This is a genomic window from Paenibacillus sp. FSL R5-0810, assembly GCF_038002285.1.
Classification (GTDB): domain Bacteria; phylum Bacillota; class Bacilli; order Paenibacillales; family Paenibacillaceae; genus Paenibacillus_AQ; species Paenibacillus_AQ lactis.
In genome coordinates this window covers 1,905,515-2,020,857 of record NZ_JBBOCF010000001.1, presented here as the reverse complement: position 1 = coordinate 2,020,857, position 115,343 = coordinate 1,905,515, and the positions used below count along the sequence as shown (strand labels likewise).

Sequence of the window (115,343 nt, the reverse complement as noted above, 5' to 3'; positions counted from 1 at the left end):
GCCTATAATGAAACCACATGAAGCAGAAGTAACACTTTGCGCTTAACAAATCAACTTGGAGGTGCTTGGATGCATCAGCGTGGTTATTCGAGGACCAGATTCAAGTACGTGAAAGGTGATGGATGCTTATGAGTATTTTGGCACCTAATAAAAACAGTCTAATATGGCTGTTCACGGCCGGAATTTTAATCCTGGTTTTCCTGAGTGTCGCGATCATCGCGAAGCCGAAACCTTCAAATGCTGATCAGGAAGACGATTTTATTGCAACGGTAAACGGTATTCCGATTCATACAAGTGAATATCAAAGAGCCATTCATGCCAATAAATCCGGGATCATCAATTATTTCCACGAGAAATATGATGCTGAGCAGTCGGCCACATTTTGGACCACTTCCTACGGAGGAGAAATTCCGCTGGAGTTGTTAAAAAAGAAGGCACTGGATAATAGCGTGAGTCTAAAAATTCAGCAAATCATCGCAAAGGAGCAGGGAGTGCTTCCTGAGATCAGATATGACAGTTTCATACAAAATCTCAATCATGAAAACGAGAGAAGACGAAAAGCCATCAAAAATAACCAAGTGGTTTTCGGACCTGCCCAATACACCGAGGAGGCTTTTTTAGAATATGTGATGGGAAATTCCATTTTATCCGTCAAAAACCGCCTGATGGAACAGGAATGGAAGCCGACTGAACAGCAAATGAGAACGTTCTACGAGACCAAAAAAGATAAGTTGTACAGAGCGCCGGCAACTGTGAAGGTGCAGCAAATATCCTTGTCTTTTCTTGATGCTAACCTGGGTATCGATGAGGAGCTCAAACGTCAGAAAAAGAAGAGAATGAATGCGGTTCTTGGGAAAATTGCATCGGGATCGTCATTTGAGCAAGCAGCCAAAGAACTCGGTCAAGAGGGGAAAGTTACGGAGCAATTATACAATCTGGATAGTTACCGACATAACGCTAGGAGTCCGGTTGCGCAAGCAGCCGACAAGCTTCAAATAGGTGAAGTTAGCGGAATTATTGAAGAAAACGGCCATTTTCATTTAATTCAATGTATTGAAAATGAGAAGGCTGACTCGAATTACCTGTCATTTGATGAGATTAAGGAACAGGTGTTAAGAGATTACATTGATCACAGATATGAGGAGTATGTGCGCACACGAATTGCAGATGCGCAGGTTGTTGTGAACGAAGAGTCCTACCAAAACTTCAAGATGTAACGTCCTATATAAGTTGATTATAAGAATACGACTCAGGCAAGGGAGTAAAATGATTCCGAAAAAGTGGAACGGTCGCCTTTGGTTTCAGATTTCTACTGTACTCGCTTATATACAATCAAGAAATCTGGAACCAACAGCGATTGCAGGAACATTTTACGTACATGCCCTGACATCGATCCATTCATTTTGTTCAACTTATATAGTTGATTTTACATAAATAAAAAATGAAGGGATGATATGCTTTGAGGCCAAGGTATATGAAAAAAGTGATTTGCATGGTTTCGATTTTCTCCTTGTTCTGTACGTTCTTCACCGCTTTGCCTGAACCAGCGAATGCTGCCGGAACAACGTATTATGTGGACAGCACCGGAGGAAACGACAAGAATAGCGGCACAACCCAAGACGCTGCATGGAAATCGCTGGATAAGGTCAATGCGACTACTTTTTCTCCAGGCGACAAGATTTTGTTTAAAGCCGGGGAGAGCTGGAACGGCAGGCTGTGGCCAAAAGGTTCCGGCGAGAACGGAAGGCCAATCATTATTGATATGTACGGAACCGGCAGTAAGCCGTTAATCGCCGGTGTAACGACCGAACTTGAAGCCGTCTTTTTGAAAAACCAGCAATATTGGGAAATCAACAATTTGGAGGTGACCAACAGCTCGCCATTGCCTTTTGATCGGGATTGGGAAAATCCGCGGGGACAAAGACGAGGTGTCTATATCTTAAATGAGGAAGCGGGCATACTGAATCATATTCATATCAAAAATATGAACATCCATGATGTCGATGGTTCCTATACAACACGCTCCGGCGGAATTATTTTCGATTCAGTCGGGTCGAATACGCCAAGTGCGTTTAACGATATTCTTATTGACGGAAATACATTAACGGATGTGGATGCCTATGGGATTTTCATAGGTTCTAACTGCATTTTGCGCTATGGGATGGGCGATTTATGGCCTTGGGTATCGAAGCCTTACGGGCCGTGGACACCGTCTACCCAAGTGAAAATCTCCAACAATACTGTCATTAGAGCCGCCACGGGCGGGATTGCTTGGAATGTTACCGATGGAGCGATTGTCGAGCATAACACGGTGCAGCAAGCCACTTACCTGGCCACGAATGCTTCGATTTGGTGGGCTTATGCGGACAATAATCTCGTTCAATTCAACGAATCTTTTGCAAGCGTTAACGGTGCAGAAGACGGCCATGGCTTCGACGTGGATGCAGGGAACATCAATTCGCTCGTCCAATATAATTACAGCCATGATAACGCCGGCGGCTTTATGCTTTTTGTTAACGATACCTATTACACGATCAATACGATCGTCAGGTATAACATCAGTCAAAACGATAGAAAAAGTATCTTCAGGTACAGCGGTTCAATTGATCATGTCTACAACTACAACAATACCGTTTACGTAGGAGAATCATCAGGCAATCCGGTCATGAGCGATTATTTCACCAAGGCTTCAGGTGCTCCACGCAACATTCATAATTATAACAATGTGTATTATAGTGTCGGTGATAAAGGATGGGATTTAACGGGCCAAACGTTTGACTATAACGCTTATTACGGAGGAAACACGCTGGTTCAGGCCGATGCGCATGCGGTAACTGGCGATCCACGGTTCGTGGATCCCGGAAGCGGCGGCAACGGTATGGAAACCGTAGATGGGTACCAATTGCAACCGAATTCGCCTCTAATCGGCGCAGGCATTCGCATTCACGATAATGGGGGGCGGGATTATTTCGGCAATCCATTATACAATGGAGCTCCCGATATTGGTGCCCACGAATATGGCGGTACCGTTCCTCCAGCGGGAGATATGCCGGATCCAATCGTCATTGTTCCGAAACGGCCCGATAGCACGCCAGTTGACAATCTAGCTACACAGGCAGCTGCAAGTACGACCTTTGCAACTTCAACTTCGCAGCCTATAGAAAACATCAACGATAACTACTATGACATGGCTTGGTCTACGGATCCTTCACCTTCATTCCCAAACTATATTACGCTCGATTTTGGCAATCAAACGATTTCTGCCAACCAATTGAAGTTAAATACAAGATTCGGTGCAGAAATGGGAATCACGAATTTTGATCTTGAATATAGTAACGGTTCTGCATGGATTCCAGCTCGGACGAATATTCACCTGACTTGGGATATGAATGATGGCTCGGACGAGATCAAAACCGTGGATTTCCCGCTCACTCGATTTTCTAAAATAAGATTGAAAGTAAATGAGGAGAACCGCCAATCGGGACGTATTGCCCTGAACGAGCTAGAACTGTACAACAATCCGGATTTATCCATGGACATGGTGAGCACGACCTTTGCTACAGGAGCAGGCACAATTGCCAATATTATCGACAATAATTTAAACTCGGCGTGGGGGAGTACGGGCGATGTGAGCTTTCCAGGTTATATCACGCTAGACTATGGCGAAAATGCTGTGCCCGTCAACGAAGTCACTTTGGTTACCTTCTTCGGCATTGGCCAAGGGATTACTCGTTTCGATGTTGAGTATTACGATGGCAGCAACTGGAACACGGCTTTATCCAATGCAAGGATTGAATGGAAGCTGAACGACAGCACCAAAGAACGGCATAAGGTTACTTTTCCAACGGTTAACGCCTATAAACTTCGATTGAAGGTTAACGATGCGAATCGGATATGGGGAAACATTGCGCTTAATGAGCTTATTGTGAACTATTCCTCTGAATCCGTACCCGTCACAGGAATTTCGCTCGATAGACCAGTGTTGACCTTTAATTCTTTGTCTGATCGCACTACAAAACTACTCGCCACCATTGAGCCCGACAACGCGAGCAATAAAAAGGTTTCATGGAGCACAGATCAAGCCCAGGTCGCTACGGTTGACGATAACGGATTGGTGACAGCAGTAGGGGAAGGGAAAGCAGTCATTACGGCAGCGACGGAGGATGGGAACTATAAGGCTACCAGCAGCGTTACTGTCGATTGGACAGCTCCTGAAATTACGATCCATCCTGTAGTCACAACGGAATATAACTCAGGTGTTTTTCAACCGAAATTTGATCTCTCCGACAGCCTGACCGGAATCGACAATATGAAAACAGAAGTGATGCTGGACGGAAATGTACTAACCACGTTAAGTGATATTCCTATGTACAAGCTTGATCTTGGAACACATACCTTTACGGTAACGGCCTTTGATTTGGCAGGGAATACCGCAACAAAGTCTATTGAGTTTCAAGTCAACACAAGTTACGAGACGCTTGAGGAGTTAGTTCACCGTTTCGCAGACGTGGGGTGGATTGACAACCAAGGCATCGCCAACAGTTTGCTGAAGAAATTACAAAAGCAAAACCCTAGCAGTTTCATTCAAGAAGTACATGCACAGAAAGGAAAACATATAGCTGCCGAGGTTGCGGATTATTTACTTCGTGATGCAAATGCGCTTCACAATCAATAGGAGACAATCAATCAAAGACCAGGTTCCATGGAAAATGAAATAGGTAATCCTCTTTGGCGAAGGCAGGTTTTCGCTTCGAGCCCAATTAAAAAACACATCGAGTACACGAATTCGATGTGTTTTTCTTCTTTCCGATGACGTGGTTGGTTACGTATGAATATTTTCCGCTGCTCGAGCTTGGAAACTGAACAACGACTGTTTTCCGGAATAAACCCAATAATTAATCTATACACTGGAACAAATTTCATTATAATAAAAATAACCTTCAAATTTTTACTTCTTAGAATCTACACGTGTAAAAATTTACACGTGTAAATTATTGAAAGGGGGGAGAAAGGGCTGTATCAACAAGGAACCGAACTTCATTTCCACACTAAGGGAATAAAGGAGGAAACTAATGAAGGCTTTAAACGGAACAAGCGGGATTAAGCTGATCGTTACGATGTTTATGGCAGTGTTCATGATGGTCCTCGCCGCCTCGGCTAATGCAGAGGAGACAGGTGAGAAGGAGAAAGGTCGACCGCCCCATCCTCATTCGATACTGATTAAGAATGGCGTCGCTCAGGCGGATATCCTAATATCGCCTGCAGCCGACGATATGGAAATGTACGCAGCTCAGGAGCTTCAGCAAACATTGAAGATGGTCAGCGGGGCAACGCTTCCTATCTACCGTGCGGATACGGAGCAGAATTCGGTAAGCGCTTATCTTCAGCAGGATCAACTCAACATCCAAAAGAGCGGGGCTTATCCCGTCTCCTTCGACTTTTTGAACAATCATGGCAGGTCAACCGTGGTTGAAGTCGTCTATAGCGAAGGAAATGCATTTCCGATTCGTCTCAACGCCCCCATCGAGCTGCAGAAGGATCAGGCGGGCAGTATCACAGGGACTCTATATGTTCCGCCCTCAACCGCCGACGGCACTTACCAGCTGAGCTTTGAAGCCCGAAGTGACGGCCAATCCATCGGCAGCATGGAGCTGGAGGTAACGCTAAATCGCAATACCCTGCTGAATGGTGGATTTGAGGAGTCGGTTAAGGAAGGCTGGTATTCCACAACCGCAGCTCAAGATAGCGAGGTCAGCCACTCCGGCAGCAGCTCCTTGCGCCTAGCCTCCAACAATGTCCGGTCCAATCAGCCGCTTCGTCTCGAGCGGGGAAAGCAATACAAGCTGAAGGCATGGGTGAAGGGAGCCAAAAACGGGACGGCCAGAATGCAGGTCAATGAAATGGCCAACCCATACAATGTGAAGCATTCTGTCTTCAGCAGCTTTTCCGTTACAACCGATTGGACGGAAGTGGAGCTGATCTACCATGCGGATGAACACAGGCCCTACGATTATCACTGGCTTGTGTTCTCCTTCCTGCAGGGCAATGGCCCAGGCACCTTGTGGATCGACGATGTGACGCTTGCGGAGGTGGAGGAGGAAGGGTCTTCCGAGCCGCCGGGTCCCCCTCCGGTCCTGGATTACGGACCAGCTCATAACCGGATACAGCTTGTGCTGTCCACAACGGATCGCATCCCTTCCAATCAGGATACTGCTTATTTGGCGAATTCCGACGGTTTTGCCGTACGGCAAAAGGGCAGCAGAATTTATATTCTCGGCTCGGAGGCAAGAGGGATTTTGAACGGGGTGTATGACTTTTTGGAAGAAAATGCAGGCGTGCTATGGACCCGCTCGAAGGAGCTCGGCACTCTGTATGACCCCTTGCCTACGGTTACGGCAACCCGAACGAATTATGCCGAAAAACCCCCAATCCCTCTTCGCGGCTGGCTAACCCTGGGGATGGGGGAGAATGGGGACGGCGGATCGGACCAAGCCACCGATGTGATGCTGGCCCGGAACAAAAACAATATCAAAATGAGCGACAGCAGCAACCGGCTCTTATGGGACCGCTTCGCACGCGCGGGCCTCACGCCCGTCATGCTGGGTCATAATCTGGCCTTTTGGCTGCCGAATGACGAGTATTTTGCGGAGCACCCGGATTATTACAACATGAAGGACGGCAAGTACATTCCGCTATCGGATTCAACCCAAATCAATTTTTATCATCCGGAGATTCCCGGCGTCATTGCAGCCAAAGCCAAAAAGCTGATTGCTTCAAGGAATATAGACTACATCGGGATCGGGATTAACGATAACTCAAGCTTTGATCAAGGCGAACTCAGCCGACAGCCGTTTACGACGGAAGACGGCGTAGTAGTCCAGCCCGAGGACCCCGCTTACCGATCCACCGTCTTCTTCAGCTTCTTGAATAAAGTTGCCAGGGAGATCCATGCGGATTATCCGGACGTAAAGATCGTCTCTTATGCATACACGTTCACGGATACCCCGCCGAAGGTCGATCTTGAGGACAACATTGTCCTCGTATACGCCCCGTTGTACGAGGATGCCAGGGAACCGCTCAACACCTCCAATACGAGCAATCCAAACTATGCTTATAATGAGAAGCTTAGAGGATGGGCTGAAAAAACCAAAAATATTCTGGTCTACAATTATTACGGCAGCTTCCCTTCAGACGCTTACGAGCGGCCGATCGCTGCGAAGGTTCAGGCCGATCTGCAATATTACCGTGAACTCGGCATCCTGGGCGTGCTTCCGGAAGGAACGGTCGATGCGGGCAATGATGCTTGGGGGATCAACGCGCTTCAGTATTGGCTGTTCAATAAGCTGTTCTGGAATCCGGATGAGGACATCGAAGCATTGAAAACACAGTTTATAAACAAAGCCTACGGAGCAGCGGCTGAACCGATGCGTCGTTACTACGATTTGATCGAGCAGGGATGGAATTATGACCAGTCCCAGCAAAGCTGGGCGACCAGCGGCGAAAGCCTGGTTCGACAGTATGTCATCGTAGCAGGCATTCGGGATCAGGCGCAGCAGGCGCTTGATGAGGCCTATGCGTTGGCTGACGGGAAGGCCAAAGCGAGAATTGAGCCGATCAAAACCACGTTCGAGAGAATGGTTGAAATCGCTGAGGATTCCGTGAATATTTCTGCTAACGCGGTAAGAACGACAGCTTCAAAGGATCAAATTTTGAACACGTTGGACTTTGGAGCGGGACCATGGAGGGCCGTCGAATCTCCGGTCACTTATTTCAAGGATATGAGCTCCGGGAAGCTGCCTCCCGTCCTGACCAAGGTGTATCTGCTATGGGATGAGGAATACATCTACATCGGTTACGAAAACTTTGATCCCGACCCGAGCAAGATGGTTATCAGCGATACCGCACCGAATGAGTGGTGGCTCAGCGGCAAAGACGACTCCGTTGAAACGTATTTGATGGATGGAACGCCGGACAGCTCATCGTACTATGCGTTCATGACGAATGCACTTCCGCTCAATCTGGATTATAAAGGTCCTGAAAAAAGCCCTGACTGGACGCGACCGTGGGAATCGAGAGCCGAAGTGAAATTCGATCGTTGGAATGTCATTCAGGCCATACCATTCAGCAGCATTCAATTCGATCCGGATGAATCCCGAACGCTGACGGGGCTGTTCTTCCGAAATTATCACCGTACCGGTTCAGGCCTTGGTCTTTACGGCTGGGCCGGCGGTGCAGTATGGAATCCTGCTGATTTCAGGCCAATCCATCTGATCGATTAAAGCGATGCACGCAGGTGTCGTTTCCAGCAGAGCCTCGCCGGAAACGACTGCCTTCCTGCGTATGATTCAAGAATCCAGGATCCAGAATCACGATTCGGCTAATAAGGGAGATGGTGATGAACGATGATGCATTCCCAGCTTAATAATAAGGTGATTGTCATAACGGGTGCCCTCGGCGTTTTGGGCTCGGCAGCGACGCGACTCTTTCTTGAGCGGGGCGCCAGTATTGCGGCATGCGATATCCGAACATCCGATGAAGATGGCGGTATTTCGGAGCTGCTTACGGAGTATGGGGGCCGGCGTCTGTTATATATACCGGGAGACATGACAAGCGAGGCTGATGTCGATCGGCTCTTTAGACGAATCGAGGACCATTTCGGCAGATTAGACGGCTTGTATCATAACGTCTTTGTTAACAAATCCGCAACGATTGCGAATCAAGCTGTGCAGGATTGGGAGGAGAGTATTCGCGGGACCCTGACCAGCACCTTTCTTGTCAATAAGCACTCGGCCCGCAGCATGCGTCAAAACGGGGGAGGCTCCATCGTAAATACCTCCTCCATCCTGGGCTCCGTACCTGCAGTAGAGAATGCGGCATATGGCGCCGGAAAGGCGGCGGTCGAGCAATTGACGAGGGTCGCCGCGGTCGAGTTTGCCCCATGGGGAATCCGCGTGAATGCGATTGCCCCCGGCGATTTCAAATCGGAACAAGTATTGGCACAGGCTTCGGATGCCCAGGCGGAAACGATGCGGCGTCTGACATTGATAGGCCGAAGCGGCCGCCCGAATGAAATCAATGAGCTGGCTGCCTTTTTGCTGTCGGACGCTGGGTCGTACGCAACCGGCTCGATCTTTCCAGTAACCGGAGGTTTCGGATTATGCAGGTAGCTGCAATCTCAACGGTATACCGCCATAATTCGCATGCAGAAATGATGATCGGCCGCCTGTTGGGTGAATTCCCTCATTACACGCCATCCATAAAGGTTGCCTCTTTATATCTGGATCAAATCCCGGACAACGATGCGGGAGTCGATGCTGCCGGACGCCATGGAGTTGCCGTGTGCGAAACCATTCGGGAAACGATTCAGCATGCGGTTACCCACGGAGGACTGGATGGCGTCATTATCATTGGCGAGCATGGCAATTACAGTGTGGACGCCATGGGACGAAAACGCTATCCTCGAAAACGGTTGCTGGAAGAGACGCTGCTGGCTTTGGATGAACTAGGGGTACGCGTCCCTATTTTTTCCGACAAGTTCTTGTCATGGTGCGTTGATGAATCCGTTTGGATGTATGAACAGCTGAAGGGGAGGGACATTCCTTTTTTCGGCGGCTCATCCATCCCGCACACGGCGGTGCGGCCGGAGTTTGACAGGCAGCTTCTCAAGGGTGCGCGTGAATGGCTTATCGTCAGCTTCTCGAATGAGCTCGAGGCCTATGGCTACCATGCCTTGGAGGTACTGCAATCGCTAGTGGAGCGCCGCGATGGCGGGGAGACCGGTATCTCGAGCGTATCCTCGCTATCTGGAGAAGCCGCTTGGGAAGCGCTGGCCAGGCGCGAATGGCCGGAGGATATGCTGCTTCAAACGCTGGAAAGGTCGGGTATAGCGGTTGAGCCGCATCCCAAGAACTCCGAGAAACAGGAACGAACAACGGTTATCGTTGTAGAATACCGGGATGGATGCAAAGGTTATGTGGTGCAGCGGAAGGAATGGACCGACCGATGGAGCTTTTCATTTCGCGACGCAACCGGCGAGATCGTATCTGCCGTTTGTTTAAGCGACAACGAGCGCCCCTTCGGGCATTTCGATACGCTTACGGGACTGATCGAGCGCTTTATCATAACCCGTGCCGAGCCAGTCTCCCCGGAACGTATTTTGATAACCAGCTGCTTGATCAACCGTGTGATGGAGTCGCTTTATAAAGGAGTTAGGGTTATGACTCCGGAATTACTCGTTCAATATAAATCGAAGGGGAGCTTACCGTGTTGAAGGAACCAATCGAGATGAATAGGAATACGGATCTGCCGTTTTCCTCAGCTATTGAAGCAGGCCAAATGATATTTGTATCCGGACAGGGCGGGCTGATACCTGAAACAGGCGCCATCGTCGGTCCGGATCTCGAAGCGCAAACGGTTCAGACGATCGAAAATATTCGGGAGATTCTGCATGCAGCAGGGCTGACGCTGGATGACGTCGTAAAAACCAACGTGTATTTAAGCGACTGCAGGCTGTACGAGGAATTCAACCGCATTTACCGCCGGTTTTTTCAGCCACCGTTTCCGAGCCGTACCGCGGTTTATTGCGAATTGAATTACGGTCTGCTTGTCGAGATCGATGCCATTGCCGTAAGGCGGCCACAGGAGACAGGAGGAGGGATCAGTCAATGTTTACCCGATTCGACAAGCTGACCCGTGAACAATTAAACGGGATGGCAAGCCAAGGGTATGCCGTCGTTGTTCCGTTGGGTGCTTGCGAGCAGCACGGCCCCCATTTGCCGACGGGAACGGATAATTTCATCTGTGATGAAATCAGCCGCAGAGCCGTTGCGGAAGCTGTGGATATAGGGGCAAAATTGATTCTGGCTCCTTTGCTTCCGGTTGGAAGCTCAGCCCATCATATTGCTTTTGGAGGAACCATCTCTTTCAGTTCTGCTACGTATTTAAGCATCCTGAAGGATATCGGGGCAAGTTTGGCCGACAGCGGCTTTAACCGGCTTATTTTCCTCAACGGGCATGGCGGCAATGAGCATCTGATGCATCAAGCAGCCTCGGATCTTGCGGTCACACATCTAGCCTGGACCGCTTCGGCCTCCTATTGGAATGTAGCGAGGGAGGCCCTTGCTGCCGCCTGTCCCGAGGGAAGCTTCCCCGTCCCCGGACACGCCGGAGGCTTCGAAACATCCTTGATCCTGTCCTTGGCGCCAGAGACGGTATGTGATGATCGAATCGGCTGCAAGCATCCCCGCCGTCCTTGGATGGCGGCCGGCCCCTCAGGGGCATTCATCGGCAAACAGGGAGAACTGACGGGGGTAGATGGATATACCGACCCTTCAGGCCTTGCAACCGGAGAGCAAGGGGAGCGGTATCTTAACACCATCGCAGCAGCCGTGGCGAAATGGTTATTGGCGACGTGGAAAACGATGGATGGCGACACCCAAGCCGAAACAGATGGATCAGGAAATTTCGCACCAAACCGATAAGGGGAGGCTCACGATGGATGAATGCGTTGATTCCTTCGTCTCGCGGTTCCCAGATCCCCCCAAGGATGAGCCGTTGTATGAATAGGATGTCTCGGCGGTTTTTTTCGATGAAGAAGGAAGTGGTAAGCGGTACATCGAATTGGAATTCAATCCGAATGTGCTCCTTCGGAACGATCGGAATCCGGGGAGCGCTGGAAGGAGGACAGGATGACAAGTTTTATAAGTCGATCATTCACGCCGCAAGGAGGCTTCACCACAGGGATCGAAGGCCCGGCATGTGACCGTGACGGGAATGTATATGCGGTCAATTACGGAAGACAAGGCACGATTGGCATCGTGACGCAGGATGGAGATGCGAGGATCTGGACCCAGCTTCCCGACGGGAGTGTCGGAAGCGGGATCCGCTTCGATGCAAACGGTGATATGCTGGTTGCCGATTACGCGCAGCATCATATCTTCAAGATCGATATAAGCACGAAGGAGCTGTCGGTGTGGGTGCACGAACCCGATATGCATCAGCCCAATGATATTGCGATCGCTCGGGACGGCACGCTCTTTGCCAGTGATCCCGACTGGAACTCGGGACGAGGGAGAGTGTGGAGAATCGACCAAAAGGGCCGTGCCGCTATTGTGGATGAGCACTGCGGGACGACCAACGGAATTGAGCTGTCGCCGGATGAGAGCCGGCTCTATGTCAGCGAAAGCGTACAGCGCACCATCTGGGTGTATGAGCTTGACGAGGACAAGAACATGGTGACCAAGCGGATGCTCATTCAATTTTCCGACTGCCTGCTGGACGGCATGCGTTGTGACATGGAAGGAAACCTATACGCCACTCGATACGGAAAGGGCACGGTAGCCGTCATTTCCCCAGAAGGCGAATTGCAGCATGAAGTTCGGCTTCTCGGTAAGAATCCGACGAATCTTACATTCGGAGGTCCGGACGGGACTTCCTGCTATGTTACTTTATCGGATCAAGGTAATTTGGAGCGCTTCAAGGTTGATGTCCCTGGGCGGTGCTGGGGAATGTGGCGATAGAAAAGATCGGGAGGGATCAATATGGCCGAGGAGAGCCTAAGGGTGTTGGTTGTAGACGATGAGCTGCCTTTGCGGGAAGAGCTTCGTTCCTTTGACTGGCATACGCATGGCTTCGAGCTTGCCGGAGAAACGTCCAATGGTGCGGAAGCGTTAGCCTTCTGCCGGCGGCATCGCCCGGATGTCATTATCACCGATATTACGATGCCTGTCATGGACGGTCTTCAACTGATCCGCATCCTACGGACGGAGCTGCCGCACACACAGATCATTTTGCTTACCTGCCACTCGGAATTTGAATTTGCCAAAGAAGCGATTGCCATCGGTGCCATCGATTATTTATTAAAGGTGACCATGGAAGCAGCTGAACTCATAAGCGCGTTAAACCGGGCGAAAGCAGCCGCCTTGCGTGAGCGGTCCCACCGCCGGAACGAGAGGGAGGAGCTGCGGCTGCGCCTTTCCTGCGAGTTGCTGCACTTTACTCAAGGCGAGCCGGGGTATGGGGATAAAAAATTCGGCACATTTCTTAAAGATGCCCTTCAATGCAGCTTACCGTTCCGTCTGATTTCACTGCATGCCGAGACCACCCCGCAGATCAGATTCATACTCAAGCGGGAGGTCGAGCAGCGCCTGGAGAGGCTGGAAGGGGAGCATTCTTTCACTTGGCTTCCAGTAAAAGAAGGTGTGTATCTTCTGTTCATCCCGCATGCAGAGCGGATGAATCTTAAGGAATTGGGCATCTGGCTGGAAAAGGTCTTACGGGAGCTTAAACATGAAATCAAGGATCAGCTCAGTTTTCTGTGCGGTGAAGCAGACCTTTATGCCGTTGTCGGACCTTTGATTCATCGTACCGACGACTTCACGGTCAGCTGCCGCTTTGCGTCCAACCGTCATCCTCTGCGTTTTTACCTTCCGGAGAGCGATGTTCTGCTTGGGGAATCGGAGACCGTTCCGACATCGGCAGAGACAGCGGCAGCGGAAATGGCAGCCCGGCTGCACATCATCAAGGATGATCCCGGCAAGCTGACGGAATGGATTCGCAAGGATTTTCGAACGTGGGCGGAGGATGGAAGGTTCCACCCCGACTTGCTCAAGGGATGGGTTAACGAATGGCGCAGGGAGTGGCTCCGGGAGGAACGGAATTGGATCGACTATTCAAGAAGGACCCGGACCGTTGCAGAGCGCAGGACGCTGGATGAGCTTATCGCCGTGCTCATTCATGAGGTGGAGACGTCCCGAAACAATCAGCGCAGAATTCGTACGGAAGTCGAGGAGGCCATGCGTTACATGAATGATCATCTCGCCAGTCCCATCACGCTGGCCGTTGTGGCCGAACAGGTCGGGTTAAGTCCGCATCATTTATGCCGGATTTTTCCGGAGGAAACGGGAGTATCCTTTCATGATTATTTGAAACATCAGCGAATGGAGCAGGCTGCACATTTGCTACGGCATACATCCCTCCGAGTCTATGAGGTGGCTCATCGGGTCGGCATATCAAGCTACCGTTATTTCACTGCCATGTTTCGGGACTATGCCGGCGTATCACCAAGAGAGTTTAAGAAAAATGCCTAAGATCGATACGAGGCACGACGTGCTTTTAGGGGGCCGGCTATGATCGTGAATCGGATGCGCCGATGGAGCGTAGCGACAAAGCAATTTTTGCTGATGTTTGCCGTAACGCTCGCCATATTTGCCTTTTTAGCAGCAAGCAATTACGTTCAAGCGTCAAAGCTGTTCAAATCCCAAATGATGGACCACGCCCAGACGATGACAGTCCGCACGAATCAATTCCTTGATTCCTATCTGGACAACGGGCAAAATATTCTGCTTCTGCTGTCCACCCGTTCCAATTACCTTGAAGCTTCGCGTGAACAGGAGTTGACCGAATTTCTTCGCTCGGTGGCCGAAACGAACAGCACGATCGTCAAGTCGCTCTACATCGTCAGCTCTGACGGCAAAGTCTTCAGCAGTTCGCAAGTGAGGTATGAAGTATTGGGCAACCCGGCACTCCCAGCCATTTACCAACAAGCCAGCCAAAGCTATGCGGCGATGGTGAGTCAGCCATACGATTCTCCGCTGTCGGGGCACACCGTTGCCATTGCGAGACCCGTACAGAATAACCACGGGCGCCAAATCGGCGTGGCCGTCGTAGAGCTGGATCTGGACAAGCTTTACCGCCGGATGTCGGAGATTTCCATGGTCAACCAGACCTTTGCCATTCTGTCCGATCAGGGCAAGCTGGTCCTGTATGATCGAAGCTCGGACCTGCTTCCGAACGAGCCCCATTCGTATATGACCGTACTGCCGGAGGAATTCATAGGCAAGCTCACCGAGCTTTCATACGGCAGCGGCGAGCTAGCTGGCCCGAAGGGACAGCTGATCACCTTCAAGTCCGGACAGAATCGTCTAGGCTGGAATCTGGTCCTGCTTTCCGAGGAGAGCTATTTTTTTCGGAATTTATCCGCTTTACTCGACACCTACGTAACGGCGGGAATATTCATGCTGCTGGTGCTCCTCGCTATCACCTTCATGCTGTCCCGGCTGCTGACAAGACCGATCCGTTTATTGGCGCTTCGCATGGATCAAGTACGCAACCTGGAGTCTGTTCCGCTTGCACCGGTTCGCCGCTATGATGAAATAGGAAGCCTGACCCGAAGCTTCAACTCCATGATGAAGCGGATTCAGAGCCTGCTGGCCAGGAACAAGGAGATGGAGGAACGCAAAAAATCCTTGGAATTAAAGGTGCTCCAGAGCCAAATCGCCCCTCATTTTCTGTACAATACGCTCGCAACAATCGGCAGCCTTGCCAGGCAGCAGCGAATCACCGAGGTCAATAAGACGATCCGTGCTTTGGTCGGCGTACTGGAGTTTACGTTTGACCGGGTCTCAGAATATGTGTCCGTTCGGGAGGAGCTGAAGGGGCTGGAGCTGTATTTGGAAATCCAAAAAATAAGGTATGGTGCCGGCTTCCGATTTATCTGCGAGGTGGAGGAAGAAGCGCTGGAGCTGCCCATCCTGAAGCTGACCCTTCAGCCGATCGTCGAAAACGCCGTTTTTCATGGGATATTGCCAAAAGGAGGAGCGGAAGGCGAGATTCGGGTACGGGGGGAAATCCGTAATGGCAAGCTTCGCTTTGTGGTTCGCGACAACGGAGCCGGTATGGAGCAGAGCCGTCTGCAAGGCCTCCTGTCCAGTCAAGGTCATTCGCCGTTGAAGGAACGGCTTACGGGTATCGGCGTTTCGAATGTCCACGAGCGGATTCGGCTGTATTTCGGACATGGCTTTGGTCTGCGCATTCGCAGTCGCAAGGAAATCGGAACGGTGATTGTAATCACGCTCCCGGCATCGCTTCCCGAGAGCTTCTGCCCTACCGGTACTAGACTTGACATGCCGGATGGCGAACGATAACGTGAGGTTTAAGAAGAAGAACAAGGAGTGTGTACATGGTTACAAGAGACGATGTCGCGAAGCATGCGGGGGTTTCCGTAGCCGTCGTATCCTATGTCATCAACAATAAATCGGTTGTAAAAGAGGAGACCCGCCAGAAGGTGCTGCGCTCCATCGAGGAGCTCGGCTACAATCCCAACCTGGCCGCACGAAGCCTGAAAACCAAGGAGACGCACCAATACGGCGTTTTGTTCAATAACCTCGGCAACCCTTTCGAAACCGGGATTTCACTGGGTCTGGAGGCGAAGGCCAGAGAATATGGGCGATCCCTGATCTTTCAGACGTATCTCGGGGAAGAGGAGGAGCAGCTGAAAACGATCTATATGGGGAGGACGGACGGGCTCATTCTCCTGGGACAGAGTCTGCAGGATTCGACGATCCGCCACTTTGAAAAGCTCGGAGTCCCTCTGCTGTCCATTACCGCTCCCGCCGCAGCCCACCCGTCCGTACGCTGCATCGATATCGACTGGTATGGCGCTATGCACGACTTGCTGAAGCATCTGAAGGAAAACGGACACACGCGAATCGGGTTCATGGGCACCGAAAGCAAGGAGCATCACCATCAGGTGCGGCATTCCGAATTTTGTAAAGCCATAAGCGCTTTGGGGCTTCAGTATGATCCGGACGGGCTGCTGCAGGCCGACGGCCGGCTTGAATCCGCACAGGCCCGCATGCTTGAAAGGCTGAAATCACCAGAACCATTGGAATTCAGCGCGATTGTGTGTGCCAACGACCTGATGGCCATCGGTGTGCTGTCAGCCTGTAAGGATGCCGGCATTCGGGTGCCTGAGGATCTCTCCGTAGCCGGATGCGAGAACATCTTAATGTCCTCTCATACAAGCCCTGCATTGACTACGGTTCATTATCCGCGGCGCTTGAGCGGATTTATGGCCATTGACCAGATGATGAAGCTCAAGGAAGGTCAGGACCAGCCCGGCACATCCAGCACGATCCTGGAGCACAACCTAATCATCAGGGAATCAACAGGAGCAAGAAGCCCGGAATGAGGATCGACGGCTCCAACGTGGCGTAAATCGCTTGTTGGCGCTGTCGCTCTTATACCATAAGCGTTGTCTGCATTTAATAGGAGTCGGCCGACTGCTATGATTCAGACAGCGTTCCCCTTTTGATTTGTAATTCCCCCTGAAAGCACCCGGAACTGAATCCCCACGCCACCCGGGTCCCCCTCCAGGTCCTATTTTCACAATTTTACTGCATATTTGCGCCCGCAGATCGCTGCTATACTACAAGTGTGTTAAGGATTAGCAAGTCGAATAAAGGCCGGTTTAGCAGCCCGGCAAAGTAAAGGAGGGGAATTCGTGAAGCAGGGAATTGCCGTTGAACAGCCCGTTCGCATGCCGGCGAAAGCAAGAACCTTCCAGCGACTGGGTCGAATATGGCAGTTCAAAACGCTGTATGTGATGCTCGTTCCGGGTGTTCTTTACTACATCTTATTTAAATACTTACCGATGTACGGCGTCATTATTGCATTTAAAGATTTCAATATCATGGACGGAATTCTGGGGAGTCCGTTTGCGGATCCGTGGAACAAACATTTTCTCGCCTTTTTTGAATCCCCCTATTTTTCGCAGCTCCTGACCAATACCATCTTGATCAGCGTGTACAAGCTCATATTCGGTATTGGTCCGCCGATTCTGATGGCGATATTGCTTAACGAGTGCCGGGTGCGATGGTTCAGGTCGCTCATTCAAACTCTGACGTATATGCCTCATTTTCTGTCATGGGTCATCATTTACGGCATTCTGATTGCGCTTTTGTCCCAGTCGTCGGGGCTTGTCAATCACTGGATCAAAGATTTAGGCGGAGAGTCAATTCCGTTCCTGACCTCCACGACCTACTTCCGTTCCATCCTTGTCGGTTCGGAAATTTGGCAAAATCTCGGGTGGGGAGCGATTATTTACTTGGCTGCCATGTCCAGCATCGATCCGACGCGATACGAAGCTGCGCGCATCGATGGCGCAAGCCGGGTTCGGATGGTATGGCATATCACTTTGCCAGGGATTCGGAACGTGATCATCATGCTGTTCATCCTGAATTTGGGACATATATTGGATGCCGGCTTCGGTCAAATCTACATCCTTTACAACCTGCAGGTCTATCCGGTGGCCGATATTATCGATACTTGGGTATTCCGGACAGGACTCCACCAATTGAATTTCAGTCTGGCGGCAGCAGTCGGATTGTTTAAATCAGCCATCGGGTTTGTTCTTGTATTGACGACCAATCAGATCGCCAAACGATGGGGGGAAGGAATATGGTAAAAGGAATCGAGGACCGTATCGTCAACACGATTGTGGCCGTCATCTTGGCCCTTTGCGGAGCCATCGCCGTATTCCCTCTCTTGTATGTCGTATCCGTATCGCTCACGCCGATCGGCGAGGTCCTCCGTCAAGGCTCATTCCCGATCATTCCGAGGGAGATCACGTTCGCGGCATATCAGACGCTGCTCGCGGAATCCGGCATGGTTCGCGCGCTGGGGGTTACGGTAGTCGTTACGATCGTCGGAACGGTGTTTAATATGGCCATAACCCTGCTCATGGCGTATCCGCTAAGTCGTAAGCGCTTGCCGGGACGCAGCGTGTTTCTAATGATGATATTGTTTACGATGTTATTTTCAGGCGGGATCGTGCCGACCTATTTGATCGTCAAATCATTCGGTTTGCTGGATTCGATCTGGGCCTTGATTCTGCCGACGCTGGTGGGAAGCTTTAATGTGTTTATCGTGAAAAGCTTTTTCGAGCAGCTGCCTGAGGAAGTGTTCGAGTCCGCGAAGGTTGACGGCGCTGGGGAGTTCAGGATCCTTCTGCAAATCGCAGTTCCGTTATCGACCTCCGTCATTGCGACGATCGCGTTATTTTACGGCGTGGGTCACTGGAACGAATACTTTCAAGCCATCATGTATATCACCGATCGAACCCTGTTTCCGCTCCAGGTCATCGTCAGGGAGATTCTGATGCAGTCCCAGCAGCCTATGGAGAACGTGGAAAATATGACACCGACCCAAACGCTGCAAATGGCGGCAGTCGTGCTGGCCGCGCTTCCGATCCTGATCGTCTATCCGTTCTTGCAAAAATACTTCACCAAGGGCATGCTCCTTGGTTCTATAAAAGGCTGAAGCCAAAGAACCAATATATTTGCATATATGAGGGGGAGTCATATGAATAAGCTGCGTAGAGCTTCATTAATGGCTGCAGTCCTGCTGCTTGCAGGTGCTGTTGCGGCAGGTTGTGCCAAATCCGATACAGAAGGGGGGACATCGGCGAGCGGGGGAGAGGCCGCCGGGAAACGAATCCAGCTGGAGATCATGGAAAGCGCAAGCGGACTGCCGTCGCCTGACAAGGATTTTGTTAAGCAGGAGCTGGATAAGGCGCTGAACGCCGATATTGTGCTTAGCGCTTACGGCAGCCCGGATGATTATCAGAACCAGCTGAATGTGCGTATGGCCTCTGGGAATCTGCCGGATTTATTCGGCGTGAACAAAGCTCAAATGCAGCAGTATCAGAGCCAGCAGCTCCTGCTTGATCTGACGCCATATTTGGACGACGAGCTGAAGCAGGTCAAGGATTTCATCGGGGGGGAGGAAGCCGTAAAAAAAGCAATGGTCGACGGCAAAGTATATGCCATCCCTAAAGCTCCGGGAATACCCAGCATGACGATGTGGATCCGCAAAGATTGGCTGGATGCGCTGAAGCTGGAAGTGCCGCAGACGCTGGAGGAATTTAAGGCGGTGGCCAAAGCGTTTGCGGAACAAGACCCGGATGGAAACGGCGCTAAGGATACCGTCGGACTCACCGGCGGCTCGCTGAGCACCTTCGCTCCGTTGTACGGCGCATTCGGGACGGTTAACCCCGGCGAATTTTTCGTGAAGGACGGGAAGGTGGTGAATTCGCTGTACGATCCGGCGATGCGCGACGCTCTTGCCTATTTCAAATCGTTGATTGATGAAGGCGCAGTCGATCCGGAGATCATGGCCAACACAGGGATGCAGCACCAGGAAAAGGCCATCAAGGGGCAGGCTGGCATCATTTTCATAGACTGGGCAAATATCGCCAAGAACGAATACGTGGAGCAGATCAAAACCGTCAATCCGAAGGCCGAGTGGATTCAACTGGCATCCCCGAAAGGACCGGGCGGTCAGTATGAGAATGCATGGGCCGTCGGCAACGCCAATTCCATGTTTGCGATCCCCAAATCGCTGGAGAACGACAAGGAGAAGCTGCAAAAGGTTTTTGAATTGCTTAATTACGTTTCCGGTGACGAGGGTTCGCGACTCGTTCAATTCGGGATTGAAGGCAAGCACTACAACGTGGAGAACGGCAAAGTCGTTGCGACCGAGCTGATGGCCAAGGAAGCCGGTTATACATGGCTGTACCAATTTACAGGAAGGCCCGAGAAAGAATATTTAAAGGTTAAATTTGCCGAGCAGACGGAATACATTGATTTTGCTAGCTCACAGCCCCGCCTGGAGACACTCAACGGATTTGTCAATTATCCTGAAGGCTTTAATGTGGCCGATGCGAACCGGTACCTGGAAGAGGAATTCACAAAATTCGTCTATGGGAAACGTCCGTTGACCGAGTATGACGACTTTCTGAAAACGATCGGCACCACGATGAATTATGATCGGTATGTTGAATCCGCAATTCAGCAGCTGAACGCGCTGGGTTATGGCAACTAAAACAGCTTTATTATGATGAGGAGGGGAAGCCGATGTTTCCCCTTTGATTAGGCGAATAAATCTACACGAGTAAAATTTAAGGAGGAGAAGGATTATGAATCAATTGAAAATGGATATTCCCACGATGGTGAAGCAGTTTGAGAAGGACGGGTACCTGATCATTCCAAATGCGCTGTCCCAAGGACAGGTGGAAGCGTTAAATGCTGCAGTTGACCGGATCCTTGCCGAAGAACCCGAATCTCTGGCGTACAATATCTACAATAGCGTTGAGCGGGACCCTGCAATCTTATCCCTGATTGATCATCCCGAGCTGCTGCCGCTTATGGTGAATCTTCTCGGGTATAACATCCAGCTTCATATTTCCCACCTAACCGTCCGCAAACCTAATCCAAACGATGTCAAAACGGCGACCAACAGCTTTATCCACTGGCACCAAGACGGCCCGCATCCCGAGTTTCCTCAAATCGGGGGGTTAACATCCGCCTATTATATTAAAATTTGTTACATTCTCAGCGATATGTCGGAGCCTGATCGAGGCAACACCAAGATTATTCCGGGCAGCCACCTGATTCCCCATTTTCAGCCGGGCCAAACCGATGTGAACATTCCGGTGGAGAATGAATTGCAGGTGTGCGGGAAGCCGGGAGATGCATTTATTTTCGCACAAAATCTGTGGCATGCCGGATCGCCAAACCGCTCCACATTTGAACGCCGTCAGCTGTTTATCGGGTACAGTCCAATATGGATGCGCCCGATCGACTATCATAAGGCATCGCCGCAGCTTCTCCAGCATGCCGATTCGATTCGCCGCCAGCTGCTTGGAGATATCAGCGACAATTGCTTTAAATATTATGTCCCCGATGAAGCGCTTGTTCCGCTCAAGCGGTATTGGTTAGGGGCAGGAGCGGGAGCAAGCAACCAGTAAGCCTGATCATCCAAACTCAGACTGTCCTGCCCGATAGCACTGTAACGTTAAAACGGTGCGGGACAGTCTTTTTTTTCATACCAAGGCGATTTCTGCGGAGAGGTTCTTGTTTCAGTACGACTCCCGTAAAACGGCTGAGGTACGTCAGATAATCATTGAGGAGGGAACACCACTTGAACAGATACCGACAGTCGGAGGAGCTATTAAACCGTAGCAGGCGTGTTTTGGCAGGGGGCGTATCGAGCACGCTTCGGGCCGCTATGAAGCCGACCCCCTTGTATGCGGTCGCGGGCCGCGGTGCCCGGATTCAGGATGCAGACGGACATACCTACATCGACTACTTGCTTGCGTACGGTCCGCTTATTCTTGGTCATGGCCATGAACCTACGGTTGAACGGCTATTGTCCAGCATGAGAAACGGTCTGGCGTACGGTCTCCAGCACCAAGGCGAGATCGAGCTCGCCGAGCTTCTGACCGAGGTGCTTCCATGCGCCGATCAAGTGGCCTTCAGCGGTTCCGGAACGGAGGCTGTCATGCTCGCGCTGCGATTGGCACGTGCCTATACGAACCGCAGGCGGATCATCCGCTTCCATGGGCATTATCACGGCTGGTCCGACGCCATCTTCACTTCGTTTTCCAGCACGGATATGAAGGCCTCACGGAAACGGAATGTGATGTCCCAAGTTAACAGGTACGATAACGATACTCATCCAACAGAAGCCCGTGTCATTCCCGGGACAGGCGGACAGAGCGAGGCGGCGCTTCAGGATATCATTCTGCTGCCTTGGAACGATGCGGAAGCGTTAAAGGACGCCGTTGCTTTATATAGCAGCACCATTGCGGCGATTATTAGCGAGCCGGTGATGTGCAATTCCGGCTGCATTATGCCGAAGCCGGGTTATCTGGAGCTTATGCGCGAGCTCACAGCTGCGAATGGAATTGTTATGATCCTGGACGAAGTCATCACGGGCTTTCGTTTCGGACTTGGCGGGGCGCACGGCGTATTCCGCATCATGCCCGATCTCGTTACGATCGGCAAAGCGATGGGAGGGGGCATCGCCATCAGCGGCGTAGCCGGTCGCGCGGATATTATGGAGCTCATCGCGGACGGTACGGTCAGCCATCTCGGAACGCTGAACGGCAACTGCGTGGCCACCACCGCTGCGGTCGCCACGATCAACGAGCTGTCCCGTGACGGCGGCGCCGTATTTGCACGGATGGAGAAGTTTGCAGCGGATCTGTCGGAAGGGCTGCGCCAAGCCATGAAGGATCACGACATTCAAGGTATCGTCAATCAAGCCGGGCCTGTCTTCCACCTGATGTTCACAACCGAAAGGCAGGTGGACAGCTTCGAAGCATTTCAGAAACGGGATGCCGATCTATACATTGCTTTTGCCCAAGAAATGCTGGAGGAAGGCGTGCTTTTGCGCCCTAATGGACTATGGTATGTTTCGGCCGCTCATGGTGAAGCCGAGATCCGGGAAACGCTTGCGGCGGCTAACCGCGTGTTTGCACGCTGGGGGGAAGACAAGTCATGAATGGCAGTCCAAATGCACAGCGAATGCGCCTTGCCGTAGCAGGCATGTACCATGAGACCAACACCTTTGCCCCGTTCAAGACCGGACTTGACGCGTTTCGGGGCGAGTGGACGGAAGGGGCCGAAGATTTCCAAGCCAGATACAAGGGCACCCTTACCACCATGGGCGGCCTCATTGATGCGGCTGAGCAGGACGGCAGCGAACTGGTTCCCGGCATCTATACTGCGGCTACACCCGGTGGGCTTGTAACCGAAGGCGCTATAACCACCCTGTTAAAGGAGGTCTCCGATTCCGTGAGTCGGCATGCCGACGGTTTAATTCTGATCCTGCACGGCGCTATGGTTGCGGAAGGGCAGACAGACCCCGAGGGTGAGCTGCTGCGGCTTCTTCGGCTCCGCCTTGGCCGTAAGCTTTCCGATCGCCGTGACCATCGACATGCACGGAAATATCAGCCCGGGTATGCTCGAAGCCGCGGACATTATGATCGGTTACGACACCTATCCGCATGTGGACATGTACGAGCGTGCGATCGAAGCGTTCAGCTTGCTGAAGCAATACATCATGGGGACGATTCGTCCTGCACGAGCCTGCGCTTTTACCCGCATGCTGGTCGTTCCCCAGGCTATGACGACGGATCAGGGACCGATGAGAGACCTGCTGGACCGCGCGCATGCGATTGAACAGGATTCCCGGGTACTTAACGTATCCGTTGTCGGAGGATTCCCTTATGCAGACACGCCCTATACGGGGATGTGCTGTGTTGTAACGACTGACGGAGACGAAGAGCTTGCAAAACGGTATGCAGTCGAGTTGGGACAACGGGCCGTCGAGTGGAAGGAGCGCTTTTGGATCAAGGCCATGCCGCCTTCGGAAGCAATCGCGGAAGCCTTGATCCAGCCGCCCGGATTAATCGTATTGGCTGAAGGATCCGACAACGTAGGGGGAGGCGCACCGGGCGACGCAACCCATCTTTTCCGCTGCCTGATTGAACTGAGAGAGAAGGGACTTATGGTGATCGCGGATAAGGCTGCAGTGGAAGCAGCTTTCCGATCCGGTATCGGCGGGATCTTCGAATCCTTCGTCGGCGGCAGGCATGACCGGCTGCATGGGGATCCCGTTAGGGTTACAGGAAAAGTTCGGCTGTTGTTTGACGGCGACTTTCAGCATGCAGGTCCTTATATGAGGGGGCACTTAGCATCGATGGGCCGGACGGCGTTAATTCAGAGTGGAAGCCTTACGCTGATTCTGACGGAAAAACGTATTCCGCCATGGGATATCGGCCATGTGCGATCGGTGGGCATTTGGCCGGGAGATTACCGTATCATTGCTGTAAAGTCGGCCGTTGCATGGGAAGCTTCGTTCGGGGAAACGGCGACGAGCGTCATTCATGTGGATTCGCCCGGATGCTGCAGCGTAAATCTGAAGCATTTTGACTATCGGCATGTCCTTCGTCCGGCTTACCCGCTGGATGAGGAGTTAGCAGCGGTTGTGCGCTGCCTGCAATTTGTTTCTGAACCGCAAAATATTCGAGCTAAGAAATGATAGGATTGAACAATGAGTTCGAATTATATGCATGCGATAGAATGTTATACTATGGGTTAAGTCATCCTTTAAAAGAAAGGAACATGGACCGATGAAATTGCTGACGTTTGTTCGAGAAGGAGAATACAGACTTGGAGTCAAATTGGACGGAGGGGTACTGGATGTCGCCGAGGCATCGCTGCATCAACCCGATGTGCCCAGCACGATCGAGCAGCTCCTCAAAGGCGGAGCGGCTGCAAGGACAGCGCTTCAAGACTTGGTGGAGAGATCACTCGATGCGGAAACGGAGCTTCTTGATGAGGCAACGCTTACGTTAGCTCCGTGCGTGAACCATCCGGGAAAAATCATCTGTGTAGGATTGAATTACCTTCGGCACGCCCGGGAGACCAATTCCGATATACCCGATTATCCGATTTTGTTCAATAAATTCACCAATACGCTGGCCGGACACGGGGAGGCAGTCCCGCTCCCCCGCGAAAGCGATCAAGTCGATTATGAAGCTGAGCTTGCGATCGTTATCGGATCGACGGCCAAACGCGTGGATAAGAGCAGCGCGCTTGAATATGTTTTTGGCTACTGCAATGCCAATGATCTTTCGGCACGGGATTTGCAGATGCGAACCTCTCAGTGGCTGCTTGGCAAGTCGTGCGACAAATTTCTGCCGCTCGGCCCGTATTTGGTAACCGCCGATGAGGTGGGCGATCCCAATCGACTGGCTATCCGCTGCGAAGTGAACGGCGAGGTTCGACAGCAATCCAATACGTCGGACATGATTTTTTCGTGTGATGAAATCGTCAGTTATGTTTCGAGGTTCATGACATTGGATCCGGGAGATCTTATTTTGACAGGAACACCAGAAGGGGTCATGCTTGGCCGTCCTGCCGAACAACGATCCTACCTGAAGGACGGGGACATGGTAACCGTCGAGATTGAAAAGCTAGGCACACTAACAAACCGGATGGTGCTGGAGCGGTAGCATTACAGTTGCAATCCACTTTGGGGTCTGCACAAAGGCAGGGGGACTGATTCTATTGAAAGTTCAATCCTTTTAAAGTAAACTAACAAATACATCTTAATTATATGGAAGGGTGAACGATGACGATGACCATTCCTTCATTGCATAGAATCAATGAACTGAGCCGCAAGCAGAAGTCCGAAGGATTGACACAAGAAGAATATACCGAACAACAAAAGCTTCGTCAGGAATACTTGAAAGACATCCGGGGCCAGGTTCTCTCTACGATGTCTACCCTGAAAGTTGTGGACCCGAATGGTGACGATGTTACCCCTGAGAAATTGAAAATAACTCAGCAACAGAATCGGTCAAAGCTGAACTAAGGCTCACTGCGTAAAGCGATGGTCCGTAATATGGATGATTGACGTGGTCCATTTATGATCCCGGAAGACAGACAATTTGTCTGTTTTTCGGGTTTTTATGTAATAGCGGAGGGAAGAAACGATGAACAAAACCGAGCGCCAGTTCGCGATTATGCTTGAATTGCAGCGGAGCAAGGTGCTGCGGGCGGAAGACTTGGCTGCCCACTTCGAGACAAGCGTGCGGACAATATATCGAGACATGCAAGCGCTCAGTGAAGCCGGGGTTCCGATACTTGGGTCTCCAGGGCATGGGTATTCCCTAATGGAAGGGTACTTTTTGCCGCCGGTTGGTTTTACTGCGGAAGAGGCGGTGGCATTGCTCATGGGTACGGATATGATAGAACAGCGGCTGGATGGTGACTATAAAGCGGCTGCGAAGTCGGCTCGACACAAGATTGAAGCGATACTTCCTGAACCCATTCGTGAGGCTTCGGCGGATGTCCGGGAAACGATGCGATTTCTTCATCCCGGCGAGCGGGGAGAGGACGATCTCGGGCAGGTTCGTCGTGCCATATTGGAGCGGCGGAAATTAAGGATGATGTACCTTAACAAATTTCCGGATTCGGATGGAAAACGACTAAATGAGCGGATCGTTGCTCCATATGGACTTGTGCTCGTTCAAGGGAAATGGATCATGATCGCACGATGCGATCTGCGTCAGGAGATTCGTCATTTCCGATTATCGCGGATGAGGGATGTTACGGTGCTTGAAGAAAGGTTTATCCTTCCCCAAGGATTTAAGCTGAGTCAATATCGTCCGTCTGACGACCGTAACGTACAAGTGCTGATTCAGGTAAATCCGGAAATGGCCGATAAAATCGCCGAGACCGCGAGCTTCTATATGGAGGCTGCTGAGCAAAGGGAACACAGTCTTCTGGTCCACTTTCGGGTCAGACAGCCGGAAGAGCTGCTGCCCCATATTCTCAGCTGGGGAGGGGACGTGGAGGTGCTGGAACCTGATTCTTTCCGTGACCGGATTCGTGAAGAAGCTGAAAAAATGTTAAAACGCTACTGACACGCTGTTGTCAGGAGCGTTTTTTTATATTGGGTGTATACCAGATGGAAGAGGAGATATTCATGATGAGAAATACAGTGGAAGCCTTGCAGGCGTTTGAATCAACAGTAGCAATTTATTTGAATGAGCTGGAGCACCTGGAGCTGGAGCAATTGCATATCAAACCGGACGAAGAGGACTGGTCCATTGGGCAAATGTATATGCATTTGATTCAATCGGCTCAATATCTGCACCTGCATAATGTTGATCAATGTTTGGCCGGAAACGAAACAGCCATCGAATCCTCTGGGGAAAAAACGGAGAGAGGCAGGGCGGTATTCGAACTCGGAAGTTTTCCGCCCGTAAGGATTCGAATTCCAGCTTCACCGCAGTACACGCCGCAGCAGCCCGCGAGCAAAGAGCAGTTAGTTGAGGGTCTTCAGGGAGTAGTGGAACGGATGAAGCGTACGGAAGCGGATTTGCATCAAGCAAACAGCAGCCGTACGATTCCTCATCCCGGCTTCGGAGCCTTAAACGCCAAAGAGTGGTTTCTGCTGGTGGAGATGCATTACAGGCACCACCTGCTGCAGCTCGATCGGTTAAAAAAGGAGCTGTCCCTTTAAGGATTTCCCTAACGGATTGATGATCAAGCGGGATTGATACAAAAACGTCTCTATGGAGACGTTTTTTGTTGTCGTTCGTCGTCTATCAATCTCAAAATTTGCTTGATAGAATTAGAGATATTTGGTATGATGAACTCACATAAAGCTACTCACGATAAACGGCAAACTTGTCGAAAGGCAAGGACGCAAAGCTACAGGGCCTTCTTGATCCCAATCAATGGCAGCCAGCTACCGAACGAAGATGCTTTTTTTGTTTTTTATATGAGATTTTTATTCAATTAATTCTTTGAAAACTCTATTACGATAACGGCAAACTTGTCGAAAGATAAGGACGCAAAGCCACAGGGCCTTCTTGATGAGCAGTCAATGGCAGCCTGGCTACCGAAGGGAGTTTACAGTATGCGCAACATGGTGTTGGCTATTGTAGGGTTTATTGCGTTATTCATGCTAGCTCCGGCTGCACAAGCTTCGCAAGCTGGAGATTGGCTGGATTTGGAGCAGCTCGACCAAGGAGTCATCGTCGTTCGCTATGACGTGAAAGCGGACACGAAGACCAAGCTTATGATTGCGAAAGGGCAAAACAAGTATACATATACGCTTTTACCGGACAAGCAGCAGGAGACCTTTCCGCTGCAGATGGGAAATGGTCGTTATACCATAACAGTACTGGAGCAGGTCAACGGTACCAAGTATAAGATCGTTCAAGAAGCGGAAGTTAAGCTTCAACTAACCAATAGCAGCAGGGTGTTCTTGAACTCGGTACAAAATATCGATTGGCGTTCAAGCGACAAGGCGGCTCAGCTTGCAAAGAAGCTAACCCGGTTTGCAGACACCGACGAGGAAAAAGTAAAGCTGATCCACGAATATATCGTCGATACGATCCGGTACGACAAAGCACTCGCCTCCAGTGAGCTGACGGACTATCTTCCCAATATTGACCGCACGCTGTCAGGGAAAAAAGGCATGTGTTATGATTACGCCTCCTTGTTCGCATCCATGCTGCGGAGCATGGACATTCCGACCAAGCTTGTGATGGGGACAACAGATTACGTCGATGTTTACCACGCTTGGAATGAAGTTTATTTAAACGGCCGGTGGGTAACGATTGACACGACCGTGGATGCGGGATGGAAAAGCAAGGGTGCCGGATTCAAAATGATTAAAGAGGCATCGCGTTATTTCGCAGCCAAGTATTATTAAATTTTATAGCAAAAACCTTAAGCTTTGGACCATTGTCCAAGGCTTATTTGGGTTTTTATTCAGAAAATATTCAGAATCGGGCGTTACAATGCTAGAAGCTCAATTGGTTCTGAAGGAAAATACAGGCACCAATGTATCGTGCGCCAAATAAAAGTAAGCGGAGGTGATGGACGAACAAATCTCTTGTCGGCATATCATCCGAGAGATGGTTGGCTCGATTTGCGCACGCGAAAGCAACATCGGAACCAAATATATTGAGGGTAATGGAGAGGCTGAGGGAGAGATCATGAAGAAAAAAGTAAGTGGAATCGTATTGGCTCTGCTGCTTATGCTCCAAACGTTGTTTGGAGGATCGGACTGGACGGTCAATGCATCGAGCAATGTTCCAGAACCGGTAAGCGTGCAGGATTCAGTGTATGGAGTGACGGATGATGTTTATGGCCCATCCGAATCAGAAATCAATAATGATAGCATTTTAACCAAAGTTGTGTTAACCGACATGGACGGCACCGTCATAGATGCCGTTTATAACCCGGACAGCAGCCTGGATATCGGTGCAGCCGTTAATCTAAGCTATGAATGGGAGCTGCCGAACGGTCACAACTATAAAAATGGAGACATATTTACCTTCGAGCTGCCGCAGCAGTTTGAAATCTTCACGGATATTGACTCACCGCTCGTTTCCGGTCAAGGTGAAGTTGGCCGTTTTACGGTGGACCGAAGCGGCAAAGTTGTGATGACCTTCAATGATTACGTGGAGAGCCATTCCAACATCAGCGGTAAGCTGGAAATTCGTACAGAATTCAAGAAGGAAGTTCTTAAAGGTAGCACCGAAATCATTATTGCTATTCCGATAAAGGGCGGGGTTCAGACCGTCATTGTGAACCTGAAGCCGCAAGGCGGAAAGCTGATCGAGAAGCAAGGGAAAGCGATTGGCAAAGACCGGATCGATTGGTCGGTTCAGATCAACAAATCGCTAAATAAAATCAAGCACGCAGTCATCACCGATGAAATGCCTGAAGGCTTGGAGCTCATCGCGGATTCCGTAGAGGTATACAACCTGCAGGTTAACGGTGACGGCTCAGCCGTTCTTGGCGATCAGCTGGATGCTGGCAAGTACAACGTCCAAACAGGCAGTGGCGGCAAACTGGAGCTTGCATTCTTGGATGAGACGATCAGCAAAGCCTACGAAATTCGCTTTTCGACGAAGCTTGTCGGCGAACAGTCCCGTTTTGAGAACACCGCTGTACTGTCTGGCGACGGGATGGAAAATGCCCAATCAACGACTACCGTAACGGTAGATCGCGGCAGTTTCTTGGATAAGACATATAGCCAGGACAAGGACACCGGAATCATCACTTGGACGGTGAAATTCAATTTCAACGAGAAGGAGATTCCGAGCGCTCAAGCCATCATTACGGACCAAGTTAGCGAGAACCATTCCTGGATTGCCGATTCGCTGAAGGTGTATAACGAGGATTCGAAGGATGCCAGTGCTTTGGTATCACCGGATGAATACACCGCTGTTGCGAAAAGTAAGCACGGATTCGAGCTACAATTCAAGAAGGATATCGATTCGCCTTATACGATCGTGTACCAGACGGAGCCTGTCGATCGATTGAGCTCAGAAGGGCAGGAAGTCAAGAACAAAGTCGTATCAGGTGAAGCGTCCAAAGAAGTAACGGCACCGGGCTATGGAAGCCGTGCTCTGGTGAAAGGATCCTCGAACGTCAATTTTGCAACCAAAACCGCGAAGTGGAAAATTACGGTCAATGGCGATAAAAAGCCGGACGGCACCAAATACGTCATGGAGAATGTAGTTATCACGGATACGTTCCCGCAAGGCGGACTTGAATTCGTTCCGGATTCGGTAATCGTGAAAGCGGACGGGAGAGTCGTTCCAGCGAGCGAGTACACGGTGAAGGGCAATGATTTACGTGAAGGCTTTATCATCGAGTTCTCCAAGATTGACACCACCTATACGATCGAATATGAAACGAAGTTTAACATCAACTGGCTGAAGGATCGCAAATGGGACTTTTTAAACAGAGCCTCGATGACATGGGTCGAGGAAGGCAAGGTGAAAGGTCCGATTGTGCGGGATGCAAGCTTCTCCGCTGATGGTTATACCAAAAATAACGGCGGTAAAGACGGCAGCTACAATCCGATCAGCAAAGAAATTACGTGGAACGTCAAGATGAATTATAATCTTGATTCGCTTCAGGAAGCGATCATCACCGATGTACTGAAGCATGATCAGAAGCTTGTTCCGGATTCGGTCAAGGTATATGAAATGAAGCTGACTGGAGGACGGAATGGCGTTCAGAAGGGCTCGCTAGTTCCCGCTTCTCAATATGAAGTGACAGAACCATCAGAAGCTAACGGCAACAAGCTGTCCATTCGCTTGGTCGGCCCGATCTCATCCGCATACTGGATTGAATTCAAAACATCGCTGGAAGGTACATTGATTGTCAACAAAATCGATAATACTGCAGAGCTGTCCGATGGAAGCGCGAAAAAGGCAACATGGAACGCCAGCGTAACGATACCTCACGGCGGCGAATATGTGAAGAAGAGCGGCTCCCAGAACGGAAACAAAATCGACTGGGAAATTCGCATCAACGAAGGTCAGTCGCATATTTCCAACGCAAAAATTATCGATAATCCAAGTCCGAACCAGATCTTGATCGAGGATTCCTTCCGCTTGTATGCGACCAAGATCAATGCAAACGGAAAAGCGGAAAAAGCCCAAGAACTGACTAAAGGGAAGGATTATACCTTAACCATCCATAGGCTTGATGGTGATAAAGAGACATTCGAGTTGAAATTCACAAATGACATCTCTACGGCCTATATTTTGGAATATCAGTCGTTCATTATTGCTGAAGATAAAGAAGCAGTACAGAATAAGGTGGCTCTTGAAGGAGATCAGCTGAAGACGGAGATCCGGGAAACGACGGAAGAGGTTATTGTCCGTACGTCCTCCGGTTCAGGTTCGGGAGGCGGCGTTACGGGCAGCCTGGAAGTAACGAAGGTGGATCAGGACGATCAGACGAAGCCGCTGGCGGGAGCCAAGTTTGCGCTCTATGATAAGGCAGGCAAACGGACGCCGATCGTTAAAACCACGGATGATGAAGGCAAGATCCTGTTTACAAAGCTGCTGTACGACGACTATGTTTTGGAGGAGCTGGCCGCTCCAGAAGGATATAAGATCGAGCAGGCGAAGTGGGACGTAACGATTGATTCCAGCATCAAGAATCAAGACAACGTTAAGAAAATGATCGTTACAAACCGCAAGGAAGAGCCGGTTATACCTGGCGAGCCTACGGATCCAACAGATCCAACAGATCCGGAGAACCCAACGGATCCTGGCAATCCGACCGATCCAGGCTACCCGGGGAGCCCAACCGATCCGGGCAATCCGACGGACCCAGGAAATCCGGGGAACCCAACGGATCCAGGCAATCCGACAGATCCAGGTAACCCGGGGACCCCAACGAATCCTGGCAATCCGACAGACCCAGGTAATCCGGGCAATCCGACCGGTGAGGTAGAGGTGCCGGACGAGGACATTCCAAGAGGTGAACCAACAACGCCTCAAACGCCGGAGACACCTCCGACAGAGCCGGAAACGCCTACCGTCGATATTGACGAAGAGGATATTCCCCGAGGAGGCGTCGAGCCTGAGCCTCAAAAGCCGGAAGCACCAACTCCTTCTGAGAACGCTTCGACACCGCAGCCAACGGTTCCTATGCTTCCAAAAACGGGTGAATCGAGTCCTTATCCGTTCTATTTGGCGGGTCTCGGGCTGATCGCTTTCGGTGTATGGTTAGGTCGCAAACGGATGAACATGAAACAATAGCACGTTGTACTTCGGCTCTTCTTGTCCAGTAACCTGGGCAGGGAGAGCTTTATTTCTTGCAGCATCCCGTCATATGCTTAAGCACTGAACGGCAAAGTTCGAGAAGAAAATTTTATGATTTATTATTGACTGAACGATCTATAATTGATATGATGAAGCCATCAAAAGGAGGTGCTAATAAGACAATATAGTTGAAGCAATGGTATTTTTTTAATTCGGTCTGGAAAGTCGTTTTCTTGAACCTTCATTCTTGACTGAATAATCCGATAACGATAGTATTATGGGAGTGAAGGAGGCAGACGAAAATTGGCAAGGAACAAAGAATTTGACACGACATTGGTCCTACATAAGGCTATGGAAGTATTCGGTCATTACGGTTATGAGGGCACGTCACTGCAGCTTTTGCTCGAAGGATTGGGTATAGCGAGACAAAGCTTGTATGACACCTACGGAACGAAGCGAGATCTCTTTATCAAAGCGGTTAAGTATTACCTGGACGAGAAATCGTCTGCCGTCATCGCCCATTTGGCTCAACCAGGCTCTGTCAAGGATACGATTGCCGAAATCTTTGCGATTATCGTCGATACATTGAAGGATGAGCAGCGCCGCAAGGAGTGCCTAATTCTGCATAGCGCAATTGATCAGGTACCTCATGATCCCGAGATTGCACAGATTTTCGAGCAAGATAAGATTCGTTTGGAGCAAGCGCTATACGAGGCATTAGCCCGTGGCCAAGAGCAGGGAGAGTTAGGATTGAATCAGGATCTTCGCTCGCTGGCACGATATTTATATCATTCGCGTTATGCACTGACGCAAGTAGCAAAATTAACGGACGACCCTCTCGTCATCGAACAAGTTGCTGCAGTTACTCTATCTGTACTTGATCATAAATGAAGCGTCCTTTTTCGCGCTTCATTTATTCATGCGAATAATAGAATGATCAGTCCGTAATGGCGATCATTTTGGATTATTCAAGTCTACAATCGCGCATATATTAGATCGATTGGTCTATAATATTGCGCATATTAGATCGATTGGTTCGTAATTATGTTTATATTAGATCGTTTAGTCTATAAAATGGAAGGGGAAATTGTATATGAGTTCAAGTAAATTCAAAGGCTTGGCACTTTTCATTCTAGCCATCTCCCAGCTCGTTATGGCACTCGATTACACCATAATTTTTGTAGCGATGCCGTCTCTCGGCAACGAACTCGGGTTTTCGGCAAACCATCTGCAATGGGTCGTCAGTGCATTTTCACTCGCTTACGGCGGTTTCTTGCTGCTTGGCGGGCGCTTATCGGATCTTCTTGGCAGACGGCGCATGTTTATAATCGCCATGGCACTCTTTGGCCTAGGTTCGCTGCTTGGAGGATTATCTGAATCGCAGCTGATGCTCATCGTCGCAAGAGGGGTGCAGGGTCTTGGAGGAGCTCTGCTCTCTCCCGCAACGTTGTCATTGATTGTGTCTAACTTTAACGAAGGAGCGGAACGTAACCGTGCAATGGGCATATGGGCTTCCATGGGCGGTGTCGGCTTGTCGCTTGGATTACTCCTTGGCGGTGTGCTCACCAGCTATATCGGATGGGAAGCAACCTTCTTCGTTAACGTGCCAATCGCGCTTATCGTCATTATTCTTGCACCCATTGTACTTGCCGAGAGCAAGGTATCCACGGCAACCAGGCACTATGATGCTGCCGGAACGATCTCCGTTACTGCTGGGTTAATGCTCGTCGTATATTATCTAATACAGTCACCGGTGGAAGGCTGGTTCAGTGCATCGACACTTCCTTATGTGCTGCTTGGAGCGGTGCTGTTTCTCGCTTTCATAATCATTGAGCGGCGTACGAAAGAGCCATTGATTTCCTTCGGATTGTTCCGTAATCGCAATTTGACCGGAGCAGCACTCACTGCATTTCTGTTGTCGGCCTCGTTCGGGTCACTGTACTACTTTCTGACGCTGTATACGCAGGGTGTCTTGCACTATTCGGCCATTCAATCCGGCCTTAGCTTCCTGCCGCTTACGCTTAGCGCTTTACTTGGTGCCCGGTTCATTAACAAAATACTCACTAGGATCGGCGTAGCAGGTACAATCGCTGCCGGCATGGGTCTGGGAACGATCGGTTTTTTACTTCTGACAAGACTGTCGGAAACAGGGACGGCGTGGGGGATCATACCAGGCACGGTTATTATCGGCCTCGGCCAAGCGCTTGTGTTTACAACGATGTTTATCGCCGGAAGCACGGGAGTGGATCCTAAAGTACAGGGCGTTGCTTCCGCGCTCATTTCGACCGGCCAGCAAATTGGAGGTGCAGTAGGCTTGGCCGTGATCATGGCCATGATTTCGGCTGGTATGGGTACGAACGAAAGTCTCGAAACCATGATGGCGACGGAGCTTAACCAAGCGATCCGGACTGCGTTTCAAATTGCGGCTGTCACTACGGTGCTTGGCATCGTAGTAGCTTTCTTGGTGCTTAAACAGCCTAAGGCATCGAAGAATGCAGATACGGAAGTGACCATTTCCCATTAAAAAACGCAGTAATATTGAGAATAAGGAAGAGGGGCCGCGGATAACGCGGCTTCTTTTTTACGGCCGAACAATACCGCTATGGCATAAAGCACCCTTTGAACATCACCGTAAAAGGCAACCGAGAACAACATTTCATGTTAATGAGCATTGGTGGTGCATTCCATTCAGATCGATATAATGAAGACAAGGGATGTGAAAAATATGATTAGTATGAATTTAAAAACCATGCGCAAGCTGCACCGATTGACTCAAGAAGAAGTGGCTGAAAAGATCGGCGTGTCCAGGCAGGCCGTAGCTAAATGGGAAAATGGAGAGACCGTGCCGGATATTCAAAACTGCTTAGCTCTAGCCGAACTTTACGATGTTGTATTGGATGACTTGGTCAAAAATTCCGATAAGCATGTCAAAATAGGGATTCGGCCGAAGGGAAAGCACATGTTCGGGATGGTAAAGGTTGGAGACCGGGGACAGATCGTGATACCCAAAAAGGCAAGAGACATATTCGATATCCGTCCTGGGGACAGGCTTGTGGTTCTGGGGGATGAAGCGCAGGGAATCGCCATTTTGAAGAGCGAAGGCTTGCTGCAGTTTGCCGAGGAGATCCTTCAATCGCAGAACGACGAGGAGGAAGATGAGTGTTAGCTATTGAAACGAAGAATTTATCCAAAAGATACAAAACCAAAACGGCCGTCGATTCGCTCAATCTCTCGATAAAGCAGGGCGAGTTGTTCACGCTGCTTGGCGTGAACGGCGCAGGAAAAACAACGACCATCAAGATGCTGACTTGTCTGAGCAAACCTACCAGCGGCGATGCGATTCTATTGGGAGACAGCATTATCTCCAATCCCTTTGCGGTGAAGGAGAAGATTAACATTTCGCCGCAGGAAACGGCAGTCGCTCGCAACTTGTCCGTCAAGGAAAACCTCGAGTTTACTGCAAAAATCTATGGATTCGACCGGAAAGAAACAGCCTTGAAAGTACAGGAAATGCTCGATACCTTCAGTCTCGCAGAGGTGTCCCCAAACAAAGCAAAAACGTTATCAGGTGGTATGCAAAGACGGCTTAGCATTGCAATGGCGCTGATTTCTGATCCCCAAATCCTGTTTCTCGATGAGCCTACCTTGGGCTTGGATGTTATCGCTAGAAGGCAGTTGTGGTCAGCCATTGAAAAACTAAAAGGCAATATTACCATCATTTTAACAACACATTACATGGAGGAGGCGGAAGCGCTCTCGGATCGCATCGGAGTCATGTCGAAAGGTAAACTGAGGGCTGTCGGTACGACGGCTGAATTGACGGCAAAGACCAGCACGGGATCGCTAGAGGATGCATTCGTATCTTTGGCAACACTAGAGGAGGCAACTGGATGAAGACGGCAGCATTTTCCGCACGAAACCGGAAGGAAATGATTCGGGATCCGTTGAATATGGCTTTCGGTATTGGTTTTCCACTGGTCATTTTGCTGCTCTTAACGGCGCTGCAATCGAATATTCAAGTTGAATTGTTTGCTATCGATCAGCTGGTTCCGGGAGTCGCCGTATTCGGATTATCGTTCATCTCGCTTTTTTCAGGGATGCTCATTGCTAAGGACAGAAGCACTTCATTTTTAATGCGATTATTTACGGCTCCATTAACGGCTCCGGACTATATCCTGGGATACACGTTACCTTTAATTCCGATGGCGGTTCTTCAAATAACGATAACCTTTATCGCGGCAGCCTTCTTGGGACTGGCGATCCATTTTAATGTTCTGCTGTCCATCGTTGTGCTGATTCCGGTAGCCATTTTATTTATCGGCATTGGGCTGCTGACAGGAAGCCTGTTTAACGATAAACTCGTCGGGGGCGTGTGCGGAGCTTTATTGACGAATCTCAGCGCATGGCTGAGCGGGACATGGTTTGATCTTCATCTGGTGGGCGGTTGGTTTAAGGGGATAGCCTACATGCTTCCTTTTGCCCATGCGGTTGACGCGGGAAGGGCAGCCATTTCGGGAGATTACACATCGATTTTACCTCATCTTTGGTGGGTGATCGGGTATGCCGCTGCCGTGCTGATTGTAGCGATCTTTGTATTCAGGAAGCAAATGAGCAGTGATAGCGATTAGACTATTGAACGAAAATCGATGATATAATTGCGTATCGTGTAACAAGATGTCCATACGGCCTGTTGGAGGTCAAACACATTTCTGTAAGAAAGGTCGCCGAACTGGCGGCCTGAATTTTTGATAATCCTATACATCAATCAATGTATAGTCTGCGCTCCATCCAATACGGATGGGGCATATTTGTGTTTAACATCATTTATGCCTTTACCAAATTTGGAATTCTAAAAATCTTTGATCAAAATTAACAATGATTTTATATGATTGACGGGAAATCGGTAAAGGGGAAGTGCTGTGCGTAAAAAAAGCAGGAAAACCCTATTCATTAACGAAATGCTCTTTCAATAAACGGAACATCTTGAATAAAAGCAAATCGATGGAGGTATGTCGCTAAATGTACACCGTTCTGATCGCCGAGAATGAACCATGGGTATTGAAAGGAATCGTCCAGATGGTGAAAGCTGCCGGGATGGAATTCCAGGTTGTTGGAGAATGCAGCAATGGAAATGAAGCATGGAACATGATACAAGAAGTGTGGCCCATGCTCTTGATCACGGATATCATGATGCCTGAGCTGGATGGGTTATCTTTGATTAAACGAATCGCCGAGCAGCGAATTCCCATGGTATCCGTCATTATCAGCGGCTATGACAATTTTCAATATGCACAAAAAGCCATGAGCTATGGTGTATCCGAATATTTACTGAAGCCGCTGGAATATGAAATACTGACTGAAGCATTAAAGCGATCCAAGGATAAGCTGGAGTCGCTAAAGGATCTGAACAACTATATCGTCAGGTTCCAGTGTTTATTGGAAAACAGTCAGGGTTTGGCGCTCGATACCATCATGCAGAAGCAAAACCAATTGATTCAGTCGATCTTAAGGTTACATGGTCTGAACAACAATGCCCGGGTCGGGCTGCTGAATATATTGGACAACAAATTGAAGACCCTGCTTAATGATTTTGGCATTGAGTTTAGGGATATCCCGAAATCCAAGCACCAGGATGAGACCTCCATCTTGAAATACTACATGGCGATGCTGGAAAAATGGTATCTCGAGTATCCCCGAATGGTGAAATCAAGCATGCCTGAGGCCATCGCCCAATCATGTCGCTACATTGAGACCAATTTTAAAACGAACCTATCGCTCGCGGAAATGGCGAACCTAACGAATTTCAGCATTTCCCATTTCAGTATGTTGTTTAAAGAACATACGGGCAGTTCGTTCGTCAGCTATGTGAACCGATTGCGTGTTGATGAAGCCAAAAAGCTGCTGAGGACAAGCTCCTACGCTGTATCCGAAATTGCGGACATCGTCGGATACGCTTCCGGTCCGTATTTTACGCGAGTGTTCAAAGCACATACCGGCGTGTCGCCCCTCGAATACAGAAGGAGGATGGGTTCATGAAATGGCGGAACTGGCATTATCGATTCTCATTCAAAACGAAAATCCTCGGGCTGGTATTCTCCGTTAGCATGATTTCCGTTTCGCTGATGGCGGTGTTCACATCGTATTACTATACCGAATCAGCTAAAAATGATTTCTACATGATTGCCCAGGATTCTACGGCGAGAATGAACCATCAGCTTGACCGGTATTTCACGCAAATGGCCCAATCGACATATGCATCCATTGCCGGTCCATTGCCCTCGAATTCCATGCTCGGCGACAATCCGGAAAGCGGGCTGCTGCAGAAATGGCTTATTCGTGGTCAATTGTTCAGTCGGGAGCAGGAGGCACTGGTTGAAGGGATCATGTCGAAGTATATTGCAATTAACTACTCCAACGTCCTGGGGCTTGTGCTCCGTTCACACGACAACCGGCTGATTTATTCGAAAGACCATTCTTTAAGTCATCCCATGATTAGATCCTCACCTTGGATTAACGATACGTTGGCCGACACATTAACCATCGTTCCCTCCCATTATCGTCCGCAAAATACCCTCATGGCGGCATACCCCTATATTACTCTGATCGTTCCCGTCTTTGATCCAAATTCACTTAAGCTCGTCGGCAATTTGAATATCGCCTTATCCATGACCGAAATCGAGGATATTCTTGGACAGACGCGACTCGGGAGAACCGGATTCTTCTTTATTGTCGATTCCTCAGGGGAGATCGTTTATCATCCGGACGTCAACTTAGCTGGTCGTCGTGTTGAAGACACCGCAATTAGAGCTCTCCCGCTTGGAGGGCAGGGGGCTGTTATCAAACGAAATGGGGAGAAAATTCTGATGTCCGGCAACCGGTCGGAGCTGACAGGCTGGAATCTGGTTGCTTCCGTCCCTATGCACGAGATGGCGAGCGGTCTGGACTTCGCGCGAAAAGCAACGTTGTTTGTCATGAGCGGCATTATTGTTATATCCCTGCTCTTTATCCCAAGGATGGTCGACCAAGTAGTACGTCCCATTCTTCGCCTGCGAAATCTGATGAAACAAGTGGAGCAGGGGGACACAAGCGTCTACGCGGAGGTGATTGCCGGGAAGGACGAGATTCAGCAGCTTAACGGAAGCTTTAATCAAATGACGACCAGGCTGAATGAACTCATACACACGGTTCATCGTCTGGAGATCAACGAGATGCAGCTTCAGCTCAGGCAAAGAGATGCGCATATTCAGGCATTACAGAATCAAATCAACCCTCATTTACTCTACAATACACTGGAAATTATCAAAAGCATTGCTTTTATAGAAAAGGTTCCGACGATTGAGAAAATGGTGACCAGTCTCGCAGCCGTATACCGGTATTCATCAAAAATGCCCGGGGCTGAAGTGCTGCTAAGGGATGAGCTGAAAAATCTGCAGCATTATTTAGAAATCATACATATTCGTTTTGAGCATTTTCAAAGCCGCATATCGGTGCATGAATCTTGTTTGGATTGCCGCGTGATCAAGCTATCCCTGCAGCCGATCGTAGAGAACAGCGTAAAGTATGCCGTAGAACCCAAAAACGGAAATGCCCAAATCACGGTTACGGCATATGAGAGCGACGGTGACCTCATCATTGATATATCGGATAACGGGAATGGGTTTCCTGAAGAGGACCTTGCCCGGATTCGTCATCGAATGAAACTTGTGGAGCAACAGCCGGAGCCTGCCTCCCACGAGGAATCGGTTGGACTCATCAATGTCCATTCCAGAATGGCATTAAGATATGGCCCGCCATACGGCGTTAGTGTGCATTCATTACCGGGAAGAGGAAGCAAAGTGTCGCTTCGATTCCCAAATAAGATAAATTCATGATCAGAAAATCGGATAAAAAGATCATCCATTTGTGAAAAAATGACCCCCGGCAACAAGATATATTAAATGGCATAAGGGCAAATCAAAAATTGTGTAATGGAGGTCACCCGAAGTGAAAAGAATGCTTTCCATGATCATGATTGTGAGCGTCGTATTATTGTCGATCGTAGGATGTACATCGACGGGACAACAGGATGCCGGCACGGCTTCCGGAGATAACGGGGACAAGGAGAAGAAGAAAATCAAAATTGATATGATGATCGCCTCTTGGAAGGGAGGGGGCTGGCCGGACAACAACCATCCGATTATCAAGCACATTAATGAAAAATTTAATGTGGATTTGCAAATTCAGTGGGTACCGAATGCAAATTTTGCCGAGAAGCTGAACGTGATCGCTGCATCCGGCAAGCTGCCGGACGTCATAAGGATGGATAGTCCAAGCCTCTATTTAAAATGGGTAGAACAGGGAGTATTCCTGGATTTAAAGCCCCATTTAGCCGAGTATTCAAGCTTGCAAAACATCGCTAAACCTGAGGAATGGGCATTGCTGAACCCGAAAGATCAGATTTTCGGCATTCCGATATACGCCACAGCTCAAAATACCATTTATGTAAGGGAGGACTGGCTTGCTAAACTGGACATCCCTATACCGACCGCGGAAGAATTTACGATCGATAAATTTTATGAAATTGCCAAGGCGTTCACCACTCAAGATCCGGACGGCAACGGAAAGAATGATACCTTTGGGTTTTCAGCGCTCGGCAATTCGAGTCTCTTTGGCATTCCGGAGTTGTTCGCAGCCTTCGGATTGGCGAATGGCTGGAAGGAAGAGGGCGGCCAGTTGATTCCAATGCAAGTACAGTCGGATGAATGGAAAGCATTCCTGACCTTTATGAGTCGTGCATATAAGGAAGGAGTCCTTGACAAAGACTTCATTACCAACACAAATTTCAATGAGAAATATGCGCAAGGTAAAGTAGGTTTTGCCGACATGCATTATCAGTTCAGCCAGCAAACGAACCAACAGCTGCAGACCATTTCCCCTGGTGCCGATTTTGTGGAACTCAGCCCGCCGATGGGAAATAACGGGTCAAGGGGCAACTCAACGCCGACGAGTGGAACGATAAAGGTCGTGTTAAGCAAGGACGTGGATGACCAGAAGCGGGATCGCATTTTGCAGCTGTTTGATTGGTGGGTATCTCCAGAAGGCGAAGACATCCTAAAGAATGGAATTGAAAATATTCATTACAAGAAAAACAGCAGCGGAGCCTATGAGATGACCGGCGAGTTGAAGGCTGAAGGCGAGGGGCGCCAAAGCCTCTTATGGAACTGGGTGCTACGGAACAACAACAATACGTTTAACACGTATAAATGGAGCGATCCTACTTGGGCAAAGGAAATGGAGCAGTCCATTGCTAATGCTGGCAAATATCCATATAAGAACGCGTCGGACGCCTACATCTTCTCGTCAAGAACCTATCTGGAGAAGGGGTCGGCATTGAATGAAAGCTTCCACAAAACCGTGATCGAAATCATCGCAGGGAAGAAGCCGATTGAAAGTATCGATCATGCGATTACGGAGTGGAAGAGTAACGGCGGGGATAAGATCATAGAGGAAGTGAATGCCGCGTTTACGGCGAATAAATAACGTTCGTCTGAAGCTCCCGAGCGGCAGCAACCTTTCGGGAGTGTTATTTTCCAGACAGGCTTAAATGGAGGAGTGCAGTAATGAATGCGTACTGGAAGAGAGCATTTCCGATCTATTTCATGATCTTGCCGGGTTTTCTCTTTTTTATCATTTTCAAGTATATCCCGATGATCGGGATCTCCATTGCATTTATAGATTATAGCCCCTTCAAAGGGATAACGGGAAGCGAGTGGGTAGGACTTCATTATTTTCGCAGATTATTTGCTGAAGGCGATTTCCTCGTGCTGCTCAAAAATACGCTGCTGCTAAATCTGCTTGACGTTGTGTTCTTTTTTCCTGCTCCCATTCTAGTCGCCTTGCTCCTTAATGAAGTTAGAGCGAAGCGCTTCAAGACGGCGGTTCAAACCATTCTGTATGCACCTAATTTTATTTCCTGGGTCGTCATCGTCGGCATTACCATTCTGCTATTCGCAACCGGCTCCGGAGGGATCAATCAGATTCTGGACAATTGGGGGCTTGGCCCGCTGGAACTGATGACGGATCCCCAATACTTTCGGTGGGTGTGGCTGCTGCAGAATATTTGGCAAGGCGCGGGCTGGGGAGCGATCATTTTTCTCGCTGCTTTGTCTACCATTGACCCCACCTTGTATGAGGCGTCCACGATGGATGGCGCGAACCGCTGGCGCCAGGTCTGGCATATTACGCTTCCCGGCTTGCGAAACGTAATTGTCATCATGTTTATATTACGGTTCGGCCATATCATGGATCTCGGCTTCGAGCATATTTTCTTGCTCCAGAATCCGATGAATCAAGACGTTTCCGAGGTATTTGAGACGTTTATTTACAAAACGGGCCTGATCCAAGGTGATTACAGTTACTCAACGGCTGTCGGTTTATTTAAATCCGTTGTCGGATTGGTGATGGTATGGTTCGTTAACCGGCTGGCCAAACGAATGGGGCAGGAGGGAGTTTTTTAAGATGCGGCATGAAAAAGGCCTTGACCGGTTATTTACGATTCTTGTGTATTTCATACTTATCCTTGCGGCAGCCATGGCGATCTTTCCCTTGTTTTACGTGCTCTCCGTTTCCTTCTCAACAGAAATTGAGTATTTAACGCGCGGGTTCTTCGTGATCCCGAAGCAGTTCACCCTGGAAGGATACATGTATTTATTGGGACATCCCGGGTTTACCTCCGCATTTCGAAATGCGGTTATTCTTAGCGCGGTTGGAACGGCGCTGAATATTGTGCTGACCTCCCTCATGGCATACGGATTGTCCAAGCGGTGGCTTAGATTTCGCAGTTCCTTGAATTTTATGGTGTTCTTCACATTGTTATTCTCGGGCGGAATGATCCCAACCTATCTGGTCGTGCGGTCTCTCCATCTTTTAGACAGCTTCTGGGCGATTTGGTTAAGCACCGCAATAGCGCCGTTCAATGTTATTGTGATGCGAAGCTTCTTCCAGTCCATGCCTTCCGAGCTTGAAGAATCGGCCAAAATCGACGGAAGCGGGGAATGGCGTTTGTTTTTGTCGATTATCGTCCCGCTCTCCAAACCCGTGATCGCTACGTTTACGTTGTTTTATTTGGTAACCAATTGGAATACGTATTTTACTGCGATTCTTTATTTAAACGATGCTGACTTAATGCCGCTTCAAGTATTCCTAAGACAGATGCTGGTTGAGGACGATCCTACAATATCCAATGCGTCCAACGTCATGTATAAGTACACGCCTGCAGCCAAAATGGCGGCGATTATTTTAACAGCCTTGCCGCTGCTGGTGATCTTTCCGATCTTGCAAAAGCACTTCAATAAAGGAGTAATGCTTGGATCGGTTAAAGGATAAGTAGCAGATTAAATTAATATCGATACGAGGTGAGTAATAACATGATTAGTAAACCGAAATATGTAGCCCATCGCGGATTAAGCATGTTCGCACCTGAGAACACCATTGCAGCATTTGAATTGGCGGGCAAATCGGGCTTCTGGGGGATTGAATGCGATACTTACTGCACGACGGATGGTCGCTGGGTTGTCCATCATGATCGGACCGTCGACCGAATGACGAACGGGACGGGGAGGACAAAGGACTTCTCATTTGAGGAAATTCGCAAATTGGATATCGTTGCAGGCAACGGAATTGACGACTACAATGGCTTGTACATTCCAACGCTTGAGGAAGTGATGTCTGTCTGTTTATTCTTTGGCATGCACGCTTTCATCGAGATCGAGGAATATCATCAAGACGGTGATCTGGAGGTGCTGGTAGAGCTTGTGCGCACCGCGGGCATGGCGGATCAAAGCAGTTTCATATGTTTCAATGCCGATGATCTGTTCAAGGTGCGGGCGATTGATGAAACGGTGCCGCTTGGCTTTTTGTCAGCCAAACCACCTGCTGCTGAAGACCTGCAGCTTATTGGCCGATTGCAGCCAGCTTTTCTAGATTACGACTACCGGACAACGACGCCCGATGACGTACGCAACTGCATCAGGGCTGGAATTGACGTCTCGATCTGGACCGTTAACGAAAGAGAGATATCTCGGCAGTTTGAAGAAGCGGGAGCCACATATATAACAACCGACACGATCTTGTGGAAAACGATGGAGCCAGATAATCTTTCCACACCAAAGAAATGACGGAAGCCAAGAACGTACATGAACAAGAAGCCGTGATCTCCACGGCTTCTTAGTATTTAAGGATAAAGAAACTCAATGAGCCAAAGTATGCGGAAAGCGGATGTTTGAAAAAATACTGGAATGTTCGTTCCGATTAGTTTATACTCGTGTTGAGAAGGAGGAGGTATGAATGGGACGGACCAAAGAATTTGACCGTGAGCAGGTGCTTCGCAAGGCGATGATCGTTTTTTGGGAGAAAGGATACGAGGGGGCAAGCATCCCGGATTTATTGCAATCCATGGGAATAAGCAGATCCAGCATGTACGAAACGTTTCAGGATAAACAGACGCTTTATTACGAGGCCATCCAGCAATACAAAAAAATGTCGCAAAAAAAACGCGATCTGATGATCCATGCTCCTTCTGCGATCACCGGGATCCGCCAATATTTTGAGCTGCATATTACGAACGCATTTGCGACGCACGGTGAAGCTTATCCGCACGGATGTTTGATTACGAACGCTTCCGTGGGTCTGGATGCCATGGATGAGCCCTTGCAGAATACGATTCGCCAAAGCTTTACGGAGCTGGAGCAGCTGTTCTATGAGAAATTAAAAGAGGGCCAGGAAACGGGCGAAATTTCTCCTCATAAAGATATAAAAATGTTATCGTTCCTGCTGCTTAATCTCAACCATAGCATCAACGTGATGGCCAGGATCCAAAGCGACAGCGAAAAGGTCCGCGGCATGATGAACGCCGTGATCGAGTCGCTGTAGAGCTTTTTTTTCACCATACTGGAACAATCATTCCGAAAGGGTCTCCCTCTTGCTTAAGCATAGAAGGGGAACTTCTTCTCAAACTGGAATGGTTGTTCCAATATTCTTGCACGATCATCTTATAAGGAGTGTTTCACATGAATGAAAATGGATACGCAAAAGGAAAGCTGGCGAATTCGCCATCGCCCTGGATTATGCTGATTCTTGCTGTTGCATGCGGCTTGATTGCAGCAAATCTTTACTACACGCAGCCATTAGTTGAGTCCATTAGCTCATCTATAGGATTATCTTCAGGAGCAGCAGGGGTCATTGTCACGCTGACCCAAATCGGCTACGGGATCGGCTTGCTGTTTATCGTTCCTTTGGGAGATCTGCTTGAAAACCGCAAACTGGTGGTTGCGCTGCTGATGCTGACGGCCATCGTTTTAATCATTGCAGCCGCTGCCCGAAATGCCGCTCTGTTTCTAACCGCCTCTTTATTTATCGGTGTGGGGTCCGTCGCGGCTCAGATCCTGGTCCCTTATGCAGCTCATCTCTCCCCGGAGGAGACGAGAGGACGTAATGTCGGTAATGTCATGAGCGGGCTGCTGTTAGGAATCATGCTGGCCCGGCCGGTATCGAGCTTGGTGGAAAATTATTTCGGCTGGCACGCGATCTTTATGATGTCTTCCGCCTTACTCTTCCTACTCGCTCTGGTTTTGATCAAAGCACTGCCGGCAAGGAAGCCGCAAACGACCGAACGCTATCCGGCAATCATCTCATCCATGCTGCGGCTGCTCAAAACGACGCCGATTCTTCGTCGCAGGGCGCTGTATCACGCTTGTTTGTTCGGGATGTTCAGCCTGTTCTGGACAACGGTTCCGCTTGTCTTAACAAGTCCGCTATATCATTTTTCCTCTGCAGGCGTTGCGTTGTTCGCTTTGGCAGGGGTATCAGGCGCGGTCGCAGCGCCTCTGGCCGGCCGCTTTGCGGATAAGGGCCTGATCCGGCCTGCAACCGGAATATCCATCGCGCTGGTGCTACTATCCGGACTTCTGCCGATTGTCTTTCCTGGCGGTTCTTTGCTCTCGATCGTGATCCTGGTGCTTGCCGCCATCCTGCTGGATATGGGCGTGTCTGCCAATATGGTGTTGGGACAACGCGCGATCTTCTCGTTGGGAGCCGAGGTGCGGAGCCGGCTGAACGGCTTGTATATGGCGATCTTTTTTGCCGGGGGGGCCATAGGCTCTGCTGCCGGGGGATGGGCCTACGCTATGGGCGGGTGGAAGGCGGCGATGTGGCTTGGCGTCTTTTTCCCGGCTTTGGCAATGCTATACTTTTTGACGGAACGAAGGGTGCGGCAAGACCGCAAATAAAAAGCGATGCATGTTTTTAACAAGAGGTTATAAGATAATAACTTAGAAATAATCTGTAGGATGTATGGGTATGGATCGCAGGTGGCAATATTGAGCAATCAAGAAGAAATGTCTCCTCTCGATACACGCTATAATAAGTGTAATTTCCGAGAGAGAAATCATATGAAAGGGTGGGACGATGTCGGAAACCGAAGATGCTCAGAAAATCCATTGGAAAAGAAACATCATTCTCTTTTTAAGCAGCCAGACGCTCTCGCTGTTCGGTTCTGCCTTGGTGCAGTACGCCATTATGTGGCATATTACGCTGACGACACAGTCAGGCATTATGATGACGCTGTTCATTATTTGCGGTTTTATACCGACGTTTCTACTATCGCCGTTCGCAGGCGTATGGGCGGACCGGTTCAATCGAAAATCGCTCATTATCATTGCGGATGCCATGATCGCGGTGGTAACGCTCATCTTGGCCATCACGTTTTTGCTCGGTTACCAAGCCGTATGGCTGCTGTTTGTTATCGCCGCGGTACGCGCACTTGGTGGAGGTATTCAAACACCCGCTGTCGGAGCGATATTGCCTCAAATCGTACCTCAGGATAAGCTAACCAAGGTGAACGGCATTAACGGAAGCTTGCAAGCGCTCATGATGTTCGTTGCGCCTATTGTCAGCGCTGCTTTGCTAACGATGGCTACGATCGAAATGATTTTTTTCATCGATGTCGTTACAGCGGCGATCGCGATCTTTATCTTGTTCTTTTTCCTTAAAATCCCGTTGCATAAAAAGGCAGCTGACACGCAAAACACAGGCTATCTCGACGACTTCAAACAGGGCTTGGTGTATATTGGACAACATGCCTTTCTCAAATCATTCTTTATCTTTTTTGCCATCTTTTTCGTGCTTATGGCACCTGCGGCATTTTTGACTCCGCTGCAAGTCACACGAACTTTCGGAGACGATGTATGGCGCTTGACCGCGATCGAAATCGCGTTTTCGGTAGGCATGATGGCAGGTGGGGGGATTATTGCGTCTTGGGGCGGCTTCAAAAATAAAGTCTACACGATGGCGATTGCCAGCCTCGTGATGGCATTGTCCACATTCGCGCTTGGCATCGTCCCAGTCTTCTGGTTGTATCTAGCCATTATGGCTGTATTCGGGGTAGCCATGCCTGTCTTCAATACGCCGACGACCGTCATGCTGCAGGAGAAGGTGGATGAAAACTATTTAGGACGGATCTTTGGCGTCTTTGGAATGATCTCGACTTCCATGATGCCGATCGGGATGTTGATCTTTGGACCGCTTGCCGATGTGGTCAAAGTCGAATGGCTGTTGATCGGTACCGGATTGCTTATGCTCGTGCTGACTGTATTCTTCGCCCGCAACAAGCGATTGGTCGAAGCGGGGAAGCCGCTTGTGGTCGCAAACGCCCCTGAGTAAGTATCGGATATCCATTCTAATATGAAGCCCGCAAATGCTCAGGCATTAGCGGGCTTCATTACTGACTCAGTGATAGGCCGGCGTTTCGATGCCGCAGGGGCCTCCGTCAGGATTGCCTTCGAGCTCAAGCGTAGTCCCGTCGGCACGGTAGAGCGGATTATACCAGCGCGAAATTTTGTCGGCACTGGAGTTGGCGTAGTGACAAATGAACGCCCGGCGGAATCGGTCCTTTGATTTGTTGCGGTATGAGCCGTGTATCAGATTTCCGTTGAAGAACAGCACATCACCTGGATCCATGACGGCCGGCACCGGCTTCTCGTCTTTTGGCGGTTTAACATAGTGCGTTGTGAACGATTCCTTAGAATCCGACACATCGGGACAGACGATCTCGTACGTGTTCGTTTTCGGCACAAGCAGCATGCAGCCGTTCTCCTCGTCGCACCGGTCGATCGCCGTCCAAGCGGCGATGCAGTTGCCCGGCTCAACCTTCAGATAGAAGTTGTCCTGATGCAGCGCCTGTCCTCTGGAACCCGGAGGCTTGTAGTAGAACATGCTCTGTGCTGCGTAGGCTTCCTCGCCGTACAGGTCCTCGAGAATCGCCATGACGCCGGGATGTAGCATATACTTCATGGCCACCGGATTGAACCGGTGCGGATGCATGACACGGGGGAACCGCTTCAGCGGGTCGGACCGGTCCGCATTCAGATCCGGTTCGAAATGGCCCGGGATCGTTGTTTGTCCGATCTCATCGAAAGTCAAGCGGATCTCATTGACCTCTCCCGGATGAAAAACCTCTTTAACGATTAGATAACCTTCCGTTTCAAATTGCTTCATTTGCTCTGTGGACAACGTTTTTAACACCTTTGACATATTGACTGCTCCTCTCCGAGATGAATTATCTACAGTTTAATGGAAGAGAACGCAGGCTTGAAGTCGCATTCATGCTCATAACAGGTTGGATTCTGCTATCCTGCTGGACAGAATGTGCAGAACACCTTATTTTATCAGGAGAAGGAATCAAGGAATATTCTTATGGGAGGAGAACGCATTGGTTGAAAACCAACAGCAAAATGGAGCTAAAGACGGGGGGATATTGATTGGTCATTTCCGGGAGAACGAAGAATATTCGATGACGCGCTCGAACGGAATCGATGACTGGCTCATCTTTTACACGATCGAAGGGGGAGGGTATGTGCGAACCCCCGCGGGTGAGAAAACATGCGGCCCGGGTGATGTCGCAGTCATACGCAGAGGAGTGCCCCACACGTACGGGACGACGTCGGGCGGCATATGGCATTTCATGTGGGCGCACTTCCAGCGGCTGCCGGAGACAACGCTGCTGCCCGATGACGAAGTATCGGTCTGCAAAATGCCGAACGGCACCATGCAGCGACGCGTGCTGCGGATATTCCGGACGCTGCTGCATGATTTCCGCGATCGCGGGAAGCTGTGGCAGGAGCTGTGCGAGAATCAACTGAGCAGCGTGCTCCTGCTTGTCGCCGAGCAGCTTGCAGATCGGCATGACCCAAGGGTTAGCCAGGTGCTGCGCATTCTATCCGTTCGGATGCAGGAGCCTCTGACCATCGATGAGCTCGCAGCTGCGGTGAGGTTGTCAGCTTCTAGGCTATCTCACTTGTTCAAAGCAGAGACCGGACAGACGATCCTGGAAACGTTGAATGGCATGCGTCTTGAGCAAGCTGCGCTGCTCATGACCCACGCCGGCCGCACGGCAAGTGAGGCGGCAGTCGATGTTGGCTTTCAGAGTTACAATCATTTTGCCGCACTGTTCCGCAAACGTTACGGCGTCGGCCCGGCGAACTATCGCAGAAAAGGGTCGGCTGCAAACTAAGAAAGAACTGGGATTATGTCACTACTCCCATGAGGGCATATTTGACCATCGTCAGCATACGATTAGGCGAGACTGCTTCTGAGCAAGGGAGGATACCCAAATGACCGTTAACGATCAGCAGCTGGCGCAAATCGCTAAAGCCTATCTGCCCCACGGTGCTGAGCTTGTCACCATTGGAAAGCCTATGGAGCATGCGGCAGTTATCGCTGCCGACATCACGGGAGATCGGATTCCCGAAATAGCCGGTGTATATCGATGGAATGTTGAGCTTTATCTGTTTGTGCTGCAATACCGCAATAGCGGCTATGAGGTCATGGCCAATATCATGGGGCAGGGGTATGCGGTCACTTTATTAGGTGCGGTCCCTGTGATGGCTCCCGGCAAGAACCAAATTATCGTTGGCTGGCAGGTTGGCTCCATCTGGTCCAAATTATCAATTTACGACTGGACATCGGAGGGGCTTAAGGATATCGCACCTCCTGAAATGAGTTACAGCTATATCGATGTGTTGGATATCCCGGGAGGTTCGGGACCGGATGGCCAAGCTGAAATTGTGTTATGGATACACGATACGGGCGAAGCCTATCGAGTCGAAGTCGTCAGGTGGAGCCAAGGAAGGTTTGTGACCGCGTCGGATGTTTACCCTCATTACTTTCCTGTTGTCGTAAGATACTACGAGAGGCTGACGCAAAAACATCCGGATTATTCCTTCTATTGGTATTACTTGGCGGATGCCCAATATCGGGCGGGGATGCCCGAGGCAGCTTTGGCGTCGGTTCGCATGGCACTCCGTTTCCCGGAGCCTTACCCTATGCGCGAAACGCTGTTAGAGCTTGAGAGCCGGATCAAGCAAATGCTGGCCGGCAGGTGGGAGCCCCGGCAGCCGGTCGGATTATTTCCGGCTTCCGTAAAGACCACGAGTGGAACCAAGTGGGGATATATTGATCGCAGCGGAAAATTAATCATACAACCAAAGTATGAGGATGCACAGGATTTTCAGGATAATGGACTTGCCATCGTAGGGATGCACGGCAATTATGGTCTTATTGACAGATCTGAACGTTATGTAGTGGCACCCATATATCAGTCCATTAGTCCGTTCTCGGAGCATCTGGCGATTGTGATCGATCATCAGGGATTTAAAATGATTGACGAACAGGGAAATGTGCTGACACGACGAGCATATCCGTACATTTCGGTACTGAAGGAAGGCAGGGCGGTTTATTATGTAACCGATCAGGGCAGCGGTAATGGAGCGGCCAGCCGATACGGATATCTTGATGCAGAAGGTCGGGAGGTGATACCTGCCCAATTCGAGGAAGCAAATGATTTTGCCGATGGGAAAGCCGTTGTGAAGATAAAAGACAACCATTACGCCCTCATAGATCCCCATGGCCGGCGATTGGCCGACTATCCATTTGCCTATGTCGGACCGCTTGGCGATGGGCTGCTGGCTTTTCAGCAGGATCCAAATGGAAAATATGGTTACATCAACGAGCAGGGGAATATCGTTATATCGCCGACGTACACCTCGGCATTCTCGTTTCATCAAGGCAGAGCGATCGTGAACACGGCGGAGGATTACAGGTGGAAGTACGGGGTCATTGATTCACAAGGTAAATGGATCATCCAGCCGGAGTATAACGATATTCGGGATTTGAATGAAGAACGGTTTGCGCTTGGGCGTGCAGTTGATCCCGAACAGCCGTATATTGGTTCGATCTATGCCATTGCAGATTGGGAAGGGAAGAGACTTTCTGAATTTATGTATCGTGATGTCTCGGACTACCAGCACGGCTTGGCTTCGGTTTATGACGGGAAGCAGACGTATTTCATTGACCGTACAGGACACCTCGCCCCAGGATATCCTCGAGTGGACGGCAGCGGTTCGCTCACGCTGGAACCCGGAGGGGTTATTAAGGCGATGGTCGATCAGCGCTTGTCTTACCTTGACCGGTCAGGTCACGTGATATGGAGACAGAACACGGTAATTCCCCTGAACCCGCCTTATCAGGTTAGAGAAGAGAAGTATAAACCCAATTCGGATTACTTAGTCTATTATCCACAGCTCGAAGGTATGAGGGATCAAGCAGCTCAGCAAACGTTGAATACGAAGCTTAAAGAAATGTCACAAGTCAAATTTATCCCTTCGAACCAACAGCTGGATTACTCGTACACGGGTGATTTTGACGTTATTTTCTACAAGCACCAGCTTCTTGAACTGGACCTCACCGGATATAACTATCCCTTCGGTGCCGCTCATGGCATGCCTTCCAAAGTGTTTGCCGCGATCTATCTTGACAACGGGAGGATCTATGAATTGAAGGATTTGTTTAAGCCGGGCAGCGATTATGTGAAGGAGCTCAGCCGCATCGTTGGCAAGCAGATTCAAGAGGATCCGCAGTATTCGTATGTATTTCCGGATAGCTATAAGGGAATTGCGCCGAATCAGCCCTTTTACGTAACCGAGGACGCGCTGCATCTTGTGTTTGCCCCCTATGAGATCGCTCCTTATGCCGCTGGTTTTCCGACATTCACGATTCCATTCACTCAGATCATGAACATCATCAATACCGAGGGTGAGTTCTGGAGAGCATTTCATTCTTAGGACTTTATACTCAATTATCAATTGGGTGGCCGTGTTTAATGCTTATCCCAGATGGAGGGTTGGAGGAGGAATTGTTAGAGTACAGTCACAAAAATACAAGGGATTCCCCTTAGGCGCTGACTTACCCGATCGACCCATTCCTTATCCGTTCATGCGTATGTAGGATCTCCCGCCATTCTGAATACTTTGTACCTACCGCTTCCTTGCTTTTCCAGTGTATCATGAAAAGATGGTCATAATGCTGCGGCATGAACACAGCTTCATGATGTACATAGGGAGACGATTGGATATGAATTGGTTGAACACAGAGATAGCACAGCGTTGGCGGACAGAAGGAAAGAGATACGCTTCCGAGATCAACGAATATGTGCGCATCGGCATGGAGAACGGTTGGCCAGAAGAGCTGCAGCCCCCTGAGGATGATCAGCGCAGAAGCATTGCCGGGGATATTCTTCGCATGATTCAGGGCGCCAATCAGGCTGGGGAAACAAAGAGGCTGCGCGAGGAAATTCCGCCGGCATCTTGGCCGATCACGTCCGAGTTTGGAGATCGGCTGCAGCCGATAGACCCGTTGACCTTTTTACGGGATGGGAGCTTGCTGGTCCATGCCGGCGGCCAGAGAACACGCGGGACGCTTTATTTGGCGCATGGGGAGCAGCTGACCACGGTACCGGATGCAAACTTTGCCGGAGGCTCACGGGATGGCGCATATGTGGCGCTTGTCAATGAAGAAGGCATTCGGGTTGTCGAAGGGATGACCGCCGATTCGGATGGAGCGCAGGTTGCCGTGTATCCGTGGGAGGAAGTGCAGAGCAAGCTGAAATTGGCGCTTCCGAACCTCGAATCCCTTGCCGATGTGGAGCACCCCGAATATGTGGTCGATGAGCTGATCCCTTTTGACGGGGGAAGAAAGCTGCTGCTCGTTTGCGGATACGGCATTTATTTGGTAGATCACGAGGGCGGGGTCGAACTGCTTAATCCTGAACATGCGGATCTCATCGAGTACGAGGAAGAGGATACGATTGTGGATATGGCTCACGGAGATGTTTCTCCTGATGGCCGGTGGCTGGCTTACGGCTCGCAATCCAGTTCGCATTTTTTGAAGGACCTGCAAAGCGGAGAGGTACATGCATTTGAACCGGCGTCAAGCTATCCGCACTTCGCGCGGTTTTCGAAGGATAGCCGCGAGGTATGGTATAATGCGTGCCATTTTTACAACGGGGCGACGTTCAAAGTGCCGCTGACGGAGGACGGACAGGAGAGCTACGGCGATATCGAGAAGGAATGGCCTATGATGAATGAAGAAATGCGGGTGTACGCGGCTGCCTCGCTGAAAGATGGATTCATCCTCGGAGATGCCTACGGCTATCTTAAGTATATCGATAGAGATGGCCGAGAGATCTGGCGGTATTTCGTCGGCAGCACCATATTTGGCATGACTGCTTTCGCGGATGAATCGATGCTGGCTGTCGGCACATATGGGGGCATGCTCCATCTACTGAAGCTGGATAGCGGCCAAAAAAGCGAATACAGCATTGGAACCGCAAATGTTATAGAGACGGATCGCTGGGTGCTGTGGCGGGATCAGGAGCCATTGCGCTGGTAAGAAGATTCAATTTGGTCCGGAGTGCGATAACAATTGAATGAAATGAAAACTGCACCAATGCAGAAGGAATAGACACGTAAATTTTGCGGGATAGCAAGCCCCTCTATTTTTGTTCAATCGGCGAATGAATGTGTTGTATCCTTTCATTCGCCGATTTTTTTTGTTTTCATGTGGAGGGCTGCCTGTATTTTTGGGCGGAAATGGTTGATTTACTATCATTCAGCACACGGAAAGGAGGTGATGAAGATGAACACCATTCATATGCTGGCCGGCATTCCCGGCAGCGGTAAAAGCCAATACGCGAAAGAATGCTGCAAACGGGAAAGAGCCGTACTTGTAGCGACGGACGCCATCCGGGAAAAGCTGTTCGGAAGCGAGACACGGCAGAAGAACACCTACCGGATTTTTGATGAAGCTTTTGCCGAGATTGAGCAGGCGCTTGCGTCCGGGAGAAACGTCGTGTTTGACGCTACCAATGTTGCCCGCAACCGAAGAGTTCAATTCCTGAAGCGATTTAACAAGGTTCCGGTGGAATGCCATGTCTGTAACACGCCCTACGAATTGGCCAGGGAACGGGTGCAGGCGAGAAAGCGTAAAATCGAGGACAAGGTCCTTGAGAAGTATGCCAAAAACTTCGAGTTTCCCTTGCTTGCCGAAGGCTTCAATCAGCTGCATATCGTCCATACGCCGGCAGATGTCGGACTTGAGCGGGCCGAGCTGGAGCAGCTTCTTGAACGGAAGCCGGGTCATGACGAGCTGTTTGCTTACTTGCGCCATTCTCCTTATTTCAGCGTGATGCTGGGATATGACCAGGAAAATCCCTATCATTCCAAAACCTTGTCCGAGCATACGCATGCCGTTCTGGAGTATATCCATGCGTTTTACGAAGGGGAGCATATGCTTGAGATGCAGCTGGCGGCTTTGTTTCACGATACAGGCAAACCCCTTTGCAAGGTATGGAAGCCGAACCGGGGATATTACTCATATTTTGGACACGAGCATGTATCCGCAGGGATCGCCTGCCATGTTCTGAAGGAACTGGGGTATGGCGATGATTTTATTTTACATGTGGTGAACATGGTGAGCTTCCATATGGAGATTCTGCACGGCGGTGATGCCGGGGCCTCCAAGATCTACCATCTGCTTGGCGGCCGGATGCTGGCAGAGCTGTATTTCTTCGCGGAAGCGGACACGTTCGCCAAATAGAGGTGATGAGATGAATAAAGTGAAATATCCGAAAACAATGCATTTGCCGTGGTCCAGAAGCTATACGGACGATGATAAAATTTTGCGGAGCACGGACCATTTTGCCGGACAAGAGGTTGTCATAACCGAGAAAATGGATGGAGAGAACACAACGATGTACTCGGACTTCATTCACGCGAGGTCACTCGACAGTAAAGACCACTCTTCCCGGCACTATGTGAAGACGCTGCACGGAGGAATCCGGTATATGATTCCGGAAGGGTACCGGCTTTGCGGGGAGAACGTATATGCCAAGCATTCGCTGCTGTATACATCCTTGCCCGGCTATTTCATGCTCTTCTCGGTTTGGAACGACCGCAATATCTGTCTTTCCTGGGATGAAACCGAAGCATGGGCGGAGAAATTGGGGATTCCGCTTGTTCCGGTTCTGTACCGCGGAGTGTGGAGCGAGGAAGCCGCCAAGCAGTGCTACACGAAGCAGTCCCGATGCGGCGGAGAGCAGGAGGGCTACGTGGTACGGCTCGCCTCAGAATTTCCTTATGAGGACTTCAAGCGCTCGGTCGCCAAGTTTGTCCGGAAAAATCATGTGCAAACCGACGAGCACTGGCTCAGCAAGCCAGTTGAGCCTAATGTTTTGGCCTAGGGTGTAAACGAGAGAATAAGCACGAAGACAGCAATAACCAAAACGGATGAGGAGGGTTTATCATGTAATTCGCTCGGAATTCCTAATGATTATTCGATCATGGGTCAATTCGTTGAATCCGACATACATAAAGATAATGACAATTGCCTTTGCACGTTTATCAATGAGAAACTATGGGCTGCATAGAGCCTTATATCGAAATACATACTACATAACTTTTCACAATTGCGGCAAATACGGAGGTGGTTGCTTTGAGTACGGGCATCGCGATTTACGATACGGAGAAAATAACAGCGCCCGAGGCACTCGAGATCGGGCTGTCTTTTTTTGAGGCAATCGGCGTCAGCGTGAACTCTGCCACGTATTATAGACTATTAAGCAACGGTGATCATGAAGGAGATCACGATCTGTTCGAGATTTCCCCGGATCGTTTAAGAGAGAACGTGTTAAGAGGAGAATGCGATGCGTTCTGGCTCTATCACGAGCGAAAAGGCTCGGTTCCTTGGCATGCCGCATTCAGCAGGCAAACCGGTGAATTCGGAAGTTTTCCTCATCTTACCGCATTTTGTGAATGTTCACTTGAAGAAGCTTACGCCTCGCTCACAGCGTGGCTTAAAAGCTTGGCGAAGCGGTTTCCCCGCTTTGCTTACGGGATTGTCTATTCCACGGAAAAAATGACTAACGCATATCTTTATGCGGCAGGGAATAGCGGGGTGACGCTGTTCCCGTACGAGAACGGTTTCGCATTTAGCAAAGAGACTCCGGGACTGTATAAGGGTAAGGGGCGGTATTCAGGGGAATTGCTGCGGATGGTTTACCCATGCAACCTGGTGAACAGTCGCCATTTACATATCGAAATCGGCGGAGTAAAGCTGGGAGTATGGATTACGGGCAGTCGGGAACATGGCAAGCTAACGAATATCGGAAAGGAACATTGGCTGTGGGAAGTGGAGACAACGCATCTTGACCAGATAAATCAATTATGCGGAGAAGCTGGATTTCTGGTGGCCTGGAAGCCTCGACCACTGAAGAAGCCGCAACGAAAGCTGCCCTGACCAGGGTAAATACAAAATGGAGGGAACAAGATGAACGAAGAAGCAGTTACAACCGGCTGGGATGCAATTGAAGAGCAAATGAAAAAGCTATATGGGGCCCAGGAGCCTAAGCACTACGGTACGGTGATTCCTTATATGTTGGGTGGTAAGGATCCGCTGGACGGTCTGAGCGCCTACAAAGCGGAGAACCCGCTGCCGCATTGGCATATCGTGACGTTCGGCTTTTCCGAGCTTTATGAGAAAGAGTCGGAAAATAAGGAGTATAGCGGATATGGATTTGAACTTACGTTTCGGGTGGCGCGCACGGAAGACGAGGAAGAGCCGCCGATGTGGGCGCTGAACCTGCTTCAGAACATGGGACGGTATGTTTTTAGCAGCGGGAACGTTTTCGCCTCCGGCGATTACTTGGATGCCAACGGTCCGATTTGTTTAGGAAGCGATACTCAGTTAACCGCGCTTGCCTTCGTAGAAGATCCTGAGCTCCCTAGCGTCGTTACGCCTAACGGAAAAGTTGAGTTTTTGCAAATGGTTGGAATTACGGAGGATGAGCTCGAGGCGATGAAAACGTGGAGTACTTCGGGCGTATTGGGTGCCAGCCAAACGAACCTTCCCGGGTATATCACCGATTTGTCCCGAGACTCCCTCTTGCGGATCCCTTCCATAGCGGAAACCGTCCAAAGAGGTTTGGAGCAGGAAGGTTCGAATACCGGATTTTTATTTGTGGATCAATTGGCTTGGGAGCCCGGCAAAAGCCGGCTGTTTAGCAAGACGCCGACCGTGCTCACCTTGGGGGCAAAGCAAGCGGGAACGGTCGGCAAGCTGCTTCGCGGAAGGCTTCTGAAAGGAAAGGACTTGACATTGGCAAGCCAAGACTTGAGAGTTGTGTTGGAGCCTGGTGCGGAAACCGGCTACGAAGCAGGAGAGCAAGAAGTACGGCTCAGGCTGGATGAAGCGACTGCGGACGAGCTCTCGCGAAAACTGCTTCCGAAGGAAGACAGAATCGAGTTGACTGCTTATAAAGGATGCATCATTCAAGTCGTTAAAACCCATATCAAGGACCAAGATGGTAACGTCGTTTCCACCATTGGGTAAAGCGTAAAATCAGGAGTTGAGGTTGCAATGAAATCACGTCGCAAAGGGGAGGCTCGGCTGAACGTGGTCAGCATCGCGGAGGAGCCGGTCGAGCAGCTGCCTTATACGGCAGCCGCTCCAGGGAGCAGAGGGGTCATCTATGGATATTTACCGGTTTATTTTGGAGGGATGCTTGGGCTTCCGGATGAAGTAGACGCACTAATCCTAGCTTCGGATCTGCAAGGCGTCGCAGGACACTTATCAGCTGATGAAATGCATAGCTCGCGGCTGATCGGCGAGGAGCTGCCCGAAATGCTGGCCTTGCTGCTGGAAAGCTATTGTCCCCAGTGTGATCCTGAACGTATCGTCGTGCTTCTGTGTGGTGACCTGTACGGCGACCCGGCTCAAAGAGGTTCAAGCGGCGATCCGCTTCCGGTGTGGGAAGCCTTTCGCTCGCATTTCGGCACCGTGCTTGGCGTAGCGGGAAATCACGATATGGTTACGGCAGAAGGGAAAGCAAGGCTTGCTGCAGCCCCGGGTATTGATTTTTATGACGAGCCTAGAACGGCGCTGCATAGCGGGTTGCCGGGCTGGGCGGTGTGACAGGAAGAGCGGGCAAGCCGAATCGGATGTCGGAGGAAGAGTACATAGGCGAGCTACAAAAACTGCTCCGACGCAATCCGGATGTGCTTATGCTGCATCAGGGTCCGGATGTGCCTGCATTCGGGCTTCCCGGCCATGCCGGAATCCGGCGAGAGCTTTCGGCCGGGCCTCCGTTGCTTCTTTGCTGCGGGCATGTCCATTGGGACCGGCCAATGGCGGAGCTGGACAACGGCACGCAGGTGATCAATACCGACGGGAGAGTGCTGGTGTTTGCCGCTGCGGAGTTGGATTAAATCGAACTGACATTTTTATATTAGAATCCAATCATAACTAGTTTTATACCGCAGCGGCAGTCTGAAGTTAGTGACTGCCGCTGTTCAACTTTTACCTGCAACATTCGTTTGATCCGAGAGGTAGAACAATAATCCGGGTGCCGCTTGAAGCAAAAATAATTGCGGCCGATTTAATCCTGACAACCATGTTGTCAGAATTCGTCAAGTAGGATCATAGCTAGATGATCCGAAATAGTTCATCGACAGAGGAGAGGATCACCGTGAGACTGGAGCGTTTGCTTGGAATGACGCTTGAGCTGATGGCCAAAAAAAGAGTGACCGCAACGGAGCTAGCCGCCAAGTTTGAAGTATCGGTGCGCACGGTTTATCGTGACGTCGAGTTAATCAATCTGGCCGGAATTCCGGTCGCATCGTTCACCGGCGCAGACGGCGGATTCGAGCTGATGGACGGATATTTTTTGACAAGGCAGCACTTCTCAGTCGACGATCTGTCGGTCATCTACACGCTCTTGAAGGCGATGGAAGGTTCGATGGGAGGCGCCGTAGCGCCTGCGATGCGGAAGCTGGTCAGCCTGCATCCGGGCCTGGCGAACGAAAGCAACCGCGAGGCGGTTATTTTGAGCATGAGCGCATCGGAGAGCGAACGTGATAGGATTCGGCAGCTGTTTCAGGCAATCCGGCAATCGCGCATCGTTCGACTGGCATACACGAGCGCATCCGGCACACCGTCCGAGCGCAGCGTGGAGCCGGGAAAATTGCTCTGGGAGAAAGGTGTCTGGTATTTGGAAGGGTACTGCAGGTCACGCCGAGGGAAAAGGTATTTCCGCATCTCGCGGATTACGGAACTCCAGGTGATGGAAGAAACGTTTATACCGCAGCCCCTACTTGATGAGCCGGAACAGGAAGAAGTGCATGGGATTCATGCGCATCTTCGGTTCGACCTAGCGGTACGTACTCGCGTACTGGAGCAATTCCCGGGAGAATGCACGTATCAGGGCGATTGCGTTGAAGTTCGCACGATCTTTTATAAAAAAGAGTATGCATTGTCGGTCATCACGAGCTACGGGACAAATGTTGACATCATATCGCCGGAAGACCTTCGGCGCGACGTCATCGCGCATATCGAAGCCATTCGCCAACACTACGCGAAACCACGAGGAGGAGATCGGATATGACGATTCTGGTAACAGGGGCAACAGGTACGGTTGGACAGCATGTGACGGAGCTGCTGTTGAAACAAGGCGCATCCGTGCGCGCATTAACGAGAAATGCGGAGCGGGCGAGAAAGAAGCTGCCGGACGGCGTGCAGATCGCCGAAGGCGATTTGATGAAGCCGGGTACGCTGAAGGATGCATTGCAGGGGGTAGAGGCAATCTTCCTGATCACTTCAAGTGACGAACCGAACGCGGATCTTAACACGGACCCGGAGATGGTGGCGCTCGCGAAAGAGGCTGGTGTAAAGCGCGTTATCGTTCTGGTCGGCTATGAAGAGGGGCCGGTCGAGGCAGCACTTAGAACAAGCGGCATGCAATGGACGCTGGTGAAGCCTGCGGAATTTATGGCCAATGCCTTGGTGGATTGGCGCGATACGATCCGTTCGGAAGGCGTTGTCCGGGAGTTTTATGGAGATGCTCTCAGCGCGCGCGTGCACGAAGAAGACATTGCGGAGGTTGCGGTCCTGGCCCTGCTTGAGGATGGACATCACGGACGCAGCTATCCGCTCACCGGACCCGAAGCGCTTACGCGTAAGGAAGCAGTACGGACCATCGCTGCAGCGATTGGCAAGGAAATCCCGTTCGTCGAACTGACAGAGGAAGAAGCAAGGCAGCAGTGGCGGCAGCAGGGGTATGACGAGGAGAGCGTCGAATTTTTCGTGCAGATCGCAAAAAATCCGCCGGAGGCTGGATATACGGTGCTGTCGACGGTCCAGCAGGTGCTCGGGCGGCCGGCGCGTACGTTCGCCGATTGGGCAGCCGAGCATAAACGGGAGTTTCTATAAGAGATTGGAGGAGGGCCCATGACGTACGCCATTGAAGCGAAAGGCTTACGCAAATCATTCCGGGGGCATGAGGCTGTGCGCGGGGTGGATTTGGCGATTCGGCAAGGAGAGCTGTTCGCGCTTCTTGGACCAAACGGAGCAGGGAAGACAACAACGCTGCACATGTTAACCACCCTGCTGCGTCCGGATGGGGGAACGGCGTACATCTGCGGCAGCGATGTTGTCGCCGAAGCAGCCGATGTACGCAGGCGAATCAGCGTTACTGGCCAGTATGCGGCGCTGGACGAATCGTTGACCGGCCGGCAAAACTTGAGGCTGTTCGCCGGGCTCCACGGTTTTTCGCATAAAGAAGCCGTCGTACTGGCGTCTGAGTTGCTGGAATCATTCGGGCTGGGGGATGCAGGTGATCGAACCGTCGGAACCTACTCCGGCGGCATGCGCCGGCGCCTGGACCTCGCCGCCGGCATTCTCTCGCAGCCCGAGGTGATGTTCCTCGACGAGCCAACCACCGGACTCGATCCGCAGAGCCGGCGCGAGCTGTGGGAGGCGATTCGCCTGCTGGTGAAGAAGGGGACAACCGTGCTGTTAACGACGCAGTATCTCGAAGAGGCAGACCAGTTGGCCGATCGGATCGGTTTCATCGCAGACGGAAGGGTTATCGCGACCGGCACGCCCGAGCAGCTCAAAGCATCGACCGGCGGCAAAACACTGACGATCCGTCTGTCAGCAGCAACCGACCCGTATGAGATCTGTCGTCTGTTTGCAGACGAACATGGGCTAAGTGCCCATACGGATGAAGACGGGGTGACCGTAAAAGCGGCGGTTCGGGAAGCTTCGCTGGCACACGCTGCGATCGGTACGCTTATGGAGCACCAAACGGCGATCAAGGATTTCGCCTTGAGTGATCCAAGCCTTGACGACGTATTTTTCGCTTTGACCGCCACAACCGGAAAGGAGGCGACGCGATGAGTTCCATACAAGCATCTCGTGCCCGAAAGCCAGGCCAAAGTCCAGGCGGCTTGACCGCGACAGGACTGTTCATGCGGCGAACGCTGCATCACATGCGTAATAACATCTTCGGCCTTGCCGTTGAAGCGGTGTTGTCTCCAATCATTATGCTGCTCATATTCACCTTTCTGTTCGGCGGAGCGATTGCCGGTTCCGCTCGGGAATATATTCAGTATTTGTTGCCTGGCATCCTGGTGCTGACGGTGGTGCCGATGACGGTGTACAGTGGTACGACAATCTGCACGGATATCGCCAAAGGCGTCTACCACCGGTTTCGTACGTTGCCTTTCTGGCAGCCCGCAGCCATTTTCGGCTCGATCATCGCAGACAGCTTGCGCTATGCAGTGGCACTACTCGTTGTCTTGACGATGGGGTTTGGGCTTGGATTTCGGCCGGACGGCGGCCTCGAAGGTACCATGGCAGCTGCACTTTATGTCCTCTTATTTGCATTCGGTACTAGTTGGGTCTTTGCACTCATCGGCAATGCGGCCAAGCGGCCAGAGACCGTGTCGGGTACGAGCATGATGATTGTTTACCCGCTTCTATTTGCCAGCAACGTGCTTGTCGATACTTCGACAATGCCGCGCTGGTTGCAGGTGGCGATCGACTTGAACCCAATCAGCATCGCTGTTACGCTCATACGAGGACTGCTACACGGAACGGCGAATGCAGCTCAACTGGCGGCAGGCATCGGTGTCGTCCTGCTGTTGATTGCTATTTTTGCTCCGCTGACGATCAATGTTTATTTAAGGAGGCAAATACGGTAGCAGGAATGGGAATTGCTCCTCTTCCTTCAACCACTCCTCGTTGTAGGGACGTACTCCCAATCTCATGAAATCAAAATAGGAGGCTGCCATGAAGCAGGAGTATATAGAGATAAGCGGTGCGCGAGAGAACAATCTGAAGAATGTGTCGCTTCGCATTCCCAAACGCAAAATATCGGTCTTCACAGGGGTGTCCGGCTCTGGTAAGTCGTCGATTGTATTCGACACACTGGCCGGCGAAGCGCAGCGGCTCCTGAATGAGAATTTCAGCCTCTTCGTACGCAATTTTCTGCCACGCTATCCTCAACCGGTAGCCGATGCGATAGAAAATCTAAACATGGCGGTCATCGTTGACCAGAAGCGGCTCGGTGGAGGCTCGCATTCGACGCTTGGTACGGTGACGGACATCTCTCCGGTACTGCGGCTCTTATTCTCGCGTGTCGGCCGTCCCCATATCGGCAACGTCAATCGGTTCTCCTTCAATGATCCGCATGGGATGTGCCCGAGCTGTAACGGGATGGGCAGGATGGTCGTTGTTGATTCGGACGCCGCACTGGACAGAAGTAAGACGCTTCGCGGAGGGGCGATTCGGCTGCCGGAATATGCCGTCGACAGCTACGAATGGACGATTATCGCGCAGACCGGCAGCTTCGATTTGGATAAGAAGCTGAGCGACTTTAGTGACGCCGAGATGGAGGAGTTGCTGTACAGCAAGTCACGTAAGATTGAAATGAACGTCGGCGGAAAAGCGATGAACTTCTCTTACGAAGGTATCTTTGAGAAGTTCACCCGCAAGTATATTAAACGCGATGTAAAAACGATGTCCGAGCGCACTCAGAAGATGGTGGCTCCGTTCATCTCGGAAGGTCCATGCCATCTTTGCCGCGGCGCCCGCCTAAGTCAAGAAGCGCTCGCCTGCCGGATCGGCGGGTACAATATTGCCGAGCTGTCGGCGATGGAGGCCGGCCAACTAATCGGCGTGCTGCAGCAAATCGATGATCCTGTCGCGTTGCCCATCGTGAGAACCTTGACGCAGCGGCTGCAGTATTTGGTGGATATTGGCCTGGATTACCTGACGCTTGACCGCCCGACTGACACGCTGTCAGGCGGGGAATCGCAGCGTGTTAAGATGGTCAAGCATCTCGGCGGCAGCCTCGTTGATGTGATGTATATACTTGACGAGCCAAGCGTCGGCTTGCATCCCCGCGACGTTCATCGGCTTAACGACTTGCTCTGTAAGCTGCGCGACAAGGGGAACACGGTGATTGTCGTCGAACACGATCCCGATGTAATCAAGATCGCCGATCACATTGTCGATGTCGGTCCGCATGCTGGCTCCGGGGGTGGGACGATCGTCTATGAAGGCAGCTATGCAGGTTTGTTGCAGGCGGATACACTAACCGGCAAACACCTAAGTCAGGCATTGCCGATCAAAACCGATGTGCGCCTGCCGACAGGCCAATTGCCGATTCGTGACGCCACGCTGCATAATCTGAAAAATGTAAATGTCGACATCCCGACAGGGGTCGTTACCGTCGTTACTGGCGTCGCAGGCTCGGGAAAGAGTACGTTGATCAATCGGGTGTTCATGCAAAAGTATCCTGACGCGATCTTGATCGATCAGTCCGCAGTCGGTGTCTCGACCCGATCGGTTCCGGCTACCTATATAGGAATTATGGATGATATACGCAAAGCCTTCGCCGCCGCGAACAAAGTGAACGCCGGACTGTTTAGCTTCAATTCCAAGGGTGCCTGCGAAAACTGTCAGGGGCTCGGCGTTGTATACACAGATCTGGCTTACCTTGATGACGTGAAACTGCCTTGCGAAGCATGCGGCGGTCAACGTTTCAAGGATGAAGTGTTGGAGTACATGCTGAACGGTCGATCGATCGCCGAAGTATTGGCAATGACGGTACGCGAGGCGCTATGCTTCTTCGATCAGAACCACGCTGACATCGTGTGCAAGCTTCAGGCAATGAGCGACGTCGGCCTCGACTATCTGACGCTTGGTCAGCCGCTCAGTACGCTGTCCGGCGGCGAATGCCAGCGCATCAAACTGGCTGGTGAGCTACATAAGCAGGGAAGCATCTATGTGATGGATGAACCGACGACCGGGCTGCATATGTCGGACATCAGCCACCTGCTGGCGATCATGAACCAGTTAGTGGACGCCGGGAACACCGTTATCGCAATCGAACACAACCTTGACGTCATCCGTAGGGCGGACTGGATTATCGACATGGGTCCAGAAGGAGGAAAGAAGGGGGGGAACAGTGTTTTCGAAGGCACTCCCGAGCAGCTGTTGCGCGAAGAGCATTCGCTGACAGGGCGGTATCTTCGCGGCTAGCGTGCAGATAGTGAAGGCAGATCGGCAAGCCGTTTCAAACAATTCGAGTAGAATAAATGGACTGGTTTCAAACCAGTAATATTATATAGGTCAGCCAGAGATTTGATTTCTGGGTGGCCTTTTTCATGGTTTTAAGATGGATGGAAGGGGGGGATTCCAAAATGTGGTATATTAATATGAGATTATAGTGCAAGGGTATAGTGCAAGGGAGGCGCATGTTGAGGAACATTGATACGGTTGTTTTTGACCTTGACCAAACATTGCTAGATAAATACCAGTCGTCCGTTCAATTTGCTGCTTATCAATATGAGCAATATTCTTTGGACATGTTCATTCCGGATAGGAATGAATTTATCGTAAATTTCTCTGAGCTTAATCATATGATCATACCGAAGGAAGAGGTGTACCGTAAGTTAGCAGAGCTCTTCAAGTTGGACAGAGGAACTTATATCATGAGCTGCTTGCGGATCTGAACCACAAGTTTCATCATTATAGTGTTGGATATGCTGGGCTGCATGAAATGCTCAGTTTGTTAAAGAGGGAAGGCTATAAGTTAGGAATCGTCACGAACGGCCGAGATTTTTACCAACGAAACAAAATATCCGCATTAGGCATTCATGACTATTTCACGGACATTGTTACTTCCGGTTCTGTGAATATCAAGAAGCCTGATCATGCCATCTTTCAAATCGCTCTGAAGCATTTGAGATCAATCGGAAGACGTACTGTATTCGTTGGTGATAGCATCGAAGCAGATATCATTCCTGCCAAAGAACTTGGAATGTTCACCATTCTTAAAGCAAAGGATGCTCTCTCGACGCTGCCCGATGCAATTTGCGATGATATAATAGAAATTCCGAACATCATTAAATCGCTAGAATCAGCGGCTCCTGGAAAATGATCCGTTGGTATGAGGAGAAGGGAGGAGCGATTATCATCGAATAGCACTTTTGTGGAAAGTAGATTTGGTAATTCCTAAAATCACATTGAAAGGATCCTTTATGTTATTCCAGTCGAGATAACGCTGAAGATTTCCAGTTGAAATTGTGTGATTTGCAACTTTAAAATAAGTCAACTCTCGCAGCTCTAAAACACCGATTAAGCTCTGCATCAAGCGCCCCAGGTCATAGATTTCAGCGAATTGTCAGAAAACACTTTTTGTTTGGTGAAATGGATGTTTCGAGGAGTTCAATGCGGTTACTGAGTATCCACATTACGAGTGATACGATATAATTTAAATATCAGGGATGGCCTTCAGAGGTTAAAAAAAGGGGGATGCTATGGCATTGAATAGCGACGGCACGGTTTGGACGTGGATGGATACCATGAAGGTTCGATATATGTTTAACAGCAAACCTGTTTTAAATAGTGAACATCTTGGGTGGAAGAACATCCAACTTTCTAAATGGGATAAAGTTGCTCCTCAGGAAGCCTATGTAGAATCGATGCCGAATTATCTGATCACCATGCACACATCACCCCAGCCGCTAAAGACTCTAACGCTCTTCGAAGGGCGTGAATACGAGAGGGTGATGAAAACCGGTGAAATCTCTTGTTACGTACCGGGCAATTTTGATTACTTTCGATGGGAGAAAATAGAGGCTTCTTATATTGGCATGATGTTGTCTCCTTCTTTGGTGCATCAAGTTGCATCCCAAGCGGATATGACATTTAAAGGTCAGAATGAGTTTACCAATAAGCTATCTATTTACGACTCCAAGCTCGTTCAGTTGAGTCAATGGTTGGTGGATGAAATCAATAGTAACGGAGCCAGGGGAACGTTATACATAGAATCACTATCCAACCTGCTGGCCCTTCATCTGTTGGAGATATTCGCTCAGCCCAAACAACAGTTTTATGTTTCCAGGAAATTATCGGATCAGCAACTATCAAAAGTTATAGAGTACATGCATACCCATTATAATCAGGATATTTCTCTGGAACAATTGGCTGCGGTGGCCAATCTAAGTCAGACCCATTTGGTTCGAATGTTTAAACAGAAGACGGGACTGAGTCCATATCAATATTTCATTCACCTCAGGATTGAGAAAGCCAAGATGCTAATGATGAACCGCGAATATACGATTGGGGAAATTGCAGCGATCCTCGGGTTTACCGACCAAAGTCACATGAATCGCCATTTTAAACGAATCACTGGATTATCTCCCAAGGAATACATGATGTCAACTTGATAGTTGGAAATGATGAACCAATCTCTTACCACAATTCGTTGTGGTTTTTTCTTTTTTACGGCAAATCTTCAGATGGGCAAATCATACAAAAAGATGTTTGTATCTTACAAGACCGCAAATCGCATTGCTTCTAAACTATAAATAGCCTGCTGGCTTATAAATTCATACATGGGGGTTGATTGGGATGAGTACAAATTTCAAGTTTGTTTCCATTCTTTGACTTGAGCGAAAGCACATATGAAGCCATTAAGATAATGGAAAGTGCAGAGTGTGAGGCCGTCTGCATATGCTTTGATGAGGCGATATCTGCAAAAATGTACTAGGAGCTAATAAACGAATAAATTGACTAAACATGCATGAACATCGAAGGCGGCTTGATGCTGCGTATAACCTCTAAAAATATTAATTCAGGTTATAACAAAGATACACGATGATAGGATAGCCGGAAAAACAATGATATTCAGTTATAAAAGAGGAGGACTGTAAGTGAACATTCAAAAATTGCCTTGGGCAGGTATCCGTATCGAAACAGACGACATCGCGATTGTAATCGACCCAATTACTCGCATTCTAGAAGAGTTTGGGGGCGCTCGTGAGCCCATGTATCCGATCAGCTATTTCGGCAAAGCAGATGCCGTATTAATTACTCATCTGCATGAGGATCATTTCGATCCGGCTGGGATTATTGAGGCTTACGGGGCTGCGATTCCGGTCTATGTGCCAGCCGGATTGGAAGGTGCAGCTAGGGCTTTAGGATTGACGAACGTAAACGGCGTCGCAGTCCGCTCATCCTTCGAGCTTAGTAGCGATGTGAAGGCGACAGCTCTACCATCCGTAGATGGTCTTGGCGACATCCAAGTGGCTTGGTTGGTCGAAGGATCAGGACGTAAGGTTATCCATTGCGGGGATACTCTCTGGCATGGATACTGGTGGAGCTTTGCTCAAAATTACGGGCCGTTCGACGCAGCATTTTTACCTGTCAACGGTGCAGTGCTTGAATTGCCGGGGATGATGCCCAGCGGGCAACCCATCTGCCTGACTCCGGAGCAGGCAATCGCGGCAGCCACAGTTCTCGGTGCCAAAACACTTGTGCCTATTCACTATGGAACCATGCAATATCCGCCAATCTACAACGAAACCCCGAATATTGAAGCCCGATTGGCGGCAGCTTCGAAAGTTCAAGTAAATGTAACCTTGTTAAAAACAACGGAAAAATTAGCACTGTAATAGAGTGACGGTAGCTTTCATCGTTAGACTGCAAAAGGATAAACAATTGAGGTGAACGAGATGACTTTCCATAATAAATCTTTCGATATTGCCGTGATCGGCGGTGGACTTACAGGATTGACGGCAGCCGTTTATTTGGCGAGAGCAGGGAAATCCGTCATCGTGCTGGAAAAGGAAAACCAGCTTGGAGGACTTGCCCAAACGGTTAAGTTAAACGGAGCGCTATTCAACCTGGGTCCCCATGCGATGTATGAGGGGGGAGCGGCACTTCGGATCTTAAACGAGCTTGGCTGCCTGCCTGAGGGCGGCTATGCGTCCAAGGGCAGCATGATCGGGATCATACGGGAAAAGATCGTAGAGGTACCGAAGGATTTGACCTCGGCAGAAAGCCGGGAGTGGAGCTCCCTGATGGGCGGCATCGGACAAATCAATGCTGAATCAATCCGGTCGATCAGCCTGCAACAGTGGGCGGACGATAACATTCTTCACGAGCGCGTTCGTCTCCTCTTCCTCGCCATGTGTCGGCAGTGGACCTATTGCGATGCGATGGACTTGATGAGCGCGGGATTTGCAATCCGGCAAGGGCAGCTTGCCGGTAATGGTGTCCGGTATGTAGAGGGAGGCTGGCAGAGCGTCGTAAACAATTTGCGCGATGCAGCGATCCATGCCGGAGCTTCCTTCGTTACGGGTAATGGCGCCCAGCAAATACAGATTAAGAACGGCCTCGTACATGGCGTCGAGCTATCAGACGGTAAAGAAGTGAAAGTATCCGTCGTCATCGCGGCAATAGGGCCGCATGAACTTTGCCGACTCTTGCCGGGAGCGGATGGGCTATCGATCAGCAGATGGAAAGCACAAGCGCGTCCGCTGTATGCCGCATGTCTGGACGTGGCTTTGAGACATTTCCCATATCCAGAGCGTGTGTTTGCGCTTGGATTGGATGCACCACTATACTTCTCCAAACATTCAGGACCCGTCAAGCTGAGCGACAACGGTGCGCTCGTCTTGCACGCGATGAGGTATAACGGCAACGATAACAGGAGAGATGCGCAAGCGGACAAGAAAGCGTTGACCGATCTTCTGGATCTTCTGGAGCCAGGCTGGGAGAAGGAAGTCGTTGCAATCCGATTTTCTCCGAACGTCCTCGTAGGCCACGATTCGCGCACGATCCATCAAAATGGGAATGGGCTGACTCCAAGCCCTGTCGTTCCCGATGTTCATGGTCTATTCGTCGCAGGTGATTGGGTAGGAACAGAAGGACGGCTTGCCGACGCTGGGATGGCGAGCGCCAAACAAGCTGCCGATGAAGCGATGCGCTATGGATAATCCTTATCCTGTTGTTTTTTTATATATCCATAATACTCCACCCGTATAATAGAAGACTGTAAGGTCTGAACACGGAGACGATAGGAGGACACGCGGAGTGGAGCCGAAAGAAAAAGTAGTCGTTACGATATTGGAAACCAGCGATGTTCATGGCCATATTTATCCGACGGACTATCGGGGGCCCGGGGACAAGCCCATTGGGCTCGCCAAGCTGGCTGAGATCATTCACAGAGAACGGCTGGAAGCCCCGCAGCTTATACTGCTGGACAACGGGGACCTTCTGCAGGGTACGCCGTTTATGTATCATTACGCCAAGTACGACAGAACCGGCACGCACCCCGCTGCAAGCGCGCTGAACGCACTCCAGTACGATGCGGCGGTGATCGGCAATCATGAGTTCAATTACGGGCAGGAGCTGTTGAATCAAGCGATCGAGGACGCAACCTGTCCCTATCTGTGCGCGAATATTATGAACGAACAAGGCGGTCGTCCGGCGTTCGGGCAGCCTTACCGGATGTTTGAGATGAAAGAGGGGATTCGGGTCGCGGTGCTTGGCGTCACCACCCATCATATCCCACACTGGGAAGAGCCTAAGCACATTCACGGCTTAACCTTTGAGGATGCCCTTGAGTCCGGACAGCGATGGATCAACCATATTCGAGAAAACGAACGTCCCGACGCTGTTGTTGTATGCTATCATGGCGGTTTCGAGCGGGATCCTGCTACCGGAGACCCTACTGAACCGCAGACGGGAGAAAATCAAGGCTACGAGATGTGCATGCGCCTACAAGGCCTCGACGTGCTGCTGACCGGGCACCAGCATCGGTTGCTTGCCGGCGAGCTGAACGGCGTTGTATTTGCTCAGCCCGGTTCCGCAGGACAGGCAATCGCCAAGGTTCAGCTGACATTCGAGCGGGAGAAGGAAGGCAGATGGTCGATCCGCGGCAAGAGCGCCCAGCTGCTGCCAGCGGAGCAAGCAGAGGCGGATCATGTCGTGCTTGCGATGTTTGCCGAGCAAGAAAGGAAAACGCAAGCCTGGCTGGATCAGCCGATCGGCAGGGCCGAGGGCGATATGTCCATCATGGACCCCTTCGAGGCAAGACTGGGGGATCACGCATTCACGGAGTTCGTCAATCGGGTGCAAATGGAAGTTACGGGAGCAAGTATATCCTGCGCCGCGATCTTTACGAATGAAGCCCGGGGCTTCCTTGGGGAAATTACGATGCGGGATGTGGTGTCCAACTATATCTACCCCAATACGTTGAAGGTGATTCTCCTAACCGGACGCGATATCCGGGACGCGTTGGAGCAGAACGCCCGTTATTTTACTCTGGACGAGCTGGGGCAATTGCAAGTGTCAGAGGGCTACCTGGAGCCGAAGCCGCAGCACTTCAACTACGACATGTGGGAGGGGATTGACTATGAGCTTGACATTTCAAGACCCGAAGGCGAACGGGTTATTAAGCTGCAGCGGAACGGACGCCCCTTGGATCCCGACGCCACGTTCGAAGTGGTGATGAACAGCTATCGGGCGGGAGGCGGCGGAAACTTCCGGATGCTGATGAACAAGCCTGTCGTCAGGGAGATTCCGACGGACATGACGGAGATTTTGGCCGATTATATTTTGAAGCATCAGGTCATCCATGCCGTCTGCGATCACAACTGGAAGGTCGTCTACTAAATAGATCCGCACATAACAATACCAACCATTGTATGACATCCTATGAAAAAAACCTCCAATCCTGCGCTGCAGCAGGGTTGGAGGTTTATGCGTTTACGGATGAACGGAGCGTCATATTAGGACCGTCAGATAAGCTTGTTATCCTTGGACCAGTTTGGATCGAAGCTTGTTCGAGAACCATTCGATAAGGAGGATAAGGATGACCAGGCCGATTAAGATGGAGCCGACCTGATTCCACTTATAGCTGTTCATGGCAAAGATCAGCGGCGCTCCGATCCCGCCGGCTCCCACGAGTCCTAGAATTGAAGCCTCACGCATGTTCATGTCGAACCGATAAATGGTAACTGACAGGAACAGCGAGAACAACTGCGGAATAATTCCATAGCGGATCTTCTCAAAAGTGGTACAGCCGATGGATGTCATCGACTCCAGGACTTTCTTGTCCAGCTCCTCGATCGCATCCACGTAAAGCTTGGACAGCATACCGATCGAGGTCAGCCCGATCGTGAGCACCCCGGCAAACGGTCCCGGACCTGATACCCGGATGAACATCAGCCCATAGACGAGGGCAGGGATCGTTCGGATCAGAATAAGCAGCATTCTTGTAAGCCAAGCGATCGGCTTCGGCATGATATTGGAGGCGGCCAAAAAGGCGAGCGGAACAGACAGCACGGCACCCACCAGCGTACCGAGAAATGCAATGGCCGTCGTTTGAACGAGCAGGTAGAGAACACTCTGCTTCGAGACGCTGAACAGCAGGTCCAAATCCGGATGGACAATGCCTCTCAATATGTTAAGGGCGATTGCCAGTCCGTTTTGGTTCACGTCTTTAAAGCTTACAGCGCTTAATGACCAGGCGAACAAAATCAGAACGATTGCCGTCACGGTCAGCACATAGCGATGATTGCGGGGGGAAGCAAGCAGCTGCTTCTCAATTGTCGTCATAGCATGGATCTCCTCAAGTTAACTTTTTTCGAAAATGCTCGCTGATCGTTTCAATCACGTATACCGTGACCCCCAGCGACAAAATGATCATACCTACGCGCGGATAGTCGCGCCATCCGAGATTTTCGTTGATCAAGAGTCCGATTCCGCCTGCCCCTACATAACCGAGAATGGCTGCATAGCGCACGTTCCCCTCGAAGCAAAACAAAGTGGTGGACAGATAACGCGGGAGCACTTCTGGAAAAATTGCATAGCGAAAGGCTTGAACACGGGTCATGCCAATGGACTCCATGGCTTCGAAGGAGCCCATGTTGACGTTTTCGATCTGCTCGTACAGCAGCTTCCCGACGTACGATAGGGTAAAGAGCAGGATGGCCACCAGGCCCGCCGTCGGTCCCAATCCGAAAACGAAGGTGGCAATCAGAGCCGTCACCAGCGTCGGCAATGTTCGGAGCAGGCTAAGCATAACTTTAAAAATGGTCACGACCGCTTTGTTGCGAATGACGTTGGACGAAGCAAGCAGGGCGAACGGTAGAGCCAGAAGGGCGCCGATCATCGACCCAAGCACGGACATCTGCAGCGTATCCAGCAAGGCTCCCCACAGCTGTGGCGTATAACTCCATTTGGGGGGGATCATCTCGCCTAGAATGATAAAAAACTGGCGGATCCTCGTGAACAGAACATGTAGGCTGAACCCCGTCAAATTGACGGATAACGCGGTCACGGCTGCGAGCGTGAGCAAGGTAAGGGGAAGCCGCGATCTTTTTTCCAGGACGATTTTACCGTTTGGAAGAACCATCTTTTTGGGAGGAAACCATTTATCAAACATGCGCCTAATTCGCCTCCGCCAAAAATGGAGTTTCATTGGACTTGCTGCCGTAAATGTTATCGAGGATTTCCTTGGTCACCTGATCGGCTGCTCCGTCGAAGACGATTTCGCCTTCGCGCACTCCGATAATGCGATCGGCATACTCCAGCGCGATCTCCACATGATGAATGTTCATGATCACAGAAATCTTCATGGTCTGATTGATGGTTTTGAAATCGTCCATAACCAATTTCGACGTTACCGGGTCCAGTGAAGCAATCGGCTCGTCCGCCAACAGGATATCCGGATTCTGGGCGAGTGTTCGCGCCAGCGCTACACGCTGCTGCTGCCCGCCCGAGAGCTGGTCTACTCGCACGTATGCTTTATCCAGAATGCCGACTTTATCGAGAGCCTCCAATGCTTTGAGCTTATGTTCCTTGGTAAATACACCGGTCAGCTTGCGCCACATCGGAAGGTCAGGCACGAAGGAAACCAGAACATTCTTGATGACGCTCATTCGAGTGACCAAATTGAAGGACTGGAAGATCATCCCGATCCGTCTTCGGAAACGGCGAATTTGTTTTCCTTTCAATTTGGACACATCGACATGATTCACGTAAAGGTGGCCGCTGGTGATATCGTGCATGCGATTAATGCAGCGGATCAGCGTAGACTTGCCTGCACCGGATAAACCGATTACGGCCACAAACTCTCCTTGTTCGATCTTCAGATTGATATTTTTGAGTGCATTCGTGCCGTTGTGATACGTCTTGTTTACGTGGTTAAACTCAATCATGGCTAAACTCCAATCCTCGCATATTCAGCTGCTGAACAGAAAAAAAGGAGAACATCGGTTAAAGGCTTGATGCTCTCACTTTTAATAAAAGAATAAAGTCGTTGGACGATCATGCGGTGTTTATTATTTTTTCAAGTTTTTAATTATCTCCTGCGCTTTGCGCTCGCCGTCGTAATCGGAAGGCTGTGCTTCCTTGTAGCCTTCGTGGCTGTATACCGCGATCACGTTCTTCCCTTCCTCCGTCTGGGCGATGGCGATAAAGGCTTTTTGAAGCGCGGCCTTTAGCTCGTCGTTCATGGTTGGGCTGTTCTTGCTGACGCTAATGGTGTCATTGTAAATGCCTTGAGTGACCCCGATAATATTCGTTTCGTCCCAAATCGATTGTTTACGGCCGAATTCATTTGTCCATTGCTCTTCATAGTCGCGTCTTGCGTCCGCGAAAGCAACGATAATGTCGACTTGTCCGGCCGCCAGTCGGGCGAAGGAACTGCCGTAAGAGTCGGATGTTACGACGTGGGAAAGGTCGGTAATGCTTTTGTTATAGTTGTCTTGCAGCCACAGCGTAGGGTAAATGTATCCGGCGGAAGAAGAGGTGGACATCACAGCCCAGTTCGCATCGTTCAACTCTTCCCATGTCAGTTCTTCTCCGTTGTTGATTTTGGCAGCCAATGTTTGACCTTTATCGGATGGACCTGCAATGAACAGAGCCCGATAATACGTTGCCTGATCGCTTGTCGGCTGGGTCGGCTTATTATCGTTCCAGTCCTTGGCCTGGTCGGAGTCATTGGATAATCCAGCACGGGTGGCGGTCAAAATGACGTCGGCTCCGTCATCGTACAGAGCATATGTGCCGCCCGGTATAAAACCGACATCCGTTGTACCGGCAGTCAGTGCTTCGCCGACGGCTTCATAGGTGGTTCCTACATCAATGCTGACTTTTCCGACATCAAATCCCTCGGATGCTAGCTGGCTCTTCAGCAATTCCTTGAGCGGATCCGTTGCCGTAATGATTTGATCCGGATCCTTGGACGGGACGAAGCTGATTTTCAGCGCTTCGATTGTCTGAGCCGCTGTGCCCGAACCGCCTGTGGATTGGGAAGTCGAAGTCGGCGATGATGGGGCATCAGGCGTTGAATTGCCCGAGCCGGAGCTGGAGCTGGAGCCGCAGCCGGCAAGCAGCGCGATAACCAAAGCGAATACGGATACAAGCGTCATTTTTTTCTTCAACATAAGTCCCCCTGATTATAATAGTGATTCTCAAGACACGGGCTGACCTCGGCCTTGAAAGCCAACCCAATTGTATAATCGCTTTATTATCGATGGATTAACCTTGTGTTAAGCCAGTTATAAATATGTAGGATTTTCCAAAGAAACATAATAAATATTATGTAAACTAAAAGTAGTCGCCTTGATGGCGGCTTTTTTTTCATGGCATGAAGAAAATCTTCGAATCTTGATGGTTCTCTGATATTTCCCGATTACCGTTGTTATTACAACATCATCTTTGACATGCAGGATATAAGGAGGCTTGTTACATGAAGATAACGTCCAAAGGCTGGATCCTCTTTACGGTTAGCGCGCTGCTCCTACTAACAGGATGCGAAAGGCTGGAACAGTTCACGCAAAAGGTGGTTGAGGAAACACAAAAAACAGCCCACTATACCTTGGAACTCGACGAGGAAACGGACCTTACGATCGAGCAGCTTATCGATGAAGGGCGACTGGACCGTCTGGTGTTCGACGGAAGACTGTATGAGCTGCAAGGGGAAGCCGATCCGGAGTCTAAAGGCGGCCATATAGGTTTTATCGGCGAAACGTATTATGTGGATCAGGAGGGGAAGAGGTGGACCGAGGACGAATTGAAGAATCCCTATCTATACCTTGATCCAAAAGACATTCGGGAGAAAAGCCCAATGACGTATGGTTCCGTCTATCGACATAAAGGAGAACCCAAGGGGAGCTCTAACCGGATCATCATTGAGCTTAACCGGAAGGTTCTGGAAGCAGAGCTGGTCCGTGAAGAGTAAACAACTGCATCAATTCAACATATTTCAAAGGATAGGAATGATGAAAATGGTTAATGGCCCTTTATTAGAAATGCAGAAGGTCTCCAAGCAATTTGGCAAGGAAAAGATCGTCAAGGAGCTCTCCATGCAGGTGCCTGCAAACTGTATTTATGGACTTCTCGGCCCTAACGGAGCGGGCAAGTCGACGACGCTTAAGATGCTGACCGGCATCATTGCGCCGTCATCCGGCAGCATCTGGTTTGACGGTCACCGCTGGAGCAGGCAGGATTTGAAGCAAATCGGAGCGTTGATCGAATCTCCGCCGATTTACGGAAATTTAACGGCTTTCGAAAACCTGAAGGTTCGCAGTCTATTGCTCGGACTGCCGGATACTCGAATTCAAGAAGTCTTGGATATGGTGAATTTGTCGACGACCGGCAAAAAAACAGCAAGGAATTTTTCAATGGGGATGAAGCAGCGGCTTGGGATAGCGATTGCGCTGCTCAACCGCCCCCGTTTGCTCATCCTCGATGAGCCTACGAACGGCTTGGATCCGGTCGGTATCCATGAGCTGCGTGAGCTGATCCGTTCTTTCCCCCGTCAAGGCGTGACCGTCATCCTTTCCAGTCATTTGTTGTCCGAGGTGGAACAAACAGCCGACCGAATCGGTATTATTAACCACGGCGAGCTGCTATATGAAGGGGAAGTTCAATCCGGACAAAATTTAGAGCAACTATTTATGGATGTCGCTACAACTCCTGCAAGACGAAAGGGAGGCGTTTAGATGATTCCTTATCTACGATCGGAACGCCTAAAGCTCAAACGTACGTTTTCAACGAAGCTTTTCTTTCTGGTACCCATCGCAAATGTAGCGTTTTCGTTGCTTATGAATCCGATGTATTTTGTATCCAATACCATTAATTGGTGGTCTATTCTGTTCCTGCCGCTGATGCTCGCTCTATGGGCCAGCCTGACGCATCAGAAGGAACAGCTTGCTTCACGTTATCAAGGGGTCTATCTGCTTCCGGTTTCGCTCCGAAACATCTGGCTAGCCAAGCTGATCGTGATTAGCATCTACTCTCTTGCAGCCTTCGCGGCCTATCTTTTGGTTCTGGGGGCGGTCGGCATGCTCTTTACGGGAGAGAGCATCATTACGATGGCCACGTTCATGTCCGCATTGGTGCTGTGGCTAACCACTCTCTGGGAAATTCCCCTGTTCATGTGGGTCGCCAAAAAATGGGGAGCAGCCGCAGCGATCGGAATCAACATCGCATGTGCAATGGGCCTGGGGATTCCGCTCTCCTCACGGACATTCTGGTGGGCATGCCCATGGAGCTGGTCCATCCGGCTGATGGCTCCGATTGCCGGAGTCCACCCCAATGGGACATTGCTGGAGCCGGGGCATGCGATGCTGGATATGAAGGTTCTGCCGATAGGGGTTGGAATGTCATTGTTACTTACGGCGGTACTAAGCATGTTGACGATGCAGCGATTTGGTCCGCAAATTCGAAGCGGCAAAGGAGGCCGCTGACAGGGAATGAACGTATGGAGATGTTTTAGAGCCGATCTGATGAAGCTCAAGCGAACCAAGCTTATGTGGATTCTCGCCGCAATTCCCGTCGCTTACGCCGCGCTTTTTCTGGCGTATTTTACCGGCAGGACAGAATCTTCCTCACAGATGTATTTGTTCTACATGGAGAGTTTGGGCGTTGCGCTGCCCTTTTTCATAGGACTTGCGGCTGGCTTCATGATTGACCAGGAAAGGCAAGCCGGCCATTTCCAAGTGCTGCTCGGGGGAACGACATCCAGGATTAGCGGATATATGAGCAAACTGCTTTTGTTGCTCTTATTGCAAGGATTATTGATATTCTTTGCCGTAATCCTTTGGATCGGGGGTATGAAATGGGGGATGGGCTTGACCGATATTCCTATTTGGAGTTACGTTTGTGGGTGGTTCTGGCTTACATGTTCCAATTTCATGCTGCTGATGATGCATTTATTTATTGCGTTTGTGTTCGGGATGGGCGCATCGATCCTTATGGGAGGAGCCGGATTGCTGATGACTGCGCTCATGGCGACCGGTCTTGGCGATCAGGTATGGATGTACGTGCCTTGGGCGTGGGGAGTTCGATTCAGTGGTTTAACCGGCATGGTATTGGACGGCTCCTTGGCTCCGGAAATGGCGAACTACGTGCAAGACAAGATGGCGCAGGGCATGGGATTTGCCGTCTCGTTGACTGCGGTCGGTCTTGCGGTAAGCATCGCCTGGTTTCGCCGATGGGAAGGAAAGACTGCGCATGAATAAGGCGCTTGTACATAGAAAGAGGTGTAAGGATGGCAAAAATACTGGCAATCGACGACGAAATGGACATTTTGGCATTGATAGCAAATATTCTGCGACGTGACCGTCATGAGGTGATTACCCGATCGGAAGTGACGGAGATCCAGCCTGAAGCATTTCAAGGATACGATCTGATCCTGTTGGACGTCATGATGCCTCACGTGGACGGTTTCGAATTGTGCAGGAAGATTCGAGGGTATGTCAGCTGCCCGATTCTTTTTCTCACGGCCAAGTCGGACGAGGAGGACGTGGTGAACGGGCTGATGCATGGAGGGGACGACTATATCGCAAAACCGTTCGGCGTTAAAGAGCTTAGTGCGCGGGTGAATGCCCATTTGCGGAGAGAATCACGGGAGAAAAGCTTGTCCAGGCTTACCGTTTCGGGAGTCAGCTTTGATTTTGACGCGAAGGAAGTATGGGTAGGCGATCAGCAGGTACGGCTGACTCCGAATGAATACAAAATCTGTGAGCTGCTCGTTCGACGAAGAGAGCGGGTGTTCACCCGGGAAGAAATCCATGAGGAGGTTTACGGGATTGATGGAGATGCCTTATTTACGACGATTACGGAGTTTATCCGGTCGATTCGCAGTAAGTTCAAGGCGCGTGGGGTCTCTCCCATCTCAACGGTGTGGGGAGTAGGCTACCGATGGGACAACGAGTAAGACAATCCAGCCTTAGGCGGGAGCTGCTGCATTATGTCATCCTCTTATCCGTTTGCCTTATTGTATTGGTCCTTCTGGGAGTTCTTCTTAACAGACTGGCGATAAACGCAGGTCTCGTCGTCCATGCCAATTATGATGAACGGCGGGTTCTCGATGCGGAGCCACGAATACAGGAGGCAAGCTCGTTTTCCCGTGAACTGATTCCTGAAGGAATTCCTTATGTTGTGGTGGATAAACGCACGTTTCAAGTGGTTGAAGGCACGCTGGATCCTTCCAGGGAGGAGGCGGCCATTCGAGCGATTCAGAACAGAACAGCCTATCAGGGACAGGCCGTTTACCGTGTGGTGGAAAGAGAGCAAGAATATGTGGTTCTCCACTATAAGGTCCGTTCCCGCTTTACATTGCCATGGTTAAGAGCGCATTTTCCGGATTATGAGCTTACGACGCTCATCATCGGCATAATAGCGATCGTTAGCATCGTATTTGCCGTGACTACGATCTTTGCCAGGAGATTACAGCGGCAATTTGATCGCATCCAGCAGCTGACCATGCGGATTCGGAACCGGGATTTGAGTATGGAGGCGGAGAGGTCACCGATTAAGGAATTCGATGATGTTTTGTCCTCGCTTCAGGAAATGGCAAAAGCGCTGGAAGCTTCGCTTCAAGCCCAGTGGAGAACGGAAACCCGGAAGCGGGAGCAGATTAGTGCGTTGGCTCACGACATCAAGATCCCCGTCACGATTATCAAAGGAAATGCCGAACTGCTGAGCCTTGATGAGCAAAGCGAGGAGCATGCAGGATATACCGAATATATCTTAAATGCGAGCAGCAGGATCGAACAGTATGTCAGCCTGCTCATCCATATCTCAAAGACGGAACAGGACATGAACATAACGCTCAAGCCCATCTGTCTGAGGGATTTTGCAGCTGGGCTGATGCAAGACTTCTCGGGTTATATCGGGCAGCGCAGAATCGAGATTGCACTCGACCTGGAAGAGACAGTGACGCTGGAGCCGGCATTTGATCATGAACTGATCCATCGTGCTGTTATGAATATTTTGACGAATGCAGCGGATCATACGCCGGACGGTGGAGAAGTTCGAATGGCGGTCTCCTCATCGGGCCAGCACGTGCAATTTCGAGTGACGGACAGCGGGCCCGGTTTTACGGCAGAAGGTTTGGAGCAGGCTACTCAGCTGTTCTATATGGGGGACAAAAGCCGCTCAGCTAAAGGGCACTACGGCATCGGATTAACATTTGCCAATAATGTAGCACGGCTCCATCATGGCTCTTTACAGCTTTCCAATCGGCCTCAAGGCGGGGCTGAGGTAACGCTTGAGATTCCCGCCCGGCTTAAATAAAAGTCCCATTACCAACGGTAATATATTTCGAAGCACCATCGTTTCGACCGAGTATCTCAGTTCTACAAAGCCACTGATCAAGCATCAGTGGTTTTTTGTTTGACCTTGACACTAGTGTCAAGGTCTAGAATAAAGGACGAACGCGGCCAACAGGAGACGGTTCTATATGGTTCGATATTTCTTTCGACAAGGGAAAGGGGAAATCAAAGTGAGTACCGATCAAAGCAAGAACGAAGCTCTCTCTCCAGTGACCATCATCGGTCTTGGCGAGATGGGGCAGGCATTAGCAAATGTATTTTTGCAAAACGGATATCCTACGACGGTTTGGAACCGGACGGCAGCGAAGGCAGAAGCCTTGGTGAAGCAGGGAGCTGTGCTTGCTGCCACACCTCGTGAAGCCATACAGGCAAGCCCGGTCGTGATCCTGTGCGTTCTGGATTACGATGCCGTACATGAAATCCTTGATCCACTCGGTGATGCACTTAAGGGTCGTGTTCTGTTCAACCTAACGAACGGAACTCCTAAGCAGGCACGTGATACCGCACAATGGGCTAAGGATCGAGGTTACGATTATATCGATGCCGGTATCATGGCCGTTCCGCAAATCATCGGAACCGAGGATGCTTTTATCCTCTACAGTGGAGGAAACAAGAACTCCTTCGATTCCAATAAGGAATTGTTGGATGTCATGGGCGCGTCCACCTACTTAGGCGAAGATGCCGGTTTAGCATCCTTGCTGGATCTAGCGATGAATGGTGCGATGTATGGGATGCTCGCCGGTGCCATGCACGCTATCTCGGTAGTTGCCACAGAAGGGATCAAGGCACAGGCTTTCTCGTCAGAACTCTTGATTCCCTACCTCACTGCAATTACCGGCATCATACCTAATCTAGCCCGCCAGTTCGACACGAAAGAATTTACGGTTGGCGTCTCGGCCAAACTTGCCATGCAGCAGGTTGGTTTCAGAAATATCCGGCAGGCCAGCAAGGACCAAGGGATTAGTACAGAGCTGCTCGACCCCATCCAATCCCTAATGGATCGACGTGTCGCTGCCGGGTTCCCCGATGACGACTTCTCGGCCGTTACCGAGCTTTTTAAACAAGCAAAGCACTAAAACACGTGACCTTGATTATTTCTGTGCATCTTTATAGGCGTTTAAGACTGAACCGTCGTAATTAGTGGCGATCCCATGAAAGGAGTTATTCAAATGGAAAGCATCCATCATATGAAAAACAAAAACAAGTCTGTCAGTCAAGGAACTGAACAAGTTGGGAGTCGTTTATCGGTTACGGTTATCGGTCTAGGACCCATGGGGAAGGCGATCGTCGGCGCTTTCTTGGATAAGGGCTATGAGGTGACTGTGTGGAATCGCACGTTAAGTAAAGCCGATGATTTGATGGCTAAAGGTGCGATGAAGGCATCCACGGTCAGCGAAGCGATTACGTCCAATGATTTGATCGTTCTCAGCTTAACGGATTACCGTGCGATGTATGCTATTTTCGAACCGATCTCGGGGCAATTAACCGGAAAAGTTATCGTAAACCTGAGCTCGGATACCCCTGAAAAAGTCCGAGAAGCGTCAGAATGGTTAGCCGAACGCAACGCCGTACAGCTCACCGGCGGAGTGTTGGCCTCGCCTCCGGGTATCGGTAATAAAGAATCCGTCACTCTATATAGCGGCCCTAGGAAAACCTTCGACGATTACCAAAACATCCTGGAGGTGCTGACCAGTACTAGCTATAAGGGCGAGGACCCGGGACTTGCCATGTTGTACTACCAGTTGCAAATCGATGTCTTCTGGACCGCTATGCTCAGCAACCTGCACGCAGTTGCGGTGGCGAGAGCAAACGGAATCACGGCTGAACAGCTCCTGCCTTATGTTTCGGACATTCTATCCACTATGCCGAAGTTACTGGAATTCTACGCTCCCAGGATTGACGCGGGGACACACAGCGGTGATGTGGAGAAACTTGCGATGGGGCTGGCGAGCGTCGAACACGTCGTTCAAACATCAAATGAAGCAGGAATCGATGCTTCGCTGCCGGCCGCTGTCCTGGATGTATTCAAACGCGGTGTTGCGAGAGGACACGCTGGCGATAGCTTCACGAGCCTAATTGACATGTTCCAAAAACACTAGGATAACCGTTACATGTTCGGTCCATAGGAATGAAGGCAGCTTGTCATAATCCATCTGTTGCACTTAACTTAATTAGCTCGACATCGCAGATTTGAACGATTGACAAGGCCAATGAGAACTTTGAGCAAACTCAATTGAATAAGAATTCACACAAAACGCATTGTATGGGACAATGCGTTTTTGTGTGCTTTTGATCAGGAAGACAATGATGAAATATCTCATGACATTGAAGAGAGGGTTCTTCATTGGTTTTGTGCACTCCTACAAAATTGTTCATTGAAGCTATCTATTTTCTAGGAAGGCACCATCTTTTCCAACACCCTAATTTTAGAGATCATAACAAAACTGTTTCTCTAGACCCACCAGTTTTTTACATTGTATGATGGGAACTGTTATGGGGAGGCGAAAGCGCAACAATCGGTAAAGGGGGATAGCTGCGCATTTTATATTGGATTGGATTCCAATCCTGATAGAGCTCAGCGTTTAGTAAAAATCATACAGAAAGGAAGTTGTCCTGCTTGTTAGAACAATTCATGGACTATTCATTGCGAATTATGCCGGGGATCCTGTTGTTAATCATGGCGTATTTGTTGTTGCCAAAGCAGACAGTAGAGGCAAGGCTTTTCATTCTCGTATTGGGATTCATTTTAATCCGGGATGCCATGACCCCTCTCGGCTTTTGGAAACTGGGGGCGACAGGGCAAACCGTATGGCTTCGATTTCTTGATGATGGGTGGTTACTCGTCACGCTTGGCATGATGTCGCTCATTCTTACTTTCAGTATCGTTGTTACGAATAAACCTTTATTAAATCTCCTGTTCTGGTGCGGCAAAGGCAAGGCGGCTTCTGTTTTCGCCGGAATGCTGGGTGCTCTGATTGTCGTCCTACCGTTTGCTCTAATCTATTCCTTCATCGATCTGGAAGAGCGAGGAGGAGCGGTTCCTCCTTATGTTTTGCTTCCGTTACTCTTTCTGGCATTGGCCGGCAACTTCATGGAAGAGGTGCTGTTTCGGGGGTATTTACAGGGGTACTTTGAACGAATTAGCGGACCTATGAAGGCAGCTGTAATTTCGGCAATTCTCTTTGCAACCGGGCACATCTTTTTGGCACTAACGGTAACGGATATTGGGGGACCGATTTTACTATTTACCTTGTACGAGGGAATCGTATGTGCTTATGTCCGCATGAAATATGGCATCCTTCCATCGACCTTGACGCATGGGCTCGCGATTTTCACATTAGCCTCCGGGTTAATATAGCGTGGTATGTTATGGCTTGGACAAGATATACGATTCTGCAAATACCACACATCAGCTAAAGCTTCAATGGCTCGATGGAGTGGTTTTTTTGTTTTTCACCGAGTTGTCGAAAAGATTCGATGCTTTCATGAACGAGACGCTTTCGTGATTCATTTGAGAGATTGCTTCGTTATAATATCGTTTAAATATCGGGTATGTATTGGTTAGGGCTTATCCCGATCAACGAGTGTGCAGGGTTTTGAAAGGAGGCAGTTTATTTTGGTTATAGATACCGTGCTTTGGAGCAAATGGCTAACCGGGCTGACGCTTGCGTTTCATGCGATCTTTGCGACGGTTGGCGTCGGGGTGCCGCTGATGATCGCCATTGCCGAATTCGTCGGAATTCGCAAGAAGGATCCGCATTACCTGCTCATGGCCAAAAGGTGGACGCGGGGCTTTGTCATTTCCGTGGCAGTGGGCGTGGTGACCGGAACGGCGATTGCATTGCAGCTTGCGCTCGTGTGGCCGAACTTTATGCGTCTGGCAGGGAATGTTATCGCGCTTCCTTTGTTTATGGAGGTTTTTGCATTCTTTTTTGAGGCCATCTTCCTCGGGATCTATATGTACACGTGGGACCGGTTTCGCAATCCGTATATCCATTGGCTGCTGACGATTCCGATTGTAGCGGGGGCCAGCATGTCCGCATTTTTCATCACGTCGGTGAATGGATTCATGAATCAGCCCGAAGGCTTTGTCATGGAGGCTGGCCACTTTACGGCCGTGGATCCCGTGCAAGCGATGCTGAATACGGCAACTCCCTCAAAAGTGTTCCACGTCCTAACCTCGGCCTATTTGACGGGAGCCGCCTTGCTGGCGGGAATTGCAGCCTACGTTATTCTGAGAAAAGGAGCATCGGCCTATTACAAAAAAGCGCTGAAGCTCATGATGGCTGTTGTTCTGGTGTTCAGCGTGCTGACCACCTTAGCCGGGGACCTGTCCGCCAAATTCCTGGCGGAGCATCAACCGGAGAAGCTGGCCGCCGCAGAATGGCATTTTGAGACGGAGCGCGGTGCGGATCTGATTTTATTGGGCTGGCTGAATGCGGAGCAGAAGATCGTGGGTGCGCTCCACCTTCCGAAAGCGCTCAGCTTTCTGGCCTTTGGAGACTTTGATGCCGAAGTGAAGGGGCTGGAGGAGTTTCCGCCAGGTGAATGGCCGCCGCTGCTCGTACACTATTTGTTTGATTTCATGGCCATGATCGGTTTTGTGATGTTGGCCGTCGCATTTCTGTATTTCTTGTTCTTGTTCTGGAAGAAACGAAATTCGCTCAATAAGTGGCTGCTTCGGGCCATCGTCGCGTGCATCCCACTGGCGTTTCTGGGTGTTGAGCTGGGCTGGTTCTATGCGGAGCTCGGACGGCAGCCGTGGATTATTCGCGGATATATGCGCGTAGAGGAGGCGGCTACGACATCACCGAATGTGAGGATTCTCTTCTTCCTGTTCCTGCTGCTGTATATTGTGCTCGGCACGATGTGTGTCTTTGTCCTGAGACGCTTGTTCCGTAACAAACCGGCAGAGGCCGAGCTCGAATCGTTAAGGCAAGAGAAGTTTATTCAATCCATGGAAAAGGGTGAGCCGGTATGATCAGTTACGAGTTGATAGGCATCTCGGTGCTTTGGCTGTTTTTATACGGCTATTTAATTGTAGCCTCCATTGATTACGGCGCTGGCTTTTTTGCCTTCTATGCCCGGCTGACCAAACAGGATCATCTGATCAATCGATTGATCTCCCGCTATTTATCGCCGGTTTGGGAGATTACCAATGTGTTTTTTGTCTTTTTCTTTGTCGGCATCGTCGGTTTCTTCCCTGATACGGCCTATTATTATGGCTCTTCGCTGCTTGTTCCGGGGAGCATTGCCGTGATTTTGCTGGCCATTCGCGGTTCCTTCTACGCATTCGAGAATTACGGCTCCAAAGAAAACATCGTCTATCTGTTTCTGTACGGGGCTACAGGTTTGTTAATACCGGCATCCTTGTCGGTCGCACTGACGCTTTCCGAAGGCGGTTTTATCTCAGAGGCAAGAGGCGCGGTTACGCTGGATTATTGGGCGCTGATCACAAGCCCGCTGTCGTGGAGCATCGTGGCGCTGGCTATCGTATCGGTGCTGTTTATTAGCGGTACGTTCCTGGCCTTCTACGCTTCCCGGGCAGGCGATCAGCCAGCCCTAAAGCTGATGCGGACCTATGCCATGTTCTGGAGCACGCCGACGATTATTGCCGCGCTCACGGCATTTATTTATCTCAGTCAACATAATGAGCGGCATTTTCAGAACATGATGGACTTATGGTGGCTGCTGGCGCTGTCGGTTGGTTTCTTCATGATCGCGCTGTGGCTGCTGTACAGCGGACGCCGATACGGACTGGCCTTCATTTGCGTCATGCTGCAATTTTTCTGCGCGTTCTTCGCGTACGGCATCGGGCAGTATCCATATATATTGGATCCGTACATTACCATTCAGAGCGGCGCTACGCATGAGTCGATGGGAGCTGCGCTTGTTGCGGCCTTTATCGGCGGGCTCTGTCTGCTGATCCCGTCCCTGATTCTGGTCTTCCGGCTCTTTCTGTTTGATGCGGATTATGTCAAAGGCAAAAAATAAGGTGGGCGCTTGTCCCGCTACAATTAGGATTACCTTGGAGGGAGTGCGTAAACAGGAGGTGGAGATTACTTGAAAAAGAAAAGCAGCCTGCTGTCTGAACAAATGTCTGCACAGAGGAAACGTCTTATCCTCTTAGGGTTCACGTCGCTTGCGCTCGGTGCAGCCATCACAGTCCAGGCGGTGCTGCTCGCCGAAGCAGTCGAGAGGATTTTTGTTCAGAGATCGTCCTTGGCGTCGGTTGCTGGTATTCTTGGTGCATTGATTGGCGTGATGGCAGCGCGGACGCTGCTGTCGTATGGAAACGGGAGAATCGGCTTGCAAATGGCTTCCAGTGCCAAAACGAGCATGCGAGCAGCGGTGCTTCGTAAACTGTCCAATGCTTCGATGCCGATGTCGCTTCGCGGGCAAACGGGCGGCAAGGTGAGTGTGGCGCTGGATGCCGTGGATGAGGCGGACAGTTACTTCAGCCAGTATATGCCGCGAATGATGGAAGCAGCGGTTATTCCTGTCCTGATCTTGATTATGGTTTTTGCTCAGCATTTGAATTCCGGCTTGATAATGCTAGCGACAGCTCCTTTTATCCCGATATTTATGATTCTCGTTGGGCTGCAAACAAAGAACAAATCGGAGGAGAAATTTGCGCAGCTGGCCGAATTCTCCGGCACGTTTCTAGACTCCCTTCAAGGGCTGGTTTCGCTCAAGCTGTTCGGGCGGGCTCACCTCCAGCAGCAGGCAATTGAACGCAGCAGCTTAGGCTATCGCGATGCCACGATGGGGATTCTGCGGATTGCGTTTACCAACACCTTCATGCTGGAGTCCATCGTCATGCTGAGCATAGGCATTGTTGCGCTTGAGCTGGCCCTGCAGCTGCTTGTTTTCAAATCGCTGTCCTTTCAGACCGCGTTCTTTATCCTGCTGCTGGTGCCTGAGTTTTACAGCCTGCTAAAAAACACGGGAACGGCTTTTCACAGCGGGCGTACAAGCATGGGGGCAATTCGTAAAGTTGAGGAGCTGCTCGCGGAAAGAAGTGAAACCGAGGCTTTATTAACGAATTGGCAGGATGGCGGCGAAAATATGGATAAAACGCAACAGACCGAGCAGATGGATCCAGCGGATACTCCTGGGTTTGCCGATCGGAGCTCGATTCGGATGCCGCCAACCATCGAGCTGAGAGATGTCCGATTTCGGTATGCACCGGATTCGTTCGAGCTTGCAGTCGGCTCTATATCGTTTGGAGCGGGGGAGCAGATCGCCATCGTCGGAAAAAGCGGGTCCGGCAAAACCACCTTGCTGCATCTTCTTGCCGGGCTGCTGAAGCCGACGTCGGGGGAAGTGCTGGTGAACGGACGCCCGCGTTGGCAAATGGACGAGGCTCTATGGTTTGACCAAGTTAGTTATATTACGCAGCATCCCTATATTTTTGCCGGTACGTTAGCCGAGAACATTGCAATTGGCGCAAGCCGGGAAGTCTCCCGGGACGAAATGGTGGAGGCCGCGAAGGCCACCGGGCTTGCAGTTGTTGCAGACGAACTGGAGTTAGGCTATGACACCCCCGTCGGCGAAGGAGGCCGGGGGTTATCAGGGGGCGAGAAGCAAAGGCTGGCGCTGGCGCGCGCTTTTTTAAAGCGGCCCGCGGTTATTTTGTTCGACGAGCCTACGGTGGGACTGGATTTGCACACCGAACGCGTGCTGCAGCGGTCCATTGCCGAGCTGGCAGGCAGCGCAACCATGATTACCGTAGCCCACCGATTGTACACGATCCGGCATGCCGACCGGATATTGTATATGGACGACGGAGTGCTTCTGGACAGCGGGAGCCATGAGGAGCTGCTTGCACGGCTGCCCCAGTATGCCGAAATGGTCAATGCGCAGCGGAAAGGGGGATTTGCATGAGTGAGCTGGCGATTCTAACCAGAGCCATGATTCAGGAGCGGAAGGATATTGCCATCGCAATCGTCGGCGGATTCATTGCCGGCATCGCAGGGGTAAGCCTGTTTTCCGCTAGCGGATATTTGATCTCCCAGACCGTATTTGCCCCGCCGCTCTATACCTTGATCGTCCTAACCTCCCTCGTGAAGATTCTTGGATTGCTGCGGGCGGCTAGCCGCTACGCCGAGCGCTTGTATTCCCACCGGGCGACATTCTCGATGCTCAGCCGGCTGCGCACCTCATTTTTTGCCAAGCTGATTCCTTTGACCCCCGGCATTTTGGGCAGAAACCGCAGCGGAGACCTGCTTGCACGAATCGTTGGGGATGTGGAAAGCCTGCAGCATTATTTTTTACGCGTCGCCTATCCTCCGGTCATTGTTGTCATGGTGTTTCTGGCTACGGTAATATTCACCTCCGTCTTTTCGATCTGGATTGCCTGTTTGTTCGTGCTGGGGATGCTGATTACGGCTTTTGTGGTTCCTGGAATCGTGCTGCTGGGGCAGCGTAGAAGACAGGGGCGCGTACGCGAGAAAAGGGCCGAGCTGTCCACGGAAGTGGCCGAAATGCTGTATGGTTACCGCGATCTAAAAGTATACGGGCAAATGAAAAAGCGCGAGCAGCTTCTGCAGGATGCCTCCGCCGCATTGGCGGCCGAGCAGGAGACGGCAGCGCGCCACTTGCTGCGCGGTCAATCGCTGCATGCTTTCGTGGCCTATCTTATTTCCTGGGGAGTGCTGGTCCTTGGCGCGGTATTCATCATGAACGGTTCGCTAGCCGGCGTATTTCTCGCCATGCTGGTCATGGCTTCGCTGACTGTATTTGAAGAGGCGGCCCCAATGGCCACACTTCCTGCTTATAAGCAGGATAGCGAGCATGCGGCCAATAGGCTGGCGGAAACGGTTCTTGACGCTGATCGGCGGCAGCCCCAGCCAAGCGGTGCTTTATCCACCGATAAAGCCGTATCAGTCGAGCTGTGCGGTGTTTCGTTTCAGTATGAAGATGAATGGCGTCCTGCGCTGAAAGGCATTACCCTGTCTATTCCGCCGGGATCCAAGACCGCGATTGTCGGTCCGAGCGGCTCAGGAAAATCAACCCTCATCGATTTACTGCTCAAGCTGCGCGTGCCAACAAGCGGCCAGATCCGATTGAACGATATATCGGTTCAAGATCTGAATGAAGCGAGCATTTGGCAGGCGTCGAATGTGGTGCTGCAGCACAGCCATTTTTTCCGGGGGACGATCCGGGACAACCTGCTGCTGGACGAGGAATCCTATACAGACGAGGAGCTGGCGGCAGTATTGGAGAAAGCGCTGCTTCCGAACAAATCGCTTGATGATCCCGTATATGAAAAAGGAGAGAATTTGTCAGATGGGGAGAAACAGCGCTTGGCCTTGGCCAGAGTGATGCTGCGCAAGGGACGTTTATGGCTTCTGGACGAACCGACGTCTTCCCTGGATTACGTGACGGAACAGCGTGTTCTCTCGCATTTGTTGACGGAAGCTGCCGATGATACCCTCCTGCTGATTTGCCATCGGCTGACCGGTTTGGAGAAAATGGACCGGATCGTTGTCCTGGACCAAGGGAGGGTTGTTGAAGCGGGAACGTATACGGAGCTGATGGAACAAAAGGGATATTTTTATGAGATGAAGCTCATTGAGCGGCAAATGATTGACGAGGCGTAAAGATAGAAATGCGACGAATCACCAACCGTTAAAAACCGATTGTTCAGGCTCCGGCTGTCGAGAATGTCTCGACAGCTATTTTTTTGTATATTGGCCATCTATCCTCCAACCGCAAATTTCACAGAAGTGACGGCATTACAGGTTAATATCATACATCTATAGCCCGAAGGAGCCATTTAAAACAACTATCAATCGAGAGACAATGAGAAGGTTAATGCAACGGATTTGAGATAAGGTTGAAGGGAGAATCATCATGAAAACCATTGGGTTAAAACCAATATTGACATTGGTGATCGTAGGATTATTGACAGCCTGCGGGGGTGAGAAGAGTGGTGAAGCGACGGCAAACACGGAGAGTCCGATCCCGGCTGTTTATAAACAGCGCTGCTTGTCCTGCCACGGGGATCAGCTTGAAGGAAGAGTCGGTCCCAATTTGCAAACCGTGGGAAGCCGTCTCACCGAGGAAGAGATCGCCGGGATTATTTCCGATGGAAAGGGCGGCATGCCGGCTTTCGGAAAACGGCTGAGTGAGGAGGATCTTGCATCCGTTTCCGCATGGCTGGCCGAACAACAAGAGAAAGGAAGAAACGATAACCGATGAATAAAACGGGAGCCTGGTTATTATTCGCATGGCTGGTAGCAGCTGCGGCCACTAGCGGCAGTTTGTTTCTTAGCGAAGTATGGCATTTCACGCCATGCGTCTTATGCTGGTATCAAAGGATTTTCATGTATCCATTAGTCATTCTCTTGGGTATCGCGGCTTACAGGCAGCAGACATTTATTATTCCTTACATCCTGCCCCTGATTGTCATTGGCGGAGGCATATCAACTTATCATATCATCATTCAAAAGCTTCCGCGTTCGTCAGATGCCGCCGCATGCGGGCCGGTGTCTTGCCTGGACGACTACTTGAATTGGTTCGGGTGGCTGACCATTCCGATGCTGGCACTCGCGGCATTCCTGCTGATCGCTGCAGCACTTGGGCTGGCCGTGCGCGCGCAGAAACAAGAACAAGGCAATGAAGAAGCGGATGCGCATGTCTAGGATCCCTTGAGGAAATATCAATCCTTGGAGGAAGCTTCTCCTCATGGCGCGTGGACATGAACAGCGCGATATTGCATGAAATGAACAAGAACAGCAGCCGGATTAGGATTTCCGCTGCTGTTCTTTTAATAAGGTCTGGATATCGGCCAAAATCTGATCATTCTCCATATCTTCACCCATTCGGTAAATACGGCGTACACGCTGCTGGCCGTCAATCAATAGCAGTGATGTGACGGAGTGCGCAAACAAGCCGTCATCCAGGCGTACGATCGAAAAATTGTACTGGGAAGCAAGCTCCTTCACCTCATGTTCTTCTCCACGAAGCAAGGTCCAGCCGCTCTGATCGATTCCCATTCGATCCGCATATTGCCGCAGCACCTCAGGCGTATCGTTATTCGGGTCGAACGTGATCGACACAAACTCAACGCCGTTCCCAAAACGTCCCTGTTCTTGAAGCTCTGCCTGAAGCGCGACCATATTCGCGGTTGTCGCAGGACAAATGTCCGGGCATCGTGTGAAGATAAATGAGGTTAGGCGGATCTTCCCGTCGAAATCCTTGTCCGTTACGGTTTCACCTTCAAGATCAGTTAATGCGAATCCAGGGGATTCCATTTTGACCGGAAGCGAATCCGAACGGAACGAGGATTGCAGCACCAAGTAACCCACAGCAGCGATACAGAGAATGATGATTGCCATAACATATCGGCGCATTGAAGATTTGCGAGCTCGTGACATTCCGTTTATCCTCCATATTCTTTGGTAAATAACGGTTTCAATTGTACTGAAAATGGTGCTGCCTTACCATGACTCCTTAGAGCCATGGAATCCCCTCTGGAATAAAGCCCTTTCCTTTCCCGACACAAATGTGTCGATGTTCAACTATGGAAATAGCTCTTATGAGTTATAGGAGCGAACGATTGAACTTGCTACAATCTGGGATATTACATCGGTACAGGAGAGGGAGGGAAGTAAGCATATGAAGCAAAGGATCGTTTCGCTCGTGTTGGTTCTATCGCTTATCGGAACGATGATGGCTTGTTCGAGCGAAGAACCTGTTGATTTGGAAACTGTTCAAGCGGAGCTGACGACAAATCCGGAGACCGTCATCGCAGGAAGCCAGGCGGATATGAAAGTAACGGTTACCGGAATGAAGGTATCGGACACGGCACGGGCAACTTTCGATGTGCGGATTGGAGATGAGCCGGTGCTTATGGATGCGATTCATGAAGGGGATGGCGTATTCAGCGGAGCATTCACCTTCCCGGGCAAGGGCGTTTATACCGTCTATATTCACTTGTACGAGGACGATATCCATATCACGAAGAAGAAGCAGGTCGAGGTCAAATGACAAGGTCAATCAACAAATGGGCTCTTCTCGCACTATTGGTTGTATTGGCGATGATGCACGGAAGTCCGGCCCGGGCGGAGGACGAGCTGATGGGCCTTCAAGAGATCGTGGACCAGGCCAATCCGGGGGCCACGCTAGTGCTGAAGCCTGGCACATACCAGGGACCGGTTGTCGTTAACAAGCCGTTAACGATACGGACGGAGGGTGAAGGGAACGTCGAATTAATTAATAGAAGTCAGCTTCCTGCCCTATCGATCGATGCTGACGGCACAACGGTTGCCGGACTCCATATTACCGACGGAATGGTTAAGGAAACGCCAACGGTGCTCGTCAGAGGTCATCGAGCTGTTTTGAACGGCCTCTACATTCGGACTGGCGGGGATGGAATTGCGGTCCGTGACGCGGATGAAGGCTTGGTGACGAATACTACGATCGATTGGGCGGCTGAAGGCGTGCGACTGGCGGACAAAGGGAATGGCGTGGATGTGTTCAATGGGCATCGCTGGAGGTTCATGGACAATACGATTCGAGATGTTCATGACGGCATCTATATGGAAAACAGCGATGATACGCGTGTAACCGGAAACCGGATTGAACGTTCCCGGTATGGAATCCATTGCATGTACACGAATCGAACGGTCATCGAACGAAACGAAGGCAGCTTGAATGTGACCGGTGCCATGGTGATGACGGCCAGGCAAGTATCCGTTATCGGGAACTCGTTCTCCAAGCAAAGCGAAAACGTGAATTCGCAAGGGATCTTGCTGTATGACACGCATGATTCGATTCTGGCAGACAATACGGTTGATGGTAATCGGGTCGGCCTGTATGTTGAGCTGTCGACAGGAAACCGATTGGAGAATAACGAGGTTCGTTACAATTTTGTGGGGATCCAGCTTCTGGACTCCAGCTCCAATTCCATCACCGGCAACCGGTTTACCGGCAATGTTGCGGACGCCCAGGCACGGAGCAGCGAGGACAATAGGATCATCGAAAACTATTGGGACAATTTCCGAGGCATCGATGCAAATGGAGACGGGAACAGCGATATTTCATACGCGATTAACCCGTTGTTTCAGGAACTGACGAAAAAACGCCCGGCGTTCCAATTGTTCTTCCAATCCCCGGGGATGGTGTTCCTCGAAGGGCTCTATCAAAGTGACCGGGATCGCTGGACTACGGATGCTGCTCCGTTAATGACGCCTCCTATGAGTGAAAACCAGATCGGGGATGCGGAAGGGAGAACCCATACAGGGATAGCCGGACTCGTGTTATTAGGATGTACCGGGACACTATTTTTTTGGATGAGGAGACGAATGTCATGAGTAAAGGAATGAAATTGAATGCGATCCTCGCAGCATTGCTGCTGCTTCTATCCGCTTGCGGGGGAGAAGCTTATAAACCGCAAGCCATTAACGAGGAAACGGATGTATGCGTGATCTGCAAGATGGCGGTTAAAGATGATCAATATGCGACTCAAATCGTAACCAAAGACGGTCAATCGCTTAAATTCGATGATATCGGTTGTTTGAACACATGGAAGATCGAGAATGGGACCGATACGATCGGAGCCGCCTTCGTCCGGGATTACAACAGCAAGCAATGGCTTCGTTACGAGAAGGCTTACTATGCTTATGATCCTTCCTACAAAACGCCGATGGCTTACGGGATTTTGTCATTTGAGAAGGAAGAAGACGCCAAAGCTTATATTGAAGAACAAGGTACGGGGAAGCTGATGACGGCCGATGAGCTCCGTGAACATTCGTGGGAGGTCAATCGCGACATGATGGATATGGAAGGGACACATGATCATGGTCACCCGCCTGTTGAGGAACAAGATGAAGCTGCGGATCATGATCCTCCAGCGCATCAAGAAGGGCATTCGACACCTCCTGAACCTCCCGCATCCGGAGGCCATGGCTCATGAAAGACATGAAATACGTCGCTATACGCGAGATGAACATCGGGTTTCGCAACCCTTGGGCATATTCATTCATGGCTCTTTTCGCAGTATTCATGCTCAGTTTGCTAATCATACATACCCAAGGGGGTGTGAGCGGATTTTCCGGCACCAGCGGAACCATGTTAAACCTGGCGTTGTACTTGCTCCCCTTGATGGCCCTGATGCTGGGCTCATTCTCCTTAACCGGCGAGAAGGAAGAGGGCAACTGGGAGCTGCTATCGACGTATCCGCTTGGCACTTGGCCGTTTCTGGCAGGAAAATATATCGGGCTGTCTGCAGTGCTGCTCTCCATCGTCGCCTTCGGATTCGGGCTGTCCGGGTCGGCAGGCTGGCTGCTCGGCAGCGGTTTTGATTTTTTAACGTACAAGCAGCTGCTGGGCTGCTCAATCGGGTTATCCCTGTTTTATCTCGGCATTGCCATGTTGATCGGTACGCTCGCCCGCAACCGCTGGCAGGCTTTAACGATAGCGGTAGGCGTCTGGTTCTTCACCGTCATCGCATGGCCATCGCTCCTCATTGCTATGCTGGGCATGATGCCATATCTCTGGATTAAGCCGGCGATAACAACACTTACTTTTCTGAATCCGGCTGAATTGACGCGTTTGTTTACCGTCGTCAAGTTAGGAGGAGGCTCGACGCTGGGGCCTGAATATTACAAATGGATGATGTGGATCCGTTCACCCTGGGGCACGCCCGTTTTTGCGGGTGTGATGCTCGTATGGATCGGTGCTGCTCTTGCCGCTGCTTATGGTTTATGGGAAAGGGGAAGAGGTCGTGGGTGATCAGCTCGTACGATTCGATGCGGTTCATAAGGCATTTAAGGGAAAGGTTGTCATTGAAGAATTGAATTTGAAGGTCGCTCACGGCGAAGCGGTCGCTTTGTGCGGAGGCAACGGAGCTGGAAAAAGCACCTTGCTGCGGATGCTGGCGGGAATCTTGCACCCGACGAAGGGTGTTATCACCGTCAACGGGCAGACATGCCGGGACAATCGGCGGGAATATGCCCGGCACATCGGTTATATGCCGGATGATTATCGCTTTAGTCCAGGATTAACGGCACTGGAGACCATGCTGTTCTGGGCCCGGCTTCGCGGACTCGGGCAAGCCCGTGCACGGGAAGCGTTATCGATGGTTGGTCTCTCGGATACCGGCAGCAAATCCGTGGCCTCCTTCTCTAAGGGCATGAGACAGCGGGTATTGTTCGCGCAAGCGATAATGGCACGGCCGCTGCTCGTCATTATGGATGAACCGACGAATGGCCTTGATCCTTACTGGATGGATACGTTCGTCATGCTCGTTCGCCAGGCAGTCGTCGAAGGCCAGACGATCCTCTTCTCCACGCACCAATTGGAAATTGCCGAAGCTTTGGCGGATCGGATCGTTTTTTTAAGGGATGGGAATGTGGTGCTGGACGGGAATACGGGAGAGCTTCGACAAACATATGGAGCTGAGGGGATGCGCAGAGCATTCCGGGAGTTGTTTGGGATAAACGGAGGAAGCCCGAAATAGCGAAGCAGGCAGCGAGTCCGCAGGCGGGCCGCTGTCTTGTTTCGCTTTACGTGAGGCGATGGCCGGCGTTCAAGCCGCCCGTCAGGCTATTATTTAAGAGCTTAACGGCCAACATGTATGTCTAATTTGTGAGCAAGGAGATGAACAGGGTGATCCGCAGAATGATTCAGTATATGCTATTGATGGTTGTCCTAATCGGAGGCGTGTATGCCGTGTCACGTTTTTTGGGTGATCCGCAGGTTCTTGCTATTCCAGGAGAAGCAGCGCCGGAGTTCTCAGCCGTGGATCTGGAGGGGACAGAAATCCGTCTTGCCGATTACAAAGGGAAAGGCGTTGTCCTGAATTTCTGGGCCTCCTGGTGCAATCCGTGCGTCAACGAACTGCCGCTTCTTAACGAGGCTCATAAGTTAACAGGCGTGGACATGCTGGCGATCAACGTGGGGGAGGGCAAAGAAACGGTGCAGCATTTTGCTGACCGGTATGACCTCGAATTTCCGATCGTATTGGACTCCGAGATGAACATTAAACAAAAGTATCAATTGGTCGGAATGCCACTTACGATCATCATTGATGAAGACGGGACTTTGGTGGAACGACACGAAGGGGAGCTGACAGAGATGGAAGACATCATATTCCTGATGAATCGGATCAGGCAAGACGATTAACATTCGCTAAAGGTTCCCAATGCAATATAATGGATCCATGCATCAATCAGCTAGAGGGGAGAATGATTGTGACCTATAAACAAAACAAATGGCTGATTCTTACGATTCCTACCCTGACGATCGGGGTCTGGGAGTATGTCCGGCATGAGTTTCTGCTGCCGTATATTTCGATGGAGCTTGGAAACTGGCTTGCCCCGGTCATTGTGCTGCTCGTATCCTTGCTGTTTTTGACCAAATTATTTGCCATGATCGAACATAATCAAGAGGAGCTTAATCGAGCAAAAGCGATCCGCGCCGTGCTGGAGGAACGAGAGAAAATCGCAAGGGAGCTTCATGACGGCATCGCGCAATCCCTGTTCTTTTTGAACGCGCAGATCTCGCAAATGGACCGCATGAATCAAGCAGACGGACTTCCGCTTCATAAATTGAAGGAGAGTGTTCATCGCACCAATGATTATGTCAGACAAGCCATCGCCAATTTGAGGCATGAAGCCGATGCGGATAAAAATCCGTGGCTGCAAGGCATTGAGAGCTTGATCGATGAGCTGCAGCAGGAAACCGCTCTGGAAATTGAGACGAATTGGCGCATTCCGGAAACGATGCTGTCTTCCAAAGAGCGAGTGGAGTTATTCGCAATCATCCGCGAAGCGCTGCTTAACATTCATAAGCATGCGGAGGCGAAGCAAGTCCGAATCGAAGCGCGACCAACAGAATCGGGGTGGATGTGCCAGGTCGCGGATGACGGCAAAGGCTTTAACCCAGATAATATGATGATCCGTAATCGATACGGGATCCAAATGATGCGCGACCGTGCCAAGGCGATGTCCTGGCATTTCAGCCTGGAACGTAAAGATGGGGACACGCTGGTAATCGTTCGAAAGGGGGCATATTGAAATGTCAAAATTCCGGGTGTTAATTATCGATGATAACGGGATGGCCAGAGAAGGGATCCGAATGATCCTGGAAAGCGATCCTGTCTTTGAAGTCGTGGCGGAAGGAAGCAGCGGAGAAGAAGCCATTACCTTAAGTGAATATTGGATGCCGGACCTGGTGCTGATGGATATTCAAATGCCGGGAATGGGCGGCTTGGAAGCAACGAAGAAGCTTAAAGAAGCCTTCCCCTATATCAAGGTCGTTATGGTTACCGTATCCGACGATATTGCGCATTTATTCGATGCGCTTAAGAAGGGCGCCCAGGGCTATTTGTTGAAAAATATGGAGCCTGAAGCGTGGCACGAATATTTAAGAGCAGTCGCCATCGATGAAGCGCCGGTAACGCGCGAGCTGGCGTTTCGAATCCTCAAGGAAATGTCCCCGAAGCGTGCGGACGAGGTTCAAGATCATCCTTTAACTGAGCGGGAGCATGAAATTCTAGTGCTCGTTGCCGAGGGAATGAGCAATAAGGAAATTTCAGGCGATCTAAGCATTTCAGAGCATACGGTGAAAAATCACCTGAAGAACATCCTTCAAAAGCTGCACTTGGCCAATCGAGTTCAGATTGCGCGTTATGCTTATGAACAAGGCTTGGTAGGCAAGAAGCAGCAATGAAGCAGCAACGAACCAGCAATGAAGTGCAAGTTAACAATGAAGTAGCAAAGATGTAGCAGGCTTTGATGGAATAACGATTGGCGATAGGCTGCTATACTTGCGCCGCAGCTTTCTAACCTGAGACATTCTTATCCTTCAATCGGCTTCATATAATGAACAGGTATCTCCCAATTCATGCCGGCTTATCCGATCAGCGTTTAAGTCGCAATGGAGGTACCAGCAGCAATGTGAAGCATGAGGCAGTTTTCAGAAGGGAGTAATCGTCTTGGATACAGCAGGAAACAGCTTGGCGCTCGTTGCCCTTACCGGATTGATGGGTGCACCGCATTGTTTCGCGATGTGCGGAGGCATCGTGTCGTCGGTTGCACTTCGCGCACAAGGCTCGCCAATGGCTTTGATCCTCGCATATAACGCAGGGAGAGTAGCAACTTACGCGGCAATCGGCGGTTTTATGGGCTTGGTCGGCTCTTTTCTGGATACTGCAGCCGGATTCGTCGGGCTCCAATCTGCGGCCAGCATCATTGGCGGCTTGCTGATCTTGTTATGGACCTTTCGTCGGTATACGCTCCCGATGTTTCGCACGCATCCATATAAAAATTCTCGCGTTCAGTCGAAGCTGCAGCAGCTCGGACAACGTTACGAAATTCTTGCAACCTTTTTGACCGGGATTCTGCTGGGCTTTTTGCCATGCGGCTTGACTTATGCAATGCACATGAATGCTGCCGCCTCGGGAACCGCAGCAGAAGGTTCGCTGATTATGCTGGTGTTCGGCATATCGACGTTTCCGGTCTTGCTTCTGACGGCGATGTCTGCGGGAAGCCTTACGAAAAGATGGCGCAGGGCGATGCGCAGGATCGGCGGATATCTGGCCGTCTTGATGGGGTTGCTGTGCATTCTGAAAGGTCTAAGTGCGAATGGCTGGATACCTTCCGTGCACCCTTGGCTATGGTGATGGGGGGCTTTTTCTCTTTAATGAACCTTAAAAACGGTGCTGACTTTGACATACCGCTCCTTCCACTGTAATTCGGCTTCGGCTTGCCATTTCCCGCGCATGACGGGCACCACTGTCGCATGATATACCCCGGGTTGAATCTCCTCAATGGAAGCAGGAAAAACCCCGCAAAACATATCCGGCATGGTAATGTTCAAATCGAAATCCGCGCCTGTTACGGGTATTCCGGATAACTCGTCAATTTGCAGCTCAAAGGTGGTCTCCTGCATCGATACCGCTGATGAATCAACCGGTGTTATTTGCATGCGGATTTGATCATCGATATAAAGAGCCTCTGCTGATGGATGGTCTTCCACTAGACGAAACAAAATGAACAAGAGCATAAAACCAAACAACAACAGGATGATCCATCTCGCTCTCATGCTTCGCCTTCTTCCTATAATTCATAACGTTAATTACTGATGTTATATGTATCTGACATGCAGAAAATGCCGGAATATGTGCTGGAGTGCAGATAAAGCATACATAAGATAACAGAAGCAAAAGGGACTATCTCCATTATCTATGCTCTTGTTCCTAGGCGCATGAATGAACAAGGCTTAATATTGAAAACCTATGGAAGTGGTATACATTCTCGATTTCCGAAGGAGGAAGACTGACATGGCTCACCAGAAGAGAAGGAAAGAAGCTGCCTGGAAGTCGCGTAAGCAAGCACAGCACCCCCATGGAAAAATCAGATCGCTTAAGGAATTGTCCGGCGAATAGGATGAGGAGTATACTGCTTGGAAGTAAAGGACTGTCGGTTAGTTTTAACTTGCCGGCAGTCTCTTTTTTATGAAAACGGGCGGTCCTGCGACTATATTGATGATCGATTCATGGTAAAAAACGAAGAAATCATGAGATTTCAAAAGAAAAAAGAGGATTTTATGCTTTGATTTCAGGCGGAATGCGAGACATTATGTCCTGATCAACTTGAAGATTCAAAGAACTATTCCATAAAATACTATATTATCAGCACTCGACATTATAGAGTGCTAACAAATCATGAGCGAAGGAGGGAAGCCGATAAAATATTAGCGTCAGTGTCCAAAGCTGGCGTAAGTTTGTTTGTCGAATCATTTTTTGGGAACAGGAGGATTTCGAAGATGAATGTACTGTTACTTGCCGGTGGATTGGGAACCCGACTTAGACCGATGACGGAGAACATGCCGAAGCCGATGGCACCGATTCTGAATCGTCCGTGGCTGGAACATCTCATTCTTCATCTGAAGGAACAAGGCGTTCACCGTTTCGTTATCGCCCTTAAGCATCATCCCGAAAAAATAAAAAACCATTTCGGCGACGGCCGCCGGCTGGGCGTGTCGATCCAGTATGCGCTTGAAGATAAGCTGCTGGGGACTGCCGGGGCGATCAAGAATGCCGAGGCTTTACTCGATGAACAATTTATTGCCATGAATGCGGATATCGTCCACGATATTGAACTGAAGCCGCTGCTGGATTTCCATCGATCTCACGGAGGAAAGGTAACGATCGGTCTGACGGAGGTTGAGGACCCTAGCGCGTACGGGGTCGTTGAGCAGGACGATACGGGGCGCATCTTGCGTTTTGTGGAGAAGCCCCGCTTGGACGAGGCCCCTTCGAGACGGATCAACGCAGGTATTTACATCATGGATAAAAGCGTGCTCGCAGCGATTCCGTCCGATCGGGAGGTCTCCATTGAACGCGAAACGTTTCCACATCTCATCCGCGAAAATATGGGAGTCTTCGGTACGACGATTCAAGGCTATTGGGCGGATATGGGCACCAAAGACAGATACCGCAAAATTCACTGGGATCTCTTAACGAGACAGAGCCGGATCCAAATTCCCGGACACGTCCAGGATCAAGGCATCTGGATCGGCAAGGGCTCTAAAATCGGAGCCGGCGTCCTCCTCGTTCCGCCGGTATTGATCGGAGATCACGTACGAATCGGAGCACGGGCCGTCATCGGGCCTCATGTGGTGCTCGGCAACAAGTGCACGATCGGCCCGAACGTCCGGCTATCGGAAACGATCCTGTGGGACGGCTGCCGGGTAAACGAGGGAGCGTACTTAAACAACTGCATATTCGGTTACAATCTCGAGCTCGGCCCAAGACATATTTTGCATGAAGCCGTAATGAACCGACTGGGAGTGATGCAAGCATGACCCGGGTGGCTTATATCAGTACTTACGTTCCGAAGAAATGCGGCCTGGCCACGTTCACTTTTCATTTGCGCCAGGCGGTCCATGCAGTGAAGGAGTGGAAAGCGAAGGATCCCGTCATCGTGCTCCACGATGGGGAATCCGATGGCCTGCAGGATCCGCTGCTGTGGCTGCTGCGTCGCGATTGCGAGAACGATTATGAGAAGATGGCGTACAGAATCAACCAGTCCGAAATCGAGGTCGTCTCTCTCCAGCACGAGTTCGGGATATTTGGCGGCGAGGCCGGCCGGCACATCTTGCGTTTCATCCGCAATCTGAAAAAACCGCTGGTGACTACGTTTCATACGGTGTTTGAGTTGCCCCGTGAACCGTACGCAAGCATTCAGCGGGAAATCGCCGAGCGAAGCGACCGGATCGTCGTGATGAACCGCAAAGCGATATCTTATTTAAACCGCTCGTTCGGCATTCCGGAGGAGAAAATCGTCTTTATACCGCACGGTACGCCCGAGCCCGATACGGAGCGGCGGCAGGCATTCCGGGAGCAGCTGGATTGGGCCGATCGCAAGGTGCTGATGACGTTCGGGCTGCTGAGCCGCGGAAAAGGAATTGAATTGATCCTGAGGATTTTGCCTGAAATTGTTAAAAAGGTGCCTAAAGTGTTATATGCCATCGTCGGCCAAACGCATCCGGAGGTCAAGAAATGGGAAGGAGAGAAGTACCGCGAAGAGCTGAAGGCCATGATCGCTGACAGCGGGATCGGTGACAATGTCGTCATGATCGACCGTTATATGGAGGAGAATGATCTGGTGCGCCATATTACGGCATGCGATGTCTACGTGACACCTTATCCGGGTATGGAGCAGATCACCAGCGGAACGCTTGCCTATGCGGTCGGCTTGGGACGGCCAGTGGTTTCGACTCCGTACTGCTATGCACAGGATTTGCTCGCCGATGAACCCGAGCTGCTGATTCCTGCTGATGACGAGGCGTTATGGCGGGAACGGATCGTGTCGCTGCTGACCAACGACGTGATGCATCAAGATGTCGTCCGGAAAATGAAGCGGCTGGGGCAAACGATGCATTGGCCAAGCGTCGGGCATGAGTACAACCTTCTGTTTACCGAGGTGGGGAGACATGGAAAGGCGATCCGTTCGGTTTGACCATCTGATCAAGATGACCGATGATACCGGCATACTCGAGCACGGGTTCGGGACGATCCCCCGGCGCAACGAAGGATACAGCACGGACGACCAGGCTCGTGCGTTATGGGTTTGTCTCGAATGGTTCAAGCATGGGCGTCCTGAAGACCAACAACAACTTGAGCGGTTAGCCGAGATCTATATCGCCTTTTTGCTGTGGGCGCAAAAGGAAGATGGTCATTTTCATAACAATTTTGCCTATGACCGGAGCAAGGAGCCGGAAATGCCTTCCGACGATTGCCTTGGACGCTGCCTTTGGGCTTGTGCGAAGGCAATGACAGCAGCACCCGCCCCTTCGTTTGCGATGGTTGCTGAATCGATCTTTCAAAAAGCGCTGCCGCAGGTTGACCATTTGCGGTATCCGCGCGGATGGGCTTACAGCATCGCCGCACTCGGCATGCTGCAGCGTGCCGGATATGATATCGATCTGACCTCCCATATCCAAGAGCTTGCGGAACGTCTGGCTGCCCTCTATCGTCGGAATTCGGCTCCAGGCTGGTCTTGGTTTGAATCGGAGATCACTTACAGCAATGCCGTGCTGCCATGGGGGATGCTGTGGGCTCATGAAATGTTGAACTGGACGGACTTGCTTGACATCGCTTTGAGTTCCCTTGACTTCCTAATCGGTTTGTCGCAAAACGAAGCGGGACAGATCCGGCCGGTAGGCAGTCAAGGGTGGTGCCGCCAGGGGTATCGGGCTTTGTGGGACCAGCAGCCGATCGATGTCATGAAGCTGGCGTTAGCGTCTGCCAAGGCCTATGAGCTGACGAACATGCACAAATATAAATCGGCCGTCACGAAGTGCCGCAATTGGTTTTACGGCGGCAACGATCTCGGAGCCCCAATGATTAACGAGCGGGACGGCAGCTGCTGCGACGGCTTGAGCGCCGACGGACCGAATATAAACTGCGGGGCGGAAGCCGTCATCTCTTACTTGATGACCGAAGCTATTTACGAAGAATGGATACAACATTAAGCGCAATTCGCCATTATCCAATAGACATCATACAAAAAGAGGTGGACAACGATGCCTTTGACCAAAGAACTGCAGGAGCAGGGGATGCCAACCCTTGAAGGGGGGGCTTCCATCCCCTCCCATGTATTCCGCGAATATGATATTCGCGGCAAAGCGTATGAAGACATTGACCTCCCTTTTTGCTATTGGCTGGGGAGAGCTTTCGGCGAAACCTTGAAGACGGCCGGCTTGAATAAGGCCATTGTCGGCCACGACAACCGGAAATCATCCCCGGATTTTCACCGGGCCCTGATTGCCGGCTTGCAGCAATCCGGATGCGAGGCGATTGATATCGGCGAAGTGACAACGCCGATGTTCTACTATGCCATGCACCATTATCAAGAGCCAAGCGGCATCATGATTACGGCCAGCCATAACCCCGGCGACGAAAACGGATTTAAAATCGCCATGGACTATACGACGATTTATGGAGAAGAAATCCAGAAGCTGCGCAGCCGCATGCTTGGCTTGGCAGCCGAAGGCAAGCTGCCGTCCGGTTTCGATTATGACGAAGAAGGTCTGCGATGCGAAAGCGTCGAGGAGCCTTATTTGGACATGCTGGCAGACAAAATCCGGCTGAACGGCCGGAAGCTTAAAGTCGTGGTCGATTGCGGCAACGGTACGCCGTCGCCATTTGCCCCCAAGGCGCTTCGACGCTGGGGGTGCGATGTGGTAGAGCTGTATTGCAAATCGGATCCGGATTTCCCGAATCATCATCCGGATCCGGTAGAGCCGAAAAATTTGCGGGACCTGATCGACGTCGTGAAGAAAGAAAGAGCCGACATCGGCATCGCCTTCGACGGGGACGGCGACCGCCTTGGGGTGGTGGACGAACAGGGCGGCATTTTATGGGGCGATCAGCTGATGATCCAGTTCTGGCGTGAAGTCCTGCCGAAATATCCGGGCTGCAAAGCGCTGGTGGAAGTCAAATGCTCGAAAGCGCTGGTCGAAGAGATCGAGAAGCTGGGCGGCGAGCCGGTCTTCCATCGAACAGGACATTCCCACATTAAAGCGAGCATGCGCAAATTGGATGTGCCGTTTACCGGCGAAATGTCCGGGCATTTATTCTTCCGCGATGAATACTACGGATTTGACGACGCGCTGTATGCCGCTGGACGACTGTTGCGGATATTGAGCCGGGATTCGCGCCCGCTGTCCGAATTATTCTCCGACGTGCCAAGATATTGCGCGACCCCTGAAACGAGGGTTCCATGTGACGACGATGCGAAACAACAGATCATTCATAAAGTGAAGAACCATTTTGACGGGAAGCACGAGCTGATCGACGTTGACGGCGTACGCGTGCTGTTCCCGAACGGCTGGGGGCTGGTTCGCAGCTCGAACACCCAGCCGATCCTGGTGCTTCGGGCAGAGGCCGATACCGAGGCAGACTTACATGAAACCAAAGCCCGCCTGGAACAAGCGCTCCACGAGGCAGCGCCGGGATTGCAAATTCATTGGTAAGCACAAGGAAGCTTCTGCGGCGATCATGCCGCGGAGCTTCTTTTTTTGATAAGGAAGGGGTTCTATTGGGGACTAGATGGAGTGTTGAAGCGCCATTTAAAGGAAGCGACATGAATTTTTTTAGTGCAGGATATCGTGTTCTTGTTGGACGTTCTTCAAAGAAATGGCCGTATTTGATGATTCAATGTAAGTTTCTGCTAGTTACATCGCAAGATTCGGGAGGTACTATAGTAAGTAACCCTTTGTCAGACATCAGACAAACATAATCATTGTGTAAATATTAAAGGAGGCTGCCTGCGTATGAAGTCTCATACCTCCGACCGCATTAAAATGCCGCCAGGCTTTTGGTCCGGCATCCGTCAATTAGGGCTCGCTGATCAAGACATCGTACGAAAAGCGCGGCTTCCGCTGACGATCATCAATGAATCCGAGGTAACTGCCACCCAATATTATTCAATTTGGAAGGCGTATACCGATCTTATAGGTGATCCTGCACTAGGAATTATCAAGCTAGCGACGGCTTTTGAAACGGCGAAGTACCCGCCCTCCGTCCTAGCGACTTACCATGCCCGTGACTATAGGGATGCCCTTAACCGAATGGTCCGGTACAAGCGGCTGTGCCCTCCTGGAAGATTACGCATGAGCGAGGAGGGCGGGTACTGCACAATGGACTTGGATTGGCTGGAGACGGAAGAGCCTGGTCCGCCGATTCTGCTTGGCATCACGCTTGCATGTCTACTGGAGTTTGGCCGCCGGGGAACCGGTCAGCATGTGTCGGCACATTCGCTTGAGTTATCGGAGTCCGTTGGCAATGCAGAGGCCCTCGAGGCATACTTTGGCTGCCGCATCCGGTTTGGAGGCAAGCGCAACCGCTTGACGCTGCATCAGAAGGACTTGGATCTTCCTTTTATGTCGTTCAACGAAGAATTGCTTGAGATCCTGACTCCCGCTCTGGACCAATCGCTCCATGATCGGCAGTTAGACCCGTCGATAGCCGATAAAGTCAAATGGATCATGAAAAGAAGCCTGGCAGGAGGACGACCAGATATTTTGCCTATTGCCAGGGAGCTCGGAATGAGCGGCCGTACCCTGCAGCGCAGGCTCACTGACGAGAATACAAGCTTCAAGCGGCTGCTGACAGAGGCTAGACATGAGCAAGCATGCGAATACTTGACGGATCCCTCGCTGGATACGAAAGAAATCGCTTTTCTGCTTGGATACGAAGACTTGAATTCGTTCTACCGGGCTTTCCGTCAATGGGAAGGGGATACCCCAACCAATTGGCGTTCTGTCCATTCGGCTTCCTGAGCAAAAGATATTGGCGTGTACTGCAAGAACTTTGGCGCCTTAAACTAGTTACCAAATGCGCAAAACAAGGTATCCTAATTCTATCCTCAGTACGACCATAGTCTAGCAAACATAGGGAGAAATGTAGGATGGAAATGGGATTAACCAATAAAACGGCTTTAGTCACGGGATCCACCAAAGGGATCGGTAAAGCCATTGCCTTTGAGCTTGCCAAGGAAGGGGTTCACGTATTCATTAACGGCAGAAACGCCGAAGACGTAGAACGGACGGTCCATGAACTCAAGTCGGCATTCCCGGAGACCTCGCCTCAAAATGCGGCAGCCGATCTGGTAGACCAGGCACAGCGCGAAGCATTATTCGAAAAGTTCCCGAACGTCGATATTTTAGTAAACAGCATGGGAATTTATGAAATCATGCAGTATGAAGATATAGATGACGCTATATGGGAAAAGTACATTTCTACGAATGTCCTTGCAGCAAATGCCCTGACGAAATTCTATATGCCCAGCATGCTGGAGAATCAGTATGGACGCATTATCTTTATTGCGAGTGAAGAGGCCGTTATGCCTTCTGGCCAAATGCCGCAGTATGGCGTGACAAAATCCATGCTGTTGTCTTTAGCCAAAAGCTTGTCGAAATTGACGAAAGGAACAGAGGTTACCGTTAACACAATCATGCCCGGACCGACGCTATCCGAAAATGTACAGCAGATCATTGAGGGCATATACAACGATGAAGATATGCCTTTCTCGGAAAAAGAGAAAGCCTTTATGGCATCAAACCTGCCCCAATCTGAGATTCAGCGGTTTATCAGACCGTTTGAAATAGGCCGGTTAACGGCTTTTATATGCAGCCCCTATGCATCCGCGTTTAAGGGTTCGCCTATACGCATGGATGGGGGAATGGTGCCGACGATCTTTTAACGTTACCTGCACTTCGATATAAAAACATGACATGCAGCTGTCCCCAACTGGCGAAAATGATGTTATACTATAGGATGCATGCCCGAAAACCCTCCATCTTTTGAATGGAGGGTTTTTCATTTGGCGTATATACCTAACCAAGACAAACGCATATGCGATGCGGCGTAAATCGCGGTTTTTTTATTGTATCATGTGAATCCCGATTCAAGGTTAAATCTCGAAATCACCATATTTTACAAAAAGCTGCACTTTTATTAACATTCGACTGGTATACTACTTTAAATATCGCCCGAAAGGTGAAGATGCATGCAATATGTTGTCAGTTTCATTATAGCCGTATTACTTACGTCCATATCCTATTTCTTCGGCAGCCGCTTGGTTACGAAGGGCATACATCTCTGGCAAGCTCTAGCCATAGGCGCATCCGTAGTTTCTTTGGGTGCTCTTGCTGAGGCAATCGGGCTGCCAATCTGGTTGATTGTGCTTATTCCATTCCCGGTCGGAATGCTGTTATTGTTTCTATTTTTGAAACAGCCGTTCCGGATATGGCTCATTACGTATTTGATTATTTTAGCATTATATACGCTGATTCACGTTATGGTCAGTTTCTTCTTCCAATTCCATTCGCTGATTCCTGCCTGGAAGCTATCGTAGTAGGAGAAGTGCCGACTGAAGCCTAAATTACGTGAACTCCGTATCATGCGCATTGATGGCATTGCTCTTGCCTCCGGTAATAGTAGCAAATGGTTGCTGTCCCCAGAGCAATCCCCCAAACTGGCATAAGCAGAAGCGGCGTTGTGCCTCCCCAATTTTGAAAATCACCGCTCATCGTAAACTCAAGAATGACTTGAATGCCGGTAACCGTTAAGAGGATCGCCACGAATCCGGCAGGAATGACGGCTAAGGCAGGAGGGACGCGTCGACCACCCAAGATTGGGAACCAACGGGGGAAGCTTTCCCCCCAAGGCTTGATGAGTCCATGCGTGAGAAAGGCACCTCCGATCGAGACCAAGGCAAGTCCGGCACCGGCCCAATCCGCGTCTGAAGCCTGCAGGCTGTACAGCATTTCATCGGTGATTCCAAAAGGAATACCGAACAGCCAAGCTATGCGAGTGATATCATAATATAGTGGGGCTAGAATCGCTGCATAGGTTGCCCATCTTCCCAAACGAGTCACTACGTTCATCCGCCGTAACGTATGACCCTTGTTTCGTCCGCAATACCTGCAAGCATCACGGGTGTGGCGCTGGTATGTCAAAGCGGTTGCGGCCCATAACAAACCTCCGATGAGACAGATATACTGGTTTACGACCGGCCATGTGAAGAAATCGAGATAGTGTAATGACTGTCCGAATACGGCTCCGATCAAAGATACTGGGGCATAAGCCATCCCTATCAGGGCGCGTGGATCCGGGATCGCAAAGCACAGGACCATGGCTGCGCTCCAAGCGTATAACAGCATGATTGCTCGGGTTATCCCGCGGGCTTTCCGATTCAATAAGAGCATGGCCATGGCTCCAAGTAAACACAGGCAAGCGATGAGCAATCCGCCGTCAGCGGCTGCAGCCTGCCGGAACAGGGAGTGAGCCGCACCCGGATCATTAACCAAGCCTAGCGGAAAGCCCTGGCCTCCTGCCCACCAATATAGTCCGAGCACGCCGTAAGCGAGCGTCCAAATGATCGTCGCGTAAGGGACCCAATCCGGCCAACGCTTCCACCAATGCAGCGTAGATGTTTCCGATTGATCCGGCAAGGCTGAGGATACGTTCTTTTCATTTGCGGGATTCATAGATCACGCCTCCTTATACATCGTTACCGTAAGTATAAGAAGCCTGGGTAAACATGAGGTAAACGGGAACACAACTTCACCCTAAATGTGCTCTGCCTTCAGCCTGATCAAAATGGAAGTCCCTTCGCCAAGCGAGCTTTGGACCATGATCGTTCCGCCATGCGCCTCAATGAATTTCTTAGCGATGGATAATCCAAGCCCCGCATGTTCGCTCGTTGGTTGAATCGTAACTCGCGCCGCATGCTGGTTAAATCCGACCCCGTTATCCTTGATACGAATCTCGGCAATCCGATGATCGAGCAGCTTAATTCGAGCCTCAATCCGGGTGTCCTCCGGATTATGGACGACGGCATTGACGAGCAGATTCCGAATGGCACGTGTCATGAGTTTCGGGTCGCAGCTGATCGACAATTGTTCCGGCTCCGAATCCATGACAAATGCGTACCCGGCAGCCCAAGGAGCACTGCTGACATCCGCTACCGTTCTGCGCACGAGTTCAACGATATCCGTGTTCTCGGCATTTAGAGGAATCGGACCATTAACCGTTTCATTAAGATCCTCAACCAGTTCTTGCAGGTGAGCGGCCTTCTGCTGAATGACCGAAAGAAAATCGCTTTTCTCCGTTTCGCTCCACCGATAATCAGGGTGAACTAACATCGCGGAATAACCTGAGATATAGGTTAACGGCGTTTTCAAATCGTGAGAGATCCCTCGAATCCATTCCTGCTTCGATTGTTCTGCTTCACGGAGCGCCTTCTCGTTGTTTTGGAGCGTGCTGCCAAGCATTCGCAGGTGCTCGAACACTTCCTTATAGATCGCATACGGAAATTTCAGCCTGCCTTTCTTATGGGAGCGGAGGTTGTTCCAGCCCGGCGGCGGATCGAACCGTCCACTAACCAAGCTCCTGATCCAGACGATCATGATGTAAAGCGGCTTTCCTAGATACCAACCGATCCAAAGCAAAGTAACAACAAACAGAACGCTGCACAAGGCTACCACGAAGATTTCGTAATGATTCGAAGTGTTACCCGTCCGAATCAAATCCGGCCAGAATAACCAAGCAACCCCGAGGATGATGACTTGAATACAAATCAATAGAAAAACGAAAGCCGCGAGCAATTGAAGGGCGATGCGAAGCATAAAGTTCATGGTGTTAGCCTCCCGACGGCGGAACGAACTTGTATCCAATTCCTCTTAATGTAACGATAACCTTAGGATTAGCCGGATCGACTTCCAGTTTCTTGCGTAATCTTGAAATATGAATGACGACGGTCTTCTCATCGCCATGAACCATCGTACCCCATATTTGCTCGTATAGCTGCTGAGCCGTAAATACCCGGTTGGGGTGTTTGCAGAAATAGAGAAGAAGTTCAAATTCCTTAGCCGGACAAGGCGTATCCTTTTGATTGATAATGAGCTGGCCCGTTGACCGGTTCACGGTAAACGTCTTGAATCGATAAAGCTCTTCGGCGTATTGATGGTTGGATTCAACCATCATACTCCGTCTCAAATGTGCCTGAATCCGCGCAATCACCTCTAGAGGGTTAAATGGTTTGGTTACATAATCATCCCCGCCCAAGAACAGGCCTCGAAGTTTATCCAGGTCACTGGAACGTGCGGTCAGAAACAAAACCGGAGTCGTGATGGTTTTGCGCATTTCCGTGCACAGCGAAAATCCATCCATGTCCGGAAGCATGACGTCAAGAACGATCATATCGAAACGTCTTGTTTGCACGGCATTGAGCGCTTCAGCAGCGGAACCGGCTTTTACGATATCGATAAATCCTTCTTTTCGAAGCAGATTTTCGAGCATGACCAAAATACCTTCCTCATCATCCACTAACAATATGGCCTCTCTCCGCATTTCTTAGGTCTCCTTTTGCCGTTTGATTAACAATCCGATTAATATTTAAGTACGGCAATCCAGGCTAATCTCCTGCTGGGATTGCAAAAGTGCTATGTCTCTGCGGATAATAGACCTTAACAGTTTCAATGGATCATTGTGCACGAAAATGTGTCAATGGGCATTTTTGAGGACAGTTAAAACGGAGAGATTCCCGTAATATGCATAAGCTTTGTCCATAGCTGGTTATCATTAGTAAGAAAAATTCGGAGAGGTTGTTGAAATTATTACGATGTCGTATTAAAATAGTCGCAAGACGCAATCATGCGAAATCGCACATAAAGGAGTGACCGGTATAAAACAACTATACGATCTTTTCCTCAAGACCGGTCTGCGTCCGTTCGCTTTTATGACCGATACGCTTCAGCTTGAACAAAAAGTGACCCGCTCCGATATGTCGACGCTGCTTATTTTGCTCCTCCGCGGAGATTTAACGATGTCGGAGCTGGCCGCCGAGATGGGGGCACCGCTAAGTTCGATGACCAGCATCGCTAAGCGGCTTGAACGCAAAGGCTTGATCGCACGAGCCACGTCTGCGCAAGACCAACGCGTGAAGCTCGTCACGCTGACGCAGGAAGGTCTGCAGCTGGCGAAAGAATGGGAGCAAATCATGATGGCGCTGCTTGGCAGATTGGAGGATGCATTTACGCCGGAAGAATTGGAGCAGCTGACGGCACTTCTGTTCAAGGCAGCTAAAGTCTTCCAAGACGGAGGACCTGTTACACCGCAAGAAGTAAAGCGCCAGCCAATAAAGATTCAGATTGAGGAATAACCGGTTATCATACCGGATTTTTCCGACCAATTACTACGAAATCGTACTAAAAAGGAGCGGGTGGATTTGAGGATCATCATCTACACGGGCAAAGGCGGAGTCGGCAAGACCAGCATCGCGGCGGCGACGGCAGTGAAAATGGCGGAGCAAGGCAAACGAACGCTGATTCTCAGCACAGATGCAGCGCATAGTTTAGCGGATTCGCTGGCGGTACCGATCGGGCCCGATCCGGTGCAAATCAGCGAAAACTTGTGGGGGCAGGAAGTGAACGCGATCCGCGAGACGGAGCGCAATTGGGGAACCGTACAGGTTTGGCTCACGAAATTACTCGACAAAGCCCAGCTTAAAGACGTCACTACGGAAGAAATGCTTGTTTTTCCCGGCATGGAAGAGCTGTTTAGTTTGCTGAAAATCAAGGAGCATGCTGAAAGCGGGCAATATGATGTCATGGTGGTGGATTGCGCCCCGACCGGAGAGACGCTGCGGCTGTTAAGCTATCCGAACGTATTGAATTGGTGGCTGGAGAAAATCTTCCCGACCGAACGCAAACTGATCAAGATTGTACGGCCGGTTGCCAAAATTGTCAAGGATATCGATCTTCCTTCGGATGACGTGCTGGACAGCATCGAGCGTTTGGCACGGGGATTGGAGGAAATGCAGCGGCTCGTCCTGGATTCGGACACCACGTCGGTCAGGATCGTGCTGAATCCCGAGAAGATGGTGCTCGCCGAAGCAAAGCGCTCCTTTACCTATTTGAACCTGTTCGGATTCAACACGGATGCCATTATCGTCAATCGGTTGCTGCCGGATGGGGCAGGAGAAGGCTTCTTCGCTCAGTGGCGGGACATTCAAAAGAAATACGAGGAAGAAATCGTCTTGAACTTCCAGCCGCTTCCGATTCTGAAGGCTCCTATGATGCAAAAGGAAATCATCGGAGTTCCCGTTCTTAAAGAATTAGCGGACATCGTTTATGCCGACCGGGATCCTTCCGCCATGTTTTACCACGGCAGAACAGAGTCGATTCGCGAGGAGGATGGGGAAATGCTCTTGGAGCTTATGATTCCATTTATCGATAAGGCCGATCTGAATTTAACGCAGACGGGCGACGAATTGACGGTGGATGCCGGTGCTTATAAACGCAAGGTTATCCTGCCAAGGACGTTGATGAACCGCCAAGTGGTAGGCGCTAGATATGCAGAGGACCGGCTTGTTATCCGGTTTGGCAAACGGGAAATGGAGAGTATGCAGGATAAATAAGAAGCGGGAGCGCTTAGGAGGGAACGAGTCATGGAAAAAATGCTACGACTGGAGCAGTTGTTGGCAAATCTGGAGCGGCATCAAACGAAGGAGCATGTGAAAAACGCCGTCAAGGAATGGCTGCTTGCTTCGCGATCCGTGATTGACAGTGTCATTGACACGATCGAGGAGGAAAAAGAGGCCCCCGTTGCCCGCAAAATCAATATTTCGGACGAATAAAGATCACTCGATTATATGAAGCCCTTACTGATAAGGCCATTCTTTTTACGAGATGGCCTTTGATTTGCCTAGATGGCGCTTTGTTTTTTTTTCGCAACCTACTAAACAGAAAAAAAGGTAGGCCGGCCTGGACATTATCCTCGTTGACTCAAGTCAGTGGACCTGATATATTCATATTTGAAGGGAGCCCATTAGATAACAGAAGGAGGAGGTGAACTTCCATGGCACGAAAGACGAAGCCACCAGAAGAGCGGCGAGCCGAGATCATTCAGACCGCCAAGGAACTGTTTGAGGAGAAGGGTTATGAAGGAACACAAATCAGCGATATCACGAATAAAATGGGAGTAGCGCATGGGCTTGTGTATCACTACGTAAAATCAAAATCAGAATTGCTCGATGCTGTTGTTGAGGAGTGGGCTAAAGAAATACTGGCCGATTTAATGGTTTTGATGAAAGACAATACGATCAGCGCAGCGGATCGATTAGAACGGATGTTCCAATTTACAAGCGGCATGCTTAAGAAGGATGCTATATTAATCAAAACCATACACCAGCAGGAGAATGAGGAGATTCATAAGCGAATTGGCAGCGCAGGAATACAAATAATTCTCCCCCTATTCAAAGAATTAATTGAAACAGGAAATGCCGATGGTTCATTCAACTGCTCGTATCCTGAGGAGACAGCAAAATTTTGTTTATACGGCTGGCAGTCGATTGATTCAAGTATGTCCGATGAAGAAAGAGTGGAGAAGCTTAAATATTTTTATAAACGCATACTAGGCATTGGTTAACAGCTTCTTCGGAAGTTGTATATTTTTAATCATTAATTGACTGAAGTCAGTCAGTTGAAGGAGGTACGGATCGTGAATTATTTTAAGGATAAAGTGGCCATTATTACTGGCGGCGGCTCTGGCATTGGACGAGAGCTTTGCTTCCAATTAGCAAAATCGGGCGCGACTGTAGTTGTAGCAGACATTCGTGAAGATTATGCTGAGAGTACTGTAGATGAGATCAAGAATCGCGGAGGAACCGCACGTTATATGAAAGTCAATGTTGCCAGCGAAGCCGAGGTCCAACAATTAATCGAGGAAACCGTATCACAATACGGCAGGATTGACTATATGTTTAATAACGCCGGCATTGCGATTGGCGGGGATGTCAGGGATCTGACGATGGCCCAGTGGAAAAAAGTAATGGATATCAATTGGAATGGGGTGCTTTATGGCTCGACAATTGCCTATCGAGTGATGGCCCAGCAAGGGTTCGGGCATATCGTAAATACAGCGTCTGCCACTGGCTTAATGCCTCAGCCGGGCAACACGCCGTATTGTGCAAGCAAACACGCAGTCGTCGGTCTTTCACAATCATTAAGGTATGAGGGAGCAGATGTGGGAGTCAAGGTTAGCACGATCTGTCCCGGCCATGTTCAAACCGATATTTATAAGAATATGACGGTTGCCAATGTACCGAATGAGAAAGTTGTGGAATCGCTGCCCTCAGGGGCAATGAAAACCAGTGAGGCCGTTGATTTGATCCTAAAGGGCATTATCCAAAACAAAGATATCATTATATTTCCTGTTGCCGTTCGGTGGGCGTGGCGTATCCATCGTCTGTTTCCCGCATTGTTAAAGCAGGCATGGCTACGAAAAATCAGAAGTATACGCAAGCTTAAAGACGGGGAGGTGACTCAATAGCTCACCTCATCCATCACCAAGCCAGTGCAACCCAATAATTGAGTCTATTGATATATCGTACAAAAACATTGACGCAACGGGAGGTTTGAATGTTTAACTTATTTCAATAACAATCTTTCCCTTCGCA

At 50.3% G+C, this 115,343-nt stretch carries 104 protein-coding genes, 1 pseudogene and 2 riboswitches (1 of these 107 cut by a window edge); of the genes and pseudogenes, 94 read left to right on the top strand and 11 right to left on the bottom strand.

Annotated features, from left to right (window positions below):
- Window positions 1–128: 128 nt before the first annotated feature.
- The 38 genes and pseudogenes from MKX76_RS09095 (at window position 129) to MKX76_RS08910 (ending at window position 48,421) form a co-directional block, all read left to right on the top strand.
- The gene (locus tag MKX76_RS09095) at window positions 129–1,217 is read left to right on the top strand and encodes a peptidylprolyl isomerase (protein WP_341033516.1); all 1,089 of its coding nucleotides are present in this window, start codon (window positions 129–131) and stop codon (window positions 1,215–1,217) included.
- A gap of 257 nt (window positions 1,218–1,474) precedes the next feature.
- On the top strand, window positions 1,475–4,675 hold the full coding sequence (locus tag MKX76_RS09090; RefSeq protein WP_341033515.1) for a discoidin domain-containing protein: 3,201 nt from the start codon (window positions 1,475–1,477) through the stop codon (window positions 4,673–4,675).
- A gap of 397 nt (window positions 4,676–5,072) precedes the next feature.
- Window positions 5,073–8,279 (top strand): DUF4838 domain-containing protein, encoded by a 3,207-nt coding sequence (locus MKX76_RS09085; protein ID WP_341033514.1) that lies wholly within the window; start codon window positions 5,073–5,075, stop codon window positions 8,277–8,279.
- 123 nt (window positions 8,280–8,402) lie between these two features.
- Complete coding sequence (locus MKX76_RS09080; protein ID WP_341033513.1) at window positions 8,403–9,167, top strand: SDR family NAD(P)-dependent oxidoreductase; 765 nt, start codon at window positions 8,403–8,405, stop codon at window positions 9,165–9,167.
- A complete protein-coding gene (locus MKX76_RS09075; protein WP_341033512.1) occupies window positions 9,158–10,270 on the top strand; it encodes a hypothetical protein in 1,113 nt (370 codons plus the stop codon). The genes MKX76_RS09080 and MKX76_RS09075 overlap by 10 nt, the downstream gene beginning before the upstream one ends.
- Window positions 10,264–10,689: a RidA family protein gene (locus MKX76_RS09070; protein ID WP_341033511.1), complete on the top strand. Its 426-nt coding sequence runs from the start codon at window positions 10,264–10,266 to the stop codon at window positions 10,687–10,689. The genes MKX76_RS09075 and MKX76_RS09070 overlap by 7 nt, the downstream gene beginning before the upstream one ends.
- Entirely contained in the window at window positions 10,665–11,480 is an 816-nt protein-coding gene (locus MKX76_RS09065) for a creatininase family protein (RefSeq protein ID WP_341033510.1), read from the top strand. Before MKX76_RS09070 ends, MKX76_RS09065 begins: the two co-directional genes overlap by 25 nt.
- Window positions 11,481–11,687: 207 nt before the next feature.
- Window positions 11,688–12,518, top strand: coding sequence for an SMP-30/gluconolactonase/LRE family protein (locus MKX76_RS09060; RefSeq protein ID WP_341033509.1), 831 nt, complete (start codon window positions 11,688–11,690; stop codon window positions 12,516–12,518).
- A 21-nt stretch (window positions 12,519–12,539) separates the two neighbouring features.
- Window positions 12,540–14,087, top strand: a complete 1,548-nt coding sequence (locus MKX76_RS09055) for a response regulator (RefSeq protein ID WP_341033508.1) — start codon at window positions 12,540–12,542, stop codon at window positions 14,085–14,087.
- Between the two features lie 39 nt (window positions 14,088–14,126).
- Window positions 14,127–15,923: a cache domain-containing sensor histidine kinase gene (locus MKX76_RS09050; RefSeq protein WP_341033507.1), complete on the top strand. Its 1,797-nt coding sequence runs from the start codon at window positions 14,127–14,129 to the stop codon at window positions 15,921–15,923.
- Window positions 15,924–15,958: 35 nt separating this feature from the next.
- The gene (locus MKX76_RS09045) at window positions 15,959–16,969 is read left to right on the top strand and encodes a LacI family DNA-binding transcriptional regulator (RefSeq protein WP_341033505.1); all 1,011 of its coding nucleotides are present in this window, start codon (window positions 15,959–15,961) and stop codon (window positions 16,967–16,969) included.
- A gap of 348 nt (window positions 16,970–17,317) precedes the next feature.
- Complete coding sequence (locus tag MKX76_RS09040) at window positions 17,318–18,244, top strand: ABC transporter permease (RefSeq protein ID WP_144879604.1); 927 nt, start codon at window positions 17,318–17,320, stop codon at window positions 18,242–18,244.
- Window positions 18,238–19,098 (top strand): carbohydrate ABC transporter permease, encoded by an 861-nt coding sequence (locus MKX76_RS09035; RefSeq protein ID WP_099476405.1) that lies wholly within the window; start codon window positions 18,238–18,240, stop codon window positions 19,096–19,098. The genes MKX76_RS09040 and MKX76_RS09035 overlap by 7 nt, the downstream gene beginning before the upstream one ends.
- 42 nt (window positions 19,099–19,140) lie before the next feature.
- Window positions 19,141–20,661: an extracellular solute-binding protein gene (locus tag MKX76_RS09030; protein ID WP_341033504.1), complete on the top strand. Its 1,521-nt coding sequence runs from the start codon at window positions 19,141–19,143 to the stop codon at window positions 20,659–20,661.
- Between the two features lie 94 nt (window positions 20,662–20,755).
- Window positions 20,756–21,586, top strand: coding sequence for a phytanoyl-CoA dioxygenase family protein (locus tag MKX76_RS09025; protein ID WP_341033503.1), 831 nt, complete (start codon window positions 20,756–20,758; stop codon window positions 21,584–21,586).
- A 173-nt stretch (window positions 21,587–21,759) separates the two neighbouring features.
- Window positions 21,760–23,124: an aspartate aminotransferase family protein gene (locus MKX76_RS09020; RefSeq protein ID WP_341033502.1), complete on the top strand. Its 1,365-nt coding sequence runs from the start codon at window positions 21,760–21,762 to the stop codon at window positions 23,122–23,124.
- Window positions 23,121–23,474: pseudogene (locus tag MKX76_RS09015) on the top strand (M81 family metallopeptidase); the annotation flags it as partial. The gene MKX76_RS09020 and the pseudogene MKX76_RS09015, both read left to right, overlap by 4 nt.
- Before the next feature lie 85 nt (window positions 23,475–23,559).
- Window positions 23,560–24,666, top strand: coding sequence for an MlrC C-terminal domain-containing protein (locus tag MKX76_RS09010; RefSeq protein WP_341033501.1), 1,107 nt, complete (start codon window positions 23,560–23,562; stop codon window positions 24,664–24,666).
- Between the two features lie 91 nt (window positions 24,667–24,757).
- Window positions 24,758–25,642: a fumarylacetoacetate hydrolase family protein gene (locus MKX76_RS09005; RefSeq protein ID WP_341033500.1), complete on the top strand. Its 885-nt coding sequence runs from the start codon at window positions 24,758–24,760 to the stop codon at window positions 25,640–25,642.
- A gap of 125 nt (window positions 25,643–25,767) precedes the next feature.
- Window positions 25,768–26,004, top strand: coding sequence for a DUF896 domain-containing protein (locus MKX76_RS09000; RefSeq protein ID WP_341035033.1), 237 nt, complete (start codon window positions 25,768–25,770; stop codon window positions 26,002–26,004).
- Between the two features lie 121 nt (window positions 26,005–26,125).
- Window positions 26,126–27,058 (top strand): helix-turn-helix transcriptional regulator, encoded by a 933-nt coding sequence (locus tag MKX76_RS08995; RefSeq protein WP_341033498.1) that lies wholly within the window; start codon window positions 26,126–26,128, stop codon window positions 27,056–27,058.
- A gap of 65 nt (window positions 27,059–27,123) precedes the next feature.
- Window positions 27,124–27,660, top strand: a complete 537-nt coding sequence (locus MKX76_RS08990; RefSeq protein WP_341035032.1) for a DinB family protein — start codon at window positions 27,124–27,126, stop codon at window positions 27,658–27,660.
- Window positions 27,661–27,810: 150 nt separating this feature from the next.
- Window positions 27,811–27,896: riboswitch (cyclic di-GMP riboswitch) on the top strand.
- A gap of 62 nt (window positions 27,897–27,958) precedes the next feature.
- A riboswitch (cyclic di-GMP riboswitch) is annotated at window positions 27,959–28,046 on the top strand.
- Between the two features lie 13 nt (window positions 28,047–28,059).
- Entirely contained in the window at window positions 28,060–28,860 is an 801-nt protein-coding gene (locus tag MKX76_RS08985; RefSeq protein ID WP_341033497.1) for a transglutaminase-like domain-containing protein, read from the top strand.
- A gap of 286 nt (window positions 28,861–29,146) precedes the next feature.
- Window positions 29,147–32,722 (top strand): collagen binding domain-containing protein, encoded by a 3,576-nt coding sequence (locus MKX76_RS08980; protein ID WP_341033495.1) that lies wholly within the window; start codon window positions 29,147–29,149, stop codon window positions 32,720–32,722.
- A gap of 306 nt (window positions 32,723–33,028) precedes the next feature.
- Window positions 33,029–33,616, top strand: a complete 588-nt coding sequence (locus MKX76_RS08975) for a TetR/AcrR family transcriptional regulator (RefSeq protein ID WP_251535022.1) — start codon at window positions 33,029–33,031, stop codon at window positions 33,614–33,616.
- A gap of 202 nt (window positions 33,617–33,818) precedes the next feature.
- Window positions 33,819–35,249, top strand: a complete 1,431-nt coding sequence (locus tag MKX76_RS08970) for an MFS transporter (protein WP_341033494.1) — start codon at window positions 33,819–33,821, stop codon at window positions 35,247–35,249.
- Between the two features lie 201 nt (window positions 35,250–35,450).
- On the top strand, window positions 35,451–35,891 hold the full coding sequence (locus tag MKX76_RS08965) for a helix-turn-helix transcriptional regulator (RefSeq protein WP_040739603.1): 441 nt from the start codon (window positions 35,451–35,453) through the stop codon (window positions 35,889–35,891).
- Entirely contained in the window at window positions 35,885–36,619 is a 735-nt protein-coding gene (locus tag MKX76_RS08960) for an ABC transporter ATP-binding protein (RefSeq protein WP_007131276.1), read from the top strand. The genes MKX76_RS08965 and MKX76_RS08960 overlap by 7 nt, the downstream gene beginning before the upstream one ends.
- Window positions 36,616–37,353 (top strand): ABC transporter permease, encoded by a 738-nt coding sequence (locus MKX76_RS08955; protein WP_251535018.1) that lies wholly within the window; start codon window positions 36,616–36,618, stop codon window positions 37,351–37,353. The genes MKX76_RS08960 and MKX76_RS08955 overlap by 4 nt, the downstream gene beginning before the upstream one ends.
- 391 nt (window positions 37,354–37,744) lie before the next feature.
- Window positions 37,745–38,761: a helix-turn-helix domain-containing protein gene (locus MKX76_RS08950; RefSeq protein ID WP_144878919.1), complete on the top strand. Its 1,017-nt coding sequence runs from the start codon at window positions 37,745–37,747 to the stop codon at window positions 38,759–38,761.
- Window positions 38,758–40,596 carry a cache domain-containing sensor histidine kinase gene (locus tag MKX76_RS08945; RefSeq protein WP_341033493.1) on the top strand — a complete coding sequence of 613 codons (1,839 nt, stop codon included), beginning with the start codon at window positions 38,758–38,760 and terminating at the stop codon, window positions 40,594–40,596. The genes MKX76_RS08950 and MKX76_RS08945 overlap by 4 nt, the downstream gene beginning before the upstream one ends.
- Before the next feature lie 121 nt (window positions 40,597–40,717).
- The gene (locus MKX76_RS08940; RefSeq protein ID WP_245256025.1) at window positions 40,718–42,244 is read left to right on the top strand and encodes an extracellular solute-binding protein; all 1,527 of its coding nucleotides are present in this window, start codon (window positions 40,718–40,720) and stop codon (window positions 42,242–42,244) included.
- Between the two features lie 80 nt (window positions 42,245–42,324).
- Complete coding sequence (locus MKX76_RS08935; RefSeq protein WP_341033492.1) at window positions 42,325–43,221, top strand: ABC transporter permease; 897 nt, start codon at window positions 42,325–42,327, stop codon at window positions 43,219–43,221.
- Window position 43,222: 1 nt separating this feature from the next.
- Window positions 43,223–44,089, top strand: a complete 867-nt coding sequence (locus tag MKX76_RS08930; RefSeq protein ID WP_210094958.1) for a carbohydrate ABC transporter permease — start codon at window positions 43,223–43,225, stop codon at window positions 44,087–44,089.
- 41 nt (window positions 44,090–44,130) lie between these two features.
- Window positions 44,131–44,880 carry a glycerophosphodiester phosphodiesterase gene (locus tag MKX76_RS08925; RefSeq protein WP_341033490.1) on the top strand — a complete coding sequence of 250 codons (750 nt, stop codon included), beginning with the start codon at window positions 44,131–44,133 and terminating at the stop codon, window positions 44,878–44,880.
- Between the two features lie 169 nt (window positions 44,881–45,049).
- Window positions 45,050–45,634: a TetR/AcrR family transcriptional regulator gene (locus MKX76_RS08920; RefSeq protein WP_210094960.1), complete on the top strand. Its 585-nt coding sequence runs from the start codon at window positions 45,050–45,052 to the stop codon at window positions 45,632–45,634.
- A gap of 137 nt (window positions 45,635–45,771) precedes the next feature.
- Window positions 45,772–46,989: an MFS transporter gene (locus tag MKX76_RS08915; protein WP_210094961.1), complete on the top strand. Its 1,218-nt coding sequence runs from the start codon at window positions 45,772–45,774 to the stop codon at window positions 46,987–46,989.
- Window positions 46,990–47,167: 178 nt separating this feature from the next.
- Window positions 47,168–48,421: an MFS transporter gene (locus MKX76_RS08910; protein ID WP_007131287.1), complete on the top strand. Its 1,254-nt coding sequence runs from the start codon at window positions 47,168–47,170 to the stop codon at window positions 48,419–48,421.
- A 66-nt stretch (window positions 48,422–48,487) separates the two neighbouring features.
- Here the strand turns inward: MKX76_RS08910 and MKX76_RS08905 are convergent, their stop codons facing one another.
- Complete coding sequence (locus MKX76_RS08905; RefSeq protein WP_007131288.1) at window positions 48,488–49,291, bottom strand: phytanoyl-CoA dioxygenase family protein; 804 nt, start codon at window positions 49,289–49,291, stop codon at window positions 48,488–48,490.
- Between the two features lie 178 nt (window positions 49,292–49,469).
- On the opposite strand from MKX76_RS08905, the gene MKX76_RS08900 reads away from it, so the two are divergent.
- The 19 genes from MKX76_RS08900 to MKX76_RS08810 all read left to right on the top strand — a co-directional run bounded on the left by MKX76_RS08900 (window position 49,470) and on the right by MKX76_RS08810 (window position 71,899).
- A complete protein-coding gene (locus tag MKX76_RS08900; protein WP_144868452.1) occupies window positions 49,470–50,270 on the top strand; it encodes a helix-turn-helix domain-containing protein in 801 nt (266 codons plus the stop codon).
- A gap of 100 nt (window positions 50,271–50,370) precedes the next feature.
- Entirely contained in the window at window positions 50,371–52,878 is a 2,508-nt protein-coding gene (locus MKX76_RS08895; protein WP_341033488.1) for a WG repeat-containing protein, read from the top strand.
- A gap of 289 nt (window positions 52,879–53,167) precedes the next feature.
- On the top strand, window positions 53,168–54,484 hold the full coding sequence (locus MKX76_RS08890; protein ID WP_341033487.1) for a hypothetical protein: 1,317 nt from the start codon (window positions 53,168–53,170) through the stop codon (window positions 54,482–54,484).
- Window positions 54,485–54,730: 246 nt separating this feature from the next.
- A complete protein-coding gene (locus MKX76_RS08885) occupies window positions 54,731–55,690 on the top strand; it encodes an AAA family ATPase (protein ID WP_144878926.1) in 960 nt (319 codons plus the stop codon).
- A gap of 10 nt (window positions 55,691–55,700) precedes the next feature.
- Window positions 55,701–56,333, top strand: coding sequence for an RNA ligase family protein (locus tag MKX76_RS08880; protein ID WP_007131293.1), 633 nt, complete (start codon window positions 55,701–55,703; stop codon window positions 56,331–56,333).
- Window positions 56,334–56,584: 251 nt separating this feature from the next.
- On the top strand, window positions 56,585–57,388 hold the full coding sequence (locus MKX76_RS08875; protein ID WP_144868462.1) for a hypothetical protein: 804 nt from the start codon (window positions 56,585–56,587) through the stop codon (window positions 57,386–57,388).
- A 30-nt stretch (window positions 57,389–57,418) separates the two neighbouring features.
- Window positions 57,419–58,480 (top strand): suppressor of fused domain protein, encoded by a 1,062-nt coding sequence (locus MKX76_RS08870; protein ID WP_341033486.1) that lies wholly within the window; start codon window positions 57,419–57,421, stop codon window positions 58,478–58,480.
- 27 nt (window positions 58,481–58,507) lie between these two features.
- Window positions 58,508–59,062, top strand: a complete 555-nt coding sequence (locus MKX76_RS08865; RefSeq protein ID WP_341033485.1) for a hypothetical protein — start codon at window positions 58,508–58,510, stop codon at window positions 59,060–59,062.
- Window positions 59,059–59,355, top strand: coding sequence for a metallophosphoesterase family protein (locus MKX76_RS08860; RefSeq protein ID WP_251535001.1), 297 nt, complete (start codon window positions 59,059–59,061; stop codon window positions 59,353–59,355). Before MKX76_RS08865 ends, MKX76_RS08860 begins: the two co-directional genes overlap by 4 nt.
- Before the next feature lie 260 nt (window positions 59,356–59,615).
- Window positions 59,616–60,530 (top strand): helix-turn-helix transcriptional regulator, encoded by a 915-nt coding sequence (locus MKX76_RS08855; protein ID WP_028404239.1) that lies wholly within the window; start codon window positions 59,616–59,618, stop codon window positions 60,528–60,530.
- Window positions 60,527–61,354, top strand: a complete 828-nt coding sequence (locus MKX76_RS08850) for an NAD(P)H-binding protein (protein WP_028404240.1) — start codon at window positions 60,527–60,529, stop codon at window positions 61,352–61,354. The genes MKX76_RS08855 and MKX76_RS08850 overlap by 4 nt, the downstream gene beginning before the upstream one ends.
- A gap of 18 nt (window positions 61,355–61,372) precedes the next feature.
- Entirely contained in the window at window positions 61,373–62,323 is a 951-nt protein-coding gene (locus MKX76_RS08845; protein WP_144878932.1) for an ATP-binding cassette domain-containing protein, read from the top strand.
- Window positions 62,320–63,129, top strand: coding sequence for an ABC transporter permease (locus MKX76_RS08840; protein WP_028404242.1), 810 nt, complete (start codon window positions 62,320–62,322; stop codon window positions 63,127–63,129). Before MKX76_RS08845 ends, MKX76_RS08840 begins: the two co-directional genes overlap by 4 nt.
- A gap of 88 nt (window positions 63,130–63,217) precedes the next feature.
- Window positions 63,218–65,473 (top strand): ATP-binding cassette domain-containing protein, encoded by a 2,256-nt coding sequence (locus tag MKX76_RS08835; protein ID WP_210094965.1) that lies wholly within the window; start codon window positions 63,218–63,220, stop codon window positions 65,471–65,473.
- Window positions 65,474–65,930: 457 nt separating this feature from the next.
- Window positions 65,931–66,374: an HAD family hydrolase gene (locus MKX76_RS08830; RefSeq protein ID WP_341035031.1), complete on the top strand. Its 444-nt coding sequence runs from the start codon at window positions 65,931–65,933 to the stop codon at window positions 66,372–66,374.
- Window positions 66,375–66,753: 379 nt separating this feature from the next.
- Window positions 66,754–67,665, top strand: a complete 912-nt coding sequence (locus tag MKX76_RS08825) for a helix-turn-helix domain-containing protein (protein WP_210094966.1) — start codon at window positions 66,754–66,756, stop codon at window positions 67,663–67,665.
- A gap of 486 nt (window positions 67,666–68,151) precedes the next feature.
- Window positions 68,152–68,892 (top strand): MBL fold metallo-hydrolase, encoded by a 741-nt coding sequence (locus MKX76_RS08820; protein WP_028404244.1) that lies wholly within the window; start codon window positions 68,152–68,154, stop codon window positions 68,890–68,892.
- A 60-nt stretch (window positions 68,893–68,952) separates the two neighbouring features.
- Window positions 68,953–70,218 (top strand): phytoene desaturase family protein, encoded by a 1,266-nt coding sequence (locus tag MKX76_RS08815; RefSeq protein WP_028404245.1) that lies wholly within the window; start codon window positions 68,953–68,955, stop codon window positions 70,216–70,218.
- A 97-nt stretch (window positions 70,219–70,315) separates the two neighbouring features.
- Entirely contained in the window at window positions 70,316–71,899 is a 1,584-nt protein-coding gene (locus MKX76_RS08810) for a bifunctional metallophosphatase/5'-nucleotidase (protein ID WP_341033483.1), read from the top strand.
- Between the two features lie 138 nt (window positions 71,900–72,037).
- Here the strand turns inward: MKX76_RS08810 and phnE (MKX76_RS08805) are convergent, their stop codons facing one another.
- From phnE (MKX76_RS08805) to MKX76_RS08790, 4 genes are all read right to left on the bottom strand, one after another.
- Entirely contained in the window at window positions 72,038–72,844 is an 807-nt protein-coding gene (phnE, locus tag MKX76_RS08805) for a phosphonate ABC transporter, permease protein PhnE (RefSeq protein ID WP_341033482.1), read from the bottom strand.
- Between the two features lie 13 nt (window positions 72,845–72,857).
- Window positions 72,858–73,673: a phosphonate ABC transporter, permease protein PhnE gene (gene phnE / locus MKX76_RS08800; RefSeq protein WP_341033481.1), complete on the bottom strand. Its 816-nt coding sequence runs from the start codon at window positions 73,671–73,673 to the stop codon at window positions 72,858–72,860.
- A 4-nt stretch (window positions 73,674–73,677) separates the two neighbouring features.
- The gene (gene phnC, locus MKX76_RS08795) at window positions 73,678–74,448 is read right to left on the bottom strand and encodes a phosphonate ABC transporter ATP-binding protein (RefSeq protein ID WP_028404249.1); all 771 of its coding nucleotides are present in this window, start codon (window positions 74,446–74,448) and stop codon (window positions 73,678–73,680) included.
- A 123-nt stretch (window positions 74,449–74,571) separates the two neighbouring features.
- A complete protein-coding gene (locus MKX76_RS08790) occupies window positions 74,572–75,678 on the bottom strand; it encodes a phosphate/phosphite/phosphonate ABC transporter substrate-binding protein (RefSeq protein WP_007131307.1) in 1,107 nt (368 codons plus the stop codon).
- A 305-nt stretch (window positions 75,679–75,983) separates the two neighbouring features.
- Here MKX76_RS08790 and MKX76_RS08785 point away from each other — a divergent pair, with 305 nt between their 5' ends.
- From MKX76_RS08785 to MKX76_RS08715, 15 genes are all read left to right on the top strand, one after another.
- A complete protein-coding gene (locus MKX76_RS08785) occupies window positions 75,984–76,475 on the top strand; it encodes a NisI/SpaI family lantibiotic immunity lipoprotein (RefSeq protein WP_051425036.1) in 492 nt (163 codons plus the stop codon).
- A 37-nt stretch (window positions 76,476–76,512) separates the two neighbouring features.
- Complete coding sequence (locus MKX76_RS08780; protein ID WP_445669840.1) at window positions 76,513–77,238, top strand: lantibiotic protection ABC transporter ATP-binding protein; 726 nt, start codon at window positions 76,513–76,515, stop codon at window positions 77,236–77,238.
- The gene (locus tag MKX76_RS08775; RefSeq protein ID WP_341033480.1) at window positions 77,239–77,985 is read left to right on the top strand and encodes a lantibiotic immunity ABC transporter MutE/EpiE family permease subunit; all 747 of its coding nucleotides are present in this window, start codon (window positions 77,239–77,241) and stop codon (window positions 77,983–77,985) included.
- Window positions 77,986–77,991: 6 nt separating this feature from the next.
- The gene (locus MKX76_RS08770; RefSeq protein WP_341033479.1) at window positions 77,992–78,759 is read left to right on the top strand and encodes a lantibiotic immunity ABC transporter MutG family permease subunit; all 768 of its coding nucleotides are present in this window, start codon (window positions 77,992–77,994) and stop codon (window positions 78,757–78,759) included.
- A gap of 29 nt (window positions 78,760–78,788) precedes the next feature.
- Window positions 78,789–79,457: a response regulator transcription factor gene (locus MKX76_RS08765; protein WP_341033478.1), complete on the top strand. Its 669-nt coding sequence runs from the start codon at window positions 78,789–78,791 to the stop codon at window positions 79,455–79,457.
- Window positions 79,442–80,818 (top strand): HAMP domain-containing sensor histidine kinase, encoded by a 1,377-nt coding sequence (locus tag MKX76_RS08760; RefSeq protein ID WP_341033477.1) that lies wholly within the window; start codon window positions 79,442–79,444, stop codon window positions 80,816–80,818. The genes MKX76_RS08765 and MKX76_RS08760 overlap by 16 nt, the downstream gene beginning before the upstream one ends.
- 166 nt (window positions 80,819–80,984) lie before the next feature.
- Window positions 80,985–81,932: an NAD(P)-dependent oxidoreductase gene (locus MKX76_RS08755; RefSeq protein WP_341033476.1), complete on the top strand. Its 948-nt coding sequence runs from the start codon at window positions 80,985–80,987 to the stop codon at window positions 81,930–81,932.
- A 111-nt stretch (window positions 81,933–82,043) separates the two neighbouring features.
- Window positions 82,044–82,955, top strand: a complete 912-nt coding sequence (locus MKX76_RS08750) for an NAD(P)-dependent oxidoreductase (protein ID WP_445669851.1) — start codon at window positions 82,044–82,046, stop codon at window positions 82,953–82,955.
- A 518-nt stretch (window positions 82,956–83,473) separates the two neighbouring features.
- Entirely contained in the window at window positions 83,474–84,214 is a 741-nt protein-coding gene (locus tag MKX76_RS08745) for a CPBP family intramembrane glutamic endopeptidase (protein ID WP_341033474.1), read from the top strand.
- Between the two features lie 258 nt (window positions 84,215–84,472).
- On the top strand, window positions 84,473–85,837 hold the full coding sequence (locus tag MKX76_RS08740) for a cytochrome ubiquinol oxidase subunit I (protein ID WP_341033473.1): 1,365 nt from the start codon (window positions 84,473–84,475) through the stop codon (window positions 85,835–85,837).
- Window positions 85,834–86,850 carry a cytochrome d ubiquinol oxidase subunit II gene (locus MKX76_RS08735; RefSeq protein WP_341033472.1) on the top strand — a complete coding sequence of 339 codons (1,017 nt, stop codon included), beginning with the start codon at window positions 85,834–85,836 and terminating at the stop codon, window positions 86,848–86,850. The genes MKX76_RS08740 and MKX76_RS08735 overlap by 4 nt, the downstream gene beginning before the upstream one ends.
- Before the next feature lie 69 nt (window positions 86,851–86,919).
- The gene (gene cydD, locus MKX76_RS08730; protein WP_251534959.1) at window positions 86,920–88,743 is read left to right on the top strand and encodes a thiol reductant ABC exporter subunit CydD; all 1,824 of its coding nucleotides are present in this window, start codon (window positions 86,920–86,922) and stop codon (window positions 88,741–88,743) included.
- A complete protein-coding gene (cydC, locus tag MKX76_RS08725; protein ID WP_251534956.1) occupies window positions 88,740–90,461 on the top strand; it encodes a thiol reductant ABC exporter subunit CydC in 1,722 nt (573 codons plus the stop codon). Before cydD ends, cydC begins: the two co-directional genes overlap by 4 nt.
- A gap of 253 nt (window positions 90,462–90,714) precedes the next feature.
- Entirely contained in the window at window positions 90,715–91,062 is a 348-nt protein-coding gene (locus MKX76_RS08720) for a c-type cytochrome (protein ID WP_251534954.1), read from the top strand.
- On the top strand, window positions 91,059–91,505 hold the full coding sequence (locus tag MKX76_RS08715) for a disulfide oxidoreductase (RefSeq protein WP_144868519.1): 447 nt from the start codon (window positions 91,059–91,061) through the stop codon (window positions 91,503–91,505). Before MKX76_RS08720 ends, MKX76_RS08715 begins: the two co-directional genes overlap by 4 nt.
- Window positions 91,506–91,607: 102 nt before the next feature.
- On the opposite strand, the gene MKX76_RS08710 is transcribed toward MKX76_RS08715, so the two are convergent.
- Window positions 91,608–92,240 (bottom strand): SCO family protein, encoded by a 633-nt coding sequence (locus MKX76_RS08710; protein WP_007131325.1) that lies wholly within the window; start codon window positions 92,238–92,240, stop codon window positions 91,608–91,610.
- Window positions 92,241–92,481: 241 nt separating this feature from the next.
- Between MKX76_RS08710 and MKX76_RS08705 the strand changes: the two genes are divergently transcribed.
- The 9 genes from MKX76_RS08705 to MKX76_RS08665 all read left to right on the top strand — a co-directional run bounded on the left by MKX76_RS08705 (window position 92,482) and on the right by MKX76_RS08665 (window position 99,490).
- The gene (locus tag MKX76_RS08705) at window positions 92,482–92,853 is read left to right on the top strand and encodes a hypothetical protein (protein ID WP_144868521.1); all 372 of its coding nucleotides are present in this window, start codon (window positions 92,482–92,484) and stop codon (window positions 92,851–92,853) included.
- The gene (locus MKX76_RS08700) at window positions 92,850–94,178 is read left to right on the top strand and encodes a right-handed parallel beta-helix repeat-containing protein (protein WP_251534951.1); all 1,329 of its coding nucleotides are present in this window, start codon (window positions 92,850–92,852) and stop codon (window positions 94,176–94,178) included. The genes MKX76_RS08705 and MKX76_RS08700 overlap by 4 nt, the downstream gene beginning before the upstream one ends.
- Window positions 94,175–94,780 carry a nitrous oxide reductase accessory protein NosL gene (locus tag MKX76_RS08695; RefSeq protein WP_144868525.1) on the top strand — a complete coding sequence of 202 codons (606 nt, stop codon included), beginning with the start codon at window positions 94,175–94,177 and terminating at the stop codon, window positions 94,778–94,780. Before MKX76_RS08700 ends, MKX76_RS08695 begins: the two co-directional genes overlap by 4 nt.
- A complete protein-coding gene (locus MKX76_RS08690; RefSeq protein ID WP_251534941.1) occupies window positions 94,777–95,598 on the top strand; it encodes an ABC transporter permease in 822 nt (273 codons plus the stop codon). The genes MKX76_RS08695 and MKX76_RS08690 overlap by 4 nt, the downstream gene beginning before the upstream one ends.
- Complete coding sequence (locus tag MKX76_RS08685; protein WP_251534939.1) at window positions 95,591–96,325, top strand: ABC transporter ATP-binding protein; 735 nt, start codon at window positions 95,591–95,593, stop codon at window positions 96,323–96,325. The genes MKX76_RS08690 and MKX76_RS08685 overlap by 8 nt, the downstream gene beginning before the upstream one ends.
- Before the next feature lie 149 nt (window positions 96,326–96,474).
- The gene (locus MKX76_RS08680; protein WP_007131331.1) at window positions 96,475–96,990 is read left to right on the top strand and encodes a redoxin domain-containing protein; all 516 of its coding nucleotides are present in this window, start codon (window positions 96,475–96,477) and stop codon (window positions 96,988–96,990) included.
- Window positions 96,991–97,052: 62 nt separating this feature from the next.
- Window positions 97,053–97,883 (top strand): sensor histidine kinase, encoded by an 831-nt coding sequence (locus MKX76_RS08675; RefSeq protein WP_007131332.1) that lies wholly within the window; start codon window positions 97,053–97,055, stop codon window positions 97,881–97,883.
- 1 nt (window position 97,884) lies between these two features.
- Window positions 97,885–98,538, top strand: a complete 654-nt coding sequence (locus MKX76_RS08670) for a response regulator (RefSeq protein WP_007131333.1) — start codon at window positions 97,885–97,887, stop codon at window positions 98,536–98,538.
- Between the two features lie 313 nt (window positions 98,539–98,851).
- Entirely contained in the window at window positions 98,852–99,490 is a 639-nt protein-coding gene (locus tag MKX76_RS08665; RefSeq protein WP_051425040.1) for a sulfite exporter TauE/SafE family protein, read from the top strand.
- Window positions 99,491–99,507: 17 nt separating this feature from the next.
- On the opposite strand, the gene MKX76_RS08660 is transcribed toward MKX76_RS08665, so the two are convergent.
- On the bottom strand, window positions 99,508–99,912 hold the full coding sequence (locus MKX76_RS08660) for a FixH family protein (RefSeq protein ID WP_028404264.1): 405 nt from the start codon (window positions 99,910–99,912) through the stop codon (window positions 99,508–99,510).
- 238 nt (window positions 99,913–100,150) lie between these two features.
- On the opposite strand from MKX76_RS08660, the gene MKX76_RS08655 reads away from it, so the two are divergent.
- The 8 genes from MKX76_RS08655 (at window position 100,151) to MKX76_RS08620 (ending at window position 108,236) form a co-directional block, all read left to right on the top strand.
- On the top strand, window positions 100,151–100,255 hold the full coding sequence (locus tag MKX76_RS08655) for a DUF6254 family protein (protein WP_222119631.1): 105 nt from the start codon (window positions 100,151–100,153) through the stop codon (window positions 100,253–100,255).
- 380 nt (window positions 100,256–100,635) lie between these two features.
- Window positions 100,636–101,676 (top strand): NDP-sugar synthase, encoded by a 1,041-nt coding sequence (locus tag MKX76_RS08650; RefSeq protein WP_341033470.1) that lies wholly within the window; start codon window positions 100,636–100,638, stop codon window positions 101,674–101,676.
- Window positions 101,673–102,833, top strand: a complete 1,161-nt coding sequence (locus tag MKX76_RS08645; RefSeq protein ID WP_007131337.1) for a glycosyltransferase family 4 protein — start codon at window positions 101,673–101,675, stop codon at window positions 102,831–102,833. Before MKX76_RS08650 ends, MKX76_RS08645 begins: the two co-directional genes overlap by 4 nt.
- Entirely contained in the window at window positions 102,808–103,848 is a 1,041-nt protein-coding gene (locus MKX76_RS08640; protein WP_007131338.1) for a hypothetical protein, read from the top strand. Before MKX76_RS08645 ends, MKX76_RS08640 begins: the two co-directional genes overlap by 26 nt.
- A gap of 84 nt (window positions 103,849–103,932) precedes the next feature.
- A complete protein-coding gene (locus MKX76_RS08635) occupies window positions 103,933–105,351 on the top strand; it encodes a phosphomannomutase/phosphoglucomutase (RefSeq protein ID WP_341035030.1) in 1,419 nt (472 codons plus the stop codon).
- Between the two features lie 300 nt (window positions 105,352–105,651).
- Window positions 105,652–106,659, top strand: a complete 1,008-nt coding sequence (locus MKX76_RS08630) for an AraC family transcriptional regulator (protein ID WP_028404268.1) — start codon at window positions 105,652–105,654, stop codon at window positions 106,657–106,659.
- 128 nt (window positions 106,660–106,787) lie between these two features.
- Window positions 106,788–107,582, top strand: coding sequence for an SDR family NAD(P)-dependent oxidoreductase (locus MKX76_RS08625; RefSeq protein WP_028404269.1), 795 nt, complete (start codon window positions 106,788–106,790; stop codon window positions 107,580–107,582).
- Window positions 107,583–107,888: 306 nt separating this feature from the next.
- Window positions 107,889–108,236 carry a hypothetical protein gene (locus MKX76_RS08620; RefSeq protein WP_007131342.1) on the top strand — a complete coding sequence of 116 codons (348 nt, stop codon included), beginning with the start codon at window positions 107,889–107,891 and terminating at the stop codon, window positions 108,234–108,236.
- A 43-nt stretch (window positions 108,237–108,279) separates the two neighbouring features.
- Here the strand turns inward: MKX76_RS08620 and MKX76_RS08615 are convergent, their stop codons facing one another.
- From MKX76_RS08615 to MKX76_RS08605, 3 genes are all read right to left on the bottom strand, one after another.
- A complete protein-coding gene (locus tag MKX76_RS08615) occupies window positions 108,280–109,371 on the bottom strand; it encodes a hypothetical protein (RefSeq protein ID WP_051425037.1) in 1,092 nt (363 codons plus the stop codon).
- A gap of 81 nt (window positions 109,372–109,452) precedes the next feature.
- A complete protein-coding gene (locus tag MKX76_RS08610) occupies window positions 109,453–110,520 on the bottom strand; it encodes a sensor histidine kinase (protein WP_007131344.1) in 1,068 nt (355 codons plus the stop codon).
- 4 nt (window positions 110,521–110,524) lie between these two features.
- Window positions 110,525–111,235 (bottom strand): response regulator transcription factor, encoded by a 711-nt coding sequence (locus MKX76_RS08605; protein WP_007131345.1) that lies wholly within the window; start codon window positions 111,233–111,235, stop codon window positions 110,525–110,527.
- 325 nt (window positions 111,236–111,560) lie between these two features.
- Between MKX76_RS08605 and MKX76_RS08600 the strand changes: the two genes are divergently transcribed.
- The 5 genes from MKX76_RS08600 (at window position 111,561) to MKX76_RS08580 (ending at window position 115,216) form a co-directional block, all read left to right on the top strand.
- Window positions 111,561–112,046, top strand: a complete 486-nt coding sequence (locus MKX76_RS08600; RefSeq protein ID WP_007131346.1) for a MarR family winged helix-turn-helix transcriptional regulator — start codon at window positions 111,561–111,563, stop codon at window positions 112,044–112,046.
- A 66-nt stretch (window positions 112,047–112,112) separates the two neighbouring features.
- Window positions 112,113–113,303, top strand: coding sequence for an ArsA family ATPase (locus tag MKX76_RS08595; RefSeq protein ID WP_007131347.1), 1,191 nt, complete (start codon window positions 112,113–112,115; stop codon window positions 113,301–113,303).
- A gap of 30 nt (window positions 113,304–113,333) precedes the next feature.
- Entirely contained in the window at window positions 113,334–113,522 is a 189-nt protein-coding gene (locus tag MKX76_RS08590) for a hypothetical protein (protein ID WP_007131348.1), read from the top strand.
- Between the two features lie 221 nt (window positions 113,523–113,743).
- Window positions 113,744–114,313, top strand: coding sequence for a TetR/AcrR family transcriptional regulator (locus tag MKX76_RS08585; RefSeq protein WP_341033468.1), 570 nt, complete (start codon window positions 113,744–113,746; stop codon window positions 114,311–114,313).
- Between the two features lie 72 nt (window positions 114,314–114,385).
- Window positions 114,386–115,216 (top strand): SDR family NAD(P)-dependent oxidoreductase, encoded by an 831-nt coding sequence (locus MKX76_RS08580; protein WP_007131350.1) that lies wholly within the window; start codon window positions 114,386–114,388, stop codon window positions 115,214–115,216.
- 93 nt (window positions 115,217–115,309) lie between these two features.
- On the opposite strand, the gene MKX76_RS08575 is transcribed toward MKX76_RS08580, so the two are convergent.
- A protein-coding gene (locus MKX76_RS08575; RefSeq protein ID WP_210094970.1) for an NADP-dependent oxidoreductase crosses the window boundary here: on the bottom strand, window positions 115,310–115,343 show its 3' portion. 902 nt of this gene lie beyond the right edge of the window; the window shows 34 of its 936 coding nt (coding positions 903–936); its start codon lies off the right edge, out of view; it ends in the stop codon at window positions 115,310–115,312.

Excerpts from the sequence above, each read along its gene's own strand:
- MKX76_RS09095 (WP_341033516.1), top strand. The coding sequence starts at position 129 with ATGAGTATTTTGGCACCTAATAAAAACAGTCTAATATGGCTGTTCACG.
- MKX76_RS09090 (WP_341033515.1), top strand. The coding sequence starts at position 1,475 with ATGAAAAAAGTGATTTGCATGGTTTCGATTTTCTCCTTGTTCTGTACG.
- MKX76_RS09085 (WP_341033514.1), top strand. The coding sequence starts at position 5,073 with ATGAAGGCTTTAAACGGAACAAGCGGGATTAAGCTGATCGTTACGATG.
- MKX76_RS09080 (WP_341033513.1), top strand. The coding sequence starts at position 8,403 with ATGATGCATTCCCAGCTTAATAATAAGGTGATTGTCATAACGGGTGCC.
- MKX76_RS09075 (WP_341033512.1), top strand. The coding sequence starts at position 9,158 with ATGCAGGTAGCTGCAATCTCAACGGTATACCGCCATAATTCGCATGCA.
- MKX76_RS09065 (WP_341033510.1), top strand. The coding sequence starts at position 10,665 with ATGTTTACCCGATTCGACAAGCTGACCCGTGAACAATTAAACGGGATG.
- MKX76_RS09060 (WP_341033509.1), top strand. The coding sequence starts at position 11,688 with ATGACAAGTTTTATAAGTCGATCATTCACGCCGCAAGGAGGCTTCACC.
- MKX76_RS09055 (WP_341033508.1), top strand. The coding sequence starts at position 12,540 with ATGGCCGAGGAGAGCCTAAGGGTGTTGGTTGTAGACGATGAGCTGCCT.
- MKX76_RS09050 (WP_341033507.1), top strand. The coding sequence starts at position 14,127 with ATGATCGTGAATCGGATGCGCCGATGGAGCGTAGCGACAAAGCAATTT.
- MKX76_RS09045 (WP_341033505.1), top strand. The coding sequence starts at position 15,959 with ATGGTTACAAGAGACGATGTCGCGAAGCATGCGGGGGTTTCCGTAGCC.
- MKX76_RS09040 (WP_144879604.1), top strand. The coding sequence starts at position 17,318 with ATGCCGGCGAAAGCAAGAACCTTCCAGCGACTGGGTCGAATATGGCAG.
- MKX76_RS09035 (WP_099476405.1), top strand. The coding sequence starts at position 18,238 with ATGGTAAAAGGAATCGAGGACCGTATCGTCAACACGATTGTGGCCGTC.
- MKX76_RS09030 (WP_341033504.1), top strand. The coding sequence starts at position 19,141 with ATGAATAAGCTGCGTAGAGCTTCATTAATGGCTGCAGTCCTGCTGCTT.
- MKX76_RS09025 (WP_341033503.1), top strand. The coding sequence starts at position 20,756 with ATGAATCAATTGAAAATGGATATTCCCACGATGGTGAAGCAGTTTGAG.
- MKX76_RS09010 (WP_341033501.1), top strand. The coding sequence starts at position 23,560 with ATGCACGGAAATATCAGCCCGGGTATGCTCGAAGCCGCGGACATTATG.
- MKX76_RS09005 (WP_341033500.1), top strand. The coding sequence starts at position 24,758 with ATGAAATTGCTGACGTTTGTTCGAGAAGGAGAATACAGACTTGGAGTC.
- MKX76_RS09000 (WP_341035033.1), top strand. The coding sequence starts at position 25,768 with ATGACCATTCCTTCATTGCATAGAATCAATGAACTGAGCCGCAAGCAG.
- MKX76_RS08995 (WP_341033498.1), top strand. The coding sequence starts at position 26,126 with ATGAACAAAACCGAGCGCCAGTTCGCGATTATGCTTGAATTGCAGCGG.
- MKX76_RS08990 (WP_341035032.1), top strand. The coding sequence starts at position 27,124 with ATGAGAAATACAGTGGAAGCCTTGCAGGCGTTTGAATCAACAGTAGCA.
- MKX76_RS08985 (WP_341033497.1), top strand. The coding sequence starts at position 28,060 with ATGCGCAACATGGTGTTGGCTATTGTAGGGTTTATTGCGTTATTCATG.
- MKX76_RS08980 (WP_341033495.1), top strand. The coding sequence starts at position 29,147 with ATGAAGAAAAAAGTAAGTGGAATCGTATTGGCTCTGCTGCTTATGCTC.
- MKX76_RS08970 (WP_341033494.1), top strand. The coding sequence starts at position 33,819 with ATGAGTTCAAGTAAATTCAAAGGCTTGGCACTTTTCATTCTAGCCATC.
- MKX76_RS08965 (WP_040739603.1), top strand. The coding sequence starts at position 35,451 with ATGATTAGTATGAATTTAAAAACCATGCGCAAGCTGCACCGATTGACT.
- MKX76_RS08955 (WP_251535018.1), top strand. The coding sequence starts at position 36,616 with ATGAAGACGGCAGCATTTTCCGCACGAAACCGGAAGGAAATGATTCGG.
- MKX76_RS08950 (WP_144878919.1), top strand. The coding sequence starts at position 37,745 with ATGTACACCGTTCTGATCGCCGAGAATGAACCATGGGTATTGAAAGGA.
- MKX76_RS08945 (WP_341033493.1), top strand. The coding sequence starts at position 38,758 with ATGAAATGGCGGAACTGGCATTATCGATTCTCATTCAAAACGAAAATC.
- MKX76_RS08940 (WP_245256025.1), top strand. The coding sequence starts at position 40,718 with ATGCTTTCCATGATCATGATTGTGAGCGTCGTATTATTGTCGATCGTA.
- MKX76_RS08935 (WP_341033492.1), top strand. The coding sequence starts at position 42,325 with ATGAATGCGTACTGGAAGAGAGCATTTCCGATCTATTTCATGATCTTG.
- MKX76_RS08930 (WP_210094958.1), top strand. The coding sequence starts at position 43,223 with ATGCGGCATGAAAAAGGCCTTGACCGGTTATTTACGATTCTTGTGTAT.
- MKX76_RS08925 (WP_341033490.1), top strand. The coding sequence starts at position 44,131 with ATGATTAGTAAACCGAAATATGTAGCCCATCGCGGATTAAGCATGTTC.
- MKX76_RS08920 (WP_210094960.1), top strand. The coding sequence starts at position 45,050 with ATGGGACGGACCAAAGAATTTGACCGTGAGCAGGTGCTTCGCAAGGCG.
- MKX76_RS08915 (WP_210094961.1), top strand. The coding sequence starts at position 45,772 with ATGAATGAAAATGGATACGCAAAAGGAAAGCTGGCGAATTCGCCATCG.
- MKX76_RS08910 (WP_007131287.1), top strand. The coding sequence starts at position 47,168 with ATGTCGGAAACCGAAGATGCTCAGAAAATCCATTGGAAAAGAAACATC.
- MKX76_RS08905 (WP_007131288.1), bottom strand. The coding sequence starts at position 49,291 with ATGTCAAAGGTGTTAAAAACGTTGTCCACAGAGCAAATGAAGCAATTT.
- MKX76_RS08895 (WP_341033488.1), top strand. The coding sequence starts at position 50,371 with ATGACCGTTAACGATCAGCAGCTGGCGCAAATCGCTAAAGCCTATCTG.
- MKX76_RS08890 (WP_341033487.1), top strand. The coding sequence starts at position 53,168 with ATGAATTGGTTGAACACAGAGATAGCACAGCGTTGGCGGACAGAAGGA.
- MKX76_RS08885 (WP_144878926.1), top strand. The coding sequence starts at position 54,731 with ATGAACACCATTCATATGCTGGCCGGCATTCCCGGCAGCGGTAAAAGC.
- MKX76_RS08880 (WP_007131293.1), top strand. The coding sequence starts at position 55,701 with ATGAATAAAGTGAAATATCCGAAAACAATGCATTTGCCGTGGTCCAGA.
- MKX76_RS08870 (WP_341033486.1), top strand. The coding sequence starts at position 57,419 with ATGAACGAAGAAGCAGTTACAACCGGCTGGGATGCAATTGAAGAGCAA.
- MKX76_RS08865 (WP_341033485.1), top strand. The coding sequence starts at position 58,508 with ATGAAATCACGTCGCAAAGGGGAGGCTCGGCTGAACGTGGTCAGCATC.
- MKX76_RS08850 (WP_028404240.1), top strand. The coding sequence starts at position 60,527 with ATGACGATTCTGGTAACAGGGGCAACAGGTACGGTTGGACAGCATGTG.
- MKX76_RS08845 (WP_144878932.1), top strand. The coding sequence starts at position 61,373 with ATGACGTACGCCATTGAAGCGAAAGGCTTACGCAAATCATTCCGGGGG.
- MKX76_RS08840 (WP_028404242.1), top strand. The coding sequence starts at position 62,320 with ATGAGTTCCATACAAGCATCTCGTGCCCGAAAGCCAGGCCAAAGTCCA.
- MKX76_RS08835 (WP_210094965.1), top strand. The coding sequence starts at position 63,218 with ATGAAGCAGGAGTATATAGAGATAAGCGGTGCGCGAGAGAACAATCTG.
- MKX76_RS08825 (WP_210094966.1), top strand. The coding sequence starts at position 66,754 with ATGGCATTGAATAGCGACGGCACGGTTTGGACGTGGATGGATACCATG.
- MKX76_RS08815 (WP_028404245.1), top strand. The coding sequence starts at position 68,953 with ATGACTTTCCATAATAAATCTTTCGATATTGCCGTGATCGGCGGTGGA.
- phnE (WP_341033482.1), bottom strand. The coding sequence starts at position 72,844 with ATGACGACAATTGAGAAGCAGCTGCTTGCTTCCCCCCGCAATCATCGC.
- phnE (WP_341033481.1), bottom strand. The coding sequence starts at position 73,673 with ATGTTTGATAAATGGTTTCCTCCCAAAAAGATGGTTCTTCCAAACGGT.
- phnC (WP_028404249.1), bottom strand. The coding sequence starts at position 74,448 with ATGATTGAGTTTAACCACGTAAACAAGACGTATCACAACGGCACGAAT.
- MKX76_RS08790 (WP_007131307.1), bottom strand. The coding sequence starts at position 75,678 with ATGTTGAAGAAAAAAATGACGCTTGTATCCGTATTCGCTTTGGTTATC.
- MKX76_RS08785 (WP_051425036.1), top strand. The coding sequence starts at position 75,984 with ATGAAGATAACGTCCAAAGGCTGGATCCTCTTTACGGTTAGCGCGCTG.
- MKX76_RS08780 (WP_445669840.1), top strand. The coding sequence starts at position 76,513 with ATGATGAAAATGGTTAATGGCCCTTTATTAGAAATGCAGAAGGTCTCC.
- MKX76_RS08775 (WP_341033480.1), top strand. The coding sequence starts at position 77,239 with ATGATTCCTTATCTACGATCGGAACGCCTAAAGCTCAAACGTACGTTT.
- MKX76_RS08770 (WP_341033479.1), top strand. The coding sequence starts at position 77,992 with ATGAACGTATGGAGATGTTTTAGAGCCGATCTGATGAAGCTCAAGCGA.
- MKX76_RS08765 (WP_341033478.1), top strand. The coding sequence starts at position 78,789 with ATGGCAAAAATACTGGCAATCGACGACGAAATGGACATTTTGGCATTG.
- MKX76_RS08760 (WP_341033477.1), top strand. The coding sequence starts at position 79,442 with ATGGGACAACGAGTAAGACAATCCAGCCTTAGGCGGGAGCTGCTGCAT.
- MKX76_RS08755 (WP_341033476.1), top strand. The coding sequence starts at position 80,985 with ATGGTTCGATATTTCTTTCGACAAGGGAAAGGGGAAATCAAAGTGAGT.
- MKX76_RS08750 (WP_445669851.1), top strand. The coding sequence starts at position 82,044 with ATGAAAAACAAAAACAAGTCTGTCAGTCAAGGAACTGAACAAGTTGGG.
- MKX76_RS08735 (WP_341033472.1), top strand. The coding sequence starts at position 85,834 with ATGATCAGTTACGAGTTGATAGGCATCTCGGTGCTTTGGCTGTTTTTA.
- cydC (WP_251534956.1), top strand. The coding sequence starts at position 88,740 with ATGAGTGAGCTGGCGATTCTAACCAGAGCCATGATTCAGGAGCGGAAG.
- MKX76_RS08720 (WP_251534954.1), top strand. The coding sequence starts at position 90,715 with ATGAAAACCATTGGGTTAAAACCAATATTGACATTGGTGATCGTAGGA.
- MKX76_RS08715 (WP_144868519.1), top strand. The coding sequence starts at position 91,059 with ATGAATAAAACGGGAGCCTGGTTATTATTCGCATGGCTGGTAGCAGCT.
- MKX76_RS08710 (WP_007131325.1), bottom strand. The coding sequence starts at position 92,240 with ATGTCACGAGCTCGCAAATCTTCAATGCGCCGATATGTTATGGCAATC.
- MKX76_RS08705 (WP_144868521.1), top strand. The coding sequence starts at position 92,482 with ATGAAGCAAAGGATCGTTTCGCTCGTGTTGGTTCTATCGCTTATCGGA.
- MKX76_RS08700 (WP_251534951.1), top strand. The coding sequence starts at position 92,850 with ATGACAAGGTCAATCAACAAATGGGCTCTTCTCGCACTATTGGTTGTA.
- MKX76_RS08695 (WP_144868525.1), top strand. The coding sequence starts at position 94,175 with ATGAGTAAAGGAATGAAATTGAATGCGATCCTCGCAGCATTGCTGCTG.
- MKX76_RS08690 (WP_251534941.1), top strand. The coding sequence starts at position 94,777 with ATGAAAGACATGAAATACGTCGCTATACGCGAGATGAACATCGGGTTT.
- MKX76_RS08675 (WP_007131332.1), top strand. The coding sequence starts at position 97,053 with ATGATTGTGACCTATAAACAAAACAAATGGCTGATTCTTACGATTCCT.
- MKX76_RS08670 (WP_007131333.1), top strand. The coding sequence starts at position 97,885 with ATGTCAAAATTCCGGGTGTTAATTATCGATGATAACGGGATGGCCAGA.
- MKX76_RS08665 (WP_051425040.1), top strand. The coding sequence starts at position 98,852 with ATGGGTGCACCGCATTGTTTCGCGATGTGCGGAGGCATCGTGTCGTCG.
- MKX76_RS08660 (WP_028404264.1), bottom strand. The coding sequence starts at position 99,912 with ATGAGAGCGAGATGGATCATCCTGTTGTTGTTTGGTTTTATGCTCTTG.
- MKX76_RS08655 (WP_222119631.1), top strand. The coding sequence starts at position 100,151 with ATGGCTCACCAGAAGAGAAGGAAAGAAGCTGCCTGGAAGTCGCGTAAG.
- MKX76_RS08650 (WP_341033470.1), top strand. The coding sequence starts at position 100,636 with ATGAATGTACTGTTACTTGCCGGTGGATTGGGAACCCGACTTAGACCG.
- MKX76_RS08645 (WP_007131337.1), top strand. The coding sequence starts at position 101,673 with ATGACCCGGGTGGCTTATATCAGTACTTACGTTCCGAAGAAATGCGGC.
- MKX76_RS08640 (WP_007131338.1), top strand. The coding sequence starts at position 102,808 with ATGGAAAGGCGATCCGTTCGGTTTGACCATCTGATCAAGATGACCGAT.
- MKX76_RS08635 (WP_341035030.1), top strand. The coding sequence starts at position 103,933 with ATGCCAACCCTTGAAGGGGGGGCTTCCATCCCCTCCCATGTATTCCGC.
- MKX76_RS08630 (WP_028404268.1), top strand. The coding sequence starts at position 105,652 with ATGAAGTCTCATACCTCCGACCGCATTAAAATGCCGCCAGGCTTTTGG.
- MKX76_RS08625 (WP_028404269.1), top strand. The coding sequence starts at position 106,788 with ATGGAAATGGGATTAACCAATAAAACGGCTTTAGTCACGGGATCCACC.
- MKX76_RS08620 (WP_007131342.1), top strand. The coding sequence starts at position 107,889 with ATGCAATATGTTGTCAGTTTCATTATAGCCGTATTACTTACGTCCATA.
- MKX76_RS08615 (WP_051425037.1), bottom strand. The coding sequence starts at position 109,371 with ATGAATCCCGCAAATGAAAAGAACGTATCCTCAGCCTTGCCGGATCAA.
- MKX76_RS08610 (WP_007131344.1), bottom strand. The coding sequence starts at position 110,520 with ATGAACTTTATGCTTCGCATCGCCCTTCAATTGCTCGCGGCTTTCGTT.
- MKX76_RS08605 (WP_007131345.1), bottom strand. The coding sequence starts at position 111,235 with ATGCGGAGAGAGGCCATATTGTTAGTGGATGATGAGGAAGGTATTTTG.
- MKX76_RS08590 (WP_007131348.1), top strand. The coding sequence starts at position 113,334 with ATGGAAAAAATGCTACGACTGGAGCAGTTGTTGGCAAATCTGGAGCGG.
- MKX76_RS08585 (WP_341033468.1), top strand. The coding sequence starts at position 113,744 with ATGGCACGAAAGACGAAGCCACCAGAAGAGCGGCGAGCCGAGATCATT.